This is a genomic window from Pseudomonas sp. FP2335, from assembly GCF_030687535.1.
GTDB lineage: Bacteria > Pseudomonadota > Gammaproteobacteria > Pseudomonadales > Pseudomonadaceae > Aquipseudomonas.
This window is the reverse complement of record NZ_CP117437.1, coordinates 2,713,236-2,827,344: the sequence shown is the minus strand read 5'-3', so window position 1 is coordinate 2,827,344 and position 114,109 is coordinate 2,713,236. Positions and strand designations below refer to the sequence as shown.

Below are 114,109 nucleotides of genomic sequence, written 5' to 3'. Positions count from 1 at the left end.
CAGGAAAATCATGGCCATTATTCGTCCCACACGTGATCAGTTGGTCGCCATCGCGGCCCAGTTGAACATGCAATTGACCCACGAGCAGGCGGCGTCCTACCTGGATCTGATGCAACCGAGTTTCGATGCCTACGACCTGGTCGACGAGCTATGTGATTTCGTGCCGCCCATACGTTACGACCGCAGTGCGGGCTATCGTCCCTCGAACAAAGAAAATCCGCTGAATGCCTGGTACTACCGGACTGAAGTGAATGGCGCCCGTGACGGCCTGCTGGCGGGCAAAACCGTCGCGCTCAAAGACAACGTCTCCTTGGCTGGCGTGCCCATGATGAACGGCGCCGCACCGCTGGAAGGTTTTGTGCCGGGTTTTGATGCCACCGTGGTTACGCGATTGCTCGATGCCGGCGCAACCATCCTCGGCAAAGCCACGTGCGAACACTACTGTCTGTCAGGCGGCAGCCACACATCTGACCCTGCCCCAGTGCACAACCCACATCGCCACGGTTATGCCGCTGGCGGCTCATCATCGGGCAGTGCGGCATTGGTCGCCGCCGGCGAGGTGGACATCGCCGTGGGCGGTGATCAGGGCGGGTCCATACGTATCCCGTCGGCCTTTTGCGGGACCTACGGCATGAAGCCAACCCACGGCCTGGTGCCCTACACCGGCATCATGGCGATTGAAGCCACTATCGATCATGTCGGCCCCATCACCGCCAACGTGCGCGACAACGCACTGATGTTGCAGGCCATGGCCGGCTCGGATGGGCTCGACCCACGCCAAGCGGCGCCTCAAGTCGATGAGTATTGCCGCTACCTCGAGCGGGGCGTCAGCGACCTCCGAATCGGCGTGTTGCAGGAAGGCTTCGCGCTGGCCAACCAAGATCCCCGCGTGGCCGACAAAGTGCGCGAGGCCATCGCCCGCCTTGAGGCATTGGGCGCGCACGTCGAGCCGGTATCCATTCCCGAACACAACCTGGCTGGTTCGCTGTGGCACCCCATCGGTTGCGAAGGCTTGACCATGCAAATGATGCATGGCAACGGCGCGGGCTTTAACTGGAAAGGTCTGTACGACGTCGGCTTGCTGGACAAACAAGCCGGCTGGCGCGAACAGGCCGACCAATTATCCGCGTCGCTCAAACTGTGCATGTTCGTCGGCCAATACGGCCTGACCCACTACAACGGACGTTACTACGCCAAGGCACAAAACCTTTCCCGCTTTGCCCGGCAAGGCTACGACAAGGCGCTGCAGACTTATGACCTGCTGGTGATGCCGACCACCCCCATCACGGCCCAACCCCACCCTGCGGCGGGCTGCTCGATCACCGAATACGTGGCGCGGGCGCTGGAAATGATCGGCAACACTGCGCCACAGGACATTACCGGGCATCCGGCCATGTCGATCCCGTGCGGCCTGGTAGACGGCCTACCCGTCGGGTTGATGCTGGTGGCCAAGCACTATGCCGAAGGCACAATTTACCAGGCAGCGGCGGCATTTGAAGCCTCGGTGGACTGGCGCACACTCTGAGTTTCCTAGCTGAAAAACAATAAGAAAGACCGGTACGTTTCAATCACACCCCAACCGCGTTGACTGATAGGAGAGAACCAATGAGTCCATCCACTTCCACACCTGCGAGCCCTTCAACGCCCGGCGAACGGGCCAGGGCATTGTTTCAAGTACTCAAAAGCAAAGAGCTCATCCCGGAGGGCTACGTCGAGCAGCTCACACAATTGATGGAACACGGTTGGAGCCCGGAGAACGGCGCCCGCGTGGTCGCCAAGGCCTGGGTCGATCCGCAGTTCCGCGCGCTGTTACTCAAGGACGGGACCGCTGCGTGTGCCCAGTTCGGTTATACCGGCCCGCAGGGCGAATACATCGTCGCATTGGAAGATACGCCGCAGGTGAAGAACGTCATTGTCTGCAGTCTGTGCTCCTGCACCAACTGGCCGGTGCTCGGCCTGCCACCTGAGTGGTACAAGGGCTTTGAGTTCCGTGCACGCCTGGTCCGGGAAGGACGCACCGTATTGCGCGAACTGGGCACTGAGTTGCCGAGCGACATGGTGGTCAAGGTTTGGGATACCAGCGCCGAAAGCCGCTATCTGGTGTTGCCGGTAAGGCCTGAAGGCTCCGAGCACATGAGTGAGGAGCAGCTTCAGACACTGGTGACCAAAGACGTGCTGATCGGTGTCGCCCTGCCCCGCGCTGACTGAGAAAAACAACGCATCATCGTTCAATTCCCGGAGTTTCTATTATGGATGGCTTTCACGATCTCGGCGGTTTCCAAGGCTTTGGCAAAGTCCCCCACACCATCAATAGCCTGAGCTATAAACAGGTATTCAAGCAGGACTGGGAGCACCTGGCCTATAGCCTGATGTTTATCGGTGCCGACCACTTGAAAAAGTTCAGCGTGGACGAAGTGCGCCATGCCGTCGAACGCCTGGATGTTCGCCAACATGTCGGCACCCAGTATTACGAACGCTATGTCATCGCCACCGCGACCCTGCTGGTCGAAACCGGTGTGATCACCCAGGCCGATCTCGACCAGGCGCTGGGTTCCCACTTCAAGCTGGCGAACCCAGCACATGCTCAAGGTCGCCCGGCTATCACTGGTCGAGTCCCCTTTGAGATTGGCGACCGCGTGGTCGTGCGCGACGAATATGTGGCCGGGCATACCCGCATGCCAGCCTACGTGCGCGGCAAGCAAGGCGTGGTGGTGCATCGCACATCCGAACAATGGCCATTCCCGGACGCGATTGGCCATGGCGATACGAGCGCGGCGCATCAGCCAACCTACCATGTTGAGTTCCGTACATTCGATCTGTGGGGCGACGCGGCAGACGAGGGCTTGGTGGTGGTCGATCTCTTCGAAAGCTACCTGGACCACGCCCAGGGCAGTCGAGTGGTGAACGCATGATGAACGGCGCCCAGGCGAGCCGACTGCCGGTGACCGTGCTTTCCGGCTTCCTCGGCGCCGGCAAGACCACCCTGCTCAACCATATCTTGCGCAATCGCGAAGGTCTGAGAGTGGCGGTCATCGTCAATGACATGAGTGAGGTCAACATCGATGCCGCAGAGGTGCAACGCGATGTATCGCTGCACCGTGGTCGTGATGAATTGATCGAGATGAGCAATGGTTGTATCTGCTGCACGCTACGCGCTGATTTGCTGGAGCAGATCAGTACCCTGGCACGTCAGCAGCGCTTCGATTACCTGCTGATCGAGTCCACGGGGATCTCGGAGCCGATGCCGGTGGCAGAGACATTCGCCTTCCTCGACGCCGAGGGTTTCAGCCTCAGCGAATTGGCACGGCTCGATACGTTGGTGACGGTGGTCGATGGCAGCCGTTTTCAGGCGTTGCTGGAGTTACCGGACACCGTGGTCCGCGACGACGTACAGGAAGACGCACCCAAACGCCCTCTGGCGGATCTTCTGATTGAGCAGGTGGAATACGCCAACGTCATTCTTGTCAACAAACTGGACCTGATCGGCGCACCAGCCTATCAGGCGCTGCACGCGATCCTCGCCGGCCTTAACCCGACCGCGCGGATTGTGCCAATGACGCAGGGTAATGTCGGGTTATCCAACATCCTCGGCACCCACCTGTTTGATTTACCCAGTCTTGCGGCCTCGCCGGGTTGGATGAGGAAAATGGAGATTGAAGACGCACCGGCCGCCGAGTCGGACGCCTATGGCGTGACGTCTTGGGTGTACCGCGAGCGTGCCCCTTTTCACCCTCAGCGCTTGTTCGACTTTCTCAGCCGCCCCTGGAACAACGGGTGCCTGTTACGCAGTAAAGGTTACTTCTGGGTAGCCAGCCGACACCTGGAAACCGGTCTGCTGGTGCAGAGCGGCAAACAATTCCAGTGGGACTATGTGGGGCACTGGTGGAACTTCATCGAGCAGTCGCAATGGCCACGGGATGAGTATCGGTTGCAAAGCATCATGACCAAGTGGGACAGCATTGTCGGCGATTGCCGACAAGAGTTGGTTTTCATCGGCCAAGGCCTCGATACCCACGCGTTACAGCGCGAACTCGACCATTGCCTGCTGAGTGCTGAGGAAATCGCCGGCGGTCCGTCAACTTGGCAGAACTTGGCGGGGGCGACGGCCTTTGACGCCCGGACCCTGTCGGCACGTCCCAGGCACCGCCTCGAGGGCTGATCCGACTTGACAGAGATAGAGGTGTTCCATGCTTTTTTTTAGCCGAACCACCCGTTGGGTGTTGGCGCCACTCGCCGACAGGCTGGAACAGCCTGACCAGACGAGCACGCCGTTATCGTCAAGCAACCCGATATTACGCCGCATCTTGGCCGGCGCAGAGCAACTGCTTCAGGAGCGGCGAGCGCTGAAAGACCAAACCCAGGCACTCGCCTTGGAAGTTGCCCAATTGCAGGAGCACCTGGCCGGTCGCGACCAGCATGTGCGCCAAATGGAAGCGTACTGGGCCCTGATCAGCAGAGGCGCGGGTGAACTGTTCTGGGTGCTGGAGCTGGAGGGAAGCACTACCCCCGAGCCGGAATGCGCGATGCAATGGACGGGGCTTGCGTCGATCCAGGTCCAGGGCATTGATCAACTGGGCCGTTGGAGCGAACAGTTGCACGCGGCTGACCGGCAAGCGCATCTGGAAGCGCTTAACCAGCATCTCGCCGACCGCAGCGGGCGAACACCGTTTACGTTAGACGTGCGCATGAAGCCTGCATCCGGCGACGACTATCGCTGGTGCAGGGTCAGCGGCCTATCGCGACGCGACGAGCAAGGCATGCCACTGGCCATCGGCGGAACCGTTCGTGACGTGCACGAACAGCACCTGCACAACGAAGCACTCGAACTGGCCGCAACACGTTTCGAAATTTCCCGGGAAATGCTGCATGACGGGCTATGGGATATCGAGGTTGTAGCCGGCGACCCAGCGAACCCGAAAAACACCATTTGGTGGTCGTCGCAAATGCGTCGGCTGCTGGGATGCAACACGGTTGAGGAGTTCCCCAACACCCTGGAAAGCTGGACCTCACGCTTGCATCCCGAGGATAGCGCGCGGGCCATCGGCGCGTTTGTGGCACACGTCGACGATCGAAGCGGCAAGACACCGTTCGATGTGGACTATCGCCTGAAACACAAAAACGGCACGTATCGCTGGTTTCGTGGCCGAGGACAAACGCGTCGTGCGCAGGACGGCTCCCCACAAAGGGTGGTGGGCGCCATCACCGATATCCATGCCCACCATGAAGAAACCGCGATGCGCGAGGCGCAGGCACAACAGCATCGGGTCATGCAGGAAACCCTCAGCAAGCTGACGCAGATTGTCGCCACCATTCAGGGCATTGCCAGCCAGACCAACCTGCTGGCGCTGAACGCCGCCATCGAGGCGGCACGAGCAGGCGATGCCGGGCGCGGGTTTGCGGTGGTCGCCGACGAAGTGCGCAAACTGGCCACGCGAACCAGCCAGGCGACCCAGCAAGCGGCCGAGATGATGGACAGCTAGCCCCTTGAACATCTGCGCGATGGCGTGGGTACAGAACCTATTTCAACAATAACAACCAGGTGTGTTATGCGCGATTACGACTCAGCAGTGACCTCTTTCGACTATCTACAGCTGGCCACTCAGGACTTGCATGGCGAGTTGACTGCCTTGAACGCCTGCGTCGAATGTTGCGACCGACACACCCACGGGAATGCCGTGGCGTTGTACTGCGAGACGCGGGATGGCCGCGCCACTCAGTACACTTTCAGCGAACTGCAGGCGCACGCCGCGCGCTTCGGCAATTTTCTGCGCGAGCAAGGCGTCCGGCCAGGAGACCGTGTCGCGGGCCTGATGCCACGCACGGTGGAACTGTTGATTGCCATTCTGGGCACTTGGCGCATCGGGGCGGTCTACCAGCCGCTCTTTACCGCATTCGGTCCCAAGGCGATTGAGCAGCGATTGGGTTGTTCAAACGCACGCTGGATCGTGACCGACGCCCTCAATCGCCCCAAGCTGGACGAAGTCACCGACTGCCCGCCCATCATCGTGACCGACGGGGCCGTAAAGCACCCGAGCGATTACGACTTCTGGAGCACAATGGAACGTCAACAGGCTGAATGCACACCAACGTTACTGGACGCCAACGCACCTTTCCTGCTGATGTGTACTTCGGGAACCACTGGGCCGGCCAAGCCGTTGGAAGTGCCTTTAAGCGCCATCCTGGCCTTCAAGGGCTATGTGCGGGACGCCATCGACCTGCGCGAGGAAGACCATTTCTGGAACCTCGCCGACCCTGGCTGGGCCTACGGTTTGTATTACGCAGTCACCGGCCCGTTGGCCTGTGGCCGTGCCACGCTGTTCTATGATGGCCCGTTCACGGTGGACACTACCTGCCGGATCATCGCCAAGTATGCGATCACCAATCTGGCCGGCTCGCCCACGGCCTATCGCTTGCTGATCGCGGCGGGAGCCGAGTTCGCCGACGCCGTGCGTGGCCAACTGCGTGTGGTCAGCAGCGCTGGTGAACCGCTCAACCCGCAAGTCATCCGATGGTTTGCCGAACAGCTCGGCGTGGTCATTCACGACCACTACGGCCAGACTGAAATCGGCATGGTGCTGTGCAATCACCACGGCTTAAAACACCCTATCCGTGAAGGCTCGGCAGGCTATGCGGTGCCGGGGTACCGCATTGTTGTGCTGGATGATGCGCAACGGGAATTACCGACGGGCCAGCCCGGCGTACTGGCGGTGGACCGCGAGTGCTCACCCCTGTGCTGGTTCAACGGCTACTTCGGCATGCCCACCAAGGCCTTTGTCGACCGCTATTATTTGAGCGGCGATATCGTTGAGCTTAATCATGACGCCAGTATCAGCTTCGTCGGGCGCAACGACGACGTGATCACCACGTCCGGCTACCGTGTCGGGCCTTTCGATGTTGAAAGTGCGCTCATCGAACACCCGGCTGTTGTCGAAGCCGCCGTGATCGGCAAACCCGACCCGCAACGCACCGAGCTGATCAAGGCGTTTGTCGTGCTGAACACTCAGTACCCGCCAAGTGCCGAGTTGGCTGAAATCCTGCGCCTGCATGTCCGCCAGCGCCTGGCTGCACATGCGTACCCACGGGAAATCGAGTTCGTCGAACAACTGCCCAAGACACCCAGTGGCAAGTTGCAGCGGTTCATTCTGCGCAACCAGGAAATTGCCAAACAGCAGGCACTCGACACATGACCCAGGGGCGGATGACTCCGGTGATAAGCCGGTCGGAGTTTCAGCGCAGAGCCCTGGAATTGTTCAAGGAGCGTAGTTTCGGCCAGGTCAGCATGCGTGAACTAGCGGCGCACGTTGGCATTAGCCCTGGAGCGATTTATCACCATGTAGAAAGCAAGGAGGCAATGCTCTTTGAATGGCTGATGGAGCTGTATCAGGCGTTGTTGTCGCACGTTGATCTGATCAAGACGCGAAGATTGACGCCTGCGCAACGCGTGGCAAAACTGATCGAGGGCCATCTTCAATTGCATGCCCACATGACCGGGCACTTCAAGTTAGCGGTCATGGACGCCAATTGCCTGGGCGCCCCGATGCAGGCAAGCGTCGAGCAACTGAGACGTGCCTATGAGTCAGAACTCATTAAGGTGATCGGCCAACTAGGCCATCAGCCTGGCGGGCCGTTGCGCGAGAATGCACTCATCGCCATTGTCCCCATGCTGAACAGCCTGCCTACCTGGTTAAGCCCGACAATCGATGACGCTCAGCGCCAAATCATCACCAAAACCATCGCTGATGCGGTATTACGAGCCATCAACTCCCTACCCTGAGTGCGCGTACCAAGATCTGAAAACCATCCGAATTCATCAGTGAGCTCACCTTCGGGATGCTGCTGAATATCGCCCGCGCGCTGGCGGGCCCGACCTTCAGCCCATCGTCGATCGAACTGAGTTACCCAAGGCCCGCCTACGCCGATCACTATGAACACTTGTTTAGACGCCCGGTGCACTTTGATCGCAAGAACAATCTATTTATCTGTGCCAATCACTGGGCCAATACCCCCATCGGCACCCACGATGCGCTAAGCAATCGACAAGTCGTTGAGCTACTGGAGATGACGGTTTCCCACAAAAATAAAAACGAGGGGTCTCACGCATGAAAAGCGCAACGTTTCTTTTGCTATCGCCCTCCTCGCTGGCTTGGGCTACACCGTCGTGGCTTCAACTGGTCGTCTTGAAGAATCTGATTACCTAAAGAGGCTTGGCGCCTCGGAGATCATTGATCGCTCAGTCTTAAGCGGGCCAGGTCGCCCACTTGCCAAAGAACGATGGGCAGGCGCGATTGATTCGGTTGGTAGCCATACGCTGGCCAACGTATGTGCCAGCACCTGTTATGGAGGCACCGTTGCGGCATGCGGACTCGCACAAGGGATGGACTTACCTGCCAGCGTTGCCCCCTTCATTTTGCGTGGGGTGACACTGGCTGGTATCGACAGTGTGATGCGTCCGCGAAGAGATCGGATCGCAGCTTGGGATCGTCTGGTACGAGATCTTGATATCTCTATCTTAAAAGAAGTAACGCGAGAGATTGGTTTGGGCGCGGTTGTTCAGACGGCAGAGCAACTGCTCGCCGGCGAAGTACGCGGACGGGTTGTGGTTAACGTCAATAATTGACAGCATTGTTTCAGGCAATGAGGTGTCTACGAAACCCGGGGCGATTCAGTTGATCGTCTTGGGCTGCAGAGCCGTTCAACGAACCAAGAAGCCTCTTGAAGAAAGGACAACCGCGACCGCCATGCTGACTAGCGCCCCCCAGCCCCCAGGCCCTTCAAGAAGCCTGCAACCAAACCATTGAACACCTCCCCCTGATCGTCATGCACATAGTGACTCGCGTCCGCGACCTCCACCGTTCTGATGTGCGGATTGCAGGCAGTCATGGCCTCAAGCGTCGCGGCCGGCAGGAAGTCCGAGCGGCCGCCGCGAATGAACAGGGTCGGGCAGTCCAGGGCGCGTACGGCGGGCCACAAATCTGTCGGTTCGATGCTCAGGCGGGCCTTGGCAATGCCTTGCTGATCATGCCGCCAGGTGACCCCTGTGCCACTGTCTTTCATCGAGTGCGCGAGCCGTGAGGCCAGGCCCTGCTCCGACAGGCCTGGGCGCGACGCCTGCCAGAAGGCACGGGCCAGTTCCCAGTTGCCGAACTGCAACGGCGTCTGGCTCATCTCGCGGCGAATACGTGCGGCACCATCACCTTGGGTTGAAGAGCCGGGGCCGATGTCTTCGATCATCAACCCCATCAACCGCCCCGGGTTTTGCCGTGCATATTCAAGGGCGTTGGCTCCCCCCAAGGAATGCCCCAGCAAGACGAAACGCCCCAATCCCAGATGAGCCACCAGGTCCTCAAGGTCTTCCACATAGGATTGCGTGTGGTAGGTCTCTGGTGCGGCCCAGTCGCTTAAACCGCGCCCACGTTGGTCCAGGGCGTAAATGCAGTAACCGGTTCCCAGGGACTGCACCAGCGATTCCCAGGTCTGTGCGTAGGCCCGCAAGCCATGCAGCAGAACCAGCGGCACGCCGCTCGAATCGCCCCAGTGCACGAAGTGCAGGCGCAGGCCTGAACGATTGGTGAAAAAACAGCTGTCAGAAGCCATGGGTTGATTCCTTTGCGTCAGAAACGATCGAAACGATACGGGCTTGGATCAATGATCGGCGTGTCCCCGCTGACAAGGTCCGCCGCGAGGTGGCCCGCCGCCGGTGAGGTACCAAAGCCGTGCCCGGAAAAACCCGTGGCTACGGTCAGCCCGGGGATCTGCGCGACCGGCCCGATCACGGGGTTGGAGTCCGGCGTGACGTCGATGGTGCCCGCCCACGCCTGGGCGATTCGCGCCTGTTCGAACACCGGCCAGGCGGCGATCAGGTTGTTCATCGCGTCACCGTTGAGGCGCGGGTTGGCCGCCGGGTCCTGCACCCTCACCCGCTCGAACGGGCTGACACTGTCGGCGCGCCAACGCCTTGCAAGTTTCAGATCGTCCAGAAAAGGCTTGCCCAGCGACACGTTCAGCACATGGCGCTGTGCGCGAAACTGCGGCATGTATGGCTTGGCGAGCAACAGGTGATCCAGGGTCAGGAACGCGTCCAGCTTGCCGCGCTGGGTGATGATGAAGCCGCCGTCCTTGTGCTTGCGAAACGAAAAATCCGGCGCGCCGACCGCAATCTGCGTCGGGCCTTCCATGGGGTGGGTGCGCAGTACCGAGCAGGTCAGCGGCAAGGTCGGCAACGCCACGCCCTGGTTGCCGAGGAAACGCCGCGACCACATGCCCCCCGCCAGCAGCACGTGATCACAACGGATTTCACCGCGCTCGGTGACCACCCCGCTGACAATCCCGGCGGACATCTGCAGCGTACGTACCGCACATTGCTCGATGATCACCACCCCTTTCGCCATGGCAGCCTTGGCGATCGCGCTGCTGGCCAGGGTCGGCTCGGCACGCGCGTCGGACGGCGTGTAGATGCCGCCGGCCCAGTCGCCTACGCCACCCGGCACCAATGCGTCGATTTCACGTTTGCTGAGCAGGCGCGAATCCAGCGACAGGTGCTCCACCGACTTGAGCCATCCTTCATGCATCGCCATCTGCGCCGGGGTCCGCCCGACAAACATAATGCCCTCCTGGCGGTAGCCGACGTCCGCGCCGACCCGCTCGGGCATCTGCGCCCACAAGCGGTCGGCGGCCAGGGCCAGGGGAATGTCGGCCGCATGGCGGCTGGTCTTGCGCACCCAGCCAAGGTTGCGCGACGACTGCTCGGCGGCGATGCGGCCTTTTTCCAGGACCACCACGGCGATATTGCGTTCGGCCAGGGTCAGCGCGGCGGTCAGGCCAATAATCCCGCCGCCGATAATGACCACGCTGGTGCTGGCGGGAAACGCGGTGGAGGTGTTCACGGGCGCGATAGTCGGTGCCATGCTCAAGACTCGGTGATAGGCAAATAAAAGCGGCCGCCGTGCTGCGCGGCCGCGTGACGGTCATGGCGCCAGGCGGATCACTTCAACCTGTGCCTTGGCGGCGTTGCGATACGCCGTCACTTCCAGCTCGACCTTGTAGACCGTCGAGCCCAGCGGCGGGCACGTCACCGTGCTGGCCGGATCGACGCCGCGAAACTTTTCGCCGATCAGGCCCATCACCGCCGGGACGTCCTTGGGGTCCTGGATGAACACCCGTGAACACACCACATCCGCCAGGCTCGCCTGCACCGCTGCCAGGGCGGTTTCGATGTTGGCGAAGACCTGATGGGTCTGCTCCAGCACATCCTCCGGGATCAGCTTGGTCTGCGGGTTGCGGCCGGCGGTGTTGGACACGTAGATCCAGTTGTCCACGACCACCAGGCGTGAATAGCTGCCCATTTCTTCGAAGGGGGAGCCGGTCTTGAGCTTGATGATTTTTGTCATGTCGAATGCCTCTTCAGAGTAAGTGTCGGGTGGCTTAGCGCAGCACCGGGGTGTCCCACAGGTTCAAGGTCACGCCGATGCCTTTTTCAATCGCGTTGCGGTACACCACCGTGCCCCAGGCCACGTCTTCGACAGGCATGCCGCCCACCGACATGATGATGATTTCCTCATCGTTCCGGCGGCCGGGCGCAGCACCGGCGATGATCTTGCCGATGTCTTCGACGTCTTCGAGGCGCAGCTTGCCTTCGGCGATCATGTCCATGAAGCGCACGCCAATCACCGGCACGTTGTGGTGCGCGGGCTTGGGCAGCTCGTCAAACCAGGCTTGGTACAGGCCGGTGTTGTCCAGCACCTTGCGCACGTCGGGTTGCTCCATGCCGTCATCCAGGGAGCACGCCGCCGGCATCGCCAGGAACGCGCCCGGCTTGACCCACTCGCGCCGCACAATTGGGTAGATCGAGGGGTCGCCCGTCTCGCCGGAGCTACAATAAGTAACAAGGTCCGAGTCGCGAACCACCGCTTCCAGGGTGTCGACCACGCTGATCGAGGTGATTTGTGGGTAGGTCGCCCTCACCCAGGCAATAAAATCATCCAGGCTCTTCTGGCCACGGCCTTTGATTTTCAACGTATCGATCTGCGGGCACACCGCAATGAACGCCGACAAGGTGGTCTTACCCATCACCCCCGGGCCGAGCAACCCCACCACCCTCGCCGCCTTGCGCGCCAGGTGCCGCGCACCAACGCCGGGGATCGCGCCGGTGCGATACGCCGACAGCAAGTTGGCCGACATATGCGCCAACGGCGCGCCGGTATCGGGGTCATTGAGGGTGAACATCAGAATCGAACGCGGCAGGCCCTTGTCGCGGTTGGCGATATTCGAGCCGTACCATTTCACGCCGGCCGTGCCGAAGCTGCCGCCCAGGTAGGCGGGCATCGCCATCATGCGCCGGTCCGCCGTGGGCTTGGGCATGTTCGGGAATGGCGAATCCTTGGGAAAGACCACCATCGCCCCGTGGGAGTCATTGTTCGGCCCGGCCATGCGGTAATCGCCGGCATAGAGCAAGCCGAACATCTCTTCCATGGTATTCACGCAGGCCGGCATGTCCGTGACGCCGGCACGGATCATGTCCTGCTCGGAGAGGTAGATAAAGTCGATTTTTGTGGAAGTAGACATAGTCATTCTCGGGCCGCAAGTGAGATCGCTGCGATAGGCGCAGCTCCACGCTGTCGACGTCGAGTATCGAGGGGCACTTGCGCGCCGTATTGTAAATTTCGGACACGCCAGGGCCCGTGTCACCGCAGTAGTTGGCGCGAATCATGCGTGATAAATCCCGCCTCGCAGCCTATCGACAGTGCACACATGACTCCGACTCCACGGCACCACACGGCAAACGAACAGCCCTGGTTCGTCCTCAACTCCTCACGGTATTCGGTGATGCCTTCCGAACACCCGGCGATCTCGCATTTCTATGCCTTCGATGTGGCGCAAACCACTGAGGTGCTGGCGGTGCCGGATGGTTGCGTGGACATTGTCTTCGACTGCGACGCCACCCGCCCCAGCGCCAAGATCTGCGGCACGCCACTGGCGGCCCAGGCCGTCGAGTTGAACCAGAACCACCACTACTTCGGCGTGCGCTTTGCCCCCGGCGTCATCCCCGGCTTCATCAATGTGCTGGCTGAAGAGTTGACCGAGCGCGAACTCGACCTGCTGGAGGTCTCGCGGTTTGCCCGGCGCATCTTCGACAACATCGTGCAGGCCCCGCAACTGGGCGAACAGATGCGCCTGTTCAACGACTACCTGGCCCCCCAGTTGATGGGGCGCACGTCGCCGCTGACGCGCATGGTCATTCAGCAAGCCTTGCGTCATCGCGGGGCGATCCGCATCAGGCAACTCGAAGACCTCAGCGGCTACACCAGCCGCACCCTGCACCGCCAGTTCAGCCAGGACACCGGCCTGTCGCCCAAGGCGTTCTGCCGGATCATCCGCTGCCAGGCCGCGCTTGAAACCCTCAACACCCAGCCCGATGTATCGTTCTGCGAACTGGCCCTGGACCTGGGTTTTTCCGATCAGTCGCACTTCCTGCGCGACTTCAAGAAACTGGTCAGCACCACGCCCTGCGACTACCAGCGCCAAATGCTGCAGAACGCCTACACCGACCGCATCAGCTACGCCTGATCACGCGCCGACAAAATAAATTCGCGTCTCCATCGTTTCTCCACAAAACCTCCCATGAAAGCGCACGCTCGGGGTGCACACTGGCCTTCGTTGCCCTTGGATGATTCGTCATACTGCGACGATCCCAGTGCACCTGACCCAGACCCGAGCCTGCCATGACTGAATCGCCGCTTGCACCGACACCCCAGGACTCCACCGGCAAACACCAGGCCTTGGTGCTGATCGCCGAAGACGAGCCGGAAATTGCCGACATCCTCGCCGCCTACCTCAAGCGCAGCGGCTTCCAGACCGCCCATGCGCTAGACGGGCGCCGTGCCCTGGAACTGCACCAGACACTCAAGCCCGACCTGGTGCTGCTCGATGTACTGATGCCGCAGCTGGATGGCTGGATGGTCCTCGCCGAGATCCGCCACCGCGGCAACACCCCGGTGATCATGCTCACCGCGCAAGACCAGGACATGGACAAACTGCTGGGCCTGCGCATCGGTGCCGACGACTACATCGTCAAACCGTTCAACCCGGCAGAAGTGGTCGCCAGGACCCAGGCCGTGCTGCGCCGCAGCATCGATCACGGCTACGGCAGCGGCCAGCGCGTGCTGCGCGTGCAGGCGTTCGAGATCGACATCGACAACCATGCAGTCAACGTGCAGGTCGGTGCCGACAAGCACCCGCTGCACCTGACCGTCACGGAGTTCCGCCTGTTGGCGCAACTGGCCAAGGCGCCCAAGCGCGTGTTCAGCCGCGCCGAACTGCTGGCCCTGTGCGCCCCCGAGAGTGACAGCCTGGAACGCACGGTCGACAGCCACATCAGCAAGTTGCGGCGAAAAATCGAAGACCTCGGCGTGCAGGGCGTACCCACCAGCATCCGTGGCGTCGGCTACCGATTCGGGAGCCACACATGAAGGTCGTCAACGGGTTGAGCCGGCAGATCATTGTGTCGATGTCGGCCGTGGTGCTGTGCGTGATTGCCCTCGCGGTGGTTGGCTCCTACGTGTTCTACGCGGTGCTGTGGACGTTCTGGCCGCCGTCGGACCTTGACGTCGATGAGTGGCTGCCCACCGGCATGGAATGGGCATGGATGGGCTTGATCACCTGCATCAGCCTGGCAGTGGGTGCCGTGGTCGCGATCAAGCTGTCCCGGCGCATTCTCATGCCCTTGAACTCCGTCGCCGCCAGCCTGCGCCGGCTGGCCGACGGCGACCTCGATGCGCGGGCCGTTGCGCCCGACCTTTCATTGGGAGAGACCGCCGTGTTGGTGGATGACTTCAACAGTATGGCCAAGCGCCTGCAACGCATGGCTGAAGAACAGTCGTTCTGGAACGCCGCCATCGCCCACGAACTGCGCACCCCGCTGACCATCTTGCGTGGCCGCTTGCAGGGCCTGGCCGAAGGTGTGTTCGAGCCGGACAAGGCCCAGTTCTACAGCTTGCTCACCCAGGTCGAGGGCCTGACGCGCCTGATCGAAGACCTGCGTGTGGTCGGCCTGGCGGACAACGGCTACCTGGAAGTGCACATCCAGCACGCCGACCTGGCCGAGGAAATCGAGGCCGACGCGCAACTGTTCGAGCCTGGCCTGAACGCCAGTGGCTTTACCCTGCACCTGGACCTGCTCAAGCACCCCGTGCACTGCGACCCGGCGCGCATCCGCCAGGCCTTGCTGGCCCTGCTCGACAACCTGCGGCGGCATGCCACGCCCGGCAACGTCATCGTGCGCCTGGACAGCAGGGACGGCCTCAACACCTTGAGTGTCGCGGACGAAGGCCCGGGAATCGATGAAGCCTTCGTCGCGCACATTTTCGACCCGTTCCAGCGCGGCGAAAGTTCTCGCTCGCGCGCCCAGGGTGGCAGCGGGCTGGGGCTGGCCGTGGTGCGTGCGATTGCCCTGGCCCATGGCGGCAGCGTGACCTGCCGCAACCTGGCGAGCGGCGGCACGTTGTTCGAACTGAGCTGGCCCGACCATCCCACTGACCTCTGAACTCAACCGGCCCAGGTGAAGGCATGCGCCTCTCTATGTTTGGTTTCTATAGAGCCACACCCTATCGCCACTTTGCCTTGCTGGACACACACGGACGCTGTATCGCTTTCAAGAGCTGCGAAGGGATGCCACAGAACGGCAAGTGGGTACAAGTCAACGAAGTCAAGCTCGCCTGGTTGAACCGGGCGTTGCCTGCGGGCGCCTTGACTACGCCAACCGACCCTTGTGATTCACACGCGGATTGCACCTATGCCCCTCAACTATCGCAGTCGAAACCTGATTGACCTGGCCCAACTGGAAGACTCGGTAAAGTTCTATAGCGCCAGGCTCAGAAAGTTGCAGCGCTTCTGGATCCCCCTGCAAAAACAGGCGCCGCGCCTGGTGATGGTGCTGTGGGTGCTTGGGGTGAGCGCGTCGCTGTTCACCCAGTCCTATGCCCACTGGCTGTTCACCGCACCGGCGATCTGCCTGTTGATCGTCCTCGAGATCGTCATCGACGAAATGCAGATCGACCTGCTGCTGATGACCGAGGAAGCCCGTTATCTGCTCGACATCACTCGCGGTCTGTATACCGACTCATTGCGTCCCCCCACTGCGCTGCACACAGGTGCCCCATGCCCTCCGCCACACCACAAAGAGTGATCGAGCACAGCCACAACATCGGTCAACAATCCGCCAGCCAAACCCTCAAGGCCATCGCCAGGGCCTACCCCGGCAAGTTGTTTGCCACCTTGTCGCTGGTGGCGTTGGAGAACGCGCTGCTGCTTGCCTACCCACTCTTCGCCGGGTTCGCCGTGGACGCGATTATCCGTGGCGATACTGCCAACGCGCTGTTCTATGCCCTGGTGGTGCTGGGGTTCTGGGTGGTGGGCGCGGCCCGGCGGGCTCTGGACACCCGCACCTTTACACGTATCTATGCCGACCTCGCGGTGCCGGTGATCCTCAACCAGCGCCTGCAACGCCACAGCACTTCCAAGGCCGCGGCGCGGGTGGTGCTGGCGCGGGACTTCGTGGACTTTTTCGAGAAGCACGTGCCGATCATGGCCACCGCGCTGGTGTCCATCATCGGCGCAGCGGCCATGCTGCTGGTGATCGAACCGTGGGTCGGCCTGGGCTGCCTGTTGGCCCTGGGGCTGTGCCTTACCGTGCTGCCCGGCTTCGCCCGGCGCAACGAGCAGTTGCACGAGCGCCTGAACAACCGCCTGGAGAAGGAAATCAGCCTGGTGGAACAGGTCGGCGCCCACACCCTGCGCCGCCACTACCGGGTACTGTCGCGCTTGCGCATCGGGCTGTCGGACCGCGAGGCCATCGCCTTCCTGACCATCGGGGTACTCGCGGCGTTGCTGTTTGTGCTCGCCATCACCCAACTCGCCCTGTCACCTGCGGTCAAGGCCGGGCACATCTACGCGGTGATGACGTATTTATGGACGTTTGTCAGTTGCCTGGATGAGGCCCCTGGCATGGTCGACCAGTTGGCCAGGCTCAAGGACATCGGCAAGCGCGTTGACCCCGGGCTGGGCGGCACCACTCACTGAGCCCACGCTACAGCGCCTTCAACGCGGCGCCCGCTGGGTTTCCGAGGGCGACTCGCCAAACAGCTCGCGGTAATGGGTAGCGAAATGGCTCAGGTGAAAAAACCCCATCGCCACCGCTACTTCGCCGACGTTCTGCGTGCATGCCGACGTGGTGATCAAGCGCCGGCGCACCGCATTCAGGCGCAGGTTACGCAGGTATTCGACAGGGCGCATGCCGGTCACCGCCTGAAAACTGTTCTGCAAGGTCCGGCGACTCACCCGCAGGTGTTCGCACAGGTCAAGAATGCTCAGGGGCGTGTCACCGCTGGCGTCGATCAGGTCCTGGCAGCGTTTGACCAGATAGGCACTCACGGTGACATTGCCACGTCGGCAGCGCACCTCATCGGTGGCGTTGCTGAACAGATCGAGGAAAGCGTTGAGCAGCGCGTCCTCCAGCATTTTTTCGGCGATGGGGCTGATGGCGTCGGACTGTTCCACAAGGTGACGAAACAGCGGCTGGATGCGCTGGTGGATGCGCGCCAGCAACGCATCATCCACACTCAGCTGCGAGGTGGTCTTCAGCCGTTTGAGCTGTTCACTGGACAATTCGAAGGCCGCCAGCTTGGCGAAGCGCACCGTGTCGACATTGAACGCAAAAAAGTGCGTGCCCTCCGGCGCGTGCAGCACAAACTCCTCGGCGTCGCGCAACAGCACCACACTGTGGCTGCCCACTTGCTGCCCCTGCACCACCGGAGCACTGCCCAACGACATCGCCGCGCACAGCCGCCCTTTTGGCGCATAGCCACGCTGGACCACGCGCTTGTCCAGGACCTCCTGGAACACCTGGAAGCGGTCGGCGGACAACTGCCGCAGCTCACTGGTCAGGCAGCCACGGCCAAGCTGGTCGTACACCTGTCGCCAACCGTGGATCGAGCCGGCGTGTTGTTGAGGGTCATTGAAGGTTCGCGCTTCAGCAAGCATGGTCGTGGTTCCTCGGTGGCCCCGGCATGACGGCAACTGGTGTTCACACTGGGACGGTATCAACCGTGAAAACCAAAGCCAGTTCCGTGCCAAACATCCGCAAGCGGTACGTGGTCGGCTGGATCGCCATCGGCGCCAGCAACGCCCCGGACAGCACCACCTGCCCCGCCTCCACCGGTTGACCGTCAGCCAGCAGGCGGCGGATCAGCCAGCACAGGTTGATCAGCGGCGGGTCCTCGCGCTCGGCGGTATTGCCCTCGCCGCACAGCGCGCCGGCACACTCCAGGCGATAGTCGACGCCGCTGTGTAGCAACGGATCAAACGGCGTGCGCGGCCCGATGCAATACAGCCCTGCCGCCGCGTTGTCGGCCAGGAATGCCCCGGCGCCGAACACCCAGCCTTGCCAGCGGCAATCGGCGATCTCGAAGGCCGGCGCCACCTCGCCGATGGCGGCCAGGATGTCCTCGTCACGGTATTCACCGGGCGCCAGGCTGCGGCCCATGATGATCGCCACTTCAATCTCCAGCTTGGGCTGGATCAGCCGCGACATGGCCACTGGTGTGCCGGGCGCGATGTGCATCGGCGTGGTCAGCGCGCCATACACCGGCTGGTCGAGGCCAAAACGCTGTTGCGCGGCGCGGCCGGCGAAGGCGATTTTCCAGCCGCTCAGGCGCTCGCCTGCTTCCTGGCGTGCCTCCAGGCCCAGGCGTTGCAGCGCGTAGCCGGAATACACGTCCAGCGCATCCGCCGGCAGCGCTGGCAAGGCCTGCGCGCTATGCGTGGCCTGGCGCAAGCGGTTGAGCAATTCGTTGTTGCCATTCATGAGAGTTGCTCCGCCAGTTTGCGCAGCACGCCGTCGAGCCGCTCGGGGGTGGTAATGGCGGCGACAAACCGATCCGGTCGCACCACCACAATGCAATCGCGCACCCTGGAGAACCATTCGCCCAGGCGGTTATCCACGTCTTCCACACTGAGGGCCGCTGCGGCCGTCAATGGCTGGCCGCGCCCCAGGCCGCTGCGCGAACGGTTGACCTGGATAAACCGCGTATCCCAGCGCGCCCAATACGCGGCCATTTCGCCACTGAGATGCGCGTGTGGGTTGACCCGGTAACCGAGCACCGCATACGAGTTGCCCAGCACATCGTCCAGGCGTCGGCGCTGGCCCTGGGCATCTTCGATATGCGGCTGCACAAACAGTTGGCCGACCAGATCGTCCTCGCGCAATTCGGCACGTTCGTGATGCACCAGGCCCTTGGTGATGGTTGCCTTGGGTTTGAACTTGAACTCCAGCAAATGCGAACGCAGGTTGTCGACGCTGTTCACCGCTTGGAACAACCAGTCGCGCACCCCGGCCATCAACGGATTGGTCAGGCCCAGCACCGCGCCCATGTTGTCGGCCAGGGCCACCAGTTCGGTCGCGTGGCCACGGCGTTCCTGGTCGTAGCTGGCAAGAATCCCGTGGGCGGCGCGGCCCTGGAGGATCGCGGCGAGTTTCCAGGCCACGTTGGCCACGTCCCGCAGCCCGGAATTGAGGCCCTGGCCGGCCCACGGTGGCGAGATATGTGCGGCGTCGCCCACCAAGGCCACGCGGCCCTGGACAAACCGCGCCGCGACCCGCGAATGGTGGGTGTAGGCGCGGATGCGGATGATGTTGAGTGAGTCCACCGCATCGCCGATATGCCCACGGATCAGGTCGCGGATGGTGTGCTCTTCGCACATCTTCGCTTCGTCTTCGCCCTCCAGCAGCATGAACTCCCAGCGCCGCTGCTGGTACGGCAGGTAAATGCACACGAACGGCCGTTGCGGGTCGGCATGCAAGGCGGTATAGGGCGCATCCAGGGTGTCGTTGGCCGTGTCGACCACCACCCATTTGCGCGCATGGGTCAGCCCCAGCAGCTCGATACCGAGCTTCTTGCGCACGGTGGAACGCCCGCCGTCGGCGCCGATCACGTAATCGGCACGCAGTTGATAGGTCTCGCCCTGGGCATCGCGCACCTGCAAGGTCACGCCTTCGCCGTCCTGCTCCAGTTCGAGCATTTCATGGCCTTGGCGCAACTCGACACTGGCGTGCTGGCCAAGGGTTTCGCGCAGCGTGCCTTCCAGCAACTGCTGCATGAAGATATTGCGCATCGGCCAACCGTAATGGGCGGTGCTCGGCTTGACCTCGGCGAAGCACACGCCGCGTGCGTTGTAATAACGCAGCGGCACATCGCAGATCATGTCGCGTGCGGCCAGTTCGGCGATGCCGATGCCTTGCAGTACGCGCAGGGCCTCGTCATCCATGCCGACCGCGCGCGGGTACGGCAAGATGCAGTCGGCGAGTTCAAGGACGACGCAGTCGACACCGTACATCCCCATATAGTGTGCGGCTGTGATCCCGTTGGGGCCGCCGCCGACAATGACAACTTGGGTCTTCTGCTGCTTCATCGCTTATCACCGCTTTCTTGTTGTGGTTTTAATCTGCGCCGCCGAAGCCGCACGCGTGTATCAGTGCAGCCCATCCAGCCCTTTGACCTCGTCGGCCTGCAAGCCGCCCAGGCGTGCATGCAAACGCCCGCGAGTGGCGAAAGCCCAGATGATAATCACCTCGTCTGGCGCCGGGCCGTCACCAAACATCAGCGACATGCTGTCGTAGTGGGAGCGCACATACAGGGCATCCTTGTGTGCCAGCGGTACATCAATGGTGGAACCCGGCCCACCGCGCTTGCCGGTAGACGGCACCCACGATTTGCCTCCGCCCAGCGCCACGCGCACCGGGTCGGCCGCCGGGTTGGTGAGGAACGCGTTGCCATGTTCGTACTCGCCCTGGCTGCCCACCAGGCAGGCCTTGCCGTAGCTGACGATGTCGTGCTGGCCGGCCAGCGCCTGGATACGGCGGCCGAACTCTTCGCCCAACAGCGGCGACGGCTCCACCAGCTCGGCCAGCGACTCGCTGTAGCGCCCGGCATAGGGGTTGGCGATCACCGCCGCGACGGCGTACTTGAACAACGGCTCGCCATCGGCCAACTGGCCGGTTTCATTGGCCAGGGTTTCTTCGACAAAGCTGTACCATTTGCGGATGTGATAGGTGGCGAAATTCGCAGTTTTCATCAGGCTTGCCTCACAGAGGGTCGAGTGGGTCGAGTTTGAAATGTCGGCTGGGCGCGCCCGCTTCCTTGAACCGCGCCTTGCCACGCGCATCGTCGTGTTCGGTCTCCAGGAAAAACTCCATGCGGTTGCCGTCCGGGTCGTTGAAGTACACGCCATGGCCGATTTCGTGGTCGGTGATTTTCACCACCTCCACGCCCTTGCCCAGCAACATGCCGTACAGCTGGCGCAAGGTGGTCATGTCCCCGGCGATTTCCAGGCCGTAGTGCTGCAACCCCATGCCGCCCTGGTGGGCACCGGGGTCGGCACGGATCAACGCAATGTCGTGATGCTTGGTGCCAAACGCCATCATCACCCAGCTTTCGCCACGGGCACTTTCGTGCATGCCCAGGATGTCGGCGTACCAACGGGCCGACACGTCAGGGTCACTGACCCACAGCGATAAGTGCGTACGAAGGATGTCGACTTTCATCGCGGGCCACCTCAGCTTTTTTTGACGATGGATTGATGCCCGGCCTTGATCTGCGCCACGGCAGGCGTCCACAGCACATCGGCGATTTCGCTGAAATCGCGCCACTGCTTCTGCCAGCCTTCACCGCCATTTTCCGAGGTAAACAAATGCCCGTACTTGGTGCCCGCGACGATCTGCCGTGGGTTAGCCGGGTTGATGGCAATCGCCCACACGCAGGAATTCGGTTGCTGCGGCAGCGGCAGCACTTCCCAGCTGAGCGCGGCATCGCGGGACACCAGGATTTTGCTGGTGGTGCCCGGCGTACCATCGGAAATGCTCAGGTACAGATCGCTTTGCGTGCCCAGCGGCGCGTTCATGGCGCGGATGTAATACAGGCCGAAGGCTTCACGGCCGATAATGCCGGTCCAGGTCAGGCCCTCATCGAGGCTGCGGTAGACCGCGTTGACGCACACCACCACGATGACTTTCTGGCCACCGTTGGGCAGCACCAGGATGTTGTGTACGTCCGAGTTGTAGTCCCACAGCAAGCGGTCATCGACGCGGGTCCAGCTGTCGCCGCCGTCGCGGGAGTGGAACAGGCCACCCTCTTCCAGGCCGAACCACAGCTGGTTGCGGTCGGTCGGGTCGTAGGCGAAGGCCAGCAAGCGCGGGCGGCTGACACCGTCGCAGAACTCGGGGATTTCCACCGGCGCGCGGTCCCAGGTCAGGCCACCGTCGAGGGTGCGCCACAACACCGCGCGCGACGGTGCGCCGGTGCCGACGAAAATCCGCTGGGCGTCCTGCGGGTCGACCGCGACTTTCCACACCGTCTGCCCGTTGAACGGCGAGTTGATGCGCTGCCAGCGGCCGCCGGTGTCGTAGCTGACACACAGGCCCACATCCGTACCGGCGTAGATCACCTCGGGGGTGTCCGGGTGCAGGCTCAACGAGCGGGTGATTGCGTCGAACTCCAGGTCCTGCCCCAGGCCAAGGCGATGCCAGGTCCGGCCATCGTCGGCGCTGCGGATCACCGCCTGCCCGACAGTTGCCACCAAAAGGGTTCCGTTACTCATCGCTGATGCTCCTCAGATGAAGATGCCGCGGGTCAGGCCGCCGTCGATGCCAATGGATTCGCCGGTGACCGCACCGGCCTTGGGGGATGCCAGGAAACCGATCAGCCAGCCCATTTCAATCGGTGCCAGGGTGCGCCGGATCGGCGTGGCGTCGATGTAGCCCTGCTCCACCTCCGCCGGGGTCTTGCCTTGCTTGACCCCTTCACGCTCGTACAGCTCCTGGATGTGCGGGGTATCCACCACGCCTGGGTGAATCAGGTTGACCGTGATACCCGACGGGCCGAGTTGGTCGGACAGGGTCTTGGTCATGTGCGCGATGGCCAGGTTGCGCATGCCCGACAGCACTTTGCTGCCGCGCCCGGTCAGGCCGCCGATGTTGATGATGCGTCCGAAACCACCGGCTTTCATGTGCGGGGTCACGGCCTTGGCGCAGCGGAAGTAGCCGATCACCTTGGTGTTGAGGTCCGACAGCAGTTCGTCGTCGCCGGCATGTTCGATGTCATTGCGCACCACACCGGACGGTGCTGCCGCGCCGTTGACCAGGATGTCGATACGGCCGAAGTGCTTGTAGGCGGCCTCGACCATCTCCGACACGGCCGACATGTCGTTGGTGTCGCAAAACAACGGCAGCACTTCATTGCCGGTCTGCGCGGTGATTTCCTCGGCCGCCAGTTGCAGGAACGCCATGCGCCGCGCGCAGATCACCACCTTGCACCCCTCCTCGGAGAGAAACCGTGCGACTTCCTTGCCGATGCCCATACCACCACCCGTGACGATGGCCACGCGGCCTTTCAATTCCAGATCCATAGCAACTACCTCGTGTGATTATTCAGTTCAGGTCAGATCGACAAACACGCTTTTGGTCTCGGTGTAGGCATCGATCACGTTCTTACCCATTTCCCGGCCCCAGCCGGATTGCTTGTAGCCGCCGAACGGTGAGGCCGCGTCGACCACGTTCCAGCAGTTGATCCACACCGAGCCGGCCTTGAGTTGCGCCGCCACCCGGTGTGCCGAGCGCAGGTCGCGGGTCCACAGGCCTGCGGCGAGGCCGTAGGGCGAGTCGTTGGCGCGTACCACCAGCTCGTCGATTTCGTTCCAGCTCATCACCGTCAGCACCGGGCCGAAGATCTCTTCGCGGGCGACACAGGCACCCTCGGCACGATCGAGGAACACGCTGGGGGCGATGAAGTGACCACGCTCCAGATGCTCCGGGCGTCCGCCGCCACAGATCAGCTCGGCGCCTTCTTCCTGGCCCCGTTGCAGGTAGCCCTTGACCGTATTCAATTGGCGCCCGGACACCAGCGGGCCCATGCTGCTGGCCGGGTCCAGGCCGTTGCCGAGCACGTGGGCGGCGGCATGTTTTTGCAGTTCTTCGAGGACCTGATCCAGCACGCTGGCGTGCACGTACAAACGCGACGCAGCGGTGCACACCTGGCCCTGGTTGTAGAAAATCCCGTCGGCGGCGCCTTTGGCGGCGCGCACGATGTCGGCGTCGGGCAGGATGATGTTTGGCGACTTGCCGCCCAGCTCCAGCGAGACTTTTTTCATGTTGCGCGTGGCCGCCTGGGCGATCAGCCGCCCGACCTGGGTCGAGCCGGTAAAGGCGATCTTGTCGACGTCGGGGTGCTCGGCCAACGGTGCGCCGGTCTCCGCGCCCAGGCCGGTGACCAGGTTGACCACACCGGCGGGGAACCCCGCCTGCTCGATCAACTGCACCAGACGGATCGCCACCAGCGGCGTCTGTTCGGCAGGCTTGAGCACCGCCACGCACCCGGTGGCCAGCGCCGGGCCGAGCTTCCACACGCACATGTTCAGCGGGAAATTCCACGGCACGATCAGCGCGCAGACCCCCACCGGCTCACGCAAGGTGTAGTTGAGCATCGGCGCACCGCTGGCCGGTGACACCGGCAACGTGCTGCCTTCGATCTTGGTCGGCCAGCCGGCGAAGTAACGCAGGATGGTCGCGGCGCTGGCTGCTTCACCACGCGCGGCAGCGATGGGCTTGCCGTTTTCCAGGGTGATCAGTTGCGCCAGCTCTTCGCGGTGCTGGTCGAGCAGGTCCGCCAGGCGGAACAGCAACAGGCCGCGCTGGGCCGGTGACTGCAACGCCCAGGGGCCGGTGAAGGCCGCTCGTGCGGCGGCCACGGCGGCATCCACATCCCGCGCGCCGCCCTGGGCGACTTCGGTCAGGGTGTCTTCGGTCGCCGGGTTTTCCACCGCGAACCGGCGGCCATCGGCGGCGTCCTGCCAGGTGCCGCCGATAAACAAGCGACCCGGTTGCGACAAAAAGGCCTGGACGGCGGGCAATACTTCGAACGTTTTCATGGTCGATTCCTTCACAGCGCCATCTCGATCAGGCACGGGCCGCTGCTGGCAGTGGCGTTGGCCAGCGCGCGTTGCAGTTCGGCATTGGTTTGCACGGTGCAGGCCGGTACGCCGTAGCCTTTGGCCAGGGCTTTCCAGTCGATGCGCGGGCTGTCGAGCACGGTGAGCTTTAGCGCCTCCGGGCCCAGCTCGGTCATGCCGAAACGGCGCAATTCGTTCTGCAAGATCGCGTAGCGATGGTTGGCGGCGATCAGGATCACCACCGGCAATTGCTCGCGGGCGATGCTCCACAGGGTTTGAATGGTGTACTGGGCACTGCCGTCCGATTGCAGGCAGTACACGCGGTTGCCGCGCTCGGCCAGGGCCGCACCGAACCCCACCGGAATGCCCTGACCGATCGCGCCGCCCGTGTTGGTGAGCACCCGGTGCCGTGCGGCGCGAGCCGAAGCGGTGAAAAACGGGTAGCCGCAGGTGCCGCCTTCCACCGAAACAATGCTGTCGTCCGGCAACGAGGCAGCCAGTACCTGGCCTACCGACTGCGGGGTGAGTTCGGCATGCCCCGGCGGCAGTTCGATGCCCTGTGGCGTCGGCACGTAGGCCGGTGCTTGGAGGGCATCGGCGAGCGCGGTCAATGCACCGGCCACGTCGTCGCCGACATCGGCCAACTCCAGCAGGCGCTCACGTTCGGCCAGGCGCGAGGGGATGCCTTCGTAGCCGAAATAGCTGATCGGTTCCGGCACACCGGCGCACACCACCAGGTCGTACTGTTCGAGGATTTCAATCGCCACTTCCGGGAAGTACGGCAGGCGATCCAGGTCCGGCAAGCCACCGCCACGGTAACTCAGGCGCGGAAAGGTCTCGGCAAACAGGCGCACACCCGGCAGTTGTGCCAGGCGCCCCGCCGCTTCCAGGCCCGCCACCGACAGCCCTTCGTCACCGACGATAAACACCAGGCGCAGCCCATCACGCAGGGCCTTGGCGACCGCTTCGATGCGATCGCCGGCAAACCGTCGCACCGGCGGGCGGATCGGCGCGAATACACCGCTGTGGGTCACGGCATGGGCTTGCAGGTCCATCGGCAAAATCAAGCTGGCGATCTGGCCTTTGGCCTGCCAGGCCGCGCGCATTGCTTCCTGCAGGTCGTCGCCAATACCCGACGCGGTGCGCGAAGTGCGCACCCAGCCGGAGACGGCACCGGCCAGAGCCTGGATGTCACTGGCCAACGGCGGGTCGTAGTTGACGTGCCATGAAGCGTGGTCGCCGATCACGTTGACGATGGGCGTGTTGGCCCGGCGGGCGTTGTGCAGGTTGGCGATGCCGTTGGCAAAGCCCGGGCCCAGGTGGGTCAGGGTCATCGCCGGTTTGCCGGCGATGCGGCCGTAGCCGTCGGCGGCCCCGGTGCAGACCCCTTCGAACAACGACAACACCGGCTTGAGTGCAGGTGCGCTGGCCATGGCCGCCACCAAGGGAATTTCGGTGGTTCCGGGGTTGGCGAAGCAGTACTCGATACCGCTTGCCGCTGCCGCATTCACTATCAGTTGCGCACCATTCATTTTCAGCCCTCTTGCTTGAGCGTTTGCAGTGATGAGATTTATCACACACAAATATTCAATCAACAAGTATTTTATTTGTGTTTATCTCATTTATTGAGACTTTTGAGACTTTTAGACGGCGAATAATCTGCCAAATATTGCGTTTTTCTCTCACTGCGGTAGTGTTGCGCCAGCCCGACGCAGCACGTCCCCCCTTTTCTAGGAACGAAATGAGTAGCCTGAGCAAATTGCTGAGTGTCCTGGACCTGTTCGGTCCACAGACGTTGAAGATCGACCCCGACACCATCGCCGAGCGCATGGGCCTGTCACGGGCAACGGTGTACCGCTACGTCAAGGATCTGTGTGACGCCGGCCTGCTGACCCGCGTGGACGCCGGCAGCTATGGCTTGGGCCCGCGGGTGATCGAGCTGGACTGGAAAATGCGCCAGTACGACCCGATCCTCGTCGCCGGTCGCGAGTTGATGCACGAGCTGTCCGCGCAGACCGGCCTGGCGGTGTTTGCCAGCGTGTTTTACGACGGGCGCATCATCAACACCTACATTGCCGAACCTACCGACACCTATCACTTTGCATTCGGGCGCGGGCAGCCGCTGCCGTTCTTCCGGGGGGCGCAATCGAAGGTGTTGATCGCGTTCCAGAAAGGCCGCCGCCTGCAACGCCTGTTCGACGAGCACATGGCCAACGACCCCGCCAGCCCCTATGACTGGGCGGGGTTCAACAAGGCCGCGAAAAAGATCCGCAAGGACGGCTACTGCCTGACCCACGACGAACTCAACCTGGGCCTGACCGGGATCGCCGCGCCCATCATCCAGACCGACCTCGACGAAGTGGTCGGCAGCCTGTCGGCCGTCGGCAGCACGCAAAGCTTCAAGCTGCTGCGCCAGGAGACCGTGATCGAAATGGTCATGGACACCACGCGGCGCATCGCCGACAACATGCGCAACCCGCCCGCCACCCCGGCGGCCTGAGCGACTCAGAACGGCACGGCGACGGTCACCTGGCTGTACACGTTGGTGCCGTTGCTCCCCACCTGATTGCCGCCCGAGCTGGCGTCCTGTTGCGGTTTGTACAGGCCGACCAGCGGGGTGATGATCAAGTGCGGGTTCACCGCCCACTCGGCATACAGGTCCAGCTCGCGGGCGTTGAGGTTCAGTGCGTTGGCCTTGCGCACCGTATCGAAATCGAAGAACAGCGCGCCCAGGGTCAGGTTTTCCAGGGGGGTCGCCTTGAGGCCCAGGTGCTGTACGCGCGTGTTGCTGTTGAACGGCCCGCTGTAGTTACTGGCGACTTCGCCCTGCAACCAGGTGCCGTAGCCCTGGCTCAGGCCAGTGAACAGCGAATCCCACTTTTGTGAATAGCGCGCATAGCGGTAGGTCAGCTTGGGCGCCCAGGCCGTGTCGGCGAAGGTGTAGCCGGCTTCACCGTACCAGGCGTTTTGCGGCCCGGCGTCCTTGTCCTGCCAGGCATACTCGAACGCCAGGCTGACGTTGGGCATGCCTGCGTCGCCCTCCCCGCGCAGGCTGTAGACATTCATGCCTTTGCGCTGGCGTTGAAAGTCGCTGGCCCACCGCTCGTTGACGTCGATGCCGTGGACCCAGGTCAACCCCAGCGTGCCCGGTTTGGCGGTGTACTCCAGGGTGCCGGCGGCCAGTTCGGTTTCGGCCTGGGCGCGGTTGTCGGACTTGAGCCAGAGCAGGCTGCCATGCAGGCCCTCCTGCCCGCCGAGGCGCACAAATGCGGTCTGGTCGAACGCATGCCGCGCCGCCAGGTAAAACGCGCCACCCCGGTTCAGCTGGCCATCGGCGGGGCCCTTGCCCAGGTTCGGCCCGTCATCGTTGATCAGGAAACCGCGGCCCAGCTTGACTACCTGGCGCCCGGCGGAAATATCCACGCCGTCCTTGCCCAGGGCCGGGAACAGATCCCCGGAACGCCAGCCGAGGTAGGCGTCTTCGATCTTGGTGGTGCGCTCGGTGCCCAGGGTGTTGCCAGCCGGGTCACCGTCGCCCCAGGTTGCGGAGCTGAGCAGCGCAAAGGCGCCATACGCCGTGCCATTGCCCGCCAGGGCCTGGTCGCCGCTCAGGCCGTATTTGATAAAACCTTCGCGCCAGGTCGAACCGCCGGACGTGCCGTCATAGTTCTTGCGACTGTTGAAGTGCCCGAACACGGCGGTCATGTCGGCGTTGAGATGCCGGCTTTCATCACTGTACAACTCATAGGCCTGGGCCTGGTTGAGGGCGCACAGCGCCAACGTGCACACAAGTGTGCGGCCGAAAACCGGACGACGCGATGGATAGCGCATGGCTGAAGCTCCTTGGGGGCGCCTTTGATAGGCTGTCTCAGATAGGGATGTGACGTCGGTGCGGGCGGGCCGCACCGAATGCGCGGGAACTAGCCGCAGCGGGCGAATGCCGCTTCCAGCGCCGACACCATCAAGCCCGCCTCGTCGCGGGTGAGGGTCAATGGCGGCGAGAGGATGATCTTGTTGCCGATCGGCCGTACCAGCACTCCGGCACGGCGCGCCTCGTCGGCGATGCGTGACGGTTGGCCCGCGGCCGGGTCGAGGGGCTGGCGGCTACGTTTGTCGCTGACCAGGTCCAGGGCAATCATCAGGCCCTTGCCGCGCACCTCACCCACCACCGCGTAGCGTTCAACCAGTGGCTGCAGTTGTTCCAGCAGCTGCGCACCCACCTTGGCGGCGTTACCCGGCAGGTCTTCGGCTTCGACGATATCCAGCACCGCCAGCGCCGCCGCACACGCGGTCGGGTGCCCGCTGTAGGTGTAGCCGTGCATGATCATGTGGCTGAAACCCTGGCCGTTCTCGATGGCATCGGCGATGCGCTGGTTGAACAGCGTGGCGCCCAGCGGGATGTAACCGGCGGTGATGCCCTTGGCCAGGCACAGGATGTCCGGTGCCACGCCCCAGCCGCGACTGCCGAGCATGCAGCCCGAACGCCCGAAGCCAGTGACCACTTCGTCGGCAATCAACAGAATGCCGTGGCGGTCGCACACCTCGCGCAAACGCGGCCAATAGTCGGCCGGAGGCACGATCACCCCGCCCGCCCCTTGCACGGGCTCGGCGATCAAGGCCGCGATGGTCTGGGCGCCGAGCAACGCGATCTGCTCTTCCAACTGGCGGATGCAGTGCGCGGTCAGCGCTTGGGGATCGCGGCAATCCCAGGGGTTGCGATACAGCCAGGGCGTGTCGAGCAAGTGGCAACCGGCGAGGAGTTGGCCGTGGTTGTAGTGGTACACCCCATTGCCGCCCACCGAGGTGCCGCCCATGTGCACGCCGTGATAGCCGTTGCGCAGGGACAGGAAGCGCGTACGCCCGGGCTCGCCGCTGGCGATCCAGTATTGCCGGGCCATTTTCAGCGCGGTCTCGACCGCATCCGAACCACCAGAACTGAACAACACCCGCGCCATGCGCTCCTGGGCGAACATGCCGGTCAGCCGTTCGGCCAGGTCAAACACCCGAGGGTGGGCAATGCCGTCGAAAGTCTGGTAATACGCCAGCTCATCCAACTGTGCGGCAATCGCCGCCTTCACGCTGGCGCGGTTGTGCCCGATGTTGACGTTCCACAGCCCGCCCACGCCATCGAGCATGCGCTGGCCGTCGATGTCGGTGATGTAGTTGCCGTCGCCCCGGGCGATGACCAGGGTTTTGTCACGGTGCGGCGCGGCGCTGGAGCCCATGGGGTGCCAGAATTTTTTTTCGGCGTTCTTGTATTTCTCGTACATGCTCATGTTCCTTATTCAGCCTCGCGCTTGCGCACAAACAGCAGTTGTTGTCCGGTGAATTCCAGCAGCCCTTCCAGGCCGAACTCGACGCCAAACCCGGACATCTTGCTGCCGCCAAACGGTGTATTCGGTTGGATCTGGGCGTGGCAGTTGACCCACGCCACACCGCTTTCCAGGCGGCTGGCCAAGGCCTCGGCCTGCGCGACATCCGGCCCCCACACTGAGCCGCCGAGGCCCATGTCGCCCGCATTGGCGCGTTGCAGCACATCCTCGACATCGCGGTAGGCGATCAACGGCAATACCGGGCCGAATTGTTCTTCATCCACCAGGCGCTGGCCGTCGGTAACGTCCGCGACCAATGTCGGCGGATAGAAGTAGCCGGCATGATCCAGGCGCGCGCCACCACACAGCACCCGGCCACCCTGGGCCCGTGCGTCGGCGACCAGCGCTTCCACCAGTTGCAGTTGTTCCAGGTTCTGTACCGGGCCGAAGGTCACGCCCGCGTCGAGGCCATCGCCCACCACCTGGCGCGCGGCAATTTGCGTCAGCGCCTCGCAAAACGCTGCGTATTGCGATTCGTGGATGTACAGGCGCTTGAGCGCGGCGCAGGTCTGGCCCATGTTGAGAAAGGCCGCCTGGAAAATTGCCTCGGCCACCGCGTCCACCGGGGTGCCGGGCAACACGATGGCAGCGTCGTTGCCGCCCAGTTCCAGGGTCAGGCGCTTGAGGTTGCCTGCCGCGCCACGCATCACGCTTTGCCCGGTGGCGGTGGAACCGGTAAACACGATTTTCTGGATGCCGGTGTGGGAAGTGATCGCGCTGCCAAAGCCTTGCTCGCCGGTCACACAATTGATCACGCCGTTTGGCACATGCCGGGCGATGATCTCCACCAGGCCCAGGGTGCTCAGCGGAGTCAGGCTCGATGGCTTGCTGATCACGCAGTTGCCCGCCCGCAGCGCCGGCATGATGTGCCACACGGCGATCATGAACGGCCAGTTCCACGGTGTGATCGAGGCCACCACGCCCAATGGCTTGCGGTGCAGCTCGATGCGTTGCGTCGGCGTTTCCTCGACCAACTCCACGGCGATTTCCTGCCCGGCCGCGTAGCGGGTCCAGGCGGCGGCGCCCATGACTTCGGAGAACGCCAGCTCCAGCGGCTTACCTTGCTCTTGCACGATCAGCCGGGCCAGGGCGTCGGCTTCCTGCTCGATGTCGGTGGCGATGGCCAGCAAGCGCTGGCAACGGTCGGCGTGGCTGCTGTGGCGCCAGGTCTTGAACGCGGCTTGCGCGGCGTCGACGGCCTGGTCGAGTTGCGCCAGCGAGCCCGCCGGGCATTGGGCGAACGCCTTGCCGGTGGCCGGGTTGATTACGTCGAAGCAACCCTGATCACCCGCCACTGGCAGGCCGTTGATATGCATCATGTAGTTTTGCATTGGAAACCTTCCTTTCACACACTGACGGGCCGCGCCAACTGGCGGCGGCCCGGTTTTACCTGGGTCATCGAGTACGGCTTAGAGCTTGTGGCTGCCCAACGCGTGGAAACGCTGTGGCGAGATTTTGCGCAGGCGAGCGGCGAGATAGACGCCGATGATCAAGGCCATTGGAATGATCGCGCAGAGGCCGTAGGACAGGACTTTGCTGGCCCCGGTCAGCACGTCGAAGTGCACTACCGCCAGCACCAGCACCGACACCAGCGCCAGGCAGGAAAACCCTGGCAGGATGCGCCCGCGCCACACGCCGACATTCAATTCGGGATGGCGCTGGAAGTACGCGCACACGGCCACCGAAGTCAGCGCCATCAGCAAGATCACACACAGCGTGGCCAGGTTGGAGAACCAGGCGAACAGTTGCAGGATCGGGTCGGCGTCCATCGCCGCGAAAATCAGTACCACCACAGCGGCGATCAGGCTCTGCAACGCCGAGCCCATGTGCGGGCTCTGGTGCACGCGGTGGGTGGTGCCCAGCAGGCTGTGCAGCAAACCGTCGCGGCCAATCGCGTAGAAGTAACGTGCGGCGGCGTTGTGGAAGGCCAACAGCCCGGCGTAGATGCTGACCATGAACAGCACGCGGATCACCTGGGTCAGCTGCGGCCCGACAAAGTGGTCGGACATGCCGTAGATAAAGGTCGTCGGGTCTTGCAGGGACTGCAACAGCGGCACGATCTTGTCCGCGCCGACACCCACCACCATCGCCCACACCGACAACGCATAGAAGCCGCCGATCAACAGCACCGAACAGTAGGTGGCAATCGGGATGGTGCGTTGCGGGTTCTTGGCTTCCTCGCCGTAGATGGTCGTGGCTTCAAAGCCGATAAACGCCGCGAAGCAGAACAGCAGGCCGATGGACGGGGTGCCGCTGAACACACGGCTGCTAGTGAATGCATCGAGGTTGACGCCACTGTCACCGCCGGATTTGAGGATGGCGAAATCCAGGATCAGGATCGCCAGGTACTCGGCAATCACCACCACCGACAGCACCCGTGCCGACAGGTCGATCTTGCGATACCCCAGGATCGCCACACTGGCCATCGCCAACAGCGAATAGGCCCACCACGGCAACTCCAGGCCGAACACACTGGCCATGGTGCCGCTGACCACCCCGCCGAACATGCCGTACAAGCCGACCTGGAGGATGTTGTAGGCAAACATCGCCAGCACCCCCGCCGCACCGCCGGCCAGGCCACCGAGGCCCCGGGAGGTAAAGGCGTAGAAACCACCGGCGTTGGTCAGGTGCTTGGACATGGTGGTGTAGCCCACCGAAAACGCCAGCAGCACCAGCAAGGCCAGGATCAGCAACGCCGGCGTACCGGCGCCGTTGCCAAGCATGATGCCAATGGGAAACCCGCCGGCAATCACACTCAGCGGGCTGGCCGCCGACACCACAAAGAAGATGATGAAGCCGACACCCAGGGCGCCACGCTTGAGCTCCGTGGAGCTGTTGACCGGAATAGAAACACTCATTTTGTTGACCTTATTGTATGAGGCAGTCGCTGTTGGGTTGGTCCGACCACACCGCATCGGCACCGGTTAGCTTGTTGTTTTGGTTGCACGCTGAATTTGATCCTATGCCCGCCCCAAACCCCTCGCTATCCCAAATCGGTAGCATCCGAACCCGCGCCCCAAAACAGGTCAAGCCGCCACCGCCAGCGCTTGCCGATTCGGGATAGCCGCTTATCCAGGCGCCCCGCATGCTCGCGCCATCGTGCTCTCTTCAGGAACCTCAGCCATGCGTTCAACCCATCTCACCCTCCAATGGCGCATCACCCTGTTGAGCGGGCTGTGCCTGCTGACCGTAGTCGGCGCGCTGATCGGTGCCGGCGTGTACCAGAATCAACAAAGCGCCAACCTGCTCAAGCAACAGAGCAGCCAGTTGCTGGGGCAAGCCGCCGTCGAGCGTTTGCAAGCCCAGGCCGTTGCCCAAGGCCTGCGCGTGGAGCGTTTTTTCAACGCAGCGGCGCTGTACAGCGAAGGCTTCGCCGAACAGGTCGTGCACCTGCGCGAGCAGGCACTCAAGGGGCGCCTCAGCGCTGCGCAACTGCGTGAAAGCCTGGTGGAGGTGACCCGCCAGGCGCTGTTCAAGCGCGCGGACGTGCTCGGCCTGTACGTGGTGCTGTTGCCCGGCGCGCTGGCCGGGGCCGATGCGGATTTCGTCGCGCAACCCGCCCTGGCCGGCAACGAAACCGGACGCTTTGCGCTGTACTGGTCGCAAAGCCAGCCGGGGCAACTGGTGCAGGATGTGCTGAGCGAGGCGCAAATCACCGCCAACCATGCGCTGCCCGGCGCCGATCCGGACACCGACTGGTATCGCTGCCCCCAGACGCAACGGCGCACCTGCGTGGTCGAGCCCTACACCAGCCAGGTGGAGGGCCGCGACGTATTGATGAGCAGCATTTCCGTACCGCTGATCGTCAATGGCCAGGTACTCGGCGTGCTGGGCCTGGACGTCAGCCTCGAGACCCTGCAAAAGCTTGCCGCCAACCTCGGCCACGACCTGTACGCGGGGGCCAGCGAGGTGACGATCCTGTCACCCGCCGGCCAGGTGGCCGGGCGCAGCGGTTCGGTCAGCGAGGCCGCCGTGGACGTGGGCCAGGCCCTGCAAACCGTGACGGGCAACCCAGCGTGGCAACTGCAGATCAAAGTACCGCAAGCTCTGGTGCAGGCGCCCGCGCGGCAAATGCAAAGCGAACTGGACAACAAGAACCGCGACGCCAACCGCTTCAATCTGGGCCTGGGCCTGCTGGCCAGCTGCCTGGGCATGCTGCTGATCTGGCTCGCGGCCTACGGCGTGACACGCCCGATATTGAAGGTGGCCAACCTGCTGGATGCGATTGCCGAGGGCGACGGCGACCTCACGCAACGCCTGCCCGCCGGGCGACGCGACGAACTGGGTCGACTCGCCAGTGGCTTCAACCGTTTCCTCGACAAGCTACAACCGATGATGCGCGCCATCCAAAATGCCGCCGTGGAGACCCGCAACCATGCCGACACCTCATCGGGCATTGCCCGCGAGGTCAGCACGGGCATGCAGCGCCAATACCGCGAAGTAGAATTGGCCGCGACCGCGCTGCATCAAATGAGCGCCAGTGCCCAGGAAGTGGCGCGCCATTCCCACAGCGCCGCAGACGCCGCCACCGCCGCCGAAAACGCCAGCCGAACCGGCCAGGCGGTATTCGCCACGGCCGAGCGCAGCATCGACAGCCTCGATCAGCGCCTGGACGGCACCCTCACGCAGGTCACCGCCCTCGCCGACAGCAGCACCCAGATTGGCCAAGTGCTCGATGTAATCAGCGCCATCGCCCAACAGACCAACCTGCTGGCGTTGAACGCGGCCATCGAAGCCGCCAGGGCCGGCGAGCAGGGCCGTGGTTTTGCAGTGGTGGCCGATGAGGTCAGGCACCTGGCGAGCAACACCCAGCGCTCGGTCGAACAGGTGCGCGCGGTGATCGAAACCTTGCAACAGCTCAGCCAGGAAGTGGTGCACAGCACCCAGGCGAGCCGCGAGCAGGCCGGCCACAGCGTGCTCCAGGTGCAACAGACCCGCTCGGCGCTGGAGGCGGTTTCCCAGGCCGTGGATGTGATTGAACAAATGAACCAACAGATCGCCAGCGCGGCCCTGGAACAAAGCACCGTGGTGGAAGACATCAGCCATCGGGTCAGTGACATCCGTGGCATCAGCGAAACACTCAGCCACCAGATGAACGACGCCACGCGAGCCAGTGAATCGCTGCACGCCATGGCCAATCATCAACAGCAATTGGTTGGGCACTTTCGCGTGTAAACGGCACGGCGCCACGCGCGCCGAGCCTGAGTTACAGTAACCTGCCTGCAACGCTTCCCCTGCCTCCGAGTCCCTCCCATGACACTTCCATTGCGCTGGTTGATCCTGGCGATTATTTCCAGCGCCCTGCTGCTGATCGTCATTGACATGACCGTGCTGTATACCGCCCTGCCCACCCTGACCCGCGAGCTGAATGCCTCGCCGTCGCAGAAACTGTGGATCGTCAACATCTACGCACTGATCGCCGCCGGGCTGCTGCTGGGCATGGGCACCCTGGGTGACCGCCTCGGCCACAAGCGCCTGTTTATCGGCGGGCTGGCGGTGTTTGGCGTGTTCTCGCTGGTTGCCGCATTTTCGCCAACCGCCGGCGTGCTGATCGGTGCGCGCGGCTTTCTGGCGGTCGGTGCCGCGATGATGATGCCGGCGACGCTGGCCATCGTGCGGATCACGTTCAGCGACCCACGGGAGCAGGCCATGGCGTTCGGTGTGTGGGCCTCGGTGGCCTCTGGCGGCGCCGCGTTCGGGCCGGTGGTGGGCGGCCTGTTGCTGGAGCATTTCTGGTGGGGCTCGGTGTTTTTGATCAATGTGCCGATCGTGCTGGTGGCGCTGGTCGTCGGCGTTCTACTGATCCCGAATCCGCCCGCAGATACGCAAAAACGGTGGGACTGGCTGGGCTCGTTGCAGGTGATGATCGGTTTGATCAGCCTGGCCTATGCAATCAAGGAGCTCGGCAAGCGCGCCCCCGCCTACAACGGCATGCTGGTGGCGCTGGTCCTCGGTGCGCTGTTCTTGTGGTTGTTCGTACGGCGTCAACGCCGCGCCGCACAACCGATGCTCGACCTGAGCTTGTTCCGCACCGCCGGTTTCAGGAATGCGGTGATCGCAGCCGTGGTGTCGGCCGCCGCACTGATCGGCATGGAGTTGGTGTTCAGTCAGCGCCTGCAACTGGTGCTCGGCCTGTCACCGTTGGAGGCTGCACTGTTTATCCTGCCATTACCCCTGGGTTCCTTCGTCTCCGGCCCCCTGGCCGGTTACTACCTGCCGCGCCTGGGGCACCAGCGCATGCTGTTCTGGACATTGCTGCTGTCTTCTGCCGCGATGCTGGCGTACCTGTTGCTCTACACCGCGCCGGCGTACCTGCAACTCATCAGCCTTGGGGCCTTGGGTTTCACGATTGGCGCGGCGCTGACCGCTTCATCCAGCACCATCATGCTCAGCGTGCCCGCCGACAAGGCCGGCATGGCCGCATCCATCGAGGAAGTGTCGTTTGAGCTGGGCGGCGCGGTCGGTGTGACCCTGGCCGGCAGCCTGTTGTCGGCGATCTATGCGTATGCCGCAGGAGTGGCGATTCCGACGTGGCTGACCCGCGATCCCGTGGCATTCGACAGCCTGGACGATGCCCTGGTGGTCGCCGAAACGCTGGCGCCCGAAGGCCGTGCGATGCTGATTGCCTTTGCCCGCTCAGCGTTTGATGCCGGTTTTGTGCTGGTGTTGGCGGCATCGGCAGCGCTGCTGTTGGTTGCAGCGCTGCTGGTCAAACTGAGCAAGCCGTCAGCCCCCGTCCAGCCTTAGAGCTTGTGACTGCCCAGGGCCTGGAAGCGCTGCGGTGAACGCTTGCGCAGGCGAGCGGCGAGAAACACGCCGCCGAGCAGCGCCGCCGGAATAATCGCGCACAAGGCATAGGACAAAGCCACGCTGGCGCCCGTCAGCACATCGAAATGCACCACCGCCAGCACCAGCACCGCCAGCAGCGCCAGGCACGAGAACCCCGGGAAAATCCGCCCGCGCCACAGCCCGACCTTCAGCTCGGGGTGGCGCCGGAAAAACATCAGCACCGCAGCCGACGTGAGCGCCATCAGCAAGATCACGCACAACGTCGCCAGGTTGGACAGCCAGGCAAACAGTTGCAGGATCGGGTCGGCATCCATCGCCGCGAAAATCAGCACCACCACTGCCGAGATCAGGCTTTGCAACGCCGAGCCCATATGCGGGCTCTGGTGCACGCGGTGGGTGGTGCCCAGCAGGCTGTGCAGCAAGCCGTCGCGGCCAATTGCGTAGAAGTAACGTGCGGCGGCGTTGTGGAAAGCCAACAGCCCGGCGTAGATGCTGACCATGAACAGCACACGGATCACCTGGGTCAGCTGCGGCCCGACAAAGTGGTCGGACATGCCGTAGATAAAGGTCGTCGGGTCTTGCAGGGACTGCAACAGCGGTACGATCTTGTCCGCGCCGACGCCCACCACCATCGACCAGACCGACAACGCATAGAAGCCGCCGATCAACAGCACCGAACAGTAGGTGGCAATCGGGATGGTGCGCTGCGGGTCCCTGGCTTCTTCGCCGTAGATCGTGGTGGCTTCAAAGCCGATAAACGCCGCGAAGCAGAACAGCAGGCCGATCGACGGCGTGCCGCTGAACACATGTGTGCTGTTGAACGCATCGAGGTTGATACCGCTATCACCGCCGGATTTGAGGATGGCGAAATCCAGGATCAGGATCGCCAGGTACTCGGCGATCACCACCACCGACAGCACCCGCGCCGACAGGTCGATCTTGCGATACCCCAGGATCGCCACGCTGGCCATCGCCAGCAACGAATAGGCCCACCACGGCAGCGCCAGGCCGAACACGCTGGCCATGGTGCCGCTGACCACCCCGCCGAACATGCCGTACAAGCCGACCTGGAGGATGTTGTAGGCAAACATCGCCAGTACCCCCGCCGCACCGCCGGCCAGGCCGCCGAGGCCCCGGGAGGTGAAGGCGTAGAAACCACCGGCATTGGTCACATGCCGGGACATGGTGGTGTAGCCCACCGAAAACGCCAGCAGCACCAGCAAGGCCAGGATCAGCAAGGCCGGCGTACCGGCGCCGTTACCCAGCATGATGCCAATGGGAAACCCGCCGGCAATTACACTCAGCGGGCTGGCCGCCGACACTACAAAAAAGATGATGAAGCCGACACCCAGGGCGCCACGCTTGAGCTCCGTGGAGCGGTTGACCGGGAGAGGTACACTCATGTTGTTGACCTTATTGTATGAGGCAGTCGCTGGAGGATCGGCACAGTCAACCGCTCACCGTCACCGAAGGGTTCGTCGTTCTTGTCGCACGCTGGATTCGATCCTATGCCTGCTCACGAACGCCTCGGTAGCCCAAATCGGTCACCCAATGGCTCAACGACACCTGCCCGGCTGGCGCCGGTGATTCCAGGTCTTTGTTCAGACGCGCACGCACCCGGTGATGGCGGCGCGGGTGGTCTGGGACGGTAGCTCGGCGAACAGCTCCTGGTACTCCGCGGCAAAATGGCTGAGGTGATAGAAACCCCATTGGGCGGCGGCGTCGCCGATGGACAGCTCGCGGGCGCGGGTGGTCATCAAGGTGCGGCGTACGCCGTTGAGCCGCACCGAGCGCAGGTAGTTCAGCGGCGTGGTCTCGGCCACCGCGCGAAAGCTGTTTTGCACGGTGCGCCGACTCACCTGCAGGCGCTGGCACAAATCGGTCACGCTGGGCACGTTAAGCAGCTCGGCGGTCGCCAGGCGGTGGCATTTCTCCACAATGAAACTGCGCGTGGAACTGGGGCTGCGCTGTTGCTTGTCGCAGGCCGGGTCGAGCATCAGTTGCAACAACTCGTCGAGCATCGCCTGCTCCAACGCCAACTCCCAGGTGCTGTCGAGGTCGTCGTGCAACAGGGCCTGGGAGAACAGCGCCAGCAAGCGGCGACGCGCCTGGGCGAAACGCTGGGGCGACACCTTGATCACCGGCTGGCGCAGCAACTGGTTGAGCGCCTTCGCCGACGGGGTTTGCTCCAGCGCCTGCTCGAACATTTCACGCTCGAAGGTGATGGACAGCAGCTCCATGCCCATCGGCATATGGAACATGAATTCCTCGCCACCGTGCAGGAAGAACAGGCTGCTGTCGTCCACGTCGCGGCCCTGCATCCGGATCGATCCGGGAACGTTGATGGGCACGGCAAAGCACATCTTGTCGCGGGGGGCCACGCCGTTCTGCACCACACGCTGGTTGATCTGTTCGAGAAACAAGTGACAGCCGGTCGTCGTCAGTTGCATGAGCGTGCTTTCGGCGGAGCCGGCAGTGAGTTGGCTGTAGTCCTGGTTCCACTGCTGAACCGTGGCGGCATGCACGTGGATGTCGCGAAAATGGCTGATCGTCTGGTTTTTCATGGTATCTGGAGCCTCTACCCATATTCTTGTTTTTAGATCGCCGCGCCTTTGGATAGTCGCATATCGCAAAAATCCTGCAAATTGTTTCTGAGATTCCGCGCCTCCCTGGGGCCGACACGCGCAATTGCCGATTCGGGCTACCGGCCTGCAACCCGCCACGCAGATGATCGGGCTGACTTAAATCGACATTCCAGAGAGACCGTCATGAGTGAAGCCAAATTTGAAGCCCTGCACTTCGCGGATGCCCCGCGGATCATCTCCAGCGCCCTGCCCGGCCCCAAGGCGAGCGAGGCCCTGGCGCTGTCGGCGCGCACCGAGTCGATGGCCCGCGGGGGTGGCCGCATGCCGGTGGCGATGGACCGCGCTTTTGGCGCCACGTTCAAGGACCCGGATGGCAACACTTACATCGACCTGTCCGCCGGTGTCGGCGTTAGCAGCGTAGGCCGTTGCCACCCCAAAGTGGTGCAGGCCATCCAGGCACAATCCCAAGTGTTGATGCACGCCCTGGAGATCAACAGCACCCGCCGTACCGAACTGGCGGCGAAGATGTCCGAGATCGCCCCCGACGGCTTGCGCGGCGACTGCATTACTTTCTTCACCCAAAGCGGCAGCGATGCGTTGGAGGCCGCGATCAAGTTCGCCAAGCGCATCACCGGGCGGCATCAGATCATTGCCTTCCATGGCGGTTATCACGGTGTGTGGAACGCATCCGGCGCCCTCACCACGGGCACGGCCTACCGCAAAGGCTACGGCGCACAGATGGGCGGCGTGATCCACGCGCCCTACCCGTACGCCTACCGCTTCCCCTTCGACACCACCCACAAGAGCGCCGAGCAGATCGCCGGTGACTACGTCGACTACCTGCTCAACACCCCGTACACCGCCGCCGATGACGTGGCCGCCGTGATCGTCGAGCCCGTGCAGGGCGAAGGCGGCTACGTGCCGCCCTCCCCCGAGTTCCTGCAACGCCTGCGCCAAGCGTGCGACCGCAGCGGCACGTTGCTGATTGTCGATGAAGTGCAGTCCGGCGCGGGCCGTACCGGCAAGATGTGGGCGGTCGAGCACTCCGGCGTCAAACCCGACATGCTCACCTTCGGCAAGGGCATCGGCAGCGACCTGCCCATGGCCGGCCTGATCATGCGCTCGGACCTGGCCGCACAGATCCCCGACGGTTCGATGCCCAATACCTTCGCCGCCAACTCGCTGTCGGCAGCCGTGGCGCTGACCAATATCAGCATCCTGCAAGACCCGGAACTCGACCTGCTCAACCGCGCCCACGACCTGGGCCTGCAAGCCCAGGAACGCATCCGCGGCTTCAACAGCCCCTTCGTCGGCGAAGTGCGCGGGCGCGGCCTGATGATCGGTATCGAACTGGTCGAGGACCCGCTCACCAAGGCGCCACTGGCCGGTGAAAAGATCGGCCAACTGATGGGCTACCTGATCAACCACGGCGTGCTGATGATCCCTTGCGGTCGCTACAGCAACGTGATGCGCGTGATGCCTTCACTGACCATCTCCCGTGCGCTGTTCTTCAAGGCACTGGACATCTTCGGCGACGCCCTGGCCTCCCTCAAGGCCTGATCCAAGGAGCACAACATGACTGAACAGTTGAACCACTTCATCGCGGGCGCCGCCGTCGAACCTTCGAGCGGACACTACATCGACCTGCTCGACCCGGTCACCGAACAGGTCTACGGCCGCAGCGCACGCGGCAGCGTCGAGGACGTCAACCACGCCGTGGGTGCCGCGCTCGAGCAACTTGAGCGCGGCGCCTGGAGCCAGCTCGATGGCGCCAGGCGTGGCCGGCTGCTGTCAAAACTGGCAGACCTGGTGGAGCGCGACAGCGAGCGCCTGGCGGACATGGACGCCAACGCCATCGGCCGCTCGCCCATCGAACCGCGCCGGATGGACCTGCCCAACGCCATCGCCAACCTGCGCGCCGCCGCCGGTTGGGCCAACCAGCTGGAAGGTCGCACCATTCCCACCGGCGGCTATTTCGGCACCCGCACCCTCTCGTACACGGTGCGCGAACCCGTGGGCGTGGTCGGCGCCATCGTGCCGTGGAATTCGCCCCTGATGATCACCGTGTGGAAGCTCGCCGCGCTGCTGGCCGCCGGTTGCACCGTGGTGATCAAGCCCTCGGAAGAGACCCCGCAGTCGGCCCTGCACCTGGCGGCGCTGGCGCAGGAAGCAGGCTTCCCGGACGGTGTGATCAACGTAGTCACCGGCTACGGTGCCGAGGTCGGGCGTGCGTTGTGCGAACACCCGCACATCACCAAGATCAGTTTCACCGGCAGCCCCGAAGCAGGTCGCGAGATCCAGCGCACGGCCGGCGTGCTGTTCAAGCGCGTGGCCCTGGAGCTGGGCGGCAAGAGCCCGCAGATTGTGTTCGATGATGCGTCCTTCGACGACGCGGTACGCGGCTGTGCCCTCGGCCTGTTCGCCAACCAGGGCCAGGTGTGTGCCGCCGGTTCACGCATCCTGGTGCAGCGCAGTCTCGCCGAACGCTTCGGCGCGGCGCTGGCTGAAGCCGCGCGGGCGGTCAACGTCGGCGACCCGCACCAGCCCGGCGTACAGATGGGCCCGGTGGCCAAGAAAGCCCAGTTCGAGCGCGTCAACCGCTACATTCAGCTGGGCATCGACCAAGGTGCGACGCTGCTCGCCGGTGGCGTGTCCACCCCCGGGCGCGGCTGGTTCGTGCGCCCGACGATCTTCGCCAACGCACGCAACGACATGGCAATTGCCAGGGACGAGATCTTCGGCCCGGTCGGCACCCTGATCACCTTCGACACCGAGGATGAAGCGGTCGCCCTGGCCAACGACTCCAGCTACGGCCTGGCGGCGACCGTATGGACCACCGACCTGGTGCGCGCGCACCGCGTCGCCGCGGCGGTAAAGGCCGGTGCCGTGGGTATCAACTGCTGGAGCCCGCTGGACGCCAACCTGCCGTGGGGTGGCCTGAAGACCAGTGGTATCGGGCGTGAAGGCGGCTTCAGTGGCGCGCTGGCCTACACCGAGGAGAAAGTCATCACCGTGCTGATGCCTTCCTGAGTCCTTCCCCCGCACCGAGCGCGCCACCCTTGCCTGGGTGGCGCGCTCCCAGGCGCCCCCTTGCTGACCGTTGGAGAAACCGTGATGAACTCAAACAACCAAACGACAATCGATCGTTATCCGACGTCCCTGCGCCTGCTGCATTGGGTGCGCGCAGTGATCATCACCGGCCTGCTCTGGGCGGGCTGGCACATGACCGGCATGAATGACGAAGTGGCGAGCAAATTCGAGCTGTATTACCCCTGGCATAAATCCTTCGGGGTGTTGGCGTTCCTATTGGTGCTGACCCAGATTGCCGTGCGCTTTCGCACGCCGCACATTCCACAACCGCTGGAAACACTGGCACCGCATGAGCGCGTGCTGTCCAGGCTGATCCAGCGGGCAATGTATGCCTTGCTGGTGATCGTGCCGCTGATGGGGTACTCCATGTCGAGTACCTTCACCATGAGCGACGGGGTGTTCTTTTTTGGCGTCAACCTGCCAGAGCTGTTGCCAAAAAATGACGACTGGTTCGTGGTGTTCCAATTGCTGCACAAGGTGTGCGCCTACACCCTGCTCGCGCTGATCGTGCTGCACATCGCCGGCGCCCTCAAGCACCGCTTCTACGACAAGGACCCACGCAACGACGTGTTGCGCCGCATGCTCTGAGGCAAACAGGCGTTGGCGCCAGGCGCCAACGCCGCCCTCTTCTAGAACGTCACCCACACAATCAACTGCATGTACGTGTTGGTGGATGCGCTGCCACTTTGCAGCCCACCATTGCCCAGCCACTTCTCTGGTTTGTAGAAGCCAACCAGCGGCGACAAGGTGATGTTGTCCGTTACCATCCAATCAACAAACAGGTCCACCTCTCGCGCACTGAAGTTCTGTTGTTGTTTACGGGACAGTTGGTGGTAGTCGAAGGCCATGGCATTGAGCGTCAGCTTGTCGGTCGGCCGCACGGAGAGCAGGACATCGTTGATCTGCATGTTCGACGTCACGGAGCCGGCGTAGTTGGCCGCAACCTCACCCTGGTAGCGCTTGCGGAAACCGCCCTGGAACAGGAAATCCCAACCTTCGGAATACCGCGTATAGCGATAGCTCAGCGTCGGCTGCCATTTGACGTCGGCGAAGGTGTAGCCCGCGTCGAAGAACATCGCACGCTGTGACCCCGAGCGTTTTTCCTGGCGCGCCACTTCAAAGGCGAAATCGGCGTTGTCGATCCCGGCGTTGCCCTGGCCCCGCAGGCTGTAGATGTTCATGCCTTTGCGTTCCATCCGATCAGCGAAGGCGTAGCGCTCCTCGACATCCAGGCCATGTATGTAGGTGGAACCGAGCGAGCCGAACGGCGTCGTGTAGTCGATCGTGGCCGCCGCCACTTCGGTTTTGGACTGCCCCGGGTTATCCGACTTGAGCCAGATCAGGCTGCCGTGCAAGCCCTCCTTACCGCCCACCTTGAGCACGGCGGTATTGCCGAACGCCAGGCGCTGGCCAAGGTAGAAGGCGCCGCCACGGTTGAAGCGACCATCGTTGACATCCGCGATGGGACTGAAGGCGTTGCCGGGGTTGAAGCCATCGTCGGTAATCAGGAAGCCGTCCACCGTCACCAGTTGGCGGCCGAAGGAAAAATCCACGCCGTCCTTGCCCAGGGCAGGGATCAGCTCACCCGAGCGCCAGCCCAGGTAGGCGTCTTCCACGGCAGTTCTGCGCTCATTGCCAGCCGTGTTTTTGCCGGTGTCGCCGTCGCCCCATGTGGCGGAACTGAGCAGGCTGAAGCCACCGTAGATCGAGCCGGCGGTGAGCTTGTCAGTGGTGCCGTTGAGGCCATATTTGGCGTAGCCCTCTTGCCAACGCATGCTGCCGGGTACTTTCTGCGGGTCGGCGAGGTAATTGCGGGTACTGCCGAACCAGCCGAAGCCAGCGCCCAGTTCAGCGTTCAAAACGGTGCCACCATCCTCTTCGTTGTACAGCGTGTAGGCGTGTGCTTGCGGCTCGAATGCACACAGTGCAACCAGCGACAGTAACGGGGCATAAGGGGGGCTGCGCATGACGTCTCTCCTGTTTTTATATTTATGAGGCGAGTCGCGATTTTTCCGAATCAACCCTGCCAGCGGTAACCCAAATCAGCATGTGCATGGCCATCGCGCGAATTCCTTCGCTCACCGCCATTGGTTGCCGTTTTGGGCTACGGCCTGCCCACTTCGCCACCCTATGCTGGGCCCATAAGAACCATAAAAACCGAGGCACCCGTCATGACTGTTCTGCCCTCCCCGCTGTTGCGCCAGGGACTTTGCCTGCTGAGCCTGGTTGCCTGCAGTGCCCTGTCGTCAACCGCCACGGCCCACCATTCCTTCGCGCTGTTCGACCAGACCCGCACCGTCACCGTCAAGGGTGTGGTGGAGCGCTTTGCCTGGACCAACCCGCACATCACCATTTACCTCGATGCCCCCGGCCCGCCGCCCCAGCGCTACAAGATCGAGACGGGCAGCGTCAACGCGTTGCAGCGTACCGGCTGGAGCGCAGACTCGATCAAGGCCGGCGAGAACGCCGAGGTGTCCTTCAAACCGCTGAAAAACGGCGAACCCGGCGGGCTCCTCGTGGAGATCAAGATCGGTGACGTGGTGCTCTCGGGCGGCGGTTGAACGCCGTCTCTTTGCCGCCCAACCGCACCGCACCACTTTGTGGAGATGTCTCTATGAAACCGATACGCACCTTGCACATAGCAATCATCGGCCTGGGCTTCGCCCTTGCGACGAGCACAGCGCTAACCAACGCCGCGACAATGCCCAAACCCAAGCCCGATATCAGCGGCACCTGGGAACGCACTCCGGACGACTGGTTTGGCGAGAACCCGGACGACCCCGTGCACCCCGGCGGGCCGATGGACCTCAAGGCGCCGTATGCCGCCGAATATGCCGCGTTCAAGAAGAAACAGGCCGCCGCCAACGAGGCTGGCACACCGCTCGCGACCACCAGTTCCAAATGCCTGCCCGAAGGCATGCCGACAATGATGGCGGCGCTGTTCCCGATCCAAATCATTCACGACGGCAAGCAAGTGGTCGTCCTGGGTGAATACCTGCAGCAGGTCCGCCGGATTCTGTTGAACCAGGCGATGCCGCCCAAGGAAAAACTCGACCCGCTGTACCAGGGCCATTCGCGTGGGCATTGGGAAGGCGACACCCTCGTCGTCGAAACCCAGCGTGTGCGCAGCGACGTGCACTTCTATGACGTGCCCCACGGCCCGGACATGAAGATCACCGAACGCATCCGGCTGCGCGGGCCTGATCACCTGGAGGATCAGGTCCTGATCGAAGACCCGCAGGTGCTCAACACGCCGTATCGCTTCACTTTCGACTACAAGCGCTCCAGCTATGCGATTCAAGAGTACGTCTGCGAGAACAACCAGATCGTGATCGACAGCGAGGGCAAGGCGTCCCTCAGTCTTGAATAAGGTGGGCCGGATGCAGCGCACGATGACCCTCGGCGGCCTGTTGCTGGCGCTCACGTCGAACGCGTGGGCCGACGTGCCGCGCCTGCCGACCGCGATTGCCGTGCCGCCGTCGGGCCAGTTGCCGCTGTCGTCGGCGTTACATCCCGGCACCGAGTACAGCGACCTCGACCAGTACGGCTACACCGAGCAAGAGTTCTACCTGCAAGGCATCGCCCCGGCCATTACCGCCACGGGTGAGCAACGCTTCGACGCGCCCTACACCACGCGCATTCTGGTGCGCCGACCGGCCGACTCCGCGCGCTTCAACGGCACGGTGGTGATCGAGCCCTTCAGCTGGTTTGGCGAGCGTGGCGCCGGATGGATCCTGACCCGCGACTATTTGCTGCGCCGTGGCTACGCCTATGTCGGCTACACGCTGAACACCAACCAGCCGCGGGTCGATCCCAAGTTCATCGCGGACACGCCAGCGGCCGAGGCCGAGCAGATCGCCAGGTACGGACGAATCGTCAATTTCGACTTTATGCGCCGCTTCGATTACGCGCGGTATGCGCCGCTGGGCACTTACTACGACCCGGAGCATTTCAGCCGGGGCACCGTGCCCGATCCGTTCGCGCCGCAGTCACAAGGCATCGCGGCGCAGCTGGCATTGCTGCTGAAAACCCCTGCGACACAGGGCCCGCTGGCCGGCTTCGACGTGCAGCGTGTCTACGTCAACAGCTGGGCCGTGACTGCACAAGTCTGGATGGACTACCTCGACCAGGGCCGCCACCAGCAATGGCGCCTGCCTGACGGCAGGCCGCTGATCGATGCCTACATGACCGGCCGCATGGCCTATGGCGAAGTCGGCGGCGACGTCATCCGCGTGCCGCGCCAGATGCCCGAGGGCGTGCCGTTCGTGACCGTCTACAGCCAGTCCGAAACCCTGCACGACGTGATCGAAGGCATCCCCCTGCCTCCGGACACCGACAGCCCGCAGCTGCGTTACTACGAAGTCACCGGCATGCCTCATCTGCGCCTGGCCGACCTGGGGACCGAGCACACCGAACCGCTGGCGGCCGATGTCGGCAAGGGCGACGACCCTCGCTGCCAGACGCTGTACGACGAACCCGTAGAGCTGGTGGTGTCGGCGCTGCTCGATCGCATGGACCGTTGGGTGCGCGACGGCACCCCTATGCCGAAGGCGCCAAGGGTGGTGCGCGACGGCAAGGCGGCCGCACGTGCCCCGGCCACCGGCAACCTGCAGGGCGGCGTGCGCCCGCCGTGGGTCCAGGTGCCGAGTGCGACCTACCTTACCGACCAGGAGACCGGCTGCGGCCTGATCTACGACACCAAGGTGGCCTACGCGAAGGACGTGCTGGGCCGGCACTACGCCAACTTCAACCGCTACGCGCAGAAATTCGAAGAAGCCAAAGCCGTTTCGATCCAGCAAGGCTACCTGCTGCCAGAGGATGCGGCGCGCCTGCGGCCGATCGCGACACCCCAAGACTTCTAAGCCCACGAGGAAGGAACGCCGATGTCATCGTCACTCATCATTGCCTGGATCTATGCATCGCCCCTGAGCACCGCCATCCGCGACATTCTCTGGGTCATTCCCACGGTGCAGAGCATTCATATCATCGCCATCACCGTGCTGTTCGGTTCGGCGCTCGTTTCCGACCTGCGCCTGGCTGGCGTGCTGGCCAGCGACGAACCCTTGCGCGGCGTAGTTCGCCGCTATTACCCGTGGATGCGCAACGCACTCATCGTGCTGCTCATGACCGGCTTGCTCATGATCATCGCCGAGCCCGACCGGGTCCTGGTCAACACCACGTTCTGGCTGAAGATGGCCCTGGTGGCGACCGCGTTCGGCCTGACGCTGTGGCTGCGCCGCCCGCTGCTACGCGCCCCCGACAACGGCGACCCGCGCCCGATCAAGGCGTTGGCCTGGCTGTCGATCGGCTTGTGGTGCGTCGTGATCATCTGCGGTCGCTGGATCGCCTACACGATCTAAGCGTTTTCAACCCAAGCCTTCAGGTAACCGCCATGGATATTCAAGTGTTGCTGCAAACCCTCCAGGACACCGCCGTCGCCACCTTCATCCGCGAGTCGGGCTCGGCCTTTCCGCTGCTGGAATCGCTGCATGTGATCGGCATCGCCATCGTCTACGGCACCATCGCCGTGGTCGACCTGCGCCTGCTTGGCGTGACGGCCCATCGGCGCAGCGCGCTGCGGCTGATCAATGACTTGCTGCCGTTCACGTGGGTCGCATTCGCGGTGTGCGTGATCACCGGCCTGCTGATGTTCTGCGCCAATGGCACGACCTATGTGCAGAACACCGCCTTCCTGTGGAAGATGGGCCTGCTGGTGCTGGCAGGGCTCAACATGGCGGTGTTCCACCTGGGCGCGTTTCGCCGCATCGGTGAATGGGACACCACGTTGCCACCGCCCAGCCAGGCGCGGGTCGCGGGCGCCAGTTCCCTGGCGTTGTGGGCCGGGGTCATTTTCCTTGGCCGCTGGATTGCGTTTCTCTGATGGCCGGCGCAAGCGCTGCAACCCAGGTGGTGCGCCCCGCCTCCGGTCGATGGGAGTCGCTGGGCCTGCTGTTGGCGACCCTGGCCGTCACCGCTGGCGTGCTCGGCTACGTGATGTTTCGCCCCGAGCGCGTCGGCCCGCCCGTGCCCTTGAGCTGGCAGGTGCGTTCCTTCGATGGCTTGGGCGCCGCCGACCAGGCCATTCACAGCGCGCTGTTGCCCGCCGGTGAAGAAATCATCTGGAACAACAACGACACCGGAGGCTGGATCACCCTGGAACATGCGCAGAAGCTGTTGCTGCCGCCGTTCTACCGTGACGGTTTCTGGAAAACCAACGGCGAAGTGCACTGGCAACTGATCCTGCCCGGCACCCACCAGGCCCATGACCCATCGGCCGCTGCCGACGCACCGGCCACCCCCACTGTCAGCAGCGTATCGCAGGCCACCCAGGGCCAGGGCGCCACCGTGTATTACGGTTCTGCCGGCCGAGCGCCGGGGCAGAGTGCGTACCTGCTGGTCATCGGGCATGCGCATGCGGGAGTCATGTGGGCGAACCAGGCGACGATCTGGGTCCACCGCGACCCGAACGCGCCCTACCCTGGCATCGTCAAGCCCGAGTCGCTGGTCGGCGCCGGCTGGCGCCAGGTCATCCCTTACGACGGCGCCAGCGAAGTCGAACGCGTAAAAGGAACTCAGCCATGACTGCCTCCACCTCACTGCGCGCCCTGTGGCGCGGCTGCATGGCGCTGCTCGCGCTGATTCCGCTGGTGGCCCTGGCAGGCGCCGCGCCGGACGCAGGCAAGAAACTCAAGATCGGCGTCACGCTGCACCCCTACTACAGTTTCGTGGCGAATATCGTCGGTGACCGCGCGGACGTGGTGCCGCTGATCCCGGCAGAGGCGAACCCCCACAACTACCAGCCGCAGCCCGACGACATCACCCGGGCGATGAGCCTCGATGCGCTGGTGGTCAACGGCATCGGCCACGATGAATGGGCCTTCCAGATCGTCAAGGCGGCCGGCCGTACGCAGACGCTGCCGATCATCCAGGCCAATGCCTCGGTCGCGCTGATTCCGGTGGGGGGCGACCAGGGCGGCGTCAAGGTGGTCAACCCGCATACCTTTGTCTCCACGACCGCAGCGATACAACAGGTGTTCGAGATCGCCCGCAAACTGGGGGAGCTGGACCCGGCCAACGCCGTGACGTACCGCCACAACGCCCTGGCGTACGCCACGCGTATCCGCGAACTGCGCGCGCGTTTCATGACGCGTTTTGCCGCACTGGACCTGTCCGGCTTTCGCTGTGCCACCACGCACGCCGGCTACGACTACCTGATGCAGGAATTCGGCCTGTTTGTCAGCGCGGTGATTGAACCGCGCCATGGCGTTGCGCCGACGGCACGCCAGTTGGCCAATACCATCGAGGCGATCAAGAACGCCCATGTGCGTGTGCTGTTTGCCGAGAAGAACTTCTCCCTCGACCTGGCCAAGCCCATCGAAGCTGCCACCGGCGTGAAGGTGTTTGCGCTGTCGCATATCACTGGCAGCACCTACAGCGCGGACGAGTTCGAGGTGGCCATGGCCGAAAACCTCGAAACCCTGGCCGAAGCCGTCGAGTTCACCCAGCAATGAAGGAGCAATCAGCAATGCGTGGACCTGCCGTGGTATTCGACAACGTCTCATTGCAACTGGGCGGTACCCCAGTGCTGGACGCCGTGAACTTCCGGATCGAGGCCGGGGCCCTGCATTGCCTGGTCGGTCCCAACGGCGGTGGCAAGACCTCGCTGGTACGTGCGCTGCTGGGCCAGATGCCGCACTCGGGCACCGTGCGGTTGGAGGGCGAGATCACTACGCCCATGGGCTATGTACCGCAATTGCCGGATTTCGACCGCCACGTGCCAATGACCGTCAACGACGTCATGGCCCTGCTCGGCCAGCGTCGGCCGGCCTTTCTCGGCGCATCCCGCGCAGCCAGGGCAAGCAGCGACGCGGCCCTGCAGCGCACCGGAGTAGGCGCAATGGGCGCCAAGCCCTTTGGCAGCCTGTCTGGAGGCGAACGCCAGCGCGTGCTGTTGGCCCAGGCGATCAGTCCGCTGCCGCGGCTGCTGATCCTCGACGAGCCCACGGCCGGGATCGACGAACCCGGTGTGCGCCTGGTGGAGGAGTTGGTCAGCGAACTGCACGCCCAGGGCGTCACCATTCTCTGGATCAACCACGACCTGGAACAGGTCAAGCGCGTTGCGCAATCGGTCACGGTGATCAATCAACGCCTGTTGTTCCATGGCAGCTGCGACCATTGGGAGCACCTGCAATGAACGCCCTCTACGATTTCATTCGCAACCAACTGCAGGCGCTCGCCGCCAACGGCCTGCTGCCACAGCCGTTCGAATACGAATTCGTGATCAACGCGCTGCTTTGCGCACTGCTGATCGGCCCCCTGCTAGGGGTGCTGGGCTCGATGGTAATGATCAAGCGCATGGCGTTTTTCAGCCAGTCCGTGGGCAATGCGGCGATGACTGGCGTGGCGATCGGCGTACTGATCGGCGAGTCCTATACCTCGCCATACTTTTCGATGTTCGGGTTCTGCCTGCTGTTCGCGCTGACGTTGAAGTACACACAACACCGCACCACGCTGGCCAACGACACGCTGATCGGAGTGTTCCTGTCCATCTCGCTGGCGGTCGGCGCCTCGTTGCTGCTGTTCGTGTCGGCCAAGATCAACACCCACGTGATGGAGAGCGTGCTGTTTGGTTCGATCCTGGCGGTAGACCACACCGATATGAATGTGCTGCTGGTGGTCACGGCCACCTGTGCGCTTTTCGGCCTGCCGGCGTACAACGGCATGCTGCTCGCCAGTCTCAATCCGAGCCTGGCCCATGCGCGTGGCGTGCCGGTGCGCAGCGTCGAGTACCTGTTCGTGGTGCTGGTCACCCTGGTGACGGTGGCCTGCCTGAAAATCATCGGCGCCGTGCTTGTCGAAGCCTTGCTGCTGATACCGGCGGCCGCGGCGCGCAACATCAGCCATTCACTGCCGGGGCTGGTCGCCCGCGCCGTGCTGATCGCCACATTTTCCTGCGTGGTCGGCATCCTGGTGCCCATGCAATTGCACATTCCGGTGCCGACCGGGGGCGCCATCGTGATCGTGGCGGCATTGGTGTTCCTGGTCACCGTGGTCATTCGCGCCTGCGCGTCGCGTTTCAGAGGGGCAAGCGTATGAACAGACGTTGCATGGGGATGATACTGGCGCTGTTGCTGGGTAACTCACTGGCCGCCTGCGCAGATGCCGGCCGCCAACAGGTGCTGGTCGCACTGCCAGCCGTGTATGCACTCACCTCGGCGCTCAGCGACGGCACGGCAATCGAGGTCGTGCGTGTGCCACAAGCGGCCGCAGTGCCCATGGAAAGCCAGGCCAACGCACTATCGCGCCTGGACGCCGGGGTGTTCCAGCGGGCCGTCGCCGTGGTCACCCTGGGCAGCCTGTGGCGGGCAGACCCGCTTTATGCCGCCGCCCGGCGCCACAACCTGCGGATCGTCGAGATCGATGCCGCACACTCCTGGGACAGCATCAAGCCCGGCGTTGCCGTGACCCGCGTGCCATCGAATGACGTACCGTGGGCAGCCACCCAGGAGGCCGATGGCGGCCAGTCGCCCTATGCCTGGCTCGGGCCAGTCAACGCCATGCGCATGTCGGCGATTATCGCCGCAGACCTGGCGCGCCTGTCCCCTGCCGATGCGCCCCGCATCACACGCAACCTGGCGGCACTCGAAGGCCGTTTGCGCGCGCTCAAGGCCGAGTATGGCGCCCGGCTGGTGCAAATCCCGGACCTGCGCGTGCTGTCGCTGGCCAGTGAGTTCATCTATCTGTTCGGCGAGTTCGGCATCTATGTCGACGGTTGGTTCGTCCGGCAGGACATTGACTGGAGCGACGCCGACCGCACGGCACTGACCCGTTATCTGCGCGAGCGTGAGATTCGCGTGGTGGTCCACAAATGGGCGCCGGACGCCCGGATCGTCCAGGCCATCGAGGACGCAGGCGCACACCTGCTGATCCTCGACACGGGCAACCCGGGCATGCTCGCCGACCCGGCCAACAGCTACGACGCCCTTGTAGTTTCAAACCTGAACGCGTTGCTGGCGGCCTTCGCAGCGCGCCCATGATCACTTTCGAGGGTGGAGACCAAACCCCATGAAATTCCCACAACTGCTGATCGCAGGCAGCGTGCTGTTCTGCCAGTTCGCCCTCGCCCATGCCCCCGTGTTCGACTGCTACATCGAGCGCGATGACCGGGTGAAATGCGAGGCGGGTTACACGGACGGCAGCTCGGCCGTGGGCAGAAAAGTCCAGGTCCGGGACACGAGAGACAAGGTATTGCTCGAAGGCAGCATCGGCCAGGACAACACCTTTACGTTCCAGGCGCCCGCCGAAAACTACTCCGTGGTGTTCCTCGGCGGCGACGCCCATGACGCCACGCTTCAGTCCTCCGACATCACAAGGTGAAACCGAGCATGCAGATCCCAACCCGACAACTGCTCCAAGCCCTTGCCGTTACTGCGTTCAGTGGCTTGACTGGCGTGGCCCAGGCGCATTTCCAGATGCTCTACGTGGAAGACACCGCACTGACGCGTGCGCAGAGTCTGGAGTTTGCGCTGGTGTTTACGCACCCGTTCTCCGGCGGCCCGACCATGGTGATGGAAAAACCCCGCGCGTTCAGCCACATCAGCGCCCACGGTGGCGAAAAAATCGACTTGCGCCAATACCTGCGCCCGGTGCAATGGCAGAGTCGCGACAACCGGACCACCGCTTATCGCGCCTCGATTCCCCGCGAGTTGGTGCGTTCGCTGGGTGACCACGTATTTGTGCTGGAACCCGAGCCCTACCTGGAATCGGAAGAGGACGTGTATATCCAGCAGTTCACCAAGCTGATCGTCAACGTAGGTGGCGTACCCGGCAACTGGTCAGAACCCCAGGGCTTGCCCGTGGAGATCCAACCGCTGAGCAAGCCCTATGCAAACTGGACAGGTGGCGTGTTCCGCGCCGTGGTCTTGGCCGACGGCAAGCCCGTGCCGTTTGCCGAAGTCGAAATCGAATACCTCAACCACAGCGTCGACATCGCGAACAACGCCTTCGGCGAGCAAGACTACGTCACGGCACCGCAAGCCTCATTCAACGCCCAGAGCACCTATACAGACGCCCAGGGCGTGCTGACCATCGGCCTGCCCCGGGCGGGTTGGTGGGGTATTGCCGCACTTAACATCGGCAGTACCAAAACCCATAAAGGCAAACCGCTTTCCCAGGACGCCGTGTTGTGGGTGCAGGCCAGGGATATGAAATAAAAGGCATGCACCGGCAAGGTTTCGCGATGCCCATCTGACAAATTGTGCTATCGATACGGCTCATCACTTTAGATTCAGGTAGCACTCGACATGAGCCTCTCGATTCACTTCACCCCCTGGACATCGCTGCTCGGCGGCGCACTGATCGGCCTGTCGGCAGGCCTGTTCATCTTGCTCAACGGTCGTATTGCCGGTATCAGCGGCCTGCTGGGCAGCCTGTTGAGCAAGGGTGGCGACGGCCGCGCAGAGAAAGGGCTGTTTGTGGTCGGCCTGCTGATCTCACCCTGGGTGTGGTCACTCGTTGCGCAGTTGCCCGAATCGTCATTCCAGGCTAGTGGCTACGCGTTGGTCGCCGCTGGGCTGTTGGTCGGCATCGGCACGCGGTATGGCGCCGGGTGTACCAGCGGGCATGGCATTTGTGGGCTGTCTCGCCTGTCGCCGCGCTCGCTGGTCGCCGTTTGCTGCTTCATGGGCAGCGGGTTTGCCTGCGTTTATGCCATTCGCCATCTGATCGGAGCCTGAACATGCGCAAATTAGCTGGATTGATTGCCGGTTTGCTCTTTGGCCTCGGGCTGCATCTCAGTGGCATGACCAACCCGGCGAAAGTGTTGGACTTCCTTGACCTGGCCGGCGACTGGGACCCGTCCCTGGCGTTGGTCATGGCGGGCGCCCTGGCTGTCAGCAGCGTGCCGTTCTACTTCGCCAGGCGTCTTCAGGTGTCACTGCTGGGGGCGCCCTTCCAAATGCCGACTAACCGGAAAATCGATCGAAGACTGGTACTGGGCAGCCTGCTGTTTGGCATGGGCTGGGCGATTGCCGGCCTGTGCCCCGGACCCGCCCTGGCATTGCTGCTGACAGGGCGGTGGCAGGTGGTTGTATTCACGCTGGCGATGGTGGTGGGGATGTTGATTTTTGCGGGGCTTGAATCCCGTAAAGGCCGATGACGTGAATAGACGCGAGACGGCGGGTGGTTCTGGGCGGGTCAGGCGAACTCGGCGGCCACCTCGGACCACACACTCACCCGCCGTCCGCGTGCCTTGAAGAATTCGATCTCACTGCTGCGCGAGCGGCAAAAAGCGTGGGGGCTGGCGTGCGGGCAGGTTCTGCGAGGCACACGGCCATACAGACCGCGGCCGGTTTTATCGGCCAGACGGTCAACATCATAAAAATAGATGATCTTAATTAGCCAGGAGATGCCAATTTCTAATAATTAGCTTATTCCAAAAAAGAATTTCACTCAGGTTTTTTATAGGAATATCTTCAAAACACTAGACGACTTCCCTACCCCGCTTTTGAAGCTGTACCCACACCACGGGCCAGTGCCAGACTCAATGGACTACCACTGACATGCCCGACATCGCCTCTGCCGCCCCTCTGAAGAAGTTCCACCTGTCCTTGCTCACCAGCTCGCTGCTGCTGGCGACTGCGCCGTCGTTCGCCGAAACCGTGAGCGAAGACGCCAAGCTCGACACCGTCACCGTGATCTCCACCGGCCTGCGCGGTCAGCAACGTACCGTGGCTGACAGCCCGGCGCCGATCGACGTGATCAACAGCGACCAACTGCTCAAGACCGGCCGTGCGGAACTGTCCGAGGCAATCGCCAAATTGCTGCCGTCGTTCAACTTCGGCACCAATATCGCCGGCTACAACTCGGTGACGCGGCCGTTGAGCAACCGCAGCCTGGGCCCGGCGTACACCCTGGTGCTGGTCAACGGCAAACGTCGCCACAACGGCGCCACCGGCCAGCGCGGTTCCATCGACAACAGCGGCGCAAACGCGGTGGACATCGACCTGATCCCGGTCAGTGCCGTGGACCATATCGAAGTGCTCAAAGACAGCGCTGCCGCCCAGTACGGCTCGGATGCCGTGGCGGGCGTGATCAACATCATCCTCAAGAACAGCAAAAGCGGCGGCCACCTCGAAACCAGTTACGGCCAGCTGTTTTCCGGCCAGGGCGAGACCATCAAGGTCGCCGGTGACCAGGGCTTCGAACTCGGCGAAGGCGGCTTCTTCCACCTGTCCGCCGACGCGCGCAAGCGCGGTAACGCGTCGTGGAACGACAAGGCCGACCGCAGCGTCAGGGCCTTCAACGACCCGGCCAAGGAAGCCGCCTGGGACCGCGTAGCGATCAAGAACGGCGACCCCGATCTCAAGGCCTTCAACCTCGCCTACAACGCCGAACTGCCCCTGGAAGACCTTACGCTGTACTCGTTCTCCACCTACGGCGAACGCGACGCTGAAGCGGCCAACTACTTGCGCCTGCCCACTGGCACCGCCGCCGTGCCGGAGGTATTCCCCGACGGTTATTTCCCGCTGAACAACATCAAGGACCGCGACTATCAATTGCTGTTTGGCGGCAAGGGTGAGCTGGCCGAGTGGAACTGGGACCTGAGCACCACCTACGGGCGCAACAATGTGCACCACTCCAGCGACCTGAATATCAACCCGTCCCTGGGTAGCGCATCGCCGACCAAATTCGACAACCTGGCAACCTTCCGGTTTGAGCAGTGGGTCAACAACCTCGACTTCACCCGGCGCTACGACAGCCTGTTCAACCTGACCCCGCCGGTGCAGGTGTCGGCCGGCCTGGAGCACCGTTGGGAGCATTTCAGCACCTTCGCCGGCGACCGCGAGGCGTATATCACCGGCACCTACCCGGCCGCGTCGGGTGCGCAGGCGGCGGTGACGATCCGCCCGGAAGATGAAGTCAGCCTGATCCGCAACAACTACGCCGGCTACCTGGACCTGGGTTTTGACCTGACGGACAAGTGGTTCCTCGACGTCGCCGGCCGCGTCGAGCATTACGATGACGATTCAGGCAACACCTTCGGCCTGAAAGTGAACTCGCGCTACGAACTGACCAACACCGTGGCCGTGCGCGGCACCGTCGGCACCGGGTTCCGCGCGCCATCGCTGACCCAGATCGGCTACACCGTGGCCGACAACCGCGTAGCCCTGGACGCCAATGGCAACGTGGTGCCCGCCGTCACCCGCCTGACCCCGTCCGGCAGCAACCTGGCCAAGGCCCTTGGCGGCGATGACCTCAAGCCGGAAAAATCGCGCAACCTGGGCCTCGGCCTGACCTGGCAACCCGCGCCACGCACCAGCATCACCGCCGATGCCTACCTGATCGACATCGACGACCGCATCGCCCTGACCAGCAACCTCTACGACCGTGGCAACGGCGCGATCAACGCCATCCTCACCGCCCAGGGCGTGCCGTCCGGCACCTGGGTCAACTACTACACCAACGCCTTCGACACCCGCACCAAGGGCCTGGACATCGTTGCCGACCACACCACGCCGTTGGATGCGCTGGGCGATGTGCGCTGGAGCCTGGGGTTCAACTGGAACAAAACCACGATCCAGGACAGCCGCGACACCCCCGCCGCGCTGGCCAATACCGGCGTGACCCTGGTCGGCCGCGACCGCGCCGGCGACCTCACCGACGCCACGCCCAAGACCAAATGGATCCTCGGCGCCAACTGGAAGCTCGACGACCTCGCGGTGAACCTGCAAACCGCGCGCTACGGCGCGGTCAAGACCCTGGCGGTCAACCCCAGCGGCGACCGCAGCTTTGGCGCCAAGTGGATCACCGACCTGGACGTCAGCTACACCTTCGTCGACAGCCTGACCCTGAGCATCGGCGGCACCAACATCTTCGACGTGCGCCCCGACAAGCACGCGGTGTACAGCAACCTGGGCCTCGCCGCCTACGGCAACCCGCCGTTCTACCCCGGCGGCGGCTACTGGTACACCAAGCTCGCCTACGACTTCTGATCCACACCTTGCATGCACTTGAATCGCCACATGAGGGCAACCCATTGAATACCGCCAACTTGATGAGCCGTCTGCTGGCCCCCTGCGCACTCGCCCTGGCCCTCGCCGGCTGCTCACCTTCGGGTGAGCAGGCCCAGGCCAGCAAAACCCTGAACATCGCGTTTTTTGGCGACAACACCATCCTGGTCAGCATCGACCCGTTCCAGGTCTATTGGCTGGAGCACCGGGTGCTGTTGCGCAACATCGCCGAGTCCCTGACCGACCAGGACCCGGAAACCGGCAAGATCATCCCGTGGCTGGCCAAAAGCTGGGAGGTCAGTGACGACGCGCTGACCTACACCTTCCACTTGCGCGAAGGCGTGACCTTCAGCAACGGCGAGCGCTTCGATGCCAAGGCCGTGAAAACCGCCTTCGACAGCGACAAGGCCCTGGCCACCCAGTTGCCGGCGACCTTCGGCGCGACCTACCTGGCGGGCTACGACCATGCCGAAGTGGTCGACGATTTCACCGTCAAGCTGGTGCTCAACAAACCGAACGCGGGCTTCCTGCAAGCCACGTCCACCACCAACCTGTCGATCCTCGCGCCCGCCTCCTACGCGCTCACCGTCAAGGAACGCTCCCTGGGCAAGATCATCGGCACCGGGCCGTTCGTATTGCAAAGCTACACCCCGGAAGTCGGCGCGCATTTGACCAAACGCAAAGGCTACGCCTGGGCCTCGGCCAATATGAAAAACCAGGGCGAAGCGCACCTGGACGCGGTCGACGTCACCTACATCCCCGAAGAAAGCGTGCGCAACGGCCTGTTCGTGCAAGGCAAGGCCGACATCCTGTGGCCGCGCAACCCGTTCTCCGAAGTGGACTTGAAACTGTTTCAGTCCAAAGGCGCGACCATCCAGAGCCGTTCGCTGCCGGGGCCGTCGCTGAACCTGTTCCCCAATACCCGTGGCGGCCGCGTGCTGGAGGACAAACACGTGCGCCTGGCCGTGCAGAAAGCCATCGACCGCAAGAGCTACGCGAGCACCGTCTACAACTCCGAGTTCGCCGTGGTCGACGGCATCTTTGATGTGACCACGCCGTACTTCAAGAGCCAGGGCGACAAGCTCGCCTATGACCCGGCGGGCGCCGAACGCCTGCTCGACAGCGCGGGCTGGGCCAAGGGCGCCGACGGCTATCGGCAGAAAAACGGCAAGCGCCTGAGCCTGAGCTACAACATCAGCCCGGCGGAAACCGCAGGCGATGTGTTGCTGCAGGACCAACTGCGCAAGGTCGGCATCGAAGTGAAACTCAACGTGGTCACCCGCGCCGAATGGGTGGCGAACAACTCGGCGGGCAACTATGACCTGACCATCAACTACATGACCCGCGCCGACCCGATCATCCTGCAAACCATCCTCGATCCGCGCAGCGCCAACAGCGCGACCGTGGCCACCAACATTTTCGAGCCGCCGGCACTCGAGCGGGCCAAGGACTTGTTTGACGCGGGCATCACCGCCACCCAGGGCGAGCAGCGCGCAGCGGCCTACGGCGCGCTGCAAGACCTGCTGATCGATGAGGGCTCGGCGTTCCCGGTATACGAGCGTGTGTGGCAGGCCGCGACGTCGGCCAAGGTGAAGAACTTCCGCTGGACCGCCGAGGGCTTCGCGCTGCTGGGTGACATCGAGATCGGCACGCCATGAGCCGCTACCTGATCGGCCGTGTCGGCCAGGCGCTGCTGGTGTTATGGGGCGCCTACAGCATCACCTACTTCATCCTGTATCTGCTGCCGGGCGACACCCTGACGCTGATGCTCAGCGCCTCGGGTATGCAGGCCGACGCGCTGTCGGTGCAAGACCTGGCCAAGGCGCGGGCCTATTACGGCTTGGACAAGGGCGTGTTCGAGCAGTATTTCAGCCTGTTGTGCGGTGCGGTGCGCGGTGACTTCGGCCAGTCGCTGTCGCTGAACCGTCCGGTGGCGGAGTTGCTGGTGGAGCGTTTACCGCAGACGCTGTCCCTGGCCGGCCTGGCCATCGTGCTGTCGTTGCTCGCAGGGATCGGCCTGGCTTATCTGACCGCCTATATTCGCTGGCGACCGCTGAAGCAGGCGTTGACGCGCCTGCCGTCGCTGGGTTTTTCGGTGCCGGTGTTCTGGATGGGGTTGTTGCTGATCCAGGTGTTCGCCTTCGGCCTGGGTTGGTTTCCGGCCACCGGCAGCCGGGGTTTTGAAAGCCTCGTATTGCCGGCAGTCACCCTGGCGATCCCGAGCGCCGCTGTGTACGCCCAGGTGCTGCAACGCAGTTTCCAGGGGGTGTGGAAGGAGTCGTACATCGTCACGGCCTACGCCAAGGGCCTCAGCCGCGCCCAGGTGCAAGCGCGCCACGGCTTCAAGAACGCGGCGCTGCCGATCCTCACACTGATTGGCTTGCAAGTGGGCAATACGGTGTCCGGCGCGGTGCTGGTGGAAACCATCTTCGCCCGCTCCGGCATCGGCCGCCTGGCGCAAGAGGCCGTGCTGCGCCAGGACATTCCCGTGGTGCTGGGGATTGTCGCGGTGTCGGCGGCCGCGTTTGTGCTGGTCAACCTGCTGGTGGACCTGCTGTACCCGTGGCTCGACCCGCGTATCTCCCACACGCCAAAGGTGTCCTAGACCATGACGATCCTTGAGCACAACCTGATCCCGGCCAGCTCCCGCCCTACCCTGTGGCGACGCCGCAGCCGCCTGCAACGCGCCGGCGCCGTGGTGCTGCCGTTGCTGCGCCGGCCGGGGTTCACCCTGGCGCTGTTGCTGGTGGTGTTTGCGCTGGTCGCGGCCGTTGCGCCGCAGTTGTTGACCGGCTTTGACCCTTACGCCACCGCCCCCGTCGACAAGCTGCGCGCGCCCAACCTGACCCATTGGTTCGGCACCGATGAACTGGGCCGCGACTTGTATACCCGCGTGGTCTATGGCGCGAGCCTGTCGGTGTTGGCCGCGTCGCTGGCCGTCGGCATTGCGCTGGTGGGCGGGCTGGGGCTGGGTATCCTGTCGGGCTTTGCCGGCGGGCGGATCGATGCGCTGATCATGCGTTTTGTCGATGTGTTATTGGCGCTCCCCGGGGTGCTGCTCGCCCTGGCGATTGTCACCGCCATCGGTTTCGGCACCGTGCCCGTGGCCATCGCAGTGGGCGTCGGCATCATCCCGGGGTTTGCTCGCACCACCCGCGCCGAGGTGCTGCGGGTCAAGACCCTGCCCTACGTCGAAGCCGCGCGCCTCGGTGGCGCGAGCTGGGGGCGCACCTTGCTGCGGCACATTCTGCCGAACGCCTGGGGCCCGGTGGCGGTGTTGGCGACACTCGATTTCGGCGCGGCGATCCTCGCGACCGCCGGGCTGAGTTTCCTCGGCTTCGGCGCAGTCCCCCCGGAAGCGGAATGGGGCACGTTGATTGCCAACGGCCGGCACTTTCTGATCACCGCGCCGTGGGTGTCACTGCTGCCCGGCCTGTTCCTGGTGGCCGTGGTATTCAGCCTTAACCATATTGCCCGCACGTTCGAGGAGATTCAGCGATGAGCGCTTTAGTCGATGTTCGCCAACTGAGTGTCAGCTACCGCTCCGGCGGGCAACACGTTCAAGCCGTACGCGATCTGTCACTGACCATCGCCAGCGGCGAGACGGTGGCGATTGTCGGTGAGTCCGGCTCCGGCAAATCGACCCTGGCCAACGCCATCCTCGGCCTGTTGCCAGAACACGCGCAGATCAGCGCCGGCCAGCTGTGGGTGGACGGCAACGACCTGACCCACGCCAGCGAACGGCACAAACGCAGCGTGCGCGGACGCACCGTCGGGCTGGTTCCCCAGGACCCGATGGTCAGTCTCAACCCTACCCTGCGCGTCGGTCAGCAGATCGCCGAGGCGCTGGTCCTGGCCAAGGGCAAACGTTATCCCGGGGTCGATGCAGACATTGTCGAGCTGCTGCAACACGTCGGCATCGACAAGCCGGTGCTGCGTGCGCGCCAGTACCCCCATGAACTCTCCGGCGGCATGCGCCAACGCGTGCTGATCGCCATCGCGTTGGCCGGCAATCCGCGCCTGATCATCGCCGACGAACCGACCAGCGCCCTGGATGTGACGGTGCAGCGCAAGATTCTCGATCACTTGCAGCGCCTGGTGGCCGAACGCGGGATTTCGCTGTTGATCATCACCCACGACCTGGGTGTGGCCACCGACCGCGCCGACCGGATTGTGGTGATGCAACAGGGTGAGTTGGTGGAGCAAGGCGCACCGCGGCAAATCCTCACGGCGCCACGGCATGACTACACGCGGGCGCTGATTGCTGCCGCCCCGGCGTTTGCCAAACGGCGTGCGCCGCTGATCCGGATTGACCCGATGGAAGAGCCGATCCTCAGCCTCAAACACGTCGGCAAGACCTTCGCGCTGCCAAAGGTCAAAGGCGAGGCGTCGACCTTCGTCGCCCTGGACGACCTCAGTCTGGAGGTATACCCGGGCCAGACGCTGGCGATCGTCGGCGAATCCGGCTCGGGCAAAAGCACCGCACTGCGCATTGCCCTCGGCCTGGAAAAACCAACCCAGGGCCAGGTCTGGTTCAAACAGCAGGACGTCACCCCCCTCAGCTGGCGCGAATTCCGCCCGCTGCGCCAGCGCCTGCAACTGGTACAGCAGAATCCGTTTGCGGCGCTGGACCCGCGCTTCACGGTGTACGACAGCATCATCGAACCACTGGTATCGTTCGGCCTGCTCAAGGGCCCGGCCCTGGAACAGGCGGCGCGGGAACTGATCAGCCGCGTGCACTTGCCGGCCAGCTACCTGGACCGCCTGCCCCGCGAACTGTCCGGCGGCCAATGCCAACGGGTCGCCATCGCCCGGGCCCTGGCATTGAAACCGGACCTGCTGCTGCTCGACGAACCGGTCAGCGCCCTCGACGTGTCGGTGCAGGCGCACATCCTCGACCTGCTGGAAGAGCTGCAACGGGAAATGGGCATCGCCTACGTACTGGTGTCCCACGACTTGTCGGTGGTGGCCAACTTTGCCCACGAAGTGCTGGTGCTGCGCAACGGCAAGGTGGTGGAACAAGGCTCGGTGGAACGCATCTTCAACCACCCTGCCAGCGACTACACCCGCGAACTGATTGCCGCCATTCCCGGGCAACAAGCCACCGCCGCCTGACCTGTCGTGAGCGGGCTTGCCCGCGCTGGGTGGCGAAGCCGCCCCAATAAGACCGCCGCGGTGTTTCAGGGAGACCGAGGGTGCCTGTTTTAGGGCGGTCAACAAACTGTAGTGAGCGGGCTTGCCCGCGCTGTGCGGCGAAGCCGCCCCAATAAGACCGATGCGGTGTTTCAGGGAGACCGGGGTGTCTGGTTTTAGGGCGGCTTCGCCACCCGGCGCGGGGCGAGCCCGCTCACTACAAGGTTTGCGTTTGGGTGTTGTTGCGATGCGCAATCGCGCGGGGCGATAAGCCTGTAGCCAATACGCACGGTCAACAAACTGTAGTGAGCGGGCTTGCCCGCGCTGGGTGGCGAAGCCGCCCCAATAAGACCGATGCGGTGTTTCAGGGAGACCGAGGTTGCCTGGTTTTAGGGCGGCTTCGCCGCCCGGCGCGGGGCGAGCCCGCTCACTACAAGGTTTGCGTTTGGGTGTTATTGCGATGCGCAATCGCGCGGGGCGAGGCCTTTCTCTTCGGCATATGCTGCGGACTTGGCCTCGATCAGTGGGCGCAACGTGGCGCGGTCAGCCTGTAGCCAATCCGTCACCAATACCCACTTTTGCCCATCCCACTGCTGTACGCGGGCGGAGCCGCCGCCTTCGTGGTCGGCGCACGACAGCTTCAACGGCGCCAACAAACCTTCAAAGCCCAGGGCCTTGAGGCGTGCAGCATCGATGTCCAGATGCTCGAATGCCCAGCGGGTTTCTTCGCCGTTGAGCGCACGGTTGCCAAACTTGGCCTGGCCGGTACGCAGCGCTTCGACGGCAATCGCGGCATTGATCAGACCGATGTTGTAGTAGACCTTGCCGAAATAGCTGGGGTCCTTGAGGTTGCTCTTGCCCGGATCGAGGATGTACTGCTTGAGCTTGCGGTGGATCTCAAAACCGTCGCCACCCGGAAACGGCGCCAGTGCCTGATAGCCCTTGGCGGCCGTGCCGGCGGGAATCACATCGGCTTCGGAACCCGCCCACACGTCACCGATCAGGCGGTCTACCGGGACGCCAAAACGCACGGCGGTCTTGATCGCCACCGGGGTGGACACGCCCCAGGTGCGCAGGAATACCCAATCCGGGTTGAGCTGGCGCACTTGGCGCCACTGGGTCGACTGTTCGTTGCCCGGGTCCGCCACGGGGATCTGGATGTTGTCGAAACCATACTTGTGCGCCAGCAACTGCATGGCCGCCTGGGTTTCGCGGCCGTAGGCGGAATCGTGGTAGACCGTCACAATCTTTTTGCCTTTGAGCTTGTCCAGGCCGCCTTCGCGCTGGGCGATGTAGTTGATGCCCACCGACGCCTGCCCGTAGTAGTTGAGCAGCAGCGGGAAGGCATAAGGGAACACGCGACCATCGGTGGACTCGGTGCGCCCACCGGCACCGTCGATCAGCGGGATATGGTCCTTCGCCGCACGATCCATCAAGGCGTAGGAAGCAGGCGTGCTGTGGGTGAAGAAGAACCCTGTGGGTGCGCCATCCAGGCCATCTTTGTAGCGCTCGTAGCATTCGATGATGCGGTCGGTTTTCCACTCGGTCTCGCATTCCTGCCAAACCAGCTTGACGCCGTTCACGCCGCCTTCGACTTCGTTGATGTAGCGAAAGTAGTCAATCTCCCCTGCCCACCACGGGATGCCGCTGGAGGCATAGGCGCCGACGCGATAAGTGGCCAGCGGGATGAACTGTTGATCATTGGCAGCCTGGGCGGCCGCCGGAAGGAGCGTGCCCAAGGTGGTGAGCGCCACCAGGCTGGCGATCAGGGTGCGTTGCAAGAGCTTGTGCATGGGTGTGGTTTCTTGTGAAGGGTGGGGTTCCCCTCCCGTGGTCGGGTTGAGGCAGCGAGTGCTTCAATCAACTGGAAACACAATTCATGCCAAACCAATAAATCAATGTATTCAATGACTTGATCCGCATCAGGAGTGCGGACTCCAGCAGGCAATCGGACAATCTCTTGAACCGCTGTTGCGTCACCAACACTGCGCCTTGAATCTGTGCTCCAATTGCCGCCGCCTTTCGCACTATAGGGATATTCCGCACATGGCTGCTTCCAATAAATGGCTGATGTCATCGCTCGCTTACTACCTCGATTTTTTCACCGTGCCCCTCTTTATCCTGCTGGCGCTCTACCTCGCGCCATTCGACCTGGGCCTGGCCCTGATGGGGCTGCTGGCCTGGACGCTGGTGGAATATTCGGCGCACCGCTTCCTGTTCCACTCGTTGTATCGCCGCGAGCATTGGACCCACCACGTCGACGTGCTGGCCTATATCGGTGTGTCCAGCTGGAAGACCAGTTCGACCTTCGCCATCCTGCTCCTGGTGGCCTGGTACACCGGACTGACCTCGGCCTTCGTCGGCGCAGTCGCGGGCTATGGGTTCTATATCTCGGTGCACTACGTGATGCACCGTCCCGAGCACTGGGCCTACCGTTTTATGCCACGGCTGGTGGCCAATCATGATCTGCACCATCGCCAGGGGATCGAGAAGAACTTCGGGGTCTCTTCGCCGCTGTGGGACCACGTGTTCCGCACCTTTATCCGCGCCGAAACCCGCCGCGCCGACAAGGAACCTGCCTGACGCCGTTAGCGATTGTTTTTATTACGAATAAATCTAGTCGCAGAACCACCGGCCATTCCAACGTTATCTAATCTCAAGCCCGTGCCAGGAGGCGCATTGAAGAGTCCATGACGGACCCACTGTCTCCTGACGCCTGATGCCCAGGAGATAACGATGAGAACGGAAACCCATCGCCCCCGGCCCGGGTTCGGCTGCGCGCTGTTCGGCGCATTGCTGAGCCCACTGGTCGTCGCGGCCCCCACGCTGTCTACGCAAATCCCCTTCGATGTCACGGCGACCCCGCCGTTTTCCCTGACCAGCCTGCAACAGAACTTCGATGACATGTCGTGGCAGACATTCATTGCACTGAACTGGCCGGCCCTGGCCGACGGCAACCCCAACACCAGCATGCAGATCGGCCAGCAGGACGCGGCCACAGTGTGGGAAAGCTACCGGGAGAGTTACCAGATCTTCCTGCCCCAAGGGCAGAAGCCACAGCCCTATCACGCCCCGGCAGCCGTACCGCCGGCCTGTGAAGGCAAGGGCTCCGGGCGCCTGTTGCAGCAGATGGGCAAGGTCCCGGATGTGCTCGACGAGTTTATCCAACCGTTTGAAAGCGGCCCGCTGGTGGACCAGAGCGGCGTGTACACCCGCAATGAAATCGTGGTCAATCAGTCGATGTTCGACGGCATCGTCAACAACGGCCTGTATAGCATCCAGGGCCAACAGGCGTTTTTTGCCGCCAGCCCGACCAACGCAGTGGCGTTCAGTTGCGGCGACCCGGCTACCAGCCAGGTCGGTTCGCTGATGGTCAAGGCCTCGTGGAAGGTGCTGGATGGCAACGACAAGCCCGGCAGTTTCCATACGGTGGATGCGTTGGTGTATACGCCGGGCAACAGCGACCCGAGCAAGGGGCCGGTGGTGGCTGAATCCTGCGTGGCCGAGCCGGTCGGGTTGGTGGGCCTGCATATCGTGCACAAGACCACCAGTGCGCCGCAGTGGGTGTGGTCGACCTTCGAGCACGTCGACAATGTGCCGGAAAAGACCACGCCACCGGCCGAGCGCAAGGGCCCGTATCTGTTCTACAACGCCAGCAGCCAGGCCGAGGTCAACCAGCCGCCGCCACGCCCGTGGAACCCGGCGGTGAAAGCGACGCCGTCGCAGATCGTGCGCGAGATCCCGCTGACCGACGCGACCAAGACCCTCAACAACACCTACCAGACCCTGCTGCGCACGGTGAACCCCAACAGCGTGTGGGCCAACTACCAGTTGATCAGCACCCAGTGGCCGACCCTCACCGGCCAGCCTCCGTGCCAGATATCGGCCACCGTGCCGCTGGGCAAGCCGGCGCCATCGTTCCTGGCCAATGCGACCTTGGAGACTTACATCCAGGGCACCGTGCCCCAGGCGTCGTCCAGTTGCATCGCCTGCCACGGCAATGCCGCGACCCACGTGACCCAGTCGCCGCGCACCAGCTTCGCGGACTTCACCTACCTGCTCGAACGCGCCCAATCCACAGGTGCGACAGGGAGTCAGCCATGAGTACCGACCTCGACAATTTCACCGGCCTGAGCGTGGTGCTTACCGGCATCGACCAGGAACGCCTGGCGCCCTCCGTGGACCCCATCGGCCTGCCCACCACGTTTCTCAACTTCATCGGCCCGCGCCTGGGCCAGAACGTACTCGGCGCCCTGCTCGCCCAATACGCTTCGCTGCTGGCCGAGCAACAGACGCCGCAGCAGATCGGCACCGCGATCCTGATGCAGAACGGCCAGCCCGCCACCACCCAGACCGCCCTGGCGGCGCGCGCGATCATGAAGCTGTGGCTGCTCGGCGTGTGGTATCAGCCGTATGCCCAGGGTGCGTTCCCGCTGGGTGAGCAAACCGTGGTCAGCGACGAGGCCTACACCCAAAGCTGGGCGTGGAGCATCGCCCAGGCCCACCCGATGGGTTACAGCGAGTTCTTCTTCGGCTACTGGAACAGCCCGCCGCCCAGCCTTGAGGATTTCACCGGGGTGGCCGCCAGCCTCCAGCCAGGAGCATCGTTATGAGTACTGAACAAGCAGATGTAGTGATCGTCGGCGCGGGCCTTGCGGGCAGCCTGATTGCCTATCAACTGGGCCTGGCGGGCGTGAAAGTGCTGGTGCTGGAGTCCGGCCCGGAAATCCCGGCGAACCGTAACCAGTACCTGGAGCGCTTCTACACCGCGACCCTCAAGACCCCCGAGTCGCCCTACCCGCCGGTCAGCACCCTGAGCCCGGCACGCAACCCGGCCGAGCAGAATGCCCCGCGCGCGACCATCGCCGACCTGATCCTGGGTTGGGACAATCCCGACGTCAGTTACCTGGTGCAGAAAGGCCCGCTGCCGTTCACCAGCACCTACGAGCGCGTGGGCGGTGGCACCACCTGGCACTGGGTTGCCACCTGCCTGCGCATGTTGCCCAATGACTTCCGCATGAAGTCGCTGTACGGCGTCGGGGTCGATTGGCCGATCGGCTACAACGACCTGCAAAGCGCGTATTGCCGCGCCGAAGCGGAAATCGGCGTGGCGGCGAACGTGGCCGACCAGGGTTACCTCGGTATTACCTTCCCGCAGAACTACGAATACCCGATGACCAGCATCCCGCTGTCACTGGTCGACGGCAGTTTCGTCAGTGCGGTGCAGGGCCAGGCGTTCCAGGGCCTGCCCCTGGTGGTGAGCCCGACGCCGGCCGGGCGCAACTCCCAGCCCTATGCCGGGCGCCGCGTGTGTGCGGGCAACACCAACTGCACGCCGATCTGCCCGATCCAGGCCAAGTACGACGCCACGGTGACCATGAACAACGCGCTCAACACCGGCAACGTGCGGGTCCTGTACAAGACCGTGGCGAGCAAGGTTACGGTGGCGGCGGACAAGACCATCAGCGGCATCGAGTTCATCCAGTATCAATTGGGCGACGGACCGGCGACCGGCACCGGGGTGGCAATCGGGCAGCGCTATGTGATCGCCGCCCATGCCATCGAGACGCCCAAATTGCTGCTCAACTCCACCAGCAGCGCCTGGCCCAAAGGCGTCGCCAACAGCAGCGGCCAGGTCGGGCGCAGCCTGGCGGACCACCCGATCTACCTGGCGTGGGGCTTGATGCCTGAAGGCAAGACGGTGTTCCCGTACCGCGGGCCGGTGTCGACCTCGGGGATTGAAAGCCTGCGCGATGGTGCCTTTCGCAGCCAACGTGCGGCGTGGCGTATCGAGATCGGCAATGAAGGTTTCAACTGGCCGATTGGCGACCCCTACACCACCGTTGCCGACCTCATCGATGGCAGCAATGTCAGCCGTACCAACCCGCTGCCCAACAGCGGCGATGCCACGCAGACGCTATTCGGCACGGCGCTGGTACAGCAGTTGAACAACCTGCTGACCCGGCAATTTCGCGTGGGCTTCCTGGTGGAGCAAGTCGAGGAAGATCCCGACAACGCCAACTGCTACATCGTGCCGTCGAGCCAATACAAGGACCGCCTGGGCATCCCGCGCCCGGAGATCCACTACGACCTGTCGGACTACACCAAGGAGGGCTTCAAACAGGCGCGCATCCTGGCCAGCCACATCATTACCGAACTGCTCGGTGCCACCGAACTGACGGCCGACATCCAGCCGGGGGTGTTCGTCTATCAGGGCGAATCCTATTCGTTCCAGGGCGCCGGGCACTTGATGGGCACCTACCGCATGGGCGCCGACCCCAAGACCTCGGTGGTGGACAAATACCAGCGCAGTTGGGACCACGCCAACCTGTTCCTGGTCGGCGACGGCGTGTTCCCCACCACGGGTACGTCCAACCCGAGCCTGACCATCGCCGCGCTGTCGATCCAGGCCGGTGACACCCTGTGCAACGACCTCAAGGCCGTGACCGTGCAGGTGCAGGCCAACCAGCCATGGCAAGGCACCGGCGTGCAGATCAGCGGACCGAGCCCACGCCTGGTGCGTTATGTCAGCGGCAAATGGCTGGCCAGCCCGGTGGGCGGCATGGTGGATGGCAACGGCAGCCCGGGGTTGATCGCCAAGGCCGGGTATACGTTGCCGGGGGCCAATGAAGGCGCGCTGATCGGGCGTGTAGGCAGTGGTGGGACGCCGTTTCTGGTGGGCGATCTGGCAGCGGTTCCGCCGGGGCAGACGGGGGAATTGCAGCTGTGTATCAATGATGATCTGGAGGGCCGGTATGGGATTGGACTGGGGGATAACCAGGGAGCACTGACGGTGCAGGTGGGGTTCGGCACCGTCTGATCCCTGGTAAGGGGCTGCCGCCAACTGCGCGATGCAGCCCTTGACTCCCGGCGCACTCAAAGACTGCGGCTATGATCCGGGCCATCTTTATCGCGCTTTTTCGCACGGGTTTTCTTCTCGGGCTCTGCGGGTTCGTAACGTTTACGCAGTTGCGCTTCAAGGTCGCGCACATGGCCTTCGTCTTCAATCGCCACCAGAAACAAGTGATGCGGCAACTCGCCAGTTTCCTTGTTACCCAGAATCGTGAAAGCCTCATCTACCGTATCGAAGTGCGCCCCCACCGTAGATTGCGGGTCACAAAGCCCAAAGGTGATAAAGCTGGCCCAGTCCCAGCCAGTGTCGCGCACATCCAACAGAATCGAGGCCCCTGTCGTCACCCGCTTGCGCGCTTGCAGCAGTTGCTGCAGGGCAAGCGCCGAACTCACGGTTGGCACGGGAGGCGCCACCTTGAACTTTGGCGACTCGTGGTAGAACAAGTAATAGCCCGTGAGCACATTCGCTGACAGCTTGGTCAGTTGATCCTTGTCACTGCCGACATTGGCCACCCAGTCCTTTGCACGCTTGGCTTGAAGCAATACCGCTTTTCGACAAACCAGGCCGCCCACATTCAAGGAAATAATCACCCCTATATCAGCACCCAACCGAGATTCCTCTGATGTACCGGCCAGATGGAAAGTGCCCAGGTACGATTGCGATAGCGGATAACCAAATGCAGGTATCTGTTGGCTGGCCCATCTGGCCAGCCAGTCTTCGACAGACTTGCTGAATCGACCATTCAGCGGGTCTTCTTTCGCTACCGTACCCGACATGAATTTCGCCATTTCATCTTCGCACTGAAGCATTGCCCAATAGATAGTCCAAAGCACATCTACGGATAACGTCTGTGGCCAGGTGAGTGTTTGCGTCAGTAATTGCCACTGGTCTCCCGTCCCCGGGCAATGGAGGAGTTCTTGGGCGAATGCCGGTTGCATATTGGCCGCAGCAAGCGTGGCGGACGCCTTGACGATTTCGTCGAAGGCGCCCGTCGCGGGCACTCCATGAAACTCGAGATAAGCCTTGTCGCGAATGGCTTGGGCTTGGCCTTGCAGGCTGGCGTACCCCGCTGCGGTGGGACGTCTCTGGAATACCAAAGTGCCAACCTGGACCATTGCCATCGCCAACTGGTTTTGCCGGACCCGTGCATCGATGTCCTGCAACATCGCCGTAAACCCGCCGGCGAGCCAGGCGCCGCAGGAAGCGGCAGCCAGCGCATCGGCCGAGGCTATTTTGAACGCTTCGAACTCTTGCAGAAGCTGCTTAGTCTGACGCAACTGCTGCTGGATCCCTGGCACTTCTAGCTGTTGCTGACTGACACTTTTATTGTGCTGGGCAATTTGCATTGTCAGCTGGGCCTGGGCGGCGGGAGCGTCCCAGTTCTCTACAACCAGGTCATGCTGAGCCTTTGCCTCGTCACGTTGCGCCTTGGCCGCTTTCGTATTTTTCCGATTACACAACCAGCCAAACCCGAAATACTCCTTGCCAAGCTCATCGACGTTGAGTTGATACGCTTGCAGTTTGTCCTGGCTGGGCTTCAAAGCAGCCAAGCGCTCAGGCTCGGCGTAGCGCAACGTGAGTTCGCCAATGCGCTCAATCTCTCGCTGGTCATCAACAATCCTTTGGCCCAGTGTGCCGATCATCGTCTCGATGTAAGCAGACAGGTCATTGGCTGTGAGGGCAACGGTTGAACGGTTAGGTACGTGAAGCGTGCTCATAAATGACTTCCCAGTCGAACGGCAGTGACCAATACCAGTGCGCCAGCGGCGCAAATTTTCCAGCGCCAGGCGCCTGTGGAGGTGCAGAGTACTGGCGTCTAACACCTCAACGCCAGCCCTTGCCCCCGGGATAACGCCAGCCTCATCGGTAATTGTTATTGCAATGGCGACAACAGTCCTTTGTCATCACCGACATTGATAGCACCCTAACGAAAAGCCCATGCTAGAGGGCTAATCCCGCGCTTATATCATTCCGAATGATAGTTACCTTTGCTTCATTCGATTCGTGACATAGCACCTCCCCGCGCATGATCCGCCCATCTCAAATACATTGGCGGATGCACCTCATGGAACAGTCACTCAAACATTTGCGCTTCCCCCTGGCGATCTTGGCCGTGGTGGTGATGAGCGCGTGCGGCAAGACCCCGGAACAAGCGGCCGCCATGCCCCCTGCGCAGATCAGCGTGGCCAAGGTGCTTGAGCAACCCGTCAACGAGTGGGACGAGTTCACCGGTCGCCTGGAAGCGCCGGAAACCGTGCAGATCCGTCCACGGGTGTCGGGGCAGATCGATCAAGTGGCCTTCACCGAAGGTGCACTGGTGAAGAAAGGCGACCTGCTGTTCCAGATCGACCCGCGTCCGTTCCAGGCTGAAGTGCGCCGCCTTGAAGCCCAACTGCAACAGACCAAAGCCGCCGCCAGCCGCAGTGAAAACGAAGCACAACGTGGCGAGCGCCTGCGCGAAAGCAACGCGATCTCCGCCGAGCTGGCCGAGTCGCGCACCACGGCCGCCCAGGAAGCCCGCGCCGCTGTCGCCGGCATCCAGGCGCAGTTGGACCTGGCCAGGTTGAACCTGAGCTTCACCCGCGTGACTTCGCCGATCAGCGGCCGCGTCAGCCGTGCCGAGATCACCGCCGGCAACCTGGTGACCGCCGATGTCACCGCGCTGACCAGCGTGGTCTCCACCGACAAGGTCTACGCCTACTTCGACGCCGACGAGCGCGTGTTCCTCAAGTACACCGAACTGGCCCGCCAAGGCCGTCGTGGTGCGACCACCCCGGTGTACCTGGGCCTGTCCAACGAAACCGGCAACCCGCACTTGGGCCAGATGAACTTCGTCGACAACCAGGTCAACCCGGCCACCGGCACTATCCGTGGGCGTGCGGTGTTCGACAACGCAGACGGCCGCTACACCCCTGGCCTGTATGCACGTCTGAAACTGGTCGGCAGTGGCACCTATTCCGCCGTGCTGATCAATGACGAAGCCGTCGGCACCGACCTGGGCAAGAAGTTCGTGCTGGTGATGGAAGGCGACAAGCCGGCGTATCGCTCGGTGGAACTGGGGCCGAAGATCGAAGGCTTGCGCATCGTGCGCAGTGGCTTGGGCAAGGACGACACCATCGTCGTCAAAGGCCTGCAGCGCATCCGCCCTGGCTCGCCGGTCGCCCCGCAAACCATCCCGATGGCCAGCAAGGAAACCCTCGCCGCCTTGGCCCAACAACGACAAGCGCTTGAAGCCAGCAACCTGGAGCAAGTGGCGCCGGAAAAAACCGCGCCCAAGCTCGCAGCCGTCGCGACTCCACGCGGTTAAGGGATACGACTCAAGATGAATTTTTCCAAGTTCTTCATTTCGCGGCCGATCTTCGCAGCGGTGCTGTCGCTGTTGATCCTGATCGCCGGCGCGATCTCGCTGTTCCAATTGCCGATCAGCGAATACCCGGAAGTGGTGCCGCCGACCGTAGTGGTACGCGCCAACTTCCCCGGCGCCAACCCCAAGGTCATCGGTGAAACCGTGGCCGCGCCACTGGAGCAGGCCATCACCGGCGTCGAGAACATGCTGTACATGTCCTCGCAATCGACCGCTGACGGCAAGCTGACCCTGACCATCACCTTCGCCCTGGGCACCGACCTGGACAATGCGCAGGTGCAAGTGCAGAACCGTGTAACGCGGACTCAGCCGAAACTGCCCGAGGAAGTGACACGCATCGGTATCACCGTGGACAAGGCCTCCCCCGACCTGACCATGGTGGTGCACTTGACCTCCCCGGATCAGCGCTACGACATGCTCTACCTGTCCAACTATGCCTTGCTCAACGTGAAGGACGAGTTGGCACGCCTGGGCGGTGTGGGTGACGTGCAGCTGTTCGGCATGGGCGACTACTCCCTGCGGGTGTGGCTGGACCCGAACAAGACCGCGTCGCGCAACCTGACCGCCACCGATGTAGTGACGGCGATCCGTGAGCAGAACCGCCAAGTGGCCGCCGGTGCCTTGGGTGCGCAACCTGCACCGAATGCCACCAGTTTCCAGTTGTCGGTGAACACTCAGGGCCGTCTGGTGACGGAAGAAGAGTTCGAGAACATCGTCATTCGCGCAGGCAACAACGGTGAGATCACCCGCCTCAAAGACATCGCACGGGTCGAGCTGGGTTCCAGCCAATACGCCCTGCGGTCGTTGCTGAACAACCAACCGGCGGTAGCGATCCCGATCTTCCAGCGCCCGGGTTCCAACGCGATCCAGATCTCCAACGAAGTGCGCGGCAAGATGGAGGAGCTGAAGAAGAGCTTCCCGCAGGGCATGGACTACAGCATCGTCTACGACCCGACCATCTTTGTGCGTGGCTCCATCGAAGCGGTGGTGCACACCCTGTTCGAAGCCTTGATCCTGGTGGTCTTGGTGGTGATCCTGTTCCTGCAAACCTGGCGCGCCTCGATCATTCCGTTGGTGGCGGTGCCCGTCTCGTTGATCGGTACGTTTGCGGTAATGCACCTGTTTGGCTTTTCGCTCAACGCGCTGTCGCTGTTCGGCCTGGTGCTGGCCATCGGTATCGTGGTGGACGACGCCATCGTGGTGGTGGAAAACGTCGAACGGAACATCGAGCTGGGCCTGGAGCCGTTCCCGGCGACTGAAAAGGCCATGAGCGAAGTGACCGGCCCGATCATTGCCACGGCGTTGGTGCTGTGTGCGGTGTTTGTTCCGGCGGCCTTCATCAGTGGCTTGACCGGGCAGTTCTACAAACAGTTTGCCTTGACCATTGCGATCTCTACGGTGATCTCGGCGTTCAACTCGCTGACCTTGTCCCCTGCCCTGGCAGCCGTGTTGCTCAAGGGGCACCACGCACCGAAGGACGGCTTCTCCAAGTTCCTCGACAAGCTGCTCGGTGGCTGGTTGTTCAAACCGTTCAACCGTTTCTTCGAGAAGGCCAGCCATGGCTACGTCGGCACCGTACGCCGGGTGATTCGCGGCAGTGGTATCGCGCTGTTCCTGTACGCCGGCTTGATGGTCCTGACCTGGCTGGGCTTTGCCCACACGCCAACCGGGTTCGTACCGGCCCAGGACAAGCAATACCTGGTGGCCTTCGCCCAATTGCCGGACGCCGCCAGCCTGGACCGCACCGAAGACGTGATCAAGCGCATGTCCGACATCGCCCTGAAACAGCCGGGTGTGGAAGCTGCGGTGGCCTTCCCGGGCCTGTCGATCAACGGTTTCACCAACAGCCCTAACAGCGGCATCGTGTTCGTGACCTTGAAGCCATTCGATGAGCGTAAAGACCCGAGCATGTCCGCCGGTGCGATTGCCGGTGCGCTGAACGGCAAGTACAGCACCATCCAGGAAGCCTACATGGCGATCTTCCCACCGCCGCCGGTACAGGGCCTGGGTACGATTGGCGGCTTCCGCCTGCAGATCGAAGACCGTGGCAACCTGGGATATGACGAGCTGTACAAAGAAGTGCAGAACATCATCACCAAGAGCCGCACCACGCCGGAGCTGTTCGGCCTGTTCACCAGCTACACGGTCAACGTGCCCCAGGTCGATGCCGCCATCGACCGCGAAAAGGCCAAGACCCACGGCGTGGCGATCAGCGACATCTTCGACACCCTGCAGATCTACCTGGGTTCGCTGTATGCCAACGACTTCAACCGCTTTGGCCGTACCTATCAGGTCAACGTGCAGGCTGAGCAGCAGTTCCGCCTCGACGAAGACCAGATCGGCCAGCTGAAAGTACGCAACAACAAGGGCGAGATGATCCCGCTGGCGACCTTTATCAAGGTCAGCGACACCTCGGGCCCGGACCGCGTTATGCACTACAACGGCTTTATCACCGCTGAAATCAACGGCAACGCTGCACCGGGCTACAGCTCCGGCCAGGCGGAGGCGGCGATTGAAAAACTGCTGAAAGAGGAACTGCCCAACGGCATGACCTACGAGTGGACCGACCTGACGTATCAGCAAATTCTCTCGGGCAACACCGCACTGTTCGTGTTCCCGCTCTGCGTGCTGCTGGCGTTCCTGGTACTGGCCGCCCAATACGAAAGCTGGAGCCTGCCACTGGCGGTGATCCTGATCGTACCGATGACGCTGCTGTCGGCCATCACCGGGGTGATCATCTCGGGCGGCGACAACAACATCTTTACCCAGATCGGCCTGATCGTACTGGTGGGCCTGGCCTGCAAGAACGCGATCCTGATCGTCGAGTTTGCCAAGGATAAACAGGCCGAGGGTCTCGACCCGCTGGCTGCGGTGCTGGAGGCGTGCCGTCTGCGTCTGCGGCCGATCCTGATGACCTCGTTCGCCTTCATCATGGGTGTGGTGCCACTGGTGTTGTCCAGCGGTGCCGGTGCCGAGATGCGTCATGCGATGGGTGTGGCGGTGTTCTCCGGGATGATCGGCGTGACCTTCTTCGGTCTGTTGCTGACACCAGTGTTCTACGTACTGATCCGTCGCTATGTGGAGCGCCAGGAAGCGCGCAAAGCGGCCAAGGCCTTGAAGCTGGAGACACAGCAATGAGCGTGAAAGTATTCCTGCCGAGCTTGCTGGTATTGGCGCTGAGCGCCTGTGCCGTGGGCCCGGACTATAAAACCCAAACCCCGGAGGCGGCGAGCATCACGGCCGCCGCCGATGCCAAACAGTACGACCACGCCAAGTTCGAAGGTATCTGGTGGCAGCAGTTCGACGATCCGACCCTCAATCAGTTGGTGACCCAATCGCTGCAAGGCAACCGCGATTTGCGTGTGGCGTTTGCCCGCCTGCGGGCGGCTCGGGCCATCCGCGACGACGCCAGCAATGACGCCATGCCGACCATCACCAGCCGCGTCAGCAGCGACCAAGGCAAGGGCCAGATTCCAGGCCAGACCACCCGCCGTGTGAAGACCGAGCGTTACGACCTCGGCCTGGACATGGCCTGGGAGCTGGACCTGTTCGGGCGCATCCAGCGCAACCTGGAAGCCACCGACGCCGACCAGCAGGCCGCGGAAGCCGACCTGTACCAACTGCAAGTCACGATGATTGCTGAGCTGGTGGATGCCTATGGTCAACTGCGCGGCGCCCAATTGCGTGAACGCATCGCCCTGGACAACCTCAAGAACCAGCAGGAATCGCGCACCATCACCGTCAGTCTGCGCGATGCCGGGGTTGGCGATCAGTTGGACGTGGAGCGTGCCGACGCACGCCTCGCCGGGGTCGAAGCCAGCGTGCCGCAACTGCAAGCCGAACAAGTGCGCGAGCGCAACCGCATCGCCACCCTCCTCGGCCAGCGTCCGGACAAGCTCAGCGTCGACCTGAGCCCGAAAGACCTGCCAGCGATTGCCAAGGCCTTGCCAATTGGCGATCCGGGGCAACTGCTGCAACGGCGCCCGGACATCCTCAGCGCCGAACGCAAACTGGCGGCCGCCACCGCACGCATCGGCGTGGCCAAGGCCGACCTGTTCCCACGGGTCAGCCTCAGCGGCTTCCTCGGCTTTACCGCCGGGCGCGGCTCGCAGATCGGTTCGTCCGCCGCCAATGCCTGGGCCCTCGGCCCGAGCATCACCTGGGCCGCGTTCGACCTGGGCAGCGTACGCGCGCGTTTGCGCGGTGCAAGCGCCGAGGCCGATGGCGCGTTGGCGACCTATGAACAGCAAGTATTGCTGGCACTGGAAGAGTCCGAAAACGCCTTCAGCGACTACGGCAAGCGCCAACAGCGCCTGGTTTCGCTGATCCGTCAGAGCGAATCCAGCCGCGCCGCCGCCGACCTCGCCGCGATCCGCTACCGCGAAGGCACGGTGGACTTCCTGGTGTTGCTGGACGCGCAACGCGAACGCCTGGCTGCCGAAGACTCCCAGGCCCAGGCCGAGGTGGAGCTGTATCGCGGCATCGTCGCGATCTACAAGGCGTTGGGTGGCGGCTGGCAGCCGGACACGGTGGTGGCCAGCAACCAGTGATGTAAAGAGCTCCTTTGGTTGGTCGCATCCAGCCAATTTTTAGCCCCACGGTCCATTCGGTCGTGGGGCTTTTTTTTAAAGTGGGATTAAGGGTGGCCGATAAATAGACGTAGCTTTCGGTTGATGGAGGACTTTGCGATGGCCGTGTTATTGACTGCGGAGCAAATGAGGCATACGAAGGCGTCTAATGCGTTTCAGATACAGCATCCGGAAAAGGTTGAAAATAAATATACGATAAAAGAAGCGTCGGTGGCGGCAGATACGTTGAAGCTGCGCAAGCAGGAAGAGATTGAGAGCTTGAAAGTTTTTCTGAAGGACTATGACATGACGTCGATCACTACCAATGAACTAAAGAAAGTCGGCAGCCGGCTCTATAACAGTGGTTTGATTGATGGCGAGGCGTTTCACAATTTCATATCTGGGCTTGGTGCTTTTGATGCCAACGGCCAGCAAGCTGAAACCGACGTAAAATACAATGCAATTGCCTTGTTCGACGAAAAACTTGAAGATTATCTTTCCTTTATTGAAAGCTACCCGAACGTAAAGCGCTCACAAGGCATCCCTGAATATATCCAGGGAATGGTTTCTGCCAATCACGCAATCAACGCGCTGGCATACTTTATCAACTCTTCCCGCAGTGACCTTTCAATAGAAGAGCGTGCTTGAAATCGGCCCAGTCTTTACAGGGTGCCAACAACATCATCGGGACCCTGCTTTACTAGTGGATTATCGGCCAAATCTTACCGTCCCCCAATAGGACTTGGAGACCGCTTCGCGGTTATCCAACATCACTCGATAAGTACCCAATGGGCCAAGCCATGAGGCATAGGCTGACAAAGGGTTACTGGCCACTGTTCTCCAGGAACCGCCTACCTGCTGTTGTATGTAAATCTGTGGTGCTCTTCCCCCTCCTGCGGCAGACACCATTGCATCGATATTTGCGTTAGAGCACCCGTTAGCACCTGTAATGGTAAACGGGCCAAGGGCTATGGCTTCGGATTCAGGCTGGATGATTCCGCTATAGTTATCCGTAATATACAAACACACCGCTTGCGCCTGAAACGACACGAACGCCAACGCCAAAAAAGGTACGGCAAAAAAGCTTTTCATGATTTTCACCTCAAGTGTTAAACAATTAAGATTTTTGCGCTTGTCGACGACTCAAGGATTTTGGTTATCTAGGCATAGGTGCTCCTTGTCCAAGCCACTCTCACCTGCGAGTGCAGACATACACCGAGCATGCATAAAACTAATCAGTATCAGTAGTACGAGTCGTGGCAGTGACAATGCACGACTTATCATTCGAAGTATGCCGGTCGCTTCTGAAAATATTGAACGACCGCTCTGTAGTACGGAGGAAGGACTAGGTAAGTTACGTCTTAATCCCGCACCCAAGCACTATTTCAGCCTGAATCGCCAAGTATCAAACTCCGATAATGCCCCGGATTCGACCCACACCATTTACGAAACGCCTTATAAAACGAACTGGCATCGGCAAACCCCAGCCGTGCCGCGATCTCGGCAAAGCTGATCTGAGGTTCCGCCAACCACACAATGGCCAACTCTTTACGCACGCTGTCCTTGAGCCCCTGATAAGTCTGCCCCTCTTCCGCCAAACGTCGGCGCAGGGTTGAGGCGGAGATGCACAAGTTGGCCGCGAGGCGTTCGGTTTCCGGCCAGGTGTCGGGGGGCATCTGGCGCAGGTCGTGTTTGATGCGGGTGGCGAAGCTCTCGGGGTCGCGGTATTTGACCAGGATGTTGGCCGGGGCATGGGCTAGGAAACGTTTGAGTTCTTCTGCGCTGCGCTTGATGGGCAGGTCGAGGCAGTCCGCAGAAAAGATCATGCGGGTACGCAGCCGATCAAACCGTAGGTTGTCAGAGAACATCACTTGGTAGTCGTGACAAAAGTCCGGCTGCTCACAGCGCAGTTCGATCGCCAGGATCGGAATGCGCCTTCCCGCCAGCCAGCAAGCCACGCCGTGGACGATCATCCAATAAGTGAAGTAGGTGAATGCTCGCTTGGGCACGGGCTCCGACAACACGATTTCCGCCAGGCTCTGCTGACGCACCAGTTGCGCAGGCATCTGCTCCAGCATCAATGACAAAAAACCCAACACCGTTTCCAGGCTGGCGCCCAGGGTCGGCTGCGCCATCGCGGCGCGGCACAGGAAGGCCAGGCTGCCGGACTTGAGCTTGCGTGGGTCCATGCCGAAAAACTCATCATCCGTACGCCGTGCGAGCAAACGCCACAAACGCGCGTAAGCCGTCGCCGGTACGCGGGCGTCAGGCTGCTGCAGCAGTGTCGGGTCGATCCCGACCTTGCTCAGCGCCTCAGCCGTGGCCGCACCGGGCGCACAGCTCTGCAACAGGGCTTCGCGCACCAAGTGGATGGAGATGGTGTCTTTTTCCGACATGAGCAGTTGAACATTCCGCAGCACATAACAGGGCCTGCATCATAAGGGCGCCCGCCCTTCACCACCACCGTTCAGCCACTGTTCAGTAAACGTCAAGTTTTCCTGTTTAGTAATGAGTATCATTATGTTACAAATTAGCTTCCTATCTAATGACGCTGCGGTGCCGAATGCTCGTTCCCTTTCTCATCATGCTGCGCGAAGGCATTGAAGCCGCTTTGATCGTTGGCATCATCGCCAGTTACCTGCAACAGACCGGGCGTGGCCAATGGATGCCGGCGGTGTGGATCGGCGTGTTCCTCGCCGCCGCACTGGCGCTGCTGGTGGGCGGTGGCCTGGAGTTGGTCAGCGCAGAGTTTCCGCAAAAGCAGCAGGAGCTGTTCGAAGGCGTCGTTGGCCTGGTCGCCGTGGGCATTCTCAGCTCCATGGTGTTCTGGATGCGCAAAGTGGCGCGCTCGATCAAGCATTCCCTGCATGAATCCCTCGACCACGCCCTGGCAGGCTCCAAGCACCAAGTGATCGCGCTGATCGCCATGGTGTTTTTTGCCGTGGCCCGCGAAGGTCTCGAAACGGTGTTCTTCCTGCTGGCCGTGTTCCAGCAAAGCGAAGGCCCGGGCGCACCGATCGGCGCCCTTCTCGGCCTGGTCCTGGCGATCATCGTGGGCTTGCTGATCTACAGCGGCAGCATGCGCCTGAACCTGGGGGCGTTCTTCCGCTGGACCGGCCTGTTCATCCTGGTCGTAGCCGCCGGCATCCTCGCCAATTCGGTGCAGGCCCTGCACGAAGCCGGCGTGTGGAACCACCTGCAAACCGTGCTGTTCGATTTCAGCGCGGCACTGCCCATGGACAGCCCGCTGGGCTCGGTGCTCGCTGGGATGTTCGGCTATCAGGAAGCGCCGACCGTGAGCACCCTGGGCGCCTATCTGATTTACCTGGTGATCGCTCTGGTGATGTTCTTCCTGCCCTCGCCTGTCGCCCAACCTTCTTCCGTTTCCAGCCAGTAAGGACCACCTCTTGTCCAGCCCAACCCCTCAACCGGCTCTGCCACCCCGCGCCCTGCGCTGGGCCGTGGCGGGCTCGGTGGTCGTGATGATCGCCGCCGGTGGCCTGTTCTACTACGCGTCACAATTGGCCGCGAGCAAGCGCCAGACCAATCACAATGAAATTGCCGTGACCATTCATGGCCACGCCTGCGAGCCGAATGCACTGACGGTACCGGCCGGGCGTGCGAGTTTTCGCATCATCAACCGCTCCGACCGCGCAGTGGAGTGGGAAATCCTCGACGGAGTGCTGGTGATCGAAGAACGGGAAAACATCGCCCCCGGTCTGAGCCAGGTGATCAACGCCAACCTGCTGCCCGGCGACTACGCCATCACCTGCGGCCTGCTGAGCAACCCGCGCGGCACCTTGCACGTCACGCCAACGGCTGAGTCCGACGCCCAGGCCAAGGCCAAGCCGTCGATGGTGGCGTTCATCGGCCCGCTGTCGGAATTCCGGGTATACCTGAGCAGCCAGGGCGGCGCCTTGATCAAGGCCGTAAGCGCCTTGCAACAGGCCATCGACGCCGGCGATCTGGCCCAAGCCCAGTCGCTCTACGTCCCAGCCCGCGAGGCTTACCAGCGACTGGCGCCAGCGTCCCAACGCCTGGCGCAGTTGGACAACGCAATCAATGCGCGTGCCGATTACTTTGAGAGCCGCGAGCAAGACCCGGCCTTCAGTGGCTTCCATCGTATTGAATACAGCCTGTTCCAGCAGCGCAGCCTGGATGGCCTGGCGCCGATTGCCCAACGTCTGTTCAACGACGTCATCACCCTCAAGCAACAGTTGCTGGCCCAGTCCCTGCCACCGGAGCAATTGGTGGGCATCGTGGTGCGCAACCTCAACAGCCTGGCGGATGTGCGTGCCCTCAGCGGGGAAGAAGAGCGCTACAGCCACATCGACCTGACTGGCTTTGCCGCCAACCTGGACGCTGCACACAAAGTGGTCGAACTGATGCGCCCACTGCTGAGCAAATCCGCCGCCGACCTGTTGCCCAAGATCGACAGCGCCCTCGCCGCCTTCGACAGCGAGCTCGCCGGGTTCAAAACCAACAACCGTTACATCTCGTATGACAGCGTGACCGCCGATCAGCGCAAGCAGATCGCCGACAAGGCCAAGGCTCTGGCCGCCGCACTCGATGGAATCGATCCCGCCCTTGGCCTTTCCGGCCTGCAGTGAAGACGACCGCACACATGAGTGATTCAGCACACACCAACCTCCAACGCCGCCGTGTCCTGCTGGGCATGGCCGCCACCGGCGTCGCCATTGCCGGCAGCAGCCTGAGCTGCCCGGCCATGGCCGCCGCCGAGCAAGTCACCACCGCGCCGCGCAGCGACAAGACCCAGGACCATCACGACTTTTTCGGCAAGCACCAAACCGGCATCGTCACCCCGCGTCCGGCCTGCGGCATGCTCGTGGCGTTCGACGTACTGGCCAGCGACCGCGACGATCTGGAGCGCTTGTTCCGCACGTTGAACGAACGTATCGCCTTCCTGATGACCGGCGGCGCCGTGACGCAAGTCGACCCGAAACTGCCGCCTACCGATTCCGGCATTCTCGGCCCGGTGGTCACCCCGGATAACTTGACGATCACGGTGTCGGTCGGCGAGTCGTTGTTTGATGAGCGCTTCGGCCTCACAGCGGCCAAACCCAAGCGCTTGAGCCGTATGGTCGGTTTCCCCAACGATGCGCTGGAACCGGCGCAGTGCCACGGCGACCTGAGCCTGCAATTTTGCTCCAACACCCCTGACACCAACATCCACGCCCTGCGCGACATTGTGAAAAACCTGCCGGACCTGCTGCTGGTGCGCTGGAAACAGGAAGGCAGCGTGCCGCCCCAGGCACCGAGCAAACCCGGGGAACCGGCGCAGAGTGCGCGTAATTTCCTCGGCTTTCGCGACGGCTCGGCCAACCCCAATTCCAACGATGACAAGGCCATGGACCAGATCGTCTGGGTCCAGCCCCATAGCAACGAACCGGCCTGGGCCGCCCACGGCAGCTATCAGGCGGTGCGCATCATCCGCAACTTCGTCGAGCGCTGGGACCGCACGCCCCTGCAAGAACAGGAGAGCATCATCGGCCGCGTCAAGACCACCGGCGCGCCCATGGACGGTAAACAGGAAAGCCAGGTGCCCGACTACAGCAAGGACCCCGAGGGCAAGTTGACCAAGCTCGATGCCCACATCCGCCTGGCCAACCCTCGTACCCCGCAGACCCAGGCCAACCTGATCCTGCGCCGGCCGTTCAACTATTCCAACGGCGTCAATAAAAACGGTCAGCTGGACATGGGGCTGTTGTTCATCTGCTACCAGGCTGACCTGGAGAAAGGCTTTATCAGCGTGCAAACCCGGCTCAACGGCGAGCCCCTGGAGGAGTACCTCAAGCCGGTCGGCGGCGGGTATTTCTTCACCTTGCCGGGCGTCACCGGGCCAGAGGATTTCCTTGGGCGCACGCTGCTCGCCGCCACGCACCCTCACACCACTGCCAACACCTGAAACCAACCCCACAGCGGAAACCGTCCCATGAAGAAGTCGACTCTCGCGTTGTCGTTGCTAATGACCCTTTCGCCCCTGGCCGCCTTCGCCGCCACGGCGCCGCTGGACCTGGTAGGCCCGGTGTCGGACTACAAGATCTACGTCACCGAAGAAATCGGTGAGCTGGTGACCCAGACCCAGGCCTTCACCGACGCGATCAACAAAGGCGACCTGGCCACCGCCAAAAAGCTCTACGCACCGACCCGTGTGCACTATGAGTCCATCGAGCCGATTGCCGAGCTGTTCAGCGACCTCGATGCGTCCATCGACTCGCGGGTGGATGACCATGAGAAAGGTGTAACCGCTGAAGACTTCACTGGTTTCCACCGCATCGAATACGCGTTGTTCTCGCAAAATTCGACCAAGGGCCTGGAGGCGTTGACTGCCAAGCTCAACGCCGACGTCAACGACCTCAAGACCCGCGTCGACGGCCTGACCTTTCCACCAGAGAAAGTCGTTGGCGGCGCCGCCGCGTTGCTGGAAGAAGTCGCCGCGACCAAGATCTCCGGTGAAGAAGATCGCTACAGCCATACCGACCTGTACGACTTCCAGGGCAACATCGATGGTGCGAAGAAAATCGTCGATCTGTTCCGTGGCCAGATCGAGAAACAAGACAAGGCCTTCCTGGCCAAGGTCGACAAGAACTTCGCCACGGTCGACAAGATCCTCGCCAAATACACAACCAAGGACGGCGGTTTCGAGACCTACGACAAAGTGAAGGAAAACGACCGCAAAGCCCTGGTGGGTCCGGTCAACACCCTGGCGGAAGACCTGTCCACATTGCGTGGCAAGCTGGGCCTTAACTGACAAGACGTCCCTGGGCTGTGCATTCAAGCGGTGGAATGCACAACCCGCGGGCGCTGGTGCTTAACTGGTGCTGGCGTCGGGCTTGAAGTCAGTCAGCGGGGCTCCGGTTGGCTTATGGGTGAGCGGGTCAATCGCATACCACGCGACGCCCTGCTGCACCGCGTATAACCTGCACTGCTGGCTCACACCCAGGCGGCTTCCAGGGTAAGTGGCGCTGGCCGCGGGGGTGACACGCAACGTGTCGTACACCCCAAGTCCCCACCGGCATCGCTCAAAGGCAGTGGCCCCCATATAAAAGCCTTCACCAGCAGTCACAAACTCACCGGCCAACGCACGCTGGGCGGTCTTCATGACGTCAATCGAGCTGTCGAGCGGGTTGAACACGCTACGCACCAATGTCGGCGCCCCCTTGAGCCCGCGCATGGCAAACCCACGACCGCCGTACGGTACAACGACTTTCAAGCCCTTGAAGAATGCTTTGGCCCCAGCCACCCCGCCTGTCACGGCGAACGAGCCGAAGTCGAGCAGCAAGCCCTTGATGCCAGCCCCGACCTTCCCTTCGGCGATATCGGCAATCGCTCCGACAAACGGGATCATGCTCAACACCGTCCTCACGTTCAGGTTGGAAAAAACCGCGCTCGAACTGAAGGGGTAGTTACGTATTTTGTGATACGTGGTGGGCTGGTTGGCATAGTCGATCAGTTGCGTGCGCTTCTGATCAAAGGTGACATCGAGTATCGCGTTGGCGATCGCAGTGGTTTTGTCCGATGCCCAACTGTTCGGTACATAATCGGCACCCGGCGCGGGCCAGTTTTCCAGGCCCAGGCCCGGCAATGCAGCACCTGCTTTTTCGATAATGACGTTCGACTTTACGTTGGGACGCGGGTCCCCCCCGCTTTTATAGGCCTGAAAATCAAACGACTCCGGCAGGCCGTCACGAAAGGACTCGCGCCTGCGCGCTACCGTTCTCTCTTTCACTTGCCCGCCATAGACCTTGAGGCTGTCGCGCAGATCGTCGCGCCTGATGATCTTCATTGACCCCGGGAAAAACTCTAAATACCCACCCGTAGGGCTCGTCGCTTTCGTGTCGTAGCGAATCAACACCCCCTGCCTGCCGATTTTTTCGGCCACACCCTCAGGTTCGTATTGATCGTCCAGCAGGGTTTTGCCCGTGGCTTCACGCAGACTGAATACCTGGATGTCGGCAACCTCCAGGATTCGCCGCACATCCAACGGCGCGTTGGCGATCATCTGCCTGATTACCGTTGCGTGAGCGCTACGGGCATCGGCCAAATGCTTGTCCACAGCGGGTTCGACCAATGAGGCAATGTTCGGCAGCTGCTTGATGCGCTCGGAATAGGTTTCCCAGGAAATCTTCGGATGAACAAACGCGTAATCCTTGAGGTTGTTCAACACTTTTATCAGGGGGGGCACAAGAACGTGTAAAAGCTCCGGCGGAGCTTGTTCATAAAGGATCACGTCGGTTAAAAGCGGCCCAGACACACCCGTATGGCCCCGCGCTGCAGTGTCCATAGGCTGCAATCTGAAATCGCGGATCTCCTCCTCTGTCATCTCGGGAAACAGTAGCGCCAGTTGTTTGATCAGCAGGTTTGTCTGATTGGGCGTATCCCTCGTCAAGGTTTCGAATGCCTTGCCAATGCCCACCTCTCGGTCGACAAACGCTTGCGTGGCCGCTCGGTAGTCCTCTGACGAGTAATGTCCATCGGTACGCTTGGGAATCACGCCAGTCATCACGGCCCAATCCAGCACCGGTTGCGCGCCAAGGCTTTTGATCAATTGCTCCTGTTCATCTACCACCGGATTGAGCCGAGCAAGGGCATGGGCCTGGGTAATGTTCAATGCCCGCGAACTGCCTGGGCCGCCCAGTTTTTCCGACAGGGCACAGGCAAGTCGCAGGTTGAGCCAGGACGTTGAACCGATGCTCACTTGCCCGGGCGACAGCTTCAGTGCTGCAGGCGCTTGCGCCGGCACTTGAGGGTCGGGCTTGAGCAGGAACTCGGGGGCAGCCTGCGCCAAAAACAGGTGGGCAATCAGCGGCGCAGTGATCGCGTCCGCGCCTTTGCCGATCAAGTGCCGTTCAATGTCTCGGCGCTCCTCCTCCAGCGTACGACCGAGATTACTGGCGCGATAGATCTGGTGGCCCGCCACTACGCCCGGCTTACCGGGTACATCTGCCGTGATGCCGGTCTTGATCGCGGTTGCCAGGAGCTGATGCCGGGTTGCCCGTGAAAGCGCCCGCCCCTCGGCCACCTCGGCCATGTTCAGCAGCCGAGCCAGGGCCTGGGCTTTTGTTTTGGCCTGTGACGAGTCGAAGAAATGTTGAAGTTTCAGGTGGTCGTCGTCGGGCATGCCTGACGGGAACGCGTGGTTGCGCAGTAGGCTATGCACCGAACCAGGCCCGGCGGCCTGGGCCCTTAATGTGGCCAGATCCGTTGGCGATAACGCTCCAGGGCCCCAGGTATAGGGCGTCAAGCCGGCGTAATCAGCGCCTATGGGCGAAGGCGGCAACGTGCTGCCGAGCCAGTCGATGACGGACTTCACTTGCCCGACTGTCGTGGGCGTCCCGAGCTTAGAAAACGCCAGGTACTGACGCGCATCGTAGGTGGGCTGGGAGCACAACGCGTTGCCGGTCGCCTGGCTCTTTTCAACCAGTTGATCAAACTCAGTGCGCAGCGTGCCAATGGCCGCTTTTTCCTGGGTGTTGCCGTTCGCCTGGACCTTACCGATCTCATCGTCCAGATAGGCCTGTAATGACTGCCATTGCAGGTTGTCGCCACGCAGTTGCAGTTGCCCGTTCGAGATCCGGTAAACGTTATCGTCGCCGCCTAGCCCGATTTTCTGGATAAACGCCTGGAATGTCGGGGTCGCCAGCCATTGCAAAAACTGCTCGCGCGGCGCCTGGCTGATTTTTGCCAGCGTCGATTCGGGGTCGATCAGCACAGGCTTATCAGTCAGGTTGAGCTGATCGCCCTCGGCTTTAGCGTTGATCAGCGCCTGCAGTTGGGACGCCAGCGCTGGGCGCGTATCGCGGTCGCTGTTTTTCTGCAAAAGCTGCGAGAATTGTTCGCGCCAGTGAGCCCGCTTGTCGTCAGTAATGGGTGGCCAGCCGTTATCTTCCAGGGCCTTGCCCAACTGTGCCGCGTCCGCCGGTCGAGAGGGCGCATTCACCCCATAGAAGCCAAGTATCACGCGGACATCGCGAAAATCACCGGTTTTTGCATCCGGCATCAGCACCCCGGCATAGTCAGGGCACAATCTGTTGACGGCCTCGGTGACCTTCGCGCCAACCTCCCACCAGCCAGAGCCGTCAGTCGTGGTGAACCGTTGCCTGACTTTTTTGCCGTTGATATTCACCTCACCGTCGACCCCATCGTTGAAGATGCGCACGGTGGACACATCCAGGCCCTTGGACGCGAACCAGGCCTGCACCTTTGGCTCACGCAGGGCTTCGCCAAAAGCGTCGGTGAAGGGCTTGATCGAAGCATCGGGAGGAATGGGGTTGGCGTTGAGTTTGCCGGTGACCAGCCAACGCGCCAACGTGTCTTGCAAGCTGCTGTCGGCAGCCCTTGCACGCTCATCCGTTGGAAAAGCCCTGCTCGGCCTTGTCGTCACCTCACGCTTTCTGCGCCCAGAGGCCTGCTCAAGGATGACGAGCTTCAGTTGCTGGCTGCTTGTGCGCGGAGCACGACCCGGCAGCGGCGTTTCGGTTTGCCCTGATCGCCCTTGTAGGGCTGGGGGCTCAAGGGAGGTCGCAAAGGCGTTGTTCGGAACCGAAACAACTGCGCGCACAGACGAATAATCGAGCGGGAATGTCGGCATCGGGATTTCTCTTCACGGTTGAGGTCGCGAAAGTTCTCGTCCCTTAGAACCGTCCAAAGAAATCCTACAAAGCCACCTCAAGACCGCATGTAGTGTTTTCGCAATGCACGTGCTGCCAGGGCCCGTTCGGCCCTGGGAGTGGTTTCGGGTTGTGTCGCTACAGAATCCGGTACAGCAACCGTTCGATCCGCACCCGACTGACCCGCCGCAGAAACTTGCCCACCGCCGCCGGGTAGTCCACCAGGGTCTGCAACTGCGCGTAACCGTCGATGCGCGTGGTGTGCTGGAAAATCTGCGCCAGCTCGGTACGCCGTGGCTCCAGCCACTGGCCTTGCGGGTCATCGATCAGCAAGGCGTTTTCCAGGTCCAGCCGAAACGCCCGCGGGTTGAGGTTGTTGCCGGTCAGCAACGTATAGCGCTGGTCAACCCACATGCCCTTGAGGTGGTAGGTGTTGTCGCCATCACGCCACAGGTGCAGGTTCAACTGGCCGCTGTCGATCATCGGCTGGTGACGCTTGGCGAAGCGGCGCAGGCTGATTTCGTACAGGTACGGCAATGCCGCGATCACCTTGAACGGTTCGCTGGGCGGGATGTAGAAGTCGTTGGCGGTCTTGTCGCCGACAACGATGTCGATCTTCACGCCACGCGCCAGGGCACGGTTGATCTCGCGGGTCACCGGCAACGGCAGGTTGAAATACGGCGTGCAGATCGTCAGCTGGTGCTGGGCGCTGGCGATGAGCTCCAGGATCACCCGGCTCAACGGGTTGTTCTTGCCCACCCCCAGCAAGGGGCTGACCGACAGATGACCGTTGGGCAACTGCCCGCAGGTGGTGTCGTAGGCCGCGTGTTTGAGGCGGCTGCGCAAATCGCCGATGTCGTTGCGCAGGCTGCGGGTGGTCGGCGGGTTCGGCAGGTCGAGGCGATGCACCGCTTTGGACGCCACCAGACCGTGCTCGATCAGGTGTTGCATGGAATCGGCCAGCGGCTGGCTGTGAATCAGGTGATAGCGGTCGAAGCGATACTTGTCGAACTTGTGCAGGTAAACGTTGTTCAAGCTGGCGCCGCTGTACAGCACCGTGTCGTCGATCACAAAGCCCTTGAGGTGCAGCACGCCGAACAGTTCGCGGGTCTGCACCGGCACGCCATACACCGGCACTTCACTGGCATGGGATTGGGTCATCGCCTGGTACCAGGCGCTGTTGCCGGGCTGTTTGCCGGCACCGATCAACCCACGCTGGGCGCGCAGCCAGTCGACTACCACCACGATGTCCAACTCGGGCCTTGCGGCCTTGGCGGCATGCAGGGCGTCGTAGATTTCCTGCCCGGCTTCGTCCTGCTGCAGATACAGCGCGACGATGTAGATGCGGCGCGTCGCCTGGGGAATTTTCTCCAACAGGCAGCGGCGATAGGCATCGGCGCCGGACAGCACCTCGATGGCATCGGTGGACAGTGGGAAACCGCGCAGTTTAGGCAACAGGGAACGTTTGAAGAACGACGGCATAAGGCTCGCAATGGGTCGAATCCGAAGAGGCCCCGAGCTTACACCATGGGGGTGCTCAGGTCTTGCTGCGGCGCATGGAAAAAATTTAATTGACCATGAAGAACGATCGTTCTACTGTCTGCAACATGAACGATATGACCTATAGTGAAACCCGCGACATTATTCTCGACGTCACTGAAAAGTTGATCTACCGCCATGGCATCGCTGCCACCGGCATGGACTTACTGGTGAAAACCGCCGGCGTATCGAGAAAAAGTATTTACCGCTATTTCGCCAACAAGGACGAATTGGTGATTGCCGCCCTGCAACGGCGCGACGCGCGTTGGATGCAGTGGCTGCGCACTGAAGTGGCGCGCAGCGAGGGCAGTGGCGAACGCCTGCTGGCGCTGTTCACGGCGCTGAAGGCGTGGTTCGGCTCAGCCGACTTCCGTGGCTGCGCCTTCATCAACACCAGTGGCGAAACCGGCGACCCACAAGACCCGGTACGCCTGCTGGCCAAGGCGCATAAACAGAAACTGTTCGAGTACGCACTTGAACTGTGTCAAGCACATGGCACCGCCGACCCACCGCAGCAGGCCGCGCAACTGCTGATCCTGATCGATGGCGCCATTACCGTTGCCCTGGTGATGGGTGATTCAACAGCTGCCGATAAAGCGCAATGCATGGCGCGAACGTTATTGGGACTGTGAACGCACTTGCCTGGCAACTTTCGATAGAACCTTATTGTTTACAGGAGCTGCCCGATGTCATCTAACACCGAAACACGCCCGCCGTTGCCGCCGTTCACCCTCGAGTCGGCGGTCGAGAAAGTTCGCCTGGCCGAAGACGGCTGGAACTCCCGCGACCCGCAACGGGTGTCCCTGGCCTACACGCTGGACACACGCTGGCGCAACCGCGCCGAATTTGCTCACGGCCGTGAAGAAGCCAAGGGTTTCCTCAGCCGCAAATGGGCCAAGGAGTTGGACTACCGCCTGATCAAGGAGCTGTGGGCATTTACCGATAACCGCATCGCCGTGCGTTATGCCTATGAGTGGCATGACGACTCCGGCAACTGGTTCCGCTCCTACGGCAATGAGAACTGGGAGTTCGACGAAAACGGTCTGATGGCCAATCGGTTTGCCTGTATCAACGACCTGCCGATCAAGGAGAGCGAGCGCAAGTTCCACTGGCCGTTGGGTCGGCGACCGGATGATCATCCAGGGCTGTCGGACCTCGGCTTGTAAGCCTGCGCAGGATCAAACGGCGGGAGGGGACGTGCCCCCCTCCCGCCGTTTTTGACCACGTGGTGTCAGTACCATCAGTCCTGATTCAATCCGACCCGATACAACACGCCGTCATCTTCATCCGTCAGCACATACAAGTAGCCATCCGGCCCTTGCCGCACATCGCGAATCCGCGCTTTCAAGCCGCCCAGCAGGCGCTCTTCATGCACCACCTTGTCCCCTTCGAACTGCAAGCGGATCAATTCCTGGCTGGCCAATGCACCAATGAATGCGTTGTGCTGCCAAGGCTTGAAGCGGTCAGCGTCATAAAACGCCATGCCACTGATGCCCGGTGACTTTTCCCACACATGGTGAGGCGCCACCGTGCCTTCCGCCGTCTTGCCCTTGGCTTCCGGAATCGGCGTCAGGGAATAATTGATGCCGTGGGTTGCCAGCGGCCAGCCATAGTTCTTGCCACGTTCGATGATGTTGATTTCATCCCCGCCACGCGGCCCGTGTTCGTTTTCCCAGATCGTCCCACTCCATGGGTTGAGTGCCAGGCCTTGCGGGTTGCGCTGGCCGTAGGACCAGATCTCAGGCCTCACGCCGGCCTGCCCCACGAACGGGTTGTCATCCGGCACGCGGCCGTCCGGGTAAATACGCACCACCTTGCCTTGCAGCTTGTCGAGGTCCTGGGCGGTCGGCCGGTCGTTGTTTTCGCCCAGCGTCACAAACAGATAGCCGTCGCGGTCGAATGCCAGGCGCGAGCCGAAGTGGTTGCCGGTGGACAGCTTGGGCTCCTGGCGCAGGATCACCTTGAAATCCTTCAGCCCGCTCAAGTCGTCGGCCAATCGTCCGCGCCCGACCGCCGTACCGGCGGTGCCGCCCTGCCCGCCACCTTCGGCGTAGGACAGATACACCATGCGGTCCTGCTTGAAGTCCGGCGACAACACCACATCGAGCAGACCGCCCTGCCCTTTGGCCCAGACCTGCGGCACACCGCTCAGCGGTGCAGAGAGCTTGCCGTCCGGGCTGACCAGCCGCAGATGGCCGGGGCGTTCAGTCACCAGAAAGCCTTGCTTGTCCGGCAGAAACGCTACCGCCCAAGGGTGGTCCAGGCCCTTGGCGATCGGCGTGGCGGTGATGCTGCCTTGCTCACTGGGGAACTGCTGGCCATCGGCGGCGTAAGCAGTGGCCAGAGGCAGCAGCGTGCTGGTGCAGAGGACGGCGAGCAGCGTTTTACGTAAAAACATATGGCGAGTCCTTACCGGCGATTGCCGTTGGCATCGTAAGTGGGGGCTTTGGTTTCGGTGGCCGGACGGCTGGGGGCGGTATTACGCGTGGGGTAACGATTACCGATGCCGCCGTTTTCAAGGGTCGGTGCAGGTGGGGTCGGGCCAGTCCGGGGGCCGCGAATGGCCGGCGCATTGGGCTGGGTGCCCTGCATGCTGTTGGGGTTGGCCCGGTGGATCGGGCCGTTGTTGGCGTCGTTGTTGCCGGGCAGGTTTTGGGCCTGGGCCAGTGAGGTCAGGGCCAGGCCCACCGCCAGCGCGGCCAGATGACGTACACAACTGTTCATGACAAAGCCTCTCAAGGGCGAGTAGTACGTGCTTTCGATAGCACGCTACGCCCAGGGTTCGGCTTTGGTAACTAAATTGTTTCTCATCAGGTGTAACACGATCTGTCTGCGCCAGACTCAGATCAGCACGAAGATCATCGCCAATGCCGCAAAAATCGCCCACTTTTCCAGGTAATAACGCGTGCGGTTGCGCTTCTTCAGTTGTTTGCCACGCAGACGAATCTTGTACAGCCGCGTAAACGCTCGGTTCAGCCCGCCAGTCTTGTCGCCAGCGTCATTCGGCGAACCTGCGGCCGCCATCACGTTGCGGCTGAACCAGCGGTTGAATGCGCTCGCCCAGCGGTATTTCATTGGCCGTTCGATGTCGCAGAACAGAATGAGTCGGTTCTGCTGGGTGGTGTTTTCGGCGTAGTGGATATATGTCTCGTCAAACATCACCGCTTCGCCGTCACGCCAAAAATACTGTTCGCCATCCACATTGATGTAGCAACCGGGATCATTCGGCGTATCCAGGCCCAAGTGGTAGCGGTAGGACCCGGCGTAGGGGTCGCGGTGCCGCACCAGCCTCGAGCCCGGCGGCAACTCGGCGAACATCGCCGCTTTGATCGAGCCGATGCCTTTCACCAACTCCGTGGTGCGCGGGCACAGCTTCATGGCCGAGGGATGACTGTCGCCGTACCACTTGAGGTAGAAACGCTTCCAGCCCGACTTGAAGAACGAATTGAAACCCACGTCGTTGTATTGGTCCGAGCGCTTGATCGCCCCGGCGCGCATCAGGTTCTGGCCTTCTTCACGAATTTCCTGCCAGTGCTCCTGCAAGGGGCTCAGGTCCGGAAAGTCGCTGGGCGACAGGTACGGCCGGCTCGGCAGCTTGGAAAACAGGTAGAGAAAGCAGTTGATCGGTGCCAGGAACGTAGAGTGATCGCTCAGTTGGCGACCCAGTTTGTGGCGCACCCGGCCACGCAGGTGTACATACGCGATGCAAGCAACGTAGAGGCCAACAATGATGAGTTTCACGGGAATCCGTCACACGTCAGAAGAAAACAGGCTGCTCCTGCGTGCCCACGACGGCCGAGGTTTAATAAGCAGCAACTGAAATCACAATTCACAGACCGGCGACGCGCACGGTTGAATGACTCAGCGCGACGTCGCCATTGGCAGATATTTAGCCACAACTTGTAACCAAAGGTTAACTAAGAATTGTGAAAAGCTGTCCACTTAATGTGTAGAGGGTGTGCGTTCCCCCCGCATCTGGAAGAGATGGCGGATCAGGGCCAGCAACATCCCGAGCATCAGCCCAGCCGACAGGCTCACGACGATGATAAGCGCCTTGCGCGGTTTGATCGGGCTCAGCGGTTCCTGGGCCGGGCGGTCGATTGTCACCAGTTTCAGCCCGTTCATATCAATATTGAGGCCGCGCAGCCGTGCGATTTCGGCCCTGGGCCATTCCACATTCTGGATGAACATGTCGTCATCGCCACGTGCCTTGAGCGCATCGACTTCTCGATTCGCCTCCAGCAGACGCAGCTCCTTGCCGATTTCGGCGACGCGCTCACTGGTGAAGTCGTCGCCGGTGCGCTGCTGCAACGCGGCACGCTCGGCCTCCAGTGCTTGAGTGCCCATCAAGTAGAGCGCTGACGCCTGGTTCGTGACCTGCGTAGGTGATGCTTGGGGTGTGCCCACTGCCGAGGGCGTTTTTATTCCGGCGGACCTGGCAATCGCAATCGCTTCACTCAACTGCGCCAAACGTTGGGTGCGCTGCACTCGCAGCGCCAAGCGCAACGCATCGAGTTCGTCCTGTAGCTGGGCGCGTTTGATGCTGTCGTTTTCCAGTAATTGGGCGATTTTTGCCGCTTTTTCCCGCGCGTAATCTTTACGCGCGTTATCGATCTTGCCCTTGAGTTCCGCCAGACGATTGTTGACGATCACCGTCAAGTCGGCGCCAACCTGATCCCGCTGGCGAGCAATCGCATAGTCGATAAAACCGTTGAGGATCGCCACACCATCGACGCCTTTTGGGTACTGCATCTCCACCCGCAGGGACGCGTTGCCCGCGTCGCTGCCTTTGGAATCAAACAACATCAGATTGAATGCCTCAGCGCTTTGGGCCTGGCTGTATCCAGAGCGCTCATCGGCTGCAAGCAACGTGGGGTTCGCCCTGAAGAAAGCCAAACGGGTTTCGTAGGAATCCAGCTGCACCGCCACTTTGGCCAACGCATCCGCCGGTGACAGCTTGTACACATCGGAACGGTTGAGCGCATCCAACTCATTGATGGCTACCGGCCTCAGCACACTGCTGACCTGATACACCTGCGGCGACATAAACGCGTAAATGGCGCCCAGCAGCCCGGCGACAAGTGCACAGCCAGCCACCCATGTTTTCTGCTTCCAGATCGCTTGAAGCAGGTCAAACAGGTCGATTTCGTCAGAAGCGGGATGCTGGCGTAACGGATGAGTATTTTTCAACGTTGATATGCCCCGAAAAATTGTTACTCAGTGCCCAACTACACAGACCTGAATAACGACGGAATAAACAGGGGGCAACGTCAAGGACACACAAGGCGTCCTCTGTTACTGACGAAAGCATAGACGGTTGCGTGGCGGACACTGCCCGAGGGCCAGAAAATAACGCTAATCCATTGGCAAAAAAGGAAAAATCTCGGCCAGCGGAATAAAAGCAGACCATTCCTACAACCTTGTGAACTCAAGTTAACGGAGTAAAGTGAAGCCCCCCTAACGACTCGCGACCAGTCCAACAACAAAAAGGAATTTGTATGACATTTACTGCCGACCCAGACTTCCAGGCCCTACAAGGCATCTGGGAACAGACCGCGCTGGAAGACAGTGGCGTGCTCAACCCGGTCGATGCCCACAGCGCTCCAGGCGCCGTGACCACCATTACCGATGATCGATTCGAAGTGACTACCGTCGACGGCGAAGTATTGCTGGCTGGGCGGTTTTTCCTGGACAGCGCCGCTGTCCCCAAAAGCATTACCTGGATCGATGCCATCGGCGAAGACGCTGGCAAGCAGTTGCCCGCCAGCTATCGCCTTGAAGCGGATGAGTTTGTGTTTATTGCAGCAGATGAACATATGCCCCGGCCGACGGTATTCAGCACAGGGCCGGGGCAAACCATGCGTACCTTCGTGCGCAGAGCCTGAGCGCCAATGCTCAGCGCTTGCTTGCCGTCAGGGTAAAACACAACGGCAACTGCGCGAGCTGGTGCTCATATTGGTCATAGAGTTCCTCGCGGTTGGAATGCGGGTACTCCTGCAAATGACCAATCTGCAGGCCCGCCCCAATTGCCGCGGTGATCAGACTGCCCAAGGTGTGCACAAACCAATAGGACGTAGGCCCGGCCGTCTCACCCAGCCCTTCATAGACGATGGACTCCTGCAACACGAAAGGATCGCGCTGGAAATACGAGCTGGCGGGCAACTGCGGATTGTCTGCGCGTGGGTCAAACACTTCCAGGAACGGGTGGGTTTCATACATCACCAGCGTGCCGCCGGGCTTCAGGGTACTGGCGACATGACGCATGAACAGCGCCACATCCGGCATCCAGCCCAGTACCCCAATGGTCACCAAGGCCACGTCGAACCGTTCGTGCAGACGCTCGGGCAATTGATAGACATCGGCCTCGATAAACTCGGGGCTATGGGGCGAGACCTGTGCCAGCTCCCCTGCCTGCTGCAAAAAGGCCCGGGATTGATCCACACCCACCACCGAACGCGCGCCCAGGCTGAACAACGACAGGCATTCGCGGCCGTTGTTACAGCACAACTGCACCACGTCTTTACCGTCTACACCGACGTCTCGCAGCAAGGCGGTGATGGTCGGGTCCAGCCGCGAGAAATTCGGGTCGGCGACCGCGCGCAGCAAGCTCTTCCAATTATCGGTGTCTTTGTGCAACTGCGCCGACTGGTCCCAGGCGTGCTTGTTGCTGGTGATGGCCTGCTGGGCCGAGGGCATGTCCATTGCTTCTCCAGGGAGTTGTATTCGCGGGTACAGAAAGTAAGCCAAGCGCGTCGGGAATAAAACCCTGATGACGCCGCGAAACTAATCCCAAAGCCCGCAGGTCATTAACGCAATGCGTGTTCAGCCGTTGAACGCCGCCCCCGAAGAACCCGCCGTGGCCCGACATTCAGACCTGCGCAACACCCTGTCCCTCGACAGCCTCAACTTCTTCCTCGCGGACGTGCGTGACGGCCTTGGCCCCTACCTGGCGATTTACCTGCTGGCGTTACACAAATGGGACCCCGCCAGTATTGGTGTCGTCATGACCCTGGCCGGCATCGCTGCACTGCTTACCCAAGGCCCGGCCGGAGCACTGATCGACCGCACCCACAGCAAGCGGGCCGTGATCGCCATCGCCGCCATCCTGGTCACCCTCAGTTGCCTGCTGCTGCCTTTCGTCAGCTCGTTCAGCCTGGTGGCCTTGACCCAAGCGGCCAGTGCCGTCGCCGCCTCGGTGTTCGCCCCGGCCATTTCTGCGATTTCCCTGGGCATCACCGGACCACGCGCCTTCACCCGCCGCACCGGCCGCAACGAAACCTTCAACCACGCCGGCAACGCCACCGCCGCACTGCTGGCCGGTGGCCTGGCGTACTTGTACGGCCCGGTGGTGGTGTTTTACCTGATGGCCTTCATGGCCCTGGCCAGCGTGGTGGCGATCAGCTGCGTGTCGGCCAGCGCCATCGACCACGACGTCGCCCGCGGTTTCGACCCCACCCACAGCCGCGACCACACCCAACCGTCCGGCCTGCGCGTGCTGCTGGCAAACCGCCCGCTGCTGGTGTTCGCCATCTGCTGCGCACTGTTCCACTTGGCCAACGCTGCGATGCTGCCGCTGGTCAGCCAAAAGCTCGCGCAAATCAACCTGCACCTGGCCACACCGCTGACCTCCGCCTGCATCGTTGCCGCACAACTGGTGATGGTGCCGGTGGCCTGGCTAGTGGGCATAAAGGCCGATGTGTGGGGGCGCAAACCGTTGCTGCTGGCCGGCTTCATGATCCTGCCGGTACGCGGTGTGCTTTACACCTTGTCCAACGATCCCTACTGGCTGGTGGCGGTCCAGCTGCTTGATGGCGTCGGTGCAGGCATCTTCGGCGCCCTGTTCCCGGTCATCGTCAAAGACCTGACTCAGGGCACCGGCCGCTTCAACGTCAGCCTGGGCGCCCTGTCCACCGCATTTGGCCTGGGCGCGGCGCTGAGCAGCAGCCTGGCCGGTTTTGTCGTGCAACAGGCTGGGTACAATGCGGCGTTCCTGACGTTGGCGGGTGTGGCGACGGTGGCGCTGGGGCTGTTGGGCGTAGCGATGCCGGAGACGTTGGTGAGGGGGGCTTCGGTACGGCGTGTCACTGTTGCCTGAAGTCAAAAATCCCACCAGGATCGTCGACGTTGTCCTGTAGGCTACCTACACGTTTGGCTACTGCCATCGGCACTGGATAATCCAATGAACTCATGGCGAAACCAGCGCTTTGTGCTGTACGTTTTCGTAGGTGTGGTTGAGTTGATACCGCCGAATCATTTCTATGGGGAGCATGGGTAAATGGCAGATCTGATGGAAAAGCTCGACGGCCCCAGGACCGCCCAACAGGAACTCTTCTACGACCTTGAAGATGCGGCGGCGGTCATCGCCTGGTCGGTGAACGCGCTGACCGCCAGCGCGGGGATCGACAGATCCCCCGATCAAGCAATCGCCTTGATGAAGCTGTGTGCCCTGCTCGCGGCTCAGCAGGCAAAGCTCGCCGGGTATGCGGATGAGGTGAAGGCGGGACAAATAACCCGGAGCCATTCCGCTTAGGCACATGGTCTTACCCTGAAATTGCTGCCCGGCTATTGCGACGCTGGGCGATTGGGCGATAAACACACGGCTTGGCGGGCGATTGCATCCCTCAAAACGATTGCAGCGAGATGCAATTAGGCGCAACCCTCTTATTTGGCGACGTAAACGCCGCACAATTCCTTCTGAAGCACCTGAAAAGGTGGAGCGCTGAGTTTTTTTACCATCTCGGCAACTTCGGGTTTATATGCAGGTTCTGCTTGTATTCTTCTGACTTCTGCTTTCGTTTCAACCTCCCAAGTGTCATTGGCGAAAGCGTTTTCGAGGCTCACATTCATCCCAGGGTTGGCGTTTTGGCAAACCTGCTCCATCGCAATAGTGGTTATAGCGGTTCGATGCAGTTCTAAACTCTCGCTTGCAAAAGCACTCGCCGCGAAGCAAATACCTGCCCAAGACAGTGACAGCCTACAAATCCCTACAACCGACATTCACAGCTCCTTATGGATAAACGCTGGGCCCGCAAACAGCGGGTAGAAAGGTAAAAAATATGCACCGTGCTACTTAACCCTTGCACAGCGTCTGTGGCGACTCCGAACCTGCAAGCCGTTTCGGCAATGCAAACGGTAAGTTAGGGACAGAGGCAAGCTCGACTACGCCAAACATACATACAAGCACCACATTTCCATCCGCGTTTGGCGCGCGGCCGAATCCGACCAACACCTCATAGTCTTTTCCGGGCTCCAGATTGAATACTTTGGCCTGGCCTGGGCACATAGCATAAGTGCTGCCGTAGCTGCCGGCCGACGCCCCCAATGTCGCGATCTGAAAGGGTGTATCTGTTTTAACGCGATACTCAGCCACCATCTCGGTGTACAAGCCCTCGGCCATCCGAACAGCCCCGATATACTGCTGAAGCTTGGGAGAAACCCTTCCCGGCATGCCAAGAATGGCCGGTTTAAGTGGGTACTGAGGGTAGTTAATGCTCGGCTGTCCGTCCTCGGAGAAACGGCCAGCTTCAGCCATTTTGTGGCGAGTACCCGGGGCGCAACTACCCGTCACGCTATCGCCAAACACACTGGAATTGGTGATCACACGGACTCGGGCCGTATTCTCAGCCTGAGCTGGATCGACATAGGGAACAGAGGGAATTGCGCCACAACCCGCAAGGGCGATCGACGAAGAAAACAGCAGCAACCAGGTATTACGCATCTACTACATCCTTGAATCTGGTTTTTTTGGAAGATCGTCCCAATCTCTTCTCGAGTAGGCTTCGTCCAGTCAGAAGGGGTTCTTTCATGGACTGATTCATCGCGACTGTATCCACCGTAGGTGAACATCAAATGCAGCTGCGGCTAACGCCTCAATTTAGTTCAAGGCGGCCTGACTTTTTCATGCCCTACACCGCCCACAGCGGGCTGGTTTGCGTCTTTGTTTAGAAGCTCACCAGGACCAAAGGAGCAGCCAATCAGCAGCGCGACCAACCAAGACGCGGTTGTACATAGTGAAATGTGACGATACCATAATGCCACGATCCTCACGGTGGAAGGGGATGGAAAAATGGAGTATAGGGACGTCACATGTATGCAGTAGGGCTTATAATTTCCTTCAAAATCGCTCTGTTAATATCGATTTTTTTAGTATTTTCGGGACTGAGAGCTGAGGCAGAGTATTTTAAAAAGCTCGGAGTGAGTGCCCCGAAGATCAAGCGGTTTTACAGAGAAAATTTAGTTTCTTCGTCTATAACAGTGATCCAGGTTTCTCTGGTTGTTGGGGTTGTATTTTCGTTTATTTCCCTGACTGCGATCTGGACAGTTTCCTGATAACTATTGGGAAATGCCTTGGGCCTAGGTAAGACAAGCCTTTAACACAATCAAGGCGTTTCCCTACTCTTCGGTGATAGCACCTACGTCCATCTTTGCTATCAAAATTCTACGAGAACCAACTCGCGCTTGAGGTATCGATCATTTAGCGCCTGAGTGGATTTATTCAAGGTGCACAGAAGCAAGGCTAGAAAAGCCGTTTCATGAATTCCTGAGTCGTTACATCCAGCCCGTTACCTTCACCGAATGCAACGTTAACCCCGTCATTTGCCCTTAACAGCATCTCACTGTGCATACCCAGAGCAGCCGCTTGATGGTAATACTCGCGTTGCTCTTGCACGTACTTATCCTTGTAGGCTTGCAGGCGTTCAGATACCAGGCCCTTGTGCTTCGGATCTGTCTCTTGGGCTAGAGCGCGCTGCTCTTCTAGCAGTCGCCGCTCAGTCATACCGACCCGCAAATTCGCCATACGAAAGCGCGTGTACGTGCGTATTACGTTCAAGGCATGGGATGTGAACTCTATTGCCGCATCTCTTTTCGCCTCGGCGCCCGACCAATCGGCAGATTGCATCTCAAGCAGATCCGCCGCCAGTTCCTTCTCAGTCTCCTCACCGCGCGCCAAATAGCTCGACAGGTCAACTCTCGGCTCCTGTTCAAAAGCAAGCAGATGCCTGGACACCAGGGACGACGTTTTGGCGACGTTGTCCCTGTCATGCTGGTCGCACCATCCATAATCAGCTGTCCCAAACCCGAGAATGGCCAATAAAAGCGGGACGATCGTTTTTCTCATGGATCCCTCCAAATCATTTTTTAAAGGCTATCACGGAGAGTACTAAAAGAAGGAATTGAGCCTCCTTGCGTGGTGACAATGCGGTAGACGAAGAGCAAAGGACGGCCCACGTCTCCATCCACCAAAGAACGCGCCATACAACTGTCGCCTGACATATGCGACAATGCGCGCCAAATTCCAACACACATCCAAATTTTCTGTTCAGCGACCGGGTTTCGCGCCTTGATGTCGCTGTTGACGCATGCCTGAAGGCTCCTGCCGCCACGCTCGCAACCCATTGATAGGTAAAGTAATTGATCTCCACAGCTAACATCACCATGCAGTTCGGCGCCAAGCCGCTCTTCGAGAATGTCTCGGTCAAGTTCGGCGCTGGCAACCGTTATGGTTTGATCGGTGCCAACGGTTGCGGCAAGTCGACCTTCATGAAAATCCTCGGTGGTGACCTGGATCCGTCCGGCGGTCAGGTCATGCTGGAGCCGAATGTGCGCCTGGGTAAGTTGCGCCAGGACCAGTTCGCCTACGAAGAATTCACTGTGCTCGACACCGTGATCATGGGCCACGAGGAACTGTGGAAGGTCAAGGCCGAGCGTGATCGTATCTACTCTCTGCCGGAAATGAGCGAAGAAGACGGCATGGCCGTGGCCGAGCTGGAAACCGAGTTCGCCGAGATGGACGGCTACACGGCCGAATCCCGTGCCGGCGAGTTGCTGCTGGGCCTGGGTATTCCGCTGGAACAGCACTTCGGCCCGATGAGCGAAGTGTCGCCAGGCTGGAAACTGCGCGTGTTGCTGGCCCAGGCGCTGTTCTCCGATCCTGAAGTGCTGTTGCTCGACGAACCGACCAACCACTTGGACATCAACACCATCCGCTGGCTGGAGAACATCCTGACCCAGCGTTCGAGCCTGATGATCATCATCTCTCACGACCGTCACTTCCTGAACAGCGTGTGCACCCACATGGCTGACCTGGACTACGGCGAGCTGCGCCTGTTCCCGGGCAACTACGACGAGTACATGACCGTGGCGACCCAGTCCCGCGAGCAGCTGCTGTCGGACAACGCCAAGAAGAAGGCGCAGATCTCCGAACTGCAATCCTTCGTCAGCCGCTTCTCGGCCAACGCCTCGAAAGCCAAGCAGGCCACTTCCCGCGCCAAGGCGATCGACAAGATCCAGCTGGCCGAGGTCAAGCCTTCGAGCCGGGTGAGCCCGTTCATCCGTTTCGAGCAGAACAAGAAGCTGCACCGCCAGGCAGTCATGGTCGAAAAAATGGCCAAAGGCTTCGACGGCAAGCCGCTGTTCAAGGACTTCAGCTTCCAGGTCGAAGCCGGCGAGCGCGTGGCGATCATCGGCCCGAACGGTATCGGCAAGACCACCCTGCTGCGCACCCTGGTCAACGAACTGACCCCGGACGCCGGTAGCATCAAGTGGACCGACGCGGCGGAACTGGGCTACTACGCCCAGGACCACGCGCATGACTTCGAAGACGACGTCACCCTGTTCGACTGGATGGGCCAGTGGACGCAGGGCGAGCAGATGATCCGTGGCACCCTCGGTCGCATGCTGTTCTCCAACGACGAGATCCAGAAGTCGGTGAAGGTGATTTCCGGTGGTGAGCAAGGCCGCATGCTTTTCGGCAAGCTGATCCTGCAAAAGCCGAACGTGCTGATCATGGACGAACCGACCAACCACTTGGACATGGAATCCATCGAAGCATTGAACCTGGCGCTGGAAAACTACCCGGGCACGCTGATCTTCGTCAGCCACGACCGTGAGTTTGTATCGTCCCTGGCTACCCGCATCATCGAGTTGAGCGCCACCGGCGTGATCGACTTCAGCGGCACCTACGACGACTACCTGCGCAGCCAAGGCGTGGTGTTCTAAACACCCGCTTGTACCCCGCGCGGGGCTGCGCAGCAGCCCTGCATCCAAACACCGCGTTCTGCCAGACAGACCGCGGTGTTTTTTTTGGGCGGCGCTGTGCAGCCCGGCGCGGGCAAGCCCGCTCACTACAATAGATAGCCTGCTTTCTTTTGTGCCAAAGCCTTGCCATGATGCCCTCACCGCCTCCCGCGAATGAGTGCTCATGTCTGCCGCCGCCCCCAGCTCCCTGTCGATTACCCTGCAGATTGTCTCCATCGTCTTCTATACCTTCATTGCCTTCATCTGCATCGGCCTGCCGATTGCGGTGATTCCGGGCTATGTGCATGAGCAACTGGGGTTCAGCGCGGTGGTGGCCGGGATCACCATCGGTTCGCAATACCTGGCGACCCTGCTCAGTCGGCCGATGGCCGGGCGCATGTCGGACAACGTCGGCACCAAGCGTGCGATTGTGCTGGGGTTGGTGGGGATTCTGGTCAGCGGCGTGCTGACATTGCTGGCGACACTGCTCGAAAGCCTGCCCGAGTTGAGCCTGGGCATCCTGATCGCCGGGCGTTTGTTGCTCGGTGTGGCCCAGGGCCTGATCGGCGTGGGCACCATCAGTTGGTGCATGGGCCAGGTCGGCGCCGAGCACACGGCACGCTCGATCTCCTGGAACGGGATCGCGTCCTACGGCGCCATCGCCATCGGTGCACCACTGGGCGTAGTGGTGGTCGCCGAATACGGCTACACCAGCCTCGGCATTGCACTGTCGGTGCTGGCGGCGCTGGGCTTGCTGCTGATCCGCAATAAGCCCTCGGTGCCGGTGGTGCGCGGCGAGCGGCTGCCGTTTTGGGCGGTGTTCGGGCGTATCGCACCGTTTGGTGCCAGCCTGTGCCTGGCGTCGATCGGCTATGGCACCCTGACGACCTTTATTACCCTGTACTACCTCAATCGCGGCTGGGCCGGTGCGGCGTACTGCCTGACGGTGTTCGGCGTGTGTTTTATCCTGGCGCGGATGGTGTTTATCTCCGCCATCAGCCGTTTTGGCGGCTTCCGCGCGGCGATTGCCTGCATGACCATCGAAACCCTCGGCCTGACGCTGCTGTGGCTGGCGCCGTCCACCGGCGTGGCGTTGATTGGCGCCGGGCTGACCGGTTTCGGCTTGTCGCTGGTATACCCAGCGCTTGGCGTAGAAGCCATCAAGCAAGTACCCAACAGCAGCCGGGGCGCGGGGCTGAGTGCGTTCGCGGTGTTCTTCGACCTGGCCCTGGCGATTGCCGGGCCGTTGATGGGCTTTGTTGCGTTGAACCTGGGTTACGGCTGGATCTTCTTCTGCGCGGCGTTGCTGTCGGTCAGCGCACTGGGCCTGACCCTGCTGCTCAAACGTCGCGCTTACTGATCAGCGGTCTGCAACCCGGCGCGGGTCGATTGCCCCAGGGTATGGGTGAAGAAACGCCCCGCCTCGGAAATCAGGTTGCGATGGATGCCTTCACGGTCGACGCCATCGGCATCGGTGCAGATCGCCGGCATCGCCAATAGTTGATCGCTGTCGCACGGGGCCATGAAGACGAAGTGCCCCGCCCCCGCCAACAGCTTGAAGTTCGGCGGTTGCGGCAACTTGCGTGCGAGGGCGGCGGCATTCTTGTCCACGGCCACCAACTTATCGCCGTCACCGCTGTAGAGCAGCACCGGCACATGCACGTCGGCCAGGGTCTGGCGACCAAACATCAGGCTCAGCGGCGCCATCAGCATCAGCGCGTGGATGCGCGGGTCGGCTTGCGGTTGCAGGTCGTCGCGATCGACCACCAGCTCACCCTTGGTAGTGCAGGCATCGCGGTCTTCCGGACGCTCCTGGCAATAACGGCGCAAGCGGTCGAAATCCGGCTTGGCCCCTGCCAGGATCAGCGCAGTCTCGCCACCGGCCGAATAGCCGATGACCCCAACTTGATCAATATTGACGAACGGCGACAGCATCGGGTCGCCGAGGGTGGCGGTGATCGCTTCGGAAATCTGGATCGGCCGCCCATACAGGTTGCTCAGGGTGCCCAGTCGACTGTGATCCTTGTAGTTGTCGCCAGGGTGCAACACCGCCACCACCACAAAGCCCTTGCGCGCCAGGGACGTGGCCAGGTCATGCAGGGCCAGCGGCGTGCCGGTATTGCCGTGGGACAGCATCAGCATCGGAAAGCGGCCGATGGCGACCTTGGCGTCCTCACCCGCCGTGACTTGGTAGGCGCCCAGGTGCGTGGTGTGCTCGACGTCGGTGGACGGGTAAAAGGCGATGGCTTTCATCGGCTGCAAATCCAGCGGGTCGAGAAAGGTCATGCGATGGAAGCCCACACTCCAATGCGGGTGCGGCGCAGGCGCGGCATGCACTGAAACCAGGCCGCCGAGCAGGGAAAGAACCAAAACAGCACAAAGACGCATCATGGGGATGTCCACCTTTGTTGCGTAAGAACCGACATGTCGAATTAAAAGTCCAGGGCACTGAACCCGAGCTTGCATAACCTGGGCCATATTAAAAAGACAGCGGGTAAACGAAAAAACTCCGTACTCCGGTCGCGTATTGAGGCGAACAGAATACAGAGTTTAGGCGCCCGTTTTCAGATTGAAACGGGGAACGGCGATGTTTTACACAACCCTTACGCGGCGGCGAACAATTGTTCGTTGATGAGTGCGTTGGCGTCGCTCAGGGACTTGTTGCGCACCTCATCACCGTAGGCCAGGCCTTGGGCGCGCACGAACTCGATGTCGGTGATGCCCAGGAAGCCAAACACCAGCTTCAGGTAGTCTTCATGGCCGACGTTGCTCGCCTGGCCGGCGTGCAGGCCACCGGCGGTGGAGACGATGATCAGTTTCTTGCCGCCGCACAGGCCTTCAGGGCCGGCTTCGGTGTAACGAAAGGTCTGGCCAGCCACCGCGATGCGGTCAATCCAGGCTTTCAGTTGGGATGGCACCGAGAAGTTGTACATCGGCGCACCGATCACCACCGCGTCTGCGGCGATGAATTCAGCCAGGGACGAAGCGCTCAGCTCGGCTTCGTGCTGTTGAACGGCATCACGCAATTCGGCAGCAGTACCCAGCGCCCCCAGGGTCAGGCCGGAAAAGTGGCTGATGGCCTCGCTCGCCAGATCGCGATAGGTCACTTCCACGCCCGGCTCGGCGGCTTGCCAGGCCTTGACCACGGCAGCGCTGAGCTGACGGGATGCCGAGTTGTCGCCGAGGATGCTGGAATCGATGTGCAACAGTTTCATGGGGGATCTCCGAGTAGGATCGTCAGTGGCGATCAGATGGTGATGATGCTACGCATGAAACCAATAGCCGATAAGCCCGCTGAAATGCGATAGTTTGTCCCACTGACAGGACAATAGGTTGACCATGCAAGACCTCAACGACCTCTACTACTTCGCCAAAGTCGTCGAAGCCGGCGGCTTCGCGGCTGCCGGCCGGCTACTGGGGATTCCCAAGTCGCGGCTGTCACGACGTATTGCCGAGCTGGAGGAACGCCTCGGCGCCCGCTTGCTGCAACGCACCACGCGGCAACTGACCCTGACCGCCGTCGGCGAACGCTACCTGCGCCATTGCCAAGCCATGTTGCTCGAAGCCGAGATGGCCGACGAAGCCGTGGCCAGCATGTCCAGCGAAGCCCGTGGACGGCTGCGGGTCAGTTGTCCGGTGGGCATGGCCCAGCACATCCTGCCGGAGCTGGTCGCCGGATTTCTGGCCGCCCATCCCCATGTGCAACTGGAAATGACCCTGGTCAACCGACGTGTCGACCTGGTGGCCGAGGGCATCGACGTGGCCCTGCGCGTACGCGAGCTGGGCGATGAAGACCCACTACTGGTGACCAAGCGCCTGCGTCAGGCCCAGACGGTGCTGGTGGCCAGCCCCGCCTTTGTGCAAGGCAAGCGCATCGACTCGCTCGACGACCTCAAGCAACTGCCTATCCTCGGCGCGCTGGAGCCGGACCGCATGGTCCATCAGCGCATCCTCGACCCCCAGGGCAACCCCCACGAACTGGTGATGGAAGCGCGCCTGGGCATCGACGATTTCATCGTGCGCAAGGCCAGCGCGATCATGGGCCTGGGGTTCACCGTGCTGCCGATGATGTATTGCGAAGAAGAACTGGCCAGCGGCCGCCTGGTGCAATTGCTGCCGCAGTGGTCGTTGCCGGGCGGCTGGTTGCAGGCCGTATACCCACACCGACGCGGCGTGTTGCCGGCGATCCGGGCGTGGATCGACTACCTGGAAGAAGGCTTCAAAAGCTGCGGAGACCGTCTGTTATGAAGATCAGCGAAGAACAAGTCGCCACATTCTGCCTGAGCCTGCCCGGCGCGCGGGAAGACTACAAATGGGGCGGCGTGCGCGTGTTTTCGATTGCCGGCAACAAGATGTTCGCCCTGCAAAACCTGCGCGGTGATTCGCTGGCATTCAAGGTCGACAAGGATCTGTTCCTCGGCCACGTCGACCGCCCAGGCATCCACCCGGCGCCCTACCTGGCCCGCGCGCAGTGGATCATCATGAACACGCCCTACCCGCTGGGCGCCGAGGAACTGCGCAGCTTGTTGCGGCGCTCCCACCAACTGGTGGTGAGCAAACTGCCCAAGCGCACGCAGATCGGCTTGCGTTTAGAGGACTGAAAGAAAGGTGCCGCCCAGGAACAACTGGTCCAGCCAGAACACCTGATGCAGCAGCACAATCGCCCAGAACAGCACCTGATAAGACACCTTGCGCGTCTTGTGCCGCAACACCTGCTGGGCGATCAACGCCCCCGGCCAACCGCCTGCCAGCTCGACGGCGTGCAGGATGTTCTCCGGGGTGCGCCAGCCGTTGGTTTGCGCCTGGCGCTTATCGCGCCAGTACAGCAAGAACGCCAGCACGCTGACCACGGCGTAGGCCACCAGCGGCAGCACCGTCTCGCCGCGCCACCACAGCAGCACCGAGCCCAGCAGCGGCGCAGCGCACAGCAACAGAAAAATCGCCGCCTTCAGGCGCGGGTACTGGATGCTCATGGTTTGACGGCAGACCAGTCGATCCAACCGAACTGCCAGGTCGCCAGGATCAGCAGGCCAAACGCGATCCGATACCAGGCAAACGCCGCGTAGCTGTGGCTGGCGATGAACTTGAGCAACGCCTTGACCGCAATCATCGCGAAGATGAACGAGGTGACAAAGCCGATGGCAAACACCGGCAAGTCATCGGGCTGGAACAGGTGACGGTACTTGTAGCCCGAATACACTGCCGCACCGACCATGGTCGGCATCGCCAGGAAGAACGAGAACTCGGTGGCGGTCTTGCGCGACAGGCCGAACAACAGGCCGCCGATAATGGTCGCGCCGGAACGCGAAGTACCCGGGATCATCGCCAGGCACTGGGCCAGGCCGACCTTGATCGCGTCTTTCCAGGTGATGTCATCGACGCTCTGGGCATGCACCGCGTGTTGACGCTGTTCAGCCCACAACATGATCACGCCGCCCACCACCAACGCGGCGGCCACGGTGATCGGGTTGAACAGGTAGTGTTTGATCAAGTCGGCAAAAATCACGCCCAACACCACTGCCGGCAACACCGCGATGATCAGGTTCACCGTGAACCGCTGCGCCTTGCGCTGGGTCGGCAGGCCGATGACCACGTCGAGGATCTTGCGTCGGAACTCCCAGACCACGGCCAGGATCGCGCCCAGTTGAATGATGATATTGAACGCTTCAAAGCGCTCACCGCCGAAACCGATCAAATCGGCGACGATGATCTGGTGGCCGGTACTGGAGATCGGCAAGAACTCCGTCAGCCCCTCCACCACGCCAAGAATCAATGCCTGTATGGCGGTCCAAAAATCCATGCTTCCCCCAAAAGGTCATGCGCGTGGCATGCCTCGTTAGTCTTTTTTAATTGGTTCACTGACGCTGGGCGTTTGAAAAAACCCGTGAAAAATCAGGCAGTACTCAGGTTTTCCGATTACCGGCCGAAAGCCTATCAGACAAGGCGTAAAAGTCGATGCAACGCCCACAATTATAAAAAGCCCGGAGTGACAGGACGATGAACAGTTTGCGCAATATGTCGATCAGCCGCCGCCTCTGGCTGATCCTGATAGTCGCCGTGCTGATGCTGCTGGCCTTGGGTTTACTGATGCTCAAGCAAATTCATGGCGAGCTCTACCAGGCCAAGCGCCAGCAGACCGAGCACGTGGTGCAGACCGCCAGCGGCATCCTGACGTTTTATCACGGCCTCGAAACCAGCGGCGTCATGACCCGCGAAGCCGCCCAGAAGCAAGCCCTGAGCGCGGTGCGCGGGTTGCGCTACGACCATGACGACTATTTCTGGATCAACGACCTCACGCCCGTGATGATCATGCACCCGGCCAACCCCAAGCTTGACGGCCAGAACCTCTCGGCGATCCGTGACCCAGACGGTTTTGCGGTGTTCAACGAATTCGTGGCCCTGGCCAAGGCCAAGGGTGCCGGCATCGTCAACTACCGCTGGCCGAAACCGGGCGCCGATGCACCGGTGGCCAAGACCTCGTACATCCAACTGTTCCAACCCTGGGGCTGGATCATCGGCTCCGGCGTCTACGTGGACGATGTGCAGTCCGAGTTCTCCGCCCAGGTGTGGAAAGCCTCGGCCATTGGTTTGATCATCGCGCTGGTGATGACCCTACTGGTGGTGTTGATCGCGCGCAGCATCGTGCGCCCGTTGCAGGCAGCAGTGGACGCCATGGGCAATATCGCCAGTGGTGAAAGCGACCTGACCCACAACCTCGACACCCACGGCCGCGACGAAGTGACCCAACTGTCCCAGCACTTCAACAGCTTCACCGCCAAATTGCGCGACGTGGTCGGCCAGTTGCAGGTGTGCGCCAACGCCCTCGGCCAATCGTCTACCGAGCTGGGCAACAACGCGAGCCAGGCCCACGACCGCAGCCAGCAGCAATCGCAGCAGATGGAATTGGTCGCCACCGCGATCAACGAAGTCACCTACGGCGTGCAGGACGTGGCCAAGAACGCCGAACACGCCGCCAGTGAAATGCGCGATGCCCAGGCCCAGGCCCAGCAAGGCCAGGTCAATATCGACGGCAGCTTGCAACAGATCGACCAGCTCTCCGGCACCATCAGCCAGGCGGTCGAGGTGATGCGTACCCTGTCCGCCGAAAGCACCCAGATCGGCAGCGTGCTCGAAGTGATCCGTTCCATCGCCGACCAGACCAACCTGCTCGCACTCAACGCCGCCATCGAGGCCGCACGGGCCGGCGAACAAGGCCGTGGCTTTGCCGTGGTCGCCGATGAAGTGCGCCTGCTGGCCCAGCGCACGCAAAAATCCACCGCCGAGATCCAGGGCATGATCGAACGCCTGCAAGGCCACTCGGAAGCGGCGGTCAAGGTGATCAGCGAGAGTCACAATGCCTCGCAACTGACCATCGAACAAGCCGGCCAGGCCGGCGCCAGCCTCACCGCCATCGGCCAGGCCCTGCACAACCTCAACGGCCTGAACGCGTCGATTGCCAGCGCCACCCTGCAACAGGCGCATGTGGTAGAGGACATCAACCAGAACGTCACCCAGGCGGCGGGCTTGTCCCACAGCACCGCCATCGCCGCCGAACAGTCGAGTGCCGCCAGCACCCACCTGCGCGGCCTGAGCGAACAACTCAACACCCTGCTGCGCCAATTCAAAATCTAACCCCAGGACGGGGTTTGTAGTGAGCGGGCTTGCCCCGCGCCTGGGGGCGACGCAGCCCTAAACCCAGGTACCACGGTGTATCAGTAAGACCGCGGGGCCTGGATTTGGGGCGGCTTCGCCCCCCAGCGCGGGGCAAGCCCGCTCACTACAAGGTTAATTCCTACGCGAAACTTCTTTCGTTACAATCACCGCCCCTTTCCACACTCCCAAGGAACCGCCATGTCCGGGCTTGAACTGTTCGCCGCCGCCCTGGGGGTGATCGCTGTCTGGCTGACGGTTAAACAGAACCCCTGGTGCTGGCCCATCGGCCTGATCATGGTGTTGCTCTACACCTGGGTGTTCTACGACGTAAAACTCTATTCCGACATGCTGCTGCAAGTGGTCTACGCCGTCCTGCAACTGTACGGCTGGTGGCAGTGGACCCGCGCCGGCGAGGTCAAGCAAGGCCGCCAGGTCACCAGCCTCGGCGGGCCAGCCATCATCGCCAGCCTCGCGGTGGGCGCCGCCGGCAGCCTGCTGCTGGGCGCCGCCATGGCCCACTGGACCGACGCCGCGCAACCCTGGCTCGACGCCGCCCTCACCGGCTTCAGCCTGGTGGCGCAGATGTGGATGGCGCAGAAACGCGTGCAGTGCTGGCCGCTGTGGATTGCCGTGGATGTGATCTTCGTCGGCCTGTTTCTCTATAAAGGTCTCTACCTCACCGCCGCGCTCTACGCCCTGTTTACCGCCATCGCGGTGCAAGGCTGGCGCGAATGGCGTGCCGACCCGGCGTTGCAGGCATGAAGGTCGTGGTATTGGCCGGCCCCGAATCCAGCGGTAAAAGCTGGCTGGCCGCCGAGTTGCAAGCGCATTTCGGCGGGTTGATGGTCGGTGAATACGTGCGCCACTTCATCGATCATCACCAACGCGATACCACCCTGGCCGACATCCCGGCGATCGCCCACGGCCAACTGGCCTGGGAAGATGCCGCCCGCGCCAGGCACCCCGAGCTGCTGATCCTCGACACGCATTTGCTGACCAACAAGCTCTGGAGCCAGACCCTGTTCGGCGACTACCCGGCCTGGCTCGACAGCGAACTGCTGGCCCGTCACTACGACCTGCACTTGCTGCTGTCGCCGGATGATGTGGAGTGGACGGCTGATGGACAGCGATGCCAGCCGCAACTGGAGGATCGCCAGGCGTTTTTCCAGGGCAGTCTGGAGTGGATGCGGGAGCATCAACAGCCTGTGTTGGTGATCAAGGGGAATTGGGAAGAGCGCCGGGTTGCGGCGTTTGCAGCGGTAGCGCGACTACTTCAGCCCTGACACTGCCCTCACTGTGAGAGCGGGCTTGTGTGGGAGCGGGCTTGCTCGCGAATGCAGTAGATCAGCGAATAAATCTTTGGCTGACACACCGCTTTCGCGAGCAAGCCCGCTCCCACATTTTTGACCGCGTCAGGCGTTAGTAGCCCAAGGACAGGCCCGTGTTGCGACGCGGATCATTCGCCCCGTAGAAACGGTTGTTCCCCACCGGCTTGCCACCCAACGACGGCGCACCCACCAGAATCGCCGCCAAGTGGTTGGCATCCTGCGGCCCGGCGAACTTGTGGCCCCAGCTTTCGAGGATCTTCTGGGTATCCGGGCTCACTGCAAACGTCTCAAGGTTGGTAGTCTCCGGCATCCACTGCTGGTGGAAACGCGGCGCGTCCACGGCTTCCTGGATGTTCATCTTGTAGTCGATGACATTCAGCATCGTCAGCAAGGTCGCGGTAATGATGCGACTGCCACCCGGCGTGCCTACCACCATGACGGCCTTGCCATCCTTGGTCACGATGGTCGGGCTCATCGACGACAGCGGCGCCTTGCCCGGTGCGATGGCGTTGGCCTCACCCTGCACCAGACCGTACATGTTCGGCACGCCAACCTTGACGGTGAAATCGTCCATTTCATCGTTGAGGATGACCCCGGTCTTGCTCGCCATCACGCCCGCACCGAACCAGTCGTTGAGGGTGTACGTCACCGAGACCGCGTTGCCCCACTTGTCGACAATGGAGTAGTGCGTGGTGTTGTTGCCTTCATGGGGCGAAACGCCCGGCTTGATCGCTTGGGAATCTCCCGCCTTTTGCGGTTCGATGGCAGCGCGCAGCTTGGCGGCGTAGTCCTTGTCCAGCAAGTGGGCGATGGGGTTCTTCACGAAGTCCGGGTCGCCGAGGTAGCTGTTGCGGTCCACGTAGGCATGGCGCATCGCTTCGATCTGGTAGTGCAGGCCCTGGGCCGAGTGATAACCGAGGTCGGCCATCGGATAGCCTTCGAGGATGTTCATGATCTGGCAGATCACCACGCCACCGGAACTCGGCGGCGGCGCGGAGACCACGTGGTAGCCACGGTAGTCGCACTCGATCGGCGCCAGTTCGCGGGTCTTGTACTTGTCCAGGTCAGCCTGGGTGATGATGCCCTTGCCGGCCTGGCTGGAATCCACCAGCGCCTTGGCTACCCAACCTTTGTAGAAACCGTCGCTGCCCTTGGCCGAGATTTCCTTGAGGGTCTTGGCCAGGTCTTTCTGCACCAGCTTCTGGCCCACCTGCATCGGTTGGCCGTTGTGCAGGAAGATCCCGCGCATATCTTTATCTTTTTCGAACTCGCCGGTGGCGGTATGCAGCAGGTCGATATCACCCTGCTCCAGCTCAAAGCCGTTTTCCGCCAGTTTGATCGCCGGGGCAATCACCTGGGCGCGCTTGAGGGTCCCGTATTTGCTCAGGGCCAGTTCCATGCCCGAGACGGTGCCAGGCACGCCGACCGCCAGGTGGCCCTTGGCACTGAGGCCTTCGATGACGTTGCCGTCTTTATCCAGGTACATGTTCGCGGTGGCCGCCAGCGGGGCTTTTTCGCGGAAGTCGAGGAAGGTCTTGCGCCCGTCCGCCAGTTGCACGGTCATGAAACCGCCGCCACCGAGGTTGCCCGCCGCCGGGTATACCACCGCCAGTGCGTAACCTACGGCCACGGCCGCGTCCACGGCATTGCCACCGGCCTTGAGGACATCCACGCCCACATGGGTGGCCAGATGCTGGGCCGTGACCACCATGCCATTTTCACCGGCCACCGGGGCCTGGGACGCGGCTTGCACAGCGCCGACCGTCAATACCAGCGCAGTGGCAATCAAGGTACGGCTGAAGGGTTGGTATTTCATCCATGGCTACTCTGGTTATTGAGATGCACCAAAATAGCCCGTCGAGGATTTAATCCCCAGCGCAGTGACGTTTTTATTACAGAACTTGTCGGTCACAGATTCGTACAGCATCACTGCCCCTGTGCCCCAGCCACGGTTTGCCCGGCAATCACTCCACGCAACACCTGCGCGATAGCCTGGGCCTGTTGCGCCGTTGCCACATTAGTGAACCCCATCAGCAAGCCCTGTGGCCCCGGTTCAATCGCCCACCGCGACAACGCCTGCAGTGCCAGGCCCGCCTCATTCGCTGCCTGCGCCACCGCCTCGTCCGACACCGCGACCACCAAGCGTGCCAACAGATTAATCCCGCCCGCCTGCTCATCGACCCGCA

At 62.0% G+C, this 114,109-nt stretch carries 101 protein-coding genes and 4 pseudogenes (1 of these 105 running past the window's edge); 65 read left to right on the top strand and 40 right to left on the bottom strand.

Annotated features, from left to right (window positions below; translation table 11 throughout):
• Positions 1–10: 10 nt before the first annotated feature.
• The 10 genes and pseudogenes from PSH81_RS12545 to PSH81_RS12505 all read left to right on the top strand — a co-directional run.
• Positions 11–1,525 carry an amidase gene (locus PSH81_RS12545; protein WP_305392648.1) on the top strand — a complete coding sequence of 505 codons (1,515 nt, stop codon included), beginning with the start codon at positions 11–13 and terminating at the stop codon, positions 1,523–1,525.
• 80 nt (positions 1,526–1,605) lie between these two features.
• On the top strand, positions 1,606–2,208 hold the full coding sequence (gene nthA / locus PSH81_RS12540) for a nitrile hydratase subunit alpha (RefSeq protein ID WP_305392647.1): 603 nt from the start codon (positions 1,606–1,608) through the stop codon (positions 2,206–2,208).
• A gap of 41 nt (positions 2,209–2,249) precedes the next feature.
• Positions 2,250–2,912: a nitrile hydratase subunit beta gene (gene nthB, locus PSH81_RS12535; protein WP_305392646.1), complete on the top strand. Its 663-nt coding sequence runs from the start codon at positions 2,250–2,252 to the stop codon at positions 2,910–2,912.
• The gene (locus PSH81_RS12530) at positions 2,909–4,159 is read left to right on the top strand and encodes a GTP-binding protein (RefSeq protein ID WP_305392645.1); all 1,251 of its coding nucleotides are present in this window, start codon (positions 2,909–2,911) and stop codon (positions 4,157–4,159) included. The genes nthB and PSH81_RS12530 overlap by 4 nt, the downstream gene beginning before the upstream one ends.
• A gap of 28 nt (positions 4,160–4,187) precedes the next feature.
• A pseudogene (locus tag PSH81_RS12525) lies at positions 4,188–5,138 on the top strand (PAS domain-containing protein); the annotation flags it as partial.
• 48 nt (positions 5,139–5,186) lie between these two features.
• A pseudogene (locus PSH81_RS27540) lies at positions 5,187–5,456 on the top strand (methyl-accepting chemotaxis protein); the annotation flags it as partial.
• A 90-nt stretch (positions 5,457–5,546) separates the two neighbouring features.
• A complete protein-coding gene (locus PSH81_RS12520) occupies positions 5,547–7,187 on the top strand; it encodes an AMP-binding protein (protein WP_305392643.1) in 1,641 nt (546 codons plus the stop codon).
• Between the two features lie 11 nt (positions 7,188–7,198).
• Positions 7,199–7,774 carry a TetR/AcrR family transcriptional regulator gene (locus PSH81_RS12515; RefSeq protein WP_305392772.1) on the top strand — a complete coding sequence of 192 codons (576 nt, stop codon included), beginning with the start codon at positions 7,199–7,201 and terminating at the stop codon, positions 7,772–7,774.
• A gap of 56 nt (positions 7,775–7,830) precedes the next feature.
• Positions 7,831–8,103 (top strand): AraC family transcriptional regulator ligand-binding domain-containing protein, encoded by a 273-nt coding sequence (locus tag PSH81_RS12510; protein ID WP_305392642.1) that lies wholly within the window; start codon positions 7,831–7,833, stop codon positions 8,101–8,103.
• A gap of 13 nt (positions 8,104–8,116) precedes the next feature.
• Positions 8,117–8,617, top strand: a pseudogene (locus PSH81_RS12505) (zinc-binding dehydrogenase); the annotation flags it as partial.
• Between the two features lie 128 nt (positions 8,618–8,745).
• Here the strand turns inward: PSH81_RS12505 and PSH81_RS12500 are convergent.
• Genes PSH81_RS12500 through PSH81_RS12485 form a run of 4 tightly spaced genes read right to left on the bottom strand, consistent with a single transcriptional unit; the run spans position 8,746 to position 12,561 of the window.
• Positions 8,746–9,594, bottom strand: coding sequence for an alpha/beta fold hydrolase (locus PSH81_RS12500; RefSeq protein ID WP_305392641.1), 849 nt, complete (start codon positions 9,592–9,594; stop codon positions 8,746–8,748).
• 17 nt (positions 9,595–9,611) lie between these two features.
• Positions 9,612–10,904, bottom strand: coding sequence for an FAD-binding oxidoreductase (locus PSH81_RS12495; RefSeq protein WP_226457068.1), 1,293 nt, complete (start codon positions 10,902–10,904; stop codon positions 9,612–9,614).
• Between the two features lie 60 nt (positions 10,905–10,964).
• Positions 10,965–11,387: a RidA family protein gene (locus PSH81_RS12490; RefSeq protein WP_226457067.1), complete on the bottom strand. Its 423-nt coding sequence runs from the start codon at positions 11,385–11,387 to the stop codon at positions 10,965–10,967.
• Between the two features lie 34 nt (positions 11,388–11,421).
• The gene (locus PSH81_RS12485) at positions 11,422–12,561 is read right to left on the bottom strand and encodes a tyramine oxidase subunit B (RefSeq protein WP_192300963.1); all 1,140 of its coding nucleotides are present in this window, start codon (positions 12,559–12,561) and stop codon (positions 11,422–11,424) included.
• A gap of 186 nt (positions 12,562–12,747) precedes the next feature.
• Between PSH81_RS12485 and PSH81_RS12480 the strand changes: the two genes are divergently transcribed.
• From PSH81_RS12480 to PSH81_RS12455, 5 genes are all read left to right on the top strand, one after another.
• A complete protein-coding gene (locus PSH81_RS12480) occupies positions 12,748–13,563 on the top strand; it encodes a helix-turn-helix domain-containing protein (RefSeq protein WP_192300964.1) in 816 nt (271 codons plus the stop codon).
• A 155-nt stretch (positions 13,564–13,718) separates the two neighbouring features.
• The gene (locus PSH81_RS12475) at positions 13,719–14,465 is read left to right on the top strand and encodes a response regulator (RefSeq protein ID WP_305392640.1); all 747 of its coding nucleotides are present in this window, start codon (positions 13,719–13,721) and stop codon (positions 14,463–14,465) included.
• Complete coding sequence (locus tag PSH81_RS12470) at positions 14,462–15,538, top strand: ATP-binding protein (protein WP_226457064.1); 1,077 nt, start codon at positions 14,462–14,464, stop codon at positions 15,536–15,538. The genes PSH81_RS12475 and PSH81_RS12470 overlap by 4 nt, the downstream gene beginning before the upstream one ends.
• A 249-nt stretch (positions 15,539–15,787) precedes the next feature.
• The gene (locus PSH81_RS12460) at positions 15,788–16,180 is read left to right on the top strand and encodes a hypothetical protein (RefSeq protein WP_226457063.1); all 393 of its coding nucleotides are present in this window, start codon (positions 15,788–15,790) and stop codon (positions 16,178–16,180) included.
• The gene (locus PSH81_RS12455) at positions 16,153–17,073 is read left to right on the top strand and encodes an ABC transporter six-transmembrane domain-containing protein (RefSeq protein WP_226457062.1); all 921 of its coding nucleotides are present in this window, start codon (positions 16,153–16,155) and stop codon (positions 17,071–17,073) included. Before PSH81_RS12460 ends, PSH81_RS12455 begins: the two co-directional genes overlap by 28 nt.
• Before the next feature lie 18 nt (positions 17,074–17,091).
• On the opposite strand, the gene PSH81_RS12450 is transcribed toward PSH81_RS12455, so the two are convergent.
• From PSH81_RS12450 to PSH81_RS12410, 9 genes are read right to left on the bottom strand one after another with little or no spacing between them, the layout of a single operon-like run.
• A complete protein-coding gene (locus PSH81_RS12450) occupies positions 17,092–18,033 on the bottom strand; it encodes a helix-turn-helix domain-containing protein (protein ID WP_226457061.1) in 942 nt (313 codons plus the stop codon).
• Between the two features lie 43 nt (positions 18,034–18,076).
• The gene (locus tag PSH81_RS12445) at positions 18,077–18,856 is read right to left on the bottom strand and encodes a 2-keto-4-pentenoate hydratase (RefSeq protein ID WP_305392639.1); all 780 of its coding nucleotides are present in this window, start codon (positions 18,854–18,856) and stop codon (positions 18,077–18,079) included.
• On the bottom strand, positions 18,853–20,460 hold the full coding sequence (locus PSH81_RS12440; protein WP_226457059.1) for a bifunctional 3-(3-hydroxy-phenyl)propionate/3-hydroxycinnamic acid hydroxylase: 1,608 nt from the start codon (positions 20,458–20,460) through the stop codon (positions 18,853–18,855). Before PSH81_RS12440 ends, PSH81_RS12445 begins: the two co-directional genes overlap by 4 nt.
• A gap of 60 nt (positions 20,461–20,520) precedes the next feature.
• A complete protein-coding gene (locus tag PSH81_RS12435; RefSeq protein WP_192300972.1) occupies positions 20,521–21,123 on the bottom strand; it encodes an amino acid synthesis family protein in 603 nt (200 codons plus the stop codon).
• Positions 21,124–21,133: 10 nt separating this feature from the next.
• On the bottom strand, positions 21,134–21,592 hold the full coding sequence (locus PSH81_RS12430; protein ID WP_192300973.1) for a VOC family protein: 459 nt from the start codon (positions 21,590–21,592) through the stop codon (positions 21,134–21,136).
• 11 nt (positions 21,593–21,603) lie between these two features.
• A complete protein-coding gene (locus PSH81_RS12425; protein ID WP_305392638.1) occupies positions 21,604–22,644 on the bottom strand; it encodes a YCF48-related protein in 1,041 nt (346 codons plus the stop codon).
• 12 nt (positions 22,645–22,656) lie between these two features.
• Positions 22,657–23,451, bottom strand: a complete 795-nt coding sequence (locus PSH81_RS12420) for an SDR family NAD(P)-dependent oxidoreductase (protein WP_192300975.1) — start codon at positions 23,449–23,451, stop codon at positions 22,657–22,659.
• 27 nt (positions 23,452–23,478) lie between these two features.
• Positions 23,479–24,969, bottom strand: a complete 1,491-nt coding sequence (locus PSH81_RS12415; RefSeq protein WP_226457057.1) for an aldehyde dehydrogenase family protein — start codon at positions 24,967–24,969, stop codon at positions 23,479–23,481.
• An 11-nt stretch (positions 24,970–24,980) separates the two neighbouring features.
• On the bottom strand, positions 24,981–26,522 hold the full coding sequence (locus PSH81_RS12410) for an acetolactate synthase large subunit (RefSeq protein WP_305392637.1): 1,542 nt from the start codon (positions 26,520–26,522) through the stop codon (positions 24,981–24,983).
• A gap of 209 nt (positions 26,523–26,731) precedes the next feature.
• Between PSH81_RS12410 and PSH81_RS12405 the strand changes: the two genes are divergently transcribed.
• Positions 26,732–27,490: an IclR family transcriptional regulator gene (locus tag PSH81_RS12405; protein ID WP_192300978.1), complete on the top strand. Its 759-nt coding sequence runs from the start codon at positions 26,732–26,734 to the stop codon at positions 27,488–27,490.
• Between the two features lie 5 nt (positions 27,491–27,495).
• Here the strand turns inward: PSH81_RS12405 and PSH81_RS12400 are convergent, their stop codons facing one another.
• From PSH81_RS12400 to PSH81_RS12385, 4 genes are all read right to left on the bottom strand, one after another.
• Entirely contained in the window at positions 27,496–28,821 is a 1,326-nt protein-coding gene (locus PSH81_RS12400; protein ID WP_305392636.1) for a hypothetical protein, read from the bottom strand.
• A gap of 89 nt (positions 28,822–28,910) precedes the next feature.
• On the bottom strand, positions 28,911–30,260 hold the full coding sequence (locus PSH81_RS12395; protein ID WP_305392635.1) for an aminotransferase class III-fold pyridoxal phosphate-dependent enzyme: 1,350 nt from the start codon (positions 30,258–30,260) through the stop codon (positions 28,911–28,913).
• A gap of 11 nt (positions 30,261–30,271) precedes the next feature.
• On the bottom strand, positions 30,272–31,693 hold the full coding sequence (locus PSH81_RS12390) for an aldehyde dehydrogenase family protein (RefSeq protein WP_305392634.1): 1,422 nt from the start codon (positions 31,691–31,693) through the stop codon (positions 30,272–30,274).
• A 78-nt stretch (positions 31,694–31,771) separates the two neighbouring features.
• On the bottom strand, positions 31,772–33,220 hold the full coding sequence (locus PSH81_RS12385) for an APC family permease (RefSeq protein ID WP_305392633.1): 1,449 nt from the start codon (positions 33,218–33,220) through the stop codon (positions 31,772–31,774).
• Positions 33,221–33,485: 265 nt separating this feature from the next.
• On the opposite strand from PSH81_RS12385, the pseudogene PSH81_RS27535 reads away from it, so the two are divergent.
• From PSH81_RS27535 to PSH81_RS12375, 3 genes and pseudogenes are all read left to right on the top strand, one after another.
• A pseudogene (locus PSH81_RS27535) lies at positions 33,486–34,631 on the top strand (methyl-accepting chemotaxis protein); the annotation flags it as partial.
• A 63-nt stretch (positions 34,632–34,694) separates the two neighbouring features.
• The gene (locus PSH81_RS27530) at positions 34,695–35,537 is read left to right on the top strand and encodes a methyl-accepting chemotaxis protein (RefSeq protein WP_370694912.1); all 843 of its coding nucleotides are present in this window, start codon (positions 34,695–34,697) and stop codon (positions 35,535–35,537) included.
• A 78-nt stretch (positions 35,538–35,615) separates the two neighbouring features.
• Entirely contained in the window at positions 35,616–37,109 is a 1,494-nt protein-coding gene (locus tag PSH81_RS12375; protein ID WP_226457050.1) for an MFS transporter, read from the top strand.
• On the opposite strand, the gene PSH81_RS12370 is transcribed toward PSH81_RS12375, so the two are convergent.
• Complete coding sequence (locus PSH81_RS12370) at positions 37,106–38,554, bottom strand: APC family permease (protein ID WP_305392631.1); 1,449 nt, start codon at positions 38,552–38,554, stop codon at positions 37,106–37,108. The two genes, PSH81_RS12375 and PSH81_RS12370, sit on opposite strands and share 4 nt — an antisense overlap.
• Before the next feature lie 198 nt (positions 38,555–38,752).
• Positions 38,753–39,715 carry a helix-turn-helix domain-containing protein gene (locus PSH81_RS12365; RefSeq protein ID WP_226457048.1) on the bottom strand — a complete coding sequence of 321 codons (963 nt, stop codon included), beginning with the start codon at positions 39,713–39,715 and terminating at the stop codon, positions 38,753–38,755.
• A 204-nt stretch (positions 39,716–39,919) separates the two neighbouring features.
• Here PSH81_RS12365 and PSH81_RS12360 point away from each other — a divergent pair, with 204 nt between their 5' ends.
• The 3 genes from PSH81_RS12360 to PSH81_RS12350 all read left to right on the top strand — a co-directional run bounded on the left by PSH81_RS12360 (position 39,920) and on the right by PSH81_RS12350 (position 43,414).
• A complete protein-coding gene (locus PSH81_RS12360) occupies positions 39,920–41,296 on the top strand; it encodes an aspartate aminotransferase family protein (protein WP_192300987.1) in 1,377 nt (458 codons plus the stop codon).
• Between the two features lie 15 nt (positions 41,297–41,311).
• Positions 41,312–42,766 (top strand): aldehyde dehydrogenase, encoded by a 1,455-nt coding sequence (locus tag PSH81_RS12355; protein WP_305392630.1) that lies wholly within the window; start codon positions 41,312–41,314, stop codon positions 42,764–42,766.
• An 84-nt stretch (positions 42,767–42,850) separates the two neighbouring features.
• Complete coding sequence (locus tag PSH81_RS12350; protein WP_192300989.1) at positions 42,851–43,414, top strand: cytochrome b; 564 nt, start codon at positions 42,851–42,853, stop codon at positions 43,412–43,414.
• A gap of 41 nt (positions 43,415–43,455) precedes the next feature.
• On the opposite strand, the gene PSH81_RS12345 is transcribed toward PSH81_RS12350, so the two are convergent.
• The gene (locus tag PSH81_RS12345) at positions 43,456–44,793 is read right to left on the bottom strand and encodes a hypothetical protein (RefSeq protein WP_305392629.1); all 1,338 of its coding nucleotides are present in this window, start codon (positions 44,791–44,793) and stop codon (positions 43,456–43,458) included.
• 204 nt (positions 44,794–44,997) lie between these two features.
• Between PSH81_RS12345 and PSH81_RS12340 the strand changes: the two genes are divergently transcribed.
• The 19 genes from PSH81_RS12340 to PSH81_RS12250 all read left to right on the top strand — a co-directional run bounded on the left by PSH81_RS12340 (position 44,998) and on the right by PSH81_RS12250 (position 62,952).
• Positions 44,998–45,387 (top strand): DUF6152 family protein, encoded by a 390-nt coding sequence (locus PSH81_RS12340; protein WP_192300991.1) that lies wholly within the window; start codon positions 44,998–45,000, stop codon positions 45,385–45,387.
• A gap of 53 nt (positions 45,388–45,440) precedes the next feature.
• Positions 45,441–46,196 (top strand): hypothetical protein, encoded by a 756-nt coding sequence (locus tag PSH81_RS12335; protein WP_305392628.1) that lies wholly within the window; start codon positions 45,441–45,443, stop codon positions 46,194–46,196.
• 10 nt (positions 46,197–46,206) lie between these two features.
• On the top strand, positions 46,207–47,688 hold the full coding sequence (locus PSH81_RS12330) for an alpha/beta hydrolase domain-containing protein (protein ID WP_305392627.1): 1,482 nt from the start codon (positions 46,207–46,209) through the stop codon (positions 47,686–47,688).
• Positions 47,689–47,709: 21 nt separating this feature from the next.
• Positions 47,710–48,186, top strand: a complete 477-nt coding sequence (locus PSH81_RS12325; RefSeq protein ID WP_226457043.1) for a DUF6644 family protein — start codon at positions 47,710–47,712, stop codon at positions 48,184–48,186.
• A gap of 32 nt (positions 48,187–48,218) precedes the next feature.
• Positions 48,219–48,707 (top strand): DUF6644 family protein, encoded by a 489-nt coding sequence (locus PSH81_RS12320; protein ID WP_192300994.1) that lies wholly within the window; start codon positions 48,219–48,221, stop codon positions 48,705–48,707.
• The gene (locus PSH81_RS12315; RefSeq protein ID WP_192300995.1) at positions 48,707–49,408 is read left to right on the top strand and encodes a hypothetical protein; all 702 of its coding nucleotides are present in this window, start codon (positions 48,707–48,709) and stop codon (positions 49,406–49,408) included. Before PSH81_RS12320 ends, PSH81_RS12315 begins: the two co-directional genes overlap by 1 nt.
• Positions 49,405–50,337, top strand: a complete 933-nt coding sequence (locus PSH81_RS12310) for a metal ABC transporter solute-binding protein, Zn/Mn family (RefSeq protein ID WP_192300996.1) — start codon at positions 49,405–49,407, stop codon at positions 50,335–50,337. Before PSH81_RS12315 ends, PSH81_RS12310 begins: the two co-directional genes overlap by 4 nt.
• A gap of 14 nt (positions 50,338–50,351) precedes the next feature.
• A complete protein-coding gene (locus tag PSH81_RS12305; RefSeq protein WP_226457042.1) occupies positions 50,352–51,020 on the top strand; it encodes a metal ABC transporter ATP-binding protein in 669 nt (222 codons plus the stop codon).
• Entirely contained in the window at positions 51,017–51,922 is a 906-nt protein-coding gene (locus PSH81_RS12300) for a metal ABC transporter permease (RefSeq protein WP_192300998.1), read from the top strand. The genes PSH81_RS12305 and PSH81_RS12300 overlap by 4 nt, the downstream gene beginning before the upstream one ends.
• Complete coding sequence (locus PSH81_RS12295) at positions 51,919–52,863, top strand: metal ABC transporter solute-binding protein, Zn/Mn family (protein ID WP_305392626.1); 945 nt, start codon at positions 51,919–51,921, stop codon at positions 52,861–52,863. Before PSH81_RS12300 ends, PSH81_RS12295 begins: the two co-directional genes overlap by 4 nt.
• Before the next feature lie 28 nt (positions 52,864–52,891).
• Entirely contained in the window at positions 52,892–53,203 is a 312-nt protein-coding gene (locus PSH81_RS12290) for a hypothetical protein (protein ID WP_305392625.1), read from the top strand.
• A gap of 8 nt (positions 53,204–53,211) precedes the next feature.
• The gene (locus PSH81_RS12285) at positions 53,212–54,039 is read left to right on the top strand and encodes a DUF4198 domain-containing protein (RefSeq protein ID WP_305392624.1); all 828 of its coding nucleotides are present in this window, start codon (positions 53,212–53,214) and stop codon (positions 54,037–54,039) included.
• A gap of 90 nt (positions 54,040–54,129) precedes the next feature.
• A complete protein-coding gene (locus tag PSH81_RS12280; protein ID WP_192301000.1) occupies positions 54,130–54,561 on the top strand; it encodes a YeeE/YedE family protein in 432 nt (143 codons plus the stop codon).
• Positions 54,562–54,563: 2 nt separating this feature from the next.
• Positions 54,564–54,983 carry a DUF6691 family protein gene (locus tag PSH81_RS12275; RefSeq protein ID WP_305392623.1) on the top strand — a complete coding sequence of 140 codons (420 nt, stop codon included), beginning with the start codon at positions 54,564–54,566 and terminating at the stop codon, positions 54,981–54,983.
• Between the two features lie 403 nt (positions 54,984–55,386).
• Complete coding sequence (locus tag PSH81_RS12270) at positions 55,387–57,819, top strand: TonB-dependent siderophore receptor (protein WP_305392622.1); 2,433 nt, start codon at positions 55,387–55,389, stop codon at positions 57,817–57,819.
• A 62-nt stretch (positions 57,820–57,881) separates the two neighbouring features.
• The gene (locus tag PSH81_RS12265) at positions 57,882–59,495 is read left to right on the top strand and encodes an ABC transporter substrate-binding protein (RefSeq protein ID WP_305392771.1); all 1,614 of its coding nucleotides are present in this window, start codon (positions 57,882–57,884) and stop codon (positions 59,493–59,495) included.
• Positions 59,492–60,442 carry an ABC transporter permease gene (locus PSH81_RS12260; protein WP_305392621.1) on the top strand — a complete coding sequence of 317 codons (951 nt, stop codon included), beginning with the start codon at positions 59,492–59,494 and terminating at the stop codon, positions 60,440–60,442. Before PSH81_RS12265 ends, PSH81_RS12260 begins: the two co-directional genes overlap by 4 nt.
• Positions 60,443–60,445: 3 nt before the next feature.
• Positions 60,446–61,339 (top strand): ABC transporter permease, encoded by an 894-nt coding sequence (locus tag PSH81_RS12255; protein WP_226457021.1) that lies wholly within the window; start codon positions 60,446–60,448, stop codon positions 61,337–61,339.
• On the top strand, positions 61,336–62,952 hold the full coding sequence (locus PSH81_RS12250; RefSeq protein ID WP_305392620.1) for an ABC transporter ATP-binding protein: 1,617 nt from the start codon (positions 61,336–61,338) through the stop codon (positions 62,950–62,952). The genes PSH81_RS12255 and PSH81_RS12250 overlap by 4 nt, the downstream gene beginning before the upstream one ends.
• Before the next feature lie 470 nt (positions 62,953–63,422).
• On the opposite strand, the gene PSH81_RS12245 is transcribed toward PSH81_RS12250, so the two are convergent.
• Positions 63,423–64,763, bottom strand: a complete 1,341-nt coding sequence (locus PSH81_RS12245; RefSeq protein WP_305392619.1) for an ABC transporter substrate-binding protein — start codon at positions 64,761–64,763, stop codon at positions 63,423–63,425.
• 253 nt (positions 64,764–65,016) lie between these two features.
• On the opposite strand from PSH81_RS12245, the gene PSH81_RS12240 reads away from it, so the two are divergent.
• The 4 genes from PSH81_RS12240 to PSH81_RS12225 all read left to right on the top strand — a co-directional run bounded on the left by PSH81_RS12240 (position 65,017) and on the right by PSH81_RS12225 (position 69,790).
• The gene (locus tag PSH81_RS12240) at positions 65,017–65,553 is read left to right on the top strand and encodes a sterol desaturase family protein (protein WP_226457018.1); all 537 of its coding nucleotides are present in this window, start codon (positions 65,017–65,019) and stop codon (positions 65,551–65,553) included.
• 153 nt (positions 65,554–65,706) lie between these two features.
• Entirely contained in the window at positions 65,707–67,074 is a 1,368-nt protein-coding gene (locus PSH81_RS12235) for a cytochrome C (protein WP_226457017.1), read from the top strand.
• On the top strand, positions 67,071–67,583 hold the full coding sequence (locus PSH81_RS12230; RefSeq protein WP_305392618.1) for a sorbitol dehydrogenase: 513 nt from the start codon (positions 67,071–67,073) through the stop codon (positions 67,581–67,583). Before PSH81_RS12235 ends, PSH81_RS12230 begins: the two co-directional genes overlap by 4 nt.
• Entirely contained in the window at positions 67,580–69,790 is a 2,211-nt protein-coding gene (locus tag PSH81_RS12225; RefSeq protein ID WP_305392617.1) for a GMC family oxidoreductase, read from the top strand. The genes PSH81_RS12230 and PSH81_RS12225 overlap by 4 nt, the downstream gene beginning before the upstream one ends.
• 56 nt (positions 69,791–69,846) lie before the next feature.
• Here the strand turns inward: PSH81_RS12225 and PSH81_RS12220 are convergent, their stop codons facing one another.
• A complete protein-coding gene (locus PSH81_RS12220) occupies positions 69,847–71,541 on the bottom strand; it encodes a hypothetical protein (RefSeq protein WP_305392616.1) in 1,695 nt (564 codons plus the stop codon).
• A 347-nt stretch (positions 71,542–71,888) separates the two neighbouring features.
• Here PSH81_RS12220 and mexE point away from each other — a divergent pair, with 347 nt between their 5' ends.
• From mexE to PSH81_RS12200, 4 genes are all read left to right on the top strand, one after another.
• Positions 71,889–73,130: a multidrug efflux RND transporter periplasmic adaptor subunit MexE gene (mexE, locus tag PSH81_RS12215; RefSeq protein WP_305392615.1), complete on the top strand. Its 1,242-nt coding sequence runs from the start codon at positions 71,889–71,891 to the stop codon at positions 73,128–73,130.
• 15 nt (positions 73,131–73,145) lie between these two features.
• Positions 73,146–76,325 carry an efflux RND transporter permease subunit gene (locus tag PSH81_RS12210; RefSeq protein WP_305392614.1) on the top strand — a complete coding sequence of 1,060 codons (3,180 nt, stop codon included), beginning with the start codon at positions 73,146–73,148 and terminating at the stop codon, positions 76,323–76,325.
• Positions 76,322–77,737 (top strand): efflux transporter outer membrane subunit, encoded by a 1,416-nt coding sequence (locus tag PSH81_RS12205; protein ID WP_192301164.1) that lies wholly within the window; start codon positions 76,322–76,324, stop codon positions 77,735–77,737. The genes PSH81_RS12210 and PSH81_RS12205 overlap by 4 nt, the downstream gene beginning before the upstream one ends.
• Positions 77,738–77,875: 138 nt before the next feature.
• Positions 77,876–78,403 carry a hypothetical protein gene (locus tag PSH81_RS12200; protein ID WP_305392613.1) on the top strand — a complete coding sequence of 176 codons (528 nt, stop codon included), beginning with the start codon at positions 77,876–77,878 and terminating at the stop codon, positions 78,401–78,403.
• Positions 78,404–78,463: 60 nt separating this feature from the next.
• On the opposite strand, the gene PSH81_RS12195 is transcribed toward PSH81_RS12200, so the two are convergent.
• Together PSH81_RS12195 and PSH81_RS12190 are read right to left on the bottom strand one after the other, a co-directional pair.
• Positions 78,464–78,847, bottom strand: a complete 384-nt coding sequence (locus PSH81_RS12195; protein WP_305392612.1) for a hypothetical protein — start codon at positions 78,845–78,847, stop codon at positions 78,464–78,466.
• A gap of 293 nt (positions 78,848–79,140) precedes the next feature.
• A complete protein-coding gene (locus PSH81_RS12190) occupies positions 79,141–80,151 on the bottom strand; it encodes an AraC family transcriptional regulator (RefSeq protein WP_226457011.1) in 1,011 nt (336 codons plus the stop codon).
• Positions 80,152–80,318: 167 nt separating this feature from the next.
• Here PSH81_RS12190 and efeU point away from each other — a divergent pair, with 167 nt between their 5' ends.
• Genes efeU through efeO (PSH81_RS12170) form a run of 4 tightly spaced genes read left to right on the top strand, consistent with a single transcriptional unit; the run spans position 80,319 to position 84,527 of the window.
• Positions 80,319–81,152 (top strand): iron uptake transporter permease EfeU, encoded by an 834-nt coding sequence (gene efeU, locus PSH81_RS12185; RefSeq protein WP_226457010.1) that lies wholly within the window; start codon positions 80,319–80,321, stop codon positions 81,150–81,152.
• A gap of 10 nt (positions 81,153–81,162) precedes the next feature.
• Positions 81,163–82,365, top strand: coding sequence for an iron uptake system protein EfeO (efeO, locus tag PSH81_RS12180; RefSeq protein WP_305392611.1), 1,203 nt, complete (start codon positions 81,163–81,165; stop codon positions 82,363–82,365).
• A complete protein-coding gene (gene efeB / locus PSH81_RS12175) occupies positions 82,362–83,681 on the top strand; it encodes an iron uptake transporter deferrochelatase/peroxidase subunit (RefSeq protein ID WP_370694894.1) in 1,320 nt (439 codons plus the stop codon). Before efeO (PSH81_RS12180) ends, efeB begins: the two co-directional genes overlap by 4 nt.
• Positions 83,682–83,708: 27 nt before the next feature.
• Positions 83,709–84,527, top strand: a complete 819-nt coding sequence (gene efeO / locus PSH81_RS12170) for an iron uptake system protein EfeO (RefSeq protein ID WP_192301172.1) — start codon at positions 83,709–83,711, stop codon at positions 84,525–84,527.
• 60 nt (positions 84,528–84,587) lie between these two features.
• Here the strand turns inward: efeO (PSH81_RS12170) and PSH81_RS12165 are convergent, their stop codons facing one another.
• Positions 84,588–88,367, bottom strand: coding sequence for a hypothetical protein (locus PSH81_RS12165; protein WP_305392610.1), 3,780 nt, complete (start codon positions 88,365–88,367; stop codon positions 84,588–84,590).
• Positions 88,368–88,524: 157 nt separating this feature from the next.
• Entirely contained in the window at positions 88,525–89,868 is a 1,344-nt protein-coding gene (gene pssA / locus PSH81_RS12160) for a CDP-diacylglycerol--serine O-phosphatidyltransferase (RefSeq protein WP_226457007.1), read from the bottom strand.
• 125 nt (positions 89,869–89,993) lie between these two features.
• On the opposite strand from pssA, the gene PSH81_RS12155 reads away from it, so the two are divergent.
• Together PSH81_RS12155 and PSH81_RS12150 are read left to right on the top strand one after the other, a co-directional pair.
• Positions 89,994–90,557 carry a TetR/AcrR family transcriptional regulator gene (locus PSH81_RS12155; RefSeq protein ID WP_226457006.1) on the top strand — a complete coding sequence of 188 codons (564 nt, stop codon included), beginning with the start codon at positions 89,994–89,996 and terminating at the stop codon, positions 90,555–90,557.
• A 54-nt stretch (positions 90,558–90,611) separates the two neighbouring features.
• A complete protein-coding gene (locus tag PSH81_RS12150) occupies positions 90,612–91,091 on the top strand; it encodes a nuclear transport factor 2 family protein (protein ID WP_226457005.1) in 480 nt (159 codons plus the stop codon).
• Positions 91,092–91,165: 74 nt separating this feature from the next.
• Here PSH81_RS12150 and PSH81_RS12145 read toward each other — a convergent pair whose 3' ends face one another.
• From PSH81_RS12145 to PSH81_RS12130, 4 genes are all read right to left on the bottom strand, one after another.
• Positions 91,166–92,323, bottom strand: a complete 1,158-nt coding sequence (locus PSH81_RS12145; RefSeq protein WP_192301177.1) for a PQQ-dependent sugar dehydrogenase — start codon at positions 92,321–92,323, stop codon at positions 91,166–91,168.
• Between the two features lie 11 nt (positions 92,324–92,334).
• Positions 92,335–92,649, bottom strand: a complete 315-nt coding sequence (locus tag PSH81_RS12140) for a hypothetical protein (protein ID WP_226457004.1) — start codon at positions 92,647–92,649, stop codon at positions 92,335–92,337.
• 117 nt (positions 92,650–92,766) lie between these two features.
• Positions 92,767–93,666 (bottom strand): lipid A hydroxylase LpxO, encoded by a 900-nt coding sequence (gene lpxO, locus PSH81_RS12135; RefSeq protein ID WP_192301179.1) that lies wholly within the window; start codon positions 93,664–93,666, stop codon positions 92,767–92,769.
• 201 nt (positions 93,667–93,867) lie between these two features.
• The gene (locus PSH81_RS12130; protein ID WP_370694893.1) at positions 93,868–95,115 is read right to left on the bottom strand and encodes a Wzz/FepE/Etk N-terminal domain-containing protein; all 1,248 of its coding nucleotides are present in this window, start codon (positions 95,113–95,115) and stop codon (positions 93,868–93,870) included.
• Between the two features lie 308 nt (positions 95,116–95,423).
• Here PSH81_RS12130 and PSH81_RS12125 point away from each other — a divergent pair, with 308 nt between their 5' ends.
• Positions 95,424–95,810 carry a TIGR03067 domain-containing protein gene (locus PSH81_RS12125; protein ID WP_192301181.1) on the top strand — a complete coding sequence of 129 codons (387 nt, stop codon included), beginning with the start codon at positions 95,424–95,426 and terminating at the stop codon, positions 95,808–95,810.
• A gap of 10 nt (positions 95,811–95,820) precedes the next feature.
• Here the strand turns inward: PSH81_RS12125 and PSH81_RS12120 are convergent, their stop codons facing one another.
• Positions 95,821–96,627: a bifunctional 2-polyprenyl-6-hydroxyphenol methylase/3-demethylubiquinol 3-O-methyltransferase UbiG gene (locus PSH81_RS12120; RefSeq protein WP_305392609.1), complete on the bottom strand. Its 807-nt coding sequence runs from the start codon at positions 96,625–96,627 to the stop codon at positions 95,821–95,823.
• Between the two features lie 154 nt (positions 96,628–96,781).
• Between PSH81_RS12120 and PSH81_RS12115 the strand changes: the two genes are divergently transcribed.
• Positions 96,782–98,020 carry an MFS transporter gene (locus PSH81_RS12115; protein WP_305392769.1) on the top strand — a complete coding sequence of 413 codons (1,239 nt, stop codon included), beginning with the start codon at positions 96,782–96,784 and terminating at the stop codon, positions 98,018–98,020.
• Positions 98,021–98,200: 180 nt separating this feature from the next.
• On the top strand, positions 98,201–98,455 hold the full coding sequence (locus tag PSH81_RS12110; protein ID WP_305392608.1) for a hypothetical protein: 255 nt from the start codon (positions 98,201–98,203) through the stop codon (positions 98,453–98,455).
• Between the two features lie 131 nt (positions 98,456–98,586).
• Here PSH81_RS12110 and PSH81_RS12105 read toward each other — a convergent pair whose 3' ends face one another.
• The 3 genes from PSH81_RS12105 to PSH81_RS12095 all read right to left on the bottom strand — a co-directional run bounded on the left by PSH81_RS12105 (position 98,587) and on the right by PSH81_RS12095 (position 101,044).
• Positions 98,587–98,922 (bottom strand): hypothetical protein, encoded by a 336-nt coding sequence (locus PSH81_RS12105; RefSeq protein ID WP_305392607.1) that lies wholly within the window; start codon positions 98,920–98,922, stop codon positions 98,587–98,589.
• Positions 98,923–98,995: 73 nt separating this feature from the next.
• Positions 98,996–99,643, bottom strand: a complete 648-nt coding sequence (locus tag PSH81_RS12100; protein ID WP_305392606.1) for a hypothetical protein — start codon at positions 99,641–99,643, stop codon at positions 98,996–98,998.
• A 798-nt stretch (positions 99,644–100,441) separates the two neighbouring features.
• Positions 100,442–101,044 (bottom strand): hypothetical protein, encoded by a 603-nt coding sequence (locus tag PSH81_RS12095; protein ID WP_305392605.1) that lies wholly within the window; start codon positions 101,042–101,044, stop codon positions 100,442–100,444.
• 293 nt (positions 101,045–101,337) lie between these two features.
• Between PSH81_RS12095 and PSH81_RS12090 the strand changes: the two genes are divergently transcribed.
• Both PSH81_RS12090 and PSH81_RS12085 read left to right on the top strand, forming a co-directional pair.
• Complete coding sequence (locus tag PSH81_RS12090; protein WP_028616043.1) at positions 101,338–102,924, top strand: ABC-F family ATPase; 1,587 nt, start codon at positions 101,338–101,340, stop codon at positions 102,922–102,924.
• A 202-nt stretch (positions 102,925–103,126) separates the two neighbouring features.
• A complete protein-coding gene (locus tag PSH81_RS12085) occupies positions 103,127–104,302 on the top strand; it encodes an MFS transporter (RefSeq protein ID WP_305392604.1) in 1,176 nt (391 codons plus the stop codon).
• On the opposite strand, the gene PSH81_RS12080 is transcribed toward PSH81_RS12085, so the two are convergent.
• Both PSH81_RS12080 and PSH81_RS12075 read right to left on the bottom strand, forming a co-directional pair.
• Positions 104,296–105,333 carry a dienelactone hydrolase gene (locus PSH81_RS12080; protein WP_192301188.1) on the bottom strand — a complete coding sequence of 346 codons (1,038 nt, stop codon included), beginning with the start codon at positions 105,331–105,333 and terminating at the stop codon, positions 104,296–104,298. The genes PSH81_RS12085 and PSH81_RS12080 overlap by 7 nt on opposite strands.
• Positions 105,334–105,545: 212 nt before the next feature.
• Positions 105,546–106,157 carry an FMN-dependent NADH-azoreductase gene (locus tag PSH81_RS12075; protein WP_226456993.1) on the bottom strand — a complete coding sequence of 204 codons (612 nt, stop codon included), beginning with the start codon at positions 106,155–106,157 and terminating at the stop codon, positions 105,546–105,548.
• A gap of 124 nt (positions 106,158–106,281) precedes the next feature.
• Here PSH81_RS12075 and PSH81_RS12070 point away from each other — a divergent pair, with 124 nt between their 5' ends.
• Together PSH81_RS12070 and PSH81_RS12065 are read left to right on the top strand one after the other, a co-directional pair.
• The gene (locus tag PSH81_RS12070; RefSeq protein WP_226456992.1) at positions 106,282–107,190 is read left to right on the top strand and encodes a LysR substrate-binding domain-containing protein; all 909 of its coding nucleotides are present in this window, start codon (positions 106,282–106,284) and stop codon (positions 107,188–107,190) included.
• A complete protein-coding gene (locus PSH81_RS12065; RefSeq protein WP_226456991.1) occupies positions 107,187–107,543 on the top strand; it encodes an MmcQ/YjbR family DNA-binding protein in 357 nt (118 codons plus the stop codon). Before PSH81_RS12070 ends, PSH81_RS12065 begins: the two co-directional genes overlap by 4 nt.
• On the opposite strand, the gene PSH81_RS12060 is transcribed toward PSH81_RS12065, so the two are convergent.
• Positions 107,532–107,915: a DUF1294 domain-containing protein gene (locus PSH81_RS12060; RefSeq protein ID WP_192301191.1), complete on the bottom strand. Its 384-nt coding sequence runs from the start codon at positions 107,913–107,915 to the stop codon at positions 107,532–107,534. The two genes, PSH81_RS12065 and PSH81_RS12060, sit on opposite strands and share 12 nt — an antisense overlap.
• Positions 107,912–108,742 (bottom strand): undecaprenyl-diphosphate phosphatase, encoded by an 831-nt coding sequence (locus tag PSH81_RS12055; RefSeq protein ID WP_226456990.1) that lies wholly within the window; start codon positions 108,740–108,742, stop codon positions 107,912–107,914. Before PSH81_RS12055 ends, PSH81_RS12060 begins: the two co-directional genes overlap by 4 nt.
• A gap of 197 nt (positions 108,743–108,939) precedes the next feature.
• Between PSH81_RS12055 and PSH81_RS12050 the strand changes: the two genes are divergently transcribed.
• The 3 genes from PSH81_RS12050 to PSH81_RS12040 all read left to right on the top strand — a co-directional run bounded on the left by PSH81_RS12050 (position 108,940) and on the right by PSH81_RS12040 (position 111,878).
• Positions 108,940–110,574, top strand: coding sequence for a methyl-accepting chemotaxis protein (locus PSH81_RS12050; RefSeq protein ID WP_226456989.1), 1,635 nt, complete (start codon positions 108,940–108,942; stop codon positions 110,572–110,574).
• A gap of 219 nt (positions 110,575–110,793) precedes the next feature.
• The gene (pnuC, locus tag PSH81_RS12045) at positions 110,794–111,357 is read left to right on the top strand and encodes a nicotinamide riboside transporter PnuC (protein ID WP_226456987.1); all 564 of its coding nucleotides are present in this window, start codon (positions 110,794–110,796) and stop codon (positions 111,355–111,357) included.
• The gene (locus PSH81_RS12040; protein ID WP_305392603.1) at positions 111,354–111,878 is read left to right on the top strand and encodes an AAA family ATPase; all 525 of its coding nucleotides are present in this window, start codon (positions 111,354–111,356) and stop codon (positions 111,876–111,878) included. Before pnuC ends, PSH81_RS12040 begins: the two co-directional genes overlap by 4 nt.
• 136 nt (positions 111,879–112,014) lie before the next feature.
• Here PSH81_RS12040 and ggt read toward each other — a convergent pair whose 3' ends face one another.
• Positions 112,015–113,739, bottom strand: a complete 1,725-nt coding sequence (gene ggt / locus PSH81_RS12035; RefSeq protein WP_305392602.1) for a gamma-glutamyltransferase — start codon at positions 113,737–113,739, stop codon at positions 112,015–112,017.
• A gap of 110 nt (positions 113,740–113,849) precedes the next feature.
• Positions 113,850–114,109, bottom strand: the final stretch of a protein-coding gene (locus PSH81_RS12030; protein WP_305392768.1) for a PLP-dependent aminotransferase family protein. 1,123 nt of this gene lie beyond the right edge of the window; the window shows 260 of its 1,383 coding nt (coding positions 1,124–1,383); its start codon lies off the right edge, out of view; the stop codon is at positions 113,850–113,852.

What these genes read in the sequence shown, in the direction of transcription:
- PSH81_RS12470 (WP_226457064.1), top strand. Translation starts at nt 14,462, where the DNA reads ATGAAGGTCGTCAACGGGTTGAGCCGGCAGATCATTGTGTCGATGTCG.
- PSH81_RS12490 (WP_226457067.1), bottom strand. Translation starts at nt 11,387, where the DNA reads ATGACAAAAATCATCAAGCTCAAGACCGGCTCCCCCTTCGAAGAAATG.
- PSH81_RS12290 (WP_305392625.1), top strand. Translation starts at nt 52,892, where the DNA reads ATGAAATTCCCACAACTGCTGATCGCAGGCAGCGTGCTGTTCTGCCAG.
- PSH81_RS12360 (WP_192300987.1), top strand. Translation starts at nt 39,920, where the DNA reads ATGAGTGAAGCCAAATTTGAAGCCCTGCACTTCGCGGATGCCCCGCGG.
- PSH81_RS12315 (WP_192300995.1), top strand. Translation starts at nt 48,707, where the DNA reads ATGGCCGGCGCAAGCGCTGCAACCCAGGTGGTGCGCCCCGCCTCCGGT.
- PSH81_RS12445 (WP_305392639.1), bottom strand. Translation starts at nt 18,856, where the DNA reads ATGAATGGCAACAACGAATTGCTCAACCGCTTGCGCCAGGCCACGCAT.
- PSH81_RS12220 (WP_305392616.1), bottom strand. Translation starts at nt 71,541, where the DNA reads ATGAGCACGCTTCACGTACCTAACCGTTCAACCGTTGCCCTCACAGCC.
- PSH81_RS12435 (WP_192300972.1), bottom strand. Translation starts at nt 21,123, where the DNA reads ATGAAAACTGCGAATTTCGCCACCTATCACATCCGCAAATGGTACAGC.
- PSH81_RS12440 (WP_226457059.1), bottom strand. Translation starts at nt 20,460, where the DNA reads ATGAAGCAGCAGAAGACCCAAGTTGTCATTGTCGGCGGCGGCCCCAAC.
- PSH81_RS12365 (WP_226457048.1), bottom strand. Translation starts at nt 39,715, where the DNA reads ATGAAAAACCAGACGATCAGCCATTTTCGCGACATCCACGTGCATGCC.
- PSH81_RS12340 (WP_192300991.1), top strand. Translation starts at nt 44,998, where the DNA reads ATGACTGTTCTGCCCTCCCCGCTGTTGCGCCAGGGACTTTGCCTGCTG.
- PSH81_RS12480 (WP_192300964.1), top strand. Translation starts at nt 12,748, where the DNA reads ATGACTCCGACTCCACGGCACCACACGGCAAACGAACAGCCCTGGTTC.
- PSH81_RS12400 (WP_305392636.1), bottom strand. Translation starts at nt 28,821, where the DNA reads ATGCGCTATCCATCGCGTCGTCCGGTTTTCGGCCGCACACTTGTGTGC.
- PSH81_RS12405 (WP_192300978.1), top strand. Translation starts at nt 26,732, where the DNA reads ATGAGTAGCCTGAGCAAATTGCTGAGTGTCCTGGACCTGTTCGGTCCA.
- PSH81_RS12520 (WP_305392643.1), top strand. Translation starts at nt 5,547, where the DNA reads ATGCGCGATTACGACTCAGCAGTGACCTCTTTCGACTATCTACAGCTG.
- PSH81_RS12105 (WP_305392607.1), bottom strand. Translation starts at nt 98,922, where the DNA reads ATGTCGGTTGTAGGGATTTGTAGGCTGTCACTGTCTTGGGCAGGTATT.
- PSH81_RS12335 (WP_305392628.1), top strand. Translation starts at nt 45,441, where the DNA reads ATGAAACCGATACGCACCTTGCACATAGCAATCATCGGCCTGGGCTTC.
- PSH81_RS12500 (WP_305392641.1), bottom strand. Translation starts at nt 9,594, where the DNA reads ATGGCTTCTGACAGCTGTTTTTTCACCAATCGTTCAGGCCTGCGCCTG.
- pnuC (WP_226456987.1), top strand. Translation starts at nt 110,794, where the DNA reads ATGTCCGGGCTTGAACTGTTCGCCGCCGCCCTGGGGGTGATCGCTGTC.
- PSH81_RS12320 (WP_192300994.1), top strand. Translation starts at nt 48,219, where the DNA reads ATGGATATTCAAGTGTTGCTGCAAACCCTCCAGGACACCGCCGTCGCC.
- PSH81_RS12125 (WP_192301181.1), top strand. Translation starts at nt 95,424, where the DNA reads ATGACATTTACTGCCGACCCAGACTTCCAGGCCCTACAAGGCATCTGG.
- PSH81_RS12140 (WP_226457004.1), bottom strand. Translation starts at nt 92,649, where the DNA reads ATGAACAGTTGTGTACGTCATCTGGCCGCGCTGGCGGTGGGCCTGGCC.
- PSH81_RS12280 (WP_192301000.1), top strand. Translation starts at nt 54,130, where the DNA reads ATGAGCCTCTCGATTCACTTCACCCCCTGGACATCGCTGCTCGGCGGC.
- PSH81_RS12415 (WP_226457057.1), bottom strand. Translation starts at nt 24,969, where the DNA reads ATGAAAACGTTCGAAGTATTGCCCGCCGTCCAGGCCTTTTTGTCGCAA.
- PSH81_RS12205 (WP_192301164.1), top strand. Translation starts at nt 76,322, where the DNA reads ATGAGCGTGAAAGTATTCCTGCCGAGCTTGCTGGTATTGGCGCTGAGC.
- ggt (WP_305392602.1), bottom strand. Translation starts at nt 113,739, where the DNA reads ATGAAATACCAACCCTTCAGCCGTACCTTGATTGCCACTGCGCTGGTA.
- PSH81_RS12375 (WP_226457050.1), top strand. Translation starts at nt 35,616, where the DNA reads ATGACACTTCCATTGCGCTGGTTGATCCTGGCGATTATTTCCAGCGCC.
- PSH81_RS12050 (WP_226456989.1), top strand. Translation starts at nt 108,940, where the DNA reads ATGAACAGTTTGCGCAATATGTCGATCAGCCGCCGCCTCTGGCTGATC.
- PSH81_RS12210 (WP_305392614.1), top strand. Translation starts at nt 73,146, where the DNA reads ATGAATTTTTCCAAGTTCTTCATTTCGCGGCCGATCTTCGCAGCGGTG.
- PSH81_RS12195 (WP_305392612.1), bottom strand. Translation starts at nt 78,847, where the DNA reads ATGAAAAGCTTTTTTGCCGTACCTTTTTTGGCGTTGGCGTTCGTGTCG.
- PSH81_RS12325 (WP_226457043.1), top strand. Translation starts at nt 47,710, where the DNA reads ATGTCATCGTCACTCATCATTGCCTGGATCTATGCATCGCCCCTGAGC.
- PSH81_RS12425 (WP_305392638.1), bottom strand. Translation starts at nt 22,644, where the DNA reads ATGAGTAACGGAACCCTTTTGGTGGCAACTGTCGGGCAGGCGGTGATC.
- PSH81_RS12300 (WP_192300998.1), top strand. Translation starts at nt 51,017, where the DNA reads ATGAACGCCCTCTACGATTTCATTCGCAACCAACTGCAGGCGCTCGCC.
- PSH81_RS12165 (WP_305392610.1), bottom strand. Translation starts at nt 88,367, where the DNA reads ATGCCGACATTCCCGCTCGATTATTCGTCTGTGCGCGCAGTTGTTTCG.
- PSH81_RS12395 (WP_305392635.1), bottom strand. Translation starts at nt 30,260, where the DNA reads ATGTACGAGAAATACAAGAACGCCGAAAAAAAATTCTGGCACCCCATG.
- PSH81_RS12265 (WP_305392771.1), top strand. Translation starts at nt 57,882, where the DNA reads ATGAGCCGTCTGCTGGCCCCCTGCGCACTCGCCCTGGCCCTCGCCGGC.
- PSH81_RS12430 (WP_192300973.1), bottom strand. Translation starts at nt 21,592, where the DNA reads ATGAAAGTCGACATCCTTCGTACGCACTTATCGCTGTGGGTCAGTGAC.
- PSH81_RS12155 (WP_226457006.1), top strand. Translation starts at nt 89,994, where the DNA reads ATGAACGATATGACCTATAGTGAAACCCGCGACATTATTCTCGACGTC.
- PSH81_RS12420 (WP_192300975.1), bottom strand. Translation starts at nt 23,451, where the DNA reads ATGGATCTGGAATTGAAAGGCCGCGTGGCCATCGTCACGGGTGGTGGT.
- PSH81_RS12055 (WP_226456990.1), bottom strand. Translation starts at nt 108,742, where the DNA reads ATGGATTTTTGGACCGCCATACAGGCATTGATTCTTGGCGTGGTGGAG.
- PSH81_RS27530 (WP_370694912.1), top strand. Translation starts at nt 34,695, where the DNA reads ATGATGCGCGCCATCCAAAATGCCGCCGTGGAGACCCGCAACCATGCC.
- PSH81_RS12270 (WP_305392622.1), top strand. Translation starts at nt 55,387, where the DNA reads ATGCCCGACATCGCCTCTGCCGCCCCTCTGAAGAAGTTCCACCTGTCC.
- PSH81_RS12040 (WP_305392603.1), top strand. Translation starts at nt 111,354, where the DNA reads ATGAAGGTCGTGGTATTGGCCGGCCCCGAATCCAGCGGTAAAAGCTGG.
- PSH81_RS12515 (WP_305392772.1), top strand. Translation starts at nt 7,199, where the DNA reads ATGACTCCGGTGATAAGCCGGTCGGAGTTTCAGCGCAGAGCCCTGGAA.
- PSH81_RS12485 (WP_192300963.1), bottom strand. Translation starts at nt 12,561, where the DNA reads ATGTCTACTTCCACAAAAATCGACTTTATCTACCTCTCCGAGCAGGAC.
- PSH81_RS12475 (WP_305392640.1), top strand. Translation starts at nt 13,719, where the DNA reads ATGACTGAATCGCCGCTTGCACCGACACCCCAGGACTCCACCGGCAAA.
- PSH81_RS12255 (WP_226457021.1), top strand. Translation starts at nt 60,446, where the DNA reads ATGACGATCCTTGAGCACAACCTGATCCCGGCCAGCTCCCGCCCTACC.
- nthA (WP_305392647.1), top strand. Translation starts at nt 1,606, where the DNA reads ATGAGTCCATCCACTTCCACACCTGCGAGCCCTTCAACGCCCGGCGAA.
- PSH81_RS12345 (WP_305392629.1), bottom strand. Translation starts at nt 44,793, where the DNA reads ATGCGCAGCCCCCCTTATGCCCCGTTACTGTCGCTGGTTGCACTGTGT.
- PSH81_RS12200 (WP_305392613.1), top strand. Translation starts at nt 77,876, where the DNA reads ATGGCCGTGTTATTGACTGCGGAGCAAATGAGGCATACGAAGGCGTCT.
- mexE (WP_305392615.1), top strand. Translation starts at nt 71,889, where the DNA reads ATGGAACAGTCACTCAAACATTTGCGCTTCCCCCTGGCGATCTTGGCC.
- efeU (WP_226457010.1), top strand. Translation starts at nt 80,319, where the DNA reads ATGCTCGTTCCCTTTCTCATCATGCTGCGCGAAGGCATTGAAGCCGCT.
- PSH81_RS12230 (WP_305392618.1), top strand. Translation starts at nt 67,071, where the DNA reads ATGAGTACCGACCTCGACAATTTCACCGGCCTGAGCGTGGTGCTTACC.
- PSH81_RS12330 (WP_305392627.1), top strand. Translation starts at nt 46,207, where the DNA reads ATGCAGCGCACGATGACCCTCGGCGGCCTGTTGCTGGCGCTCACGTCG.
- PSH81_RS12450 (WP_226457061.1), bottom strand. Translation starts at nt 18,033, where the DNA reads ATGCTTGCTGAAGCGCGAACCTTCAATGACCCTCAACAACACGCCGGC.
- PSH81_RS12285 (WP_305392624.1), top strand. Translation starts at nt 53,212, where the DNA reads ATGCAGATCCCAACCCGACAACTGCTCCAAGCCCTTGCCGTTACTGCG.
- PSH81_RS12310 (WP_192300996.1), top strand. Translation starts at nt 49,405, where the DNA reads ATGACTGCCTCCACCTCACTGCGCGCCCTGTGGCGCGGCTGCATGGCG.
- efeO (WP_192301172.1), top strand. Translation starts at nt 83,709, where the DNA reads ATGAAGAAGTCGACTCTCGCGTTGTCGTTGCTAATGACCCTTTCGCCC.
- PSH81_RS12350 (WP_192300989.1), top strand. Translation starts at nt 42,851, where the DNA reads ATGAACTCAAACAACCAAACGACAATCGATCGTTATCCGACGTCCCTG.
- PSH81_RS12075 (WP_226456993.1), bottom strand. Translation starts at nt 106,157, where the DNA reads ATGAAACTGTTGCACATCGATTCCAGCATCCTCGGCGACAACTCGGCA.
- PSH81_RS12275 (WP_305392623.1), top strand. Translation starts at nt 54,564, where the DNA reads ATGCGCAAATTAGCTGGATTGATTGCCGGTTTGCTCTTTGGCCTCGGG.
- PSH81_RS12250 (WP_305392620.1), top strand. Translation starts at nt 61,336, where the DNA reads ATGAGCGCTTTAGTCGATGTTCGCCAACTGAGTGTCAGCTACCGCTCC.
- PSH81_RS12245 (WP_305392619.1), bottom strand. Translation starts at nt 64,763, where the DNA reads ATGCACAAGCTCTTGCAACGCACCCTGATCGCCAGCCTGGTGGCGCTC.
- PSH81_RS12095 (WP_305392605.1), bottom strand. Translation starts at nt 101,044, where the DNA reads ATGAGAAAAACGATCGTCCCGCTTTTATTGGCCATTCTCGGGTTTGGG.
- PSH81_RS12510 (WP_305392642.1), top strand. Translation starts at nt 7,831, where the DNA reads ATGCTGCTGAATATCGCCCGCGCGCTGGCGGGCCCGACCTTCAGCCCA.
- PSH81_RS12190 (WP_226457011.1), bottom strand. Translation starts at nt 80,151, where the DNA reads ATGTCGGAAAAAGACACCATCTCCATCCACTTGGTGCGCGAAGCCCTG.
- nthB (WP_305392646.1), top strand. Translation starts at nt 2,250, where the DNA reads ATGGATGGCTTTCACGATCTCGGCGGTTTCCAAGGCTTTGGCAAAGTC.
- PSH81_RS12305 (WP_226457042.1), top strand. Translation starts at nt 50,352, where the DNA reads ATGCGTGGACCTGCCGTGGTATTCGACAACGTCTCATTGCAACTGGGC.
- PSH81_RS12065 (WP_226456991.1), top strand. Translation starts at nt 107,187, where the DNA reads ATGAAGATCAGCGAAGAACAAGTCGCCACATTCTGCCTGAGCCTGCCC.
- PSH81_RS12410 (WP_305392637.1), bottom strand. Translation starts at nt 26,522, where the DNA reads ATGAATGGTGCGCAACTGATAGTGAATGCGGCAGCGGCAAGCGGTATC.
- PSH81_RS12070 (WP_226456992.1), top strand. Translation starts at nt 106,282, where the DNA reads ATGCAAGACCTCAACGACCTCTACTACTTCGCCAAAGTCGTCGAAGCC.
- PSH81_RS12295 (WP_305392626.1), top strand. Translation starts at nt 51,919, where the DNA reads ATGAACAGACGTTGCATGGGGATGATACTGGCGCTGTTGCTGGGTAAC.
- PSH81_RS12385 (WP_305392633.1), bottom strand. Translation starts at nt 33,220, where the DNA reads ATGAGTGTTTCTATTCCGGTCAACAGCTCCACGGAGCTCAAGCGTGGC.
- PSH81_RS12495 (WP_226457068.1), bottom strand. Translation starts at nt 10,904, where the DNA reads ATGGCACCGACTATCGCGCCCGTGAACACCTCCACCGCGTTTCCCGCC.
- PSH81_RS12530 (WP_305392645.1), top strand. Translation starts at nt 2,909, where the DNA reads ATGATGAACGGCGCCCAGGCGAGCCGACTGCCGGTGACCGTGCTTTCC.
- PSH81_RS12390 (WP_305392634.1), bottom strand. Translation starts at nt 31,693, where the DNA reads ATGCAAAACTACATGATGCATATCAACGGCCTGCCAGTGGCGGGTGAT.
- PSH81_RS12150 (WP_226457005.1), top strand. Translation starts at nt 90,612, where the DNA reads ATGTCATCTAACACCGAAACACGCCCGCCGTTGCCGCCGTTCACCCTC.
- PSH81_RS12355 (WP_305392630.1), top strand. Translation starts at nt 41,312, where the DNA reads ATGACTGAACAGTTGAACCACTTCATCGCGGGCGCCGCCGTCGAACCT.
- PSH81_RS12460 (WP_226457063.1), top strand. Translation starts at nt 15,788, where the DNA reads ATGCCCCTCAACTATCGCAGTCGAAACCTGATTGACCTGGCCCAACTG.
- PSH81_RS12085 (WP_305392604.1), top strand. Translation starts at nt 103,127, where the DNA reads ATGTCTGCCGCCGCCCCCAGCTCCCTGTCGATTACCCTGCAGATTGTC.
- PSH81_RS12235 (WP_226457017.1), top strand. Translation starts at nt 65,707, where the DNA reads ATGAGAACGGAAACCCATCGCCCCCGGCCCGGGTTCGGCTGCGCGCTG.
- PSH81_RS12225 (WP_305392617.1), top strand. Translation starts at nt 67,580, where the DNA reads ATGAGTACTGAACAAGCAGATGTAGTGATCGTCGGCGCGGGCCTTGCG.
- PSH81_RS12370 (WP_305392631.1), bottom strand. Translation starts at nt 38,554, where the DNA reads ATGAGTGTACCTCTCCCGGTCAACCGCTCCACGGAGCTCAAGCGTGGC.
- PSH81_RS12545 (WP_305392648.1), top strand. Translation starts at nt 11, where the DNA reads ATGGCCATTATTCGTCCCACACGTGATCAGTTGGTCGCCATCGCGGCC.
- PSH81_RS12120 (WP_305392609.1), bottom strand. Translation starts at nt 96,627, where the DNA reads ATGGACATGCCCTCGGCCCAGCAGGCCATCACCAGCAACAAGCACGCC.
- PSH81_RS12060 (WP_192301191.1), bottom strand. Translation starts at nt 107,915, where the DNA reads ATGAGCATCCAGTACCCGCGCCTGAAGGCGGCGATTTTTCTGTTGCTG.
- PSH81_RS12080 (WP_192301188.1), bottom strand. Translation starts at nt 105,333, where the DNA reads ATGATGCGTCTTTGTGCTGTTTTGGTTCTTTCCCTGCTCGGCGGCCTG.
- PSH81_RS12100 (WP_305392606.1), bottom strand. Translation starts at nt 99,643, where the DNA reads ATGCGTAATACCTGGTTGCTGCTGTTTTCTTCGTCGATCGCCCTTGCG.
- PSH81_RS12455 (WP_226457062.1), top strand. Translation starts at nt 16,153, where the DNA reads ATGCCCTCCGCCACACCACAAAGAGTGATCGAGCACAGCCACAACATC.
- PSH81_RS12110 (WP_305392608.1), top strand. Translation starts at nt 98,201, where the DNA reads ATGGCAGATCTGATGGAAAAGCTCGACGGCCCCAGGACCGCCCAACAG.
- PSH81_RS12260 (WP_305392621.1), top strand. Translation starts at nt 59,492, where the DNA reads ATGAGCCGCTACCTGATCGGCCGTGTCGGCCAGGCGCTGCTGGTGTTA.
- PSH81_RS12145 (WP_192301177.1), bottom strand. Translation starts at nt 92,323, where the DNA reads ATGTTTTTACGTAAAACGCTGCTCGCCGTCCTCTGCACCAGCACGCTG.
- pssA (WP_226457007.1), bottom strand. Translation starts at nt 89,868, where the DNA reads ATGCCGTCGTTCTTCAAACGTTCCCTGTTGCCTAAACTGCGCGGTTTC.
- PSH81_RS12240 (WP_226457018.1), top strand. Translation starts at nt 65,017, where the DNA reads ATGGCTGCTTCCAATAAATGGCTGATGTCATCGCTCGCTTACTACCTC.